Origin of the sequence: Acinetobacter nematophilus, from assembly GCF_026344175.1 — a bacterium.
GTDB classification, from domain to species: Bacteria; Pseudomonadota; Gammaproteobacteria; order Pseudomonadales; family Moraxellaceae; genus Acinetobacter; species Acinetobacter nematophilus.
In genome coordinates this window covers 1-115,343 of record NZ_JAPKMY010000001.1, presented here as the reverse complement: position 1 = coordinate 115,343, position 115,343 = coordinate 1, and the positions used below count along the sequence as shown (strand labels likewise).

Sequence of the window (115,343 nt, the reverse complement as noted above, 5' to 3'; positions counted from 1 at the left end):
TTCAGCTGAAGCAAAATTAAGTCTTTCAAGTTTTAGATCTGGAATTGATGGTGACTGGTTGATTGATTCAGTCACTCATTCAATTGATAAAACTACTGGTTTTGTGAGTTCGTTGGAGGCTGTTAAGAGTTTGGATGTTGAGAATTAAAAATTGTTTAATACATATGCAAAATATTACTTTGGTCAAAAATTGTACCAAACATGACCAAAGTTCTAAAATTATATAATTCATTGTTTTTATGCTTATTCAAGTTTGCCTTTGTGATGGATTTATACAGAATAAGGCTTAAATAGCTACAATTTTATTGTCGATATATCCAATAGGATAATGGCCTAAATAATATAACTCAGCAATAAACTCCCATTTTTGACCTAATTGTAAATATCTTTCAGTCATTAACTGTCTGAAACAGAAACAAATTGAATCACGAGCTGCTAGACTAAAATCATGCGGAGGTATTATGAACAACTCCTTATTCATGTCTCTTGTTGCATTTAAAATTTTTTTATTAATACATTTTCTCAAATTCAATAATTCTGGTGTATTCTTTTGTTTTTTGTAAAATGGGTCTTCTTGGGAAATACTTGATGGTAACCATCTAAGTTTGTTGTATTTTCCCTGAAAGTCCTTGTCTGAATGATTCAAAAAAGCTTTATCTAAATTTTCAATTAAAATAACTCTATCATCATTGATATTGTTAATTCCCATTTTAGAAAAAAAATTAGTATTTTCAATTTTTCTTAAATCATCATTGATATCAAACATGAACTCACCCAAACTTTTATAAGGCTCAAAGGAAATTTTTTAATCCTTTCTTGTATTCTAACCTTCCTAATAAGACTAGGCTACTATGTAGAATATTGTATTGATAAGTTGGAAAATCATGATTTTAAGGAATTTCCTCCCCCGCCTTTTTATGATTCTTAAAGAAAGGGAGAAGTGAAGCTAAAGCACTATCAGCTGATGGACACGCAGCTGATGCAGAAAGATTGAGCGAGGAGTGGCTCTATGAGTGAGGGCTTTATCTGTTAGCTAGACTCTTTTTATCAAGCGATAGCATAAGACAACTGCTAAAATAAATGCATAAGCAATATTCCAGCCTTGGTCGCCGAATACACCATAATTATAAAATAATGCTGGCGCTATCATTGAGTAAATAACAACAACACAAGCAACAAACCAAGAAATACTAACAATCATATAAAAAAGCCTTTAGATTTTTTAAGTACAACGCTTATATTGCTTAAATTAAAAATACATTATTTTAATAAATTTAGCTTTTCCGACGAACGGTTATCCAACCTCTAGCAATCCACTCCAACTAAGATAATTCTGTGTCAACTTTTCCCTCTCGAATTACGAGTATTATGATAAATGGATTTAAATTTTAGGATTTTAATATTCATACAAATCCCTTAAAATTATTTTTTTAAATCTGATTTTCTAAGATGAAAAGATCAATATTTTTCTCAGTATTATTAACTTGTACCTTTTCATATGGCAAGGATGTTGAACAATGTGAAGGTATTGCATATGCAGCGGATACATTGATGACTTTTCACCAAATGGGATCGGATGTAGATAAAGCTAAAGGTATTTATGCAAATATCTTCAAAGAGGAAGGTCAAATTTTCAATCAGATAGTAGATGAAGTGAAGAAATCAACTGTTTATACCAATGAGGAAGAAGCAGAGAAAGCCGTAGAAGACTTTAAAAATAAATGGAAAAACTATTGTATAGAAAACAATATAAAGTAATCATCAATTGAATTGATGATCTTCAAAGTGATTATAATAATTCTTAGACAACATATCTTGACTCATAGACCACTCTCGATATTCGAAATAACATGGACCAGAGATACTGGCTTAGCCAAAACTACTTTAGCGATTTTTATAAAGATGGTAGAATTCTTTAAGCAAAAGAATAAAAAATAGAGTGATTTTAATCATTGCGTTACAGGTTGCGTTACAAATATTTTTATAAATAAATTAGTTTATATTTATCAGTGTTTTGAGTGCTTATTTAGAAGAGCGCTGGGCGTACCATCTTGCTGTTCCTCCTTGTTCCAATTTGTCTCAAAACCCTTTATATTAAAAGCATCTAGACATTCTTATTGTCTCAGTTTGTCTCAGTTTGTCGCAGTTTGTTCCTCTGTATACCCTCAAAATAAGGGTACATTTGGGGGTATGCTGTAAAACCTAATAAAAATGTACCCTCAAAATGGCAAAATTAATAGTAAATCTGACAGATACAAAGCTTAGAGCGGAAATATCAGCTCAAAAGAAAGCCCCTGATAAAGTTAAAAAGTTATCGGATGGGAATGGCTTATACTTATATATAGATAAGAAGTGCGGGACCTACTGGCGCTTTGACTATGTTCGCCCAATCTCAAAAAAGCGCGCAACCTTAAGCATAGGTGTTTATCCTGAAATTACTTTAGCTATGGCTCGAAAGTACCGTGATGAATACCGTGAAATGCTCGCAGATAACCGCGATCCATCTGTTGAAAAGAAGCTTGAAGAAGATCAGGCAAAAAATGCACTTGCAAATACATTTGAACAAGTAGCTCGTGAATTTATGAAGACTGAAAGCGTGATGCCTTCAACCGCTCAATGAATGCCGATATTGTTGCGAGATTAGAAGATAGTTTTATAAGAAATGATAGTTCAGCACCTACAAATGCTGATGTTAAAATCTTTCATTTAAAGCTAAAGAATTTGAAGATGAGCTTGAAAGAAATGCTGACCAGAAATGTAGCACTCACAATGCTTATATGAATGGTCAAGCGCGAATTATCGAAGATAGATATAACGAGATGTTTATTGATACTTATGATTTGTATAATAAGTATTTTTCAATTAAAAACCCACTTCAAGGTGTAGGATCGTGGGAAGGGCATATTTATAGATATGTGCAAGTTGAACAACCAATTTTGCGTCAACGAATCCTAGATGCTGTTTTAGCAGGGTGTTATGAAACTCCAAGCGCATATAGATGGAAACAAAAATCACCACCACCTAAACCTGGTGTTCACTCACCAGGGTAAAAATATGATTAAGCTAAATGTAATTGAGCCTTCAAAAGGGCAACCTATTAAAACAATTTATTTCATTGATGCGATGAATTATTGTTTTCGTATAGCCTATTTTTTAGGTGAAAAATTAGTTTTGGATCAAGTTCAGGAGTTTAATAACTCTAAGCAAAAAACTAGCGAAACTTTATATAATGAAAACTATGAAGTAATTGCTTATCAAGAATATCTTTTCGATGTTAATAGTAAATTTTATGGCACAAAAGATTATGAGGTAATTAATGGTCAATTTAAAAAACTAAATACCATGCTAGTTGAGATTGTATCCAAAGAGAATAAGCACATAAAACAAAAATGGCTAAACGGCTTTGATCAATGTGTTTATTTCACAGAGGTAAGTAATCAACAAGAATTTCGATATGTTAAATCAAATGGAGAAGTGATTGATGATGATAGCCTCCCTTTCTTTTTGAGTGTTAATAAGCCATTAGAATTTTATGATATTAGGGATCAATACCTAAATAAAATTGTAAATGAAAATAGTTAACCACAGTCTAGAAAGAAGGTTAAATGTTTGTGTGTCCGAATTTCGGACATTCAAACCAAAATCATCTCCAAGAAGCAGTTGAAGCCAAACAAACTGCTGCTGAATGTAATACATATCTAGGAATAATGGGGCAATAGTATGAACTTAGAAACTTTATTTAATCAAATAAAGATTGAATTTCAGGATGTTACATTGGGTGATGCTTACACACTTCCAGAAGAAGACTATGCAGATACTAGCTATTGGCATTTCGATAAACCGCATACTGACTTAAATTTAACTGAGGAAGAATGGATTAATCAAGAAATCCATTTTATTGATACCGGTAGTTGGCTTCCAGAGGATCGTCAAGAAGCGATTGATGCAATTAAAGAAAAAAGAAGAATGTTGAATCGTTATAATGACCCATTTGAAATACCTTGTGTTTATCTGGAACGTTGCGCTACAGGATTTAGTTTTTTAGCACCTCAAGCATATTTATTTTACACTCCTGCAATTATGAATTGTGTTTTAAATGACGCTGATTTCAATAATAATGTAAAAGATCCTCATATATTGTTTTCAAATAGCTTTTCATCATGGTCATCTCGTTTGAAAAGAGCCAATAGTTATAGGTTGATTTCAGAATTATTAGCTTATTTTAGCAAAAGACAAATTGAATTATTGATTGATTTCTTAACTCATATCTCAATTGTCGAAGGTGAGTACGATGAGGTTGCTAACCGAATCAATGATGTTGAATTAGCGAATATTAATCAGTCTATAGATAATATTAAGCTATTAGAAATTAATAATGCTTAGAATTCTACTACTCAAGACACCTCTATGATGTATAGATAGGGGTAACTCAATTTTTCAAAGATTTATTGAAGCATGGCCCTCAGAATGAGGAGCATAAGGTATGTATGTAACTGGTGGAAGAAATAAAGTTTTTAAAAACTTAGACAAAGACGAGTTTTTAGTGAGATCTAATGCATGGGATACTTTGGCTGAAGCAAGGGAGGCGGAAAATATGTGTTGGCTTCCTCCACATGCAAATCATGTCCAAGAAGCACAAACCAATAGGGGAATCGCTGAAACTTATCGCGCTGGTGCAGCTCAAGCAATAAAATAGTAGAGAAATTTGATGAATTCAACTGATATTAAAGCAAGTATTTTAGAAAATTTTTCAGAATTTCACTTATCTAAAAGTTTCACTCTAGCTGAGTCAGATTTTTATGATACATGTGCAAAAAGTTTTGCTGATTACTCAAAAAAAGATCTCTATGAAGAGTTAAGTAAACATTACAATGAGGATGTCGCTCAATTTATAACGAGTAATATTTCAGAGAATCAATATGTTGAGCCATTTGGAAGTTGGTCAGAAATTCCTTTGTGGTATTACAATGCTTTCAGTTTTGGAGGTATTATTAATTTAAATACCAATAATTTAATATATTATCTCTCGGGATTGATGCACGTAATTATTTCAAGCAGTATCGACTCTAATACATCTTCAAATATTTCAAGATGGTATGACATTTTAGACTTAGGGTCTTACTATATTGATGAGTTGTCAAAAACACTAAATCGCAATCAATTAAAAACGATAGCATTATTCTTATGTTATGATCCTGAGACTAAAGAAATTGACTTATCTCCACCTTTGGCAGGTGATGATAGTACCTTTGCTAAATTCTGGTATCCCTATCTTGCTTAGATAGGGGGAACTAAAATCGTTATACCTAATCTTGCGAATTTTCAGTAAGTGATTTGCTTACCATGAATTAAACTATCAAAATGAAATTATATGATCAGATTTAATTAAAACCACTCAACCGAGTGGTTTTTTAATGCTACAAACGATATAAATTAAAGACTATTAAAAATACCAAGGTCAACAATGAATGGTATCTCTACATTCCTTCAATTAAATTCAGCGCTAATCACTGGTCTGCTAGGCATGCTTGGAGCTTTGGGTGGTGTAATTATCACGAACTATTACAACTCAAAGAATAGTGATAAAAAAATCAATTTTGATTTATTGGATAAGGATCGTGAAAGAAAATTTAACCTTAGGAAAGAAATCTATTTAGAAGCAGTTGATTCAATTGTTGACTTCGAGGCAATGTTAGGGGGGATAGCAACTGCATCATCACTGGACGAGTTTAATCAATTTCATCGTATACAAACAAAAAAGTTGAAAAAATTAGAATTAATAAGCGATATGGATATATCTATAAAAGTGGCAGATTTAAGTGCTCATTTCCGTTATCTCATAAATTATATTTTAACTGAAAAGGAAGCACTTCTTGAAAAGGAAAGGGAATTAAATGAGCTTGTTGAAAGAATTAAGGTTATAGGTCAAAAGGTCGAATGGTTTGAAGAGGGAGGCGCTAAATCCTATAACGCTAAAGCAGCAGCAGAAGCTAAATTAGAATATTTAAATAACAATAGATTGGGACAAGTGCTTAGCGCCGAGATGACAGAAAAAGTTAAGCAATTATTTCATGAGCAACAAAAATTAGCGATGTACTTGCTGGACTACTTTGACAATATTTCAGGACTGATTGGGACTATATACAAAGGTTTTAGAGCAGATTTTGGTCTAGATTTGTTTGACTCAAATCGCCATGATTTAAGCGATCAAATAAATTTAAAACATAAAATTAACAAAAACTTTCAAGAGGCAATGGGGGATGCTAAAAATAAAATCTCTTCATTGTAATGCGACATTTATAGATCTGAAGAAAGAAGCTACTTTAGGGAGCTTTTCTTATATAGGATTAATTATAAAACATTGACCGAAAAACTATATAAAACAAATAGTTATTTACTTATTTTGGTGGTTGATGTACTATTTTTGAGTCATTAATGAAAACATTTGGAGAACGGTCGTGTTGAAATTTATAACAGTTTTGGGTGTGAGCTGGTTAACAGCTTGTTTTATTGCAATTTCTTCAAATCAATCTTTGCCCTTTCAAAGCCAAGTTAAAAATTTGGGCTCTGAAGCAAGAGTGATTACAGATGCTTTTGTCGATTTACAATTGAATTAGTAAAAAGAAACCTCCCTCGGGAGGTTTTTTGAGAATAACTTGGGGCTAAAAAGAACTAACTTAGGATTTTTTAGTGATACAATAGATATTGACTTATGTCGTTTTGGATAGTTATTAAGTTGTAACTATTGAATACTATTTTAGAATAATTTTAATTAAATTTTCATTTATAAAACAAAATCTTACCTTGTTTATTGAGGGTTTTTGTGATACAATTATTATTAACAAAAGAATAATTACTGATACAATAGATATTGACCTATGCCATGTTTAATGGGTATTATAACGATGTAGTCGCAGCGCGGTATAAATATTCCACGCCTAGACCGAGGTACGATAAATCCTGCGATAATCGTAAACTTACTGTAAGTAAGTTGCCTCTAGGTGCCGCACCCGAATTCTAGAGCCTCTAAATTATTTTAGAGGCTTTTTTAATACTTGATAATAAATTATTTATGCGAACATTTATATATTTGGATGAGAGTGGTGATTTAGGCTGGAATATGCATGATCCTTATCAAAAGGGTGGATCAAGCAGAATGCTAACCTTAGCTGCTATTTGCATGCCTGAAGAAAAATCGAAATATATTCAACGTATCGTACGAGCATTATACAAAAAGAGAAATAGACCACTCAGTAATGAATTAAAGTCTGTTGATTTAAATACAGCAGATAAAGAGCTTTTTCTAAGACTGGTGGCAAAGCTGCTTTCAGAACATAAAGATATCCAATTGAGATCCATTACGGTCCATAAAGAGTATGTAAATTCAAAAATGAAGAAAGACCCAAACGTTTTGTATAACTACATGATTAAGTGTCTGTTATTAAAACCAATTTGTGAGTCAAAATTCGTAGATTTCATGCCCGATAGACGAAGTGAAAAAGTCAATACAAAATGGAATATGGGTGAGTATTTAAACCAGATGATTTTAGAGCAATCTATTGATCATTATGTGGAAAATCAATCTTGTAATGTGTCACCTATGGATAGCTCAAAATGCTTGGAATTGCAGTTCATAGACTTTTATGCTGGTTTAGTTTGGTCAGCGTATGAGTTTAGGGACTCAAAAGCCAGAATGTTTATGACTGGCGCAAGAGTAACAAACCACAAGTTATTCTTTCCACTTGAAATAAAGTAGACATACAACGGACCAAACCCACTCACCTGAATGGGTTTTTTATTGGACCCAATTTATGAGCAATGAAAAATTTACATTCCCATGTGATTTGGATGGGAACTCAAGCAGACAAAACTTCAATAGTCCGTTTTGTCGTCTGAGCTTTTTAACTGCATTCTGAATATAACTACTCATTGCTTCAGATAGTGCATCTTTATCTGTCACACGTTACCGGAATGATCGAGAGCTAACAATTTGCTTTTTATCGGGTGCAACTTCTTCAAGCTCAATACATGCTGTGCCTTGTAGCTCCAAAACTGTTCGTTTCATGACAACTGAAAATTGGCTTTGTATAGGCGCCTTTTTATAGGCTAATATGATGTGATTCACATTTAAGATTAATCCAAATAAACTATGAATTAAGTGTGTATATGTATTTAAATTTATTGAGTAAATATTTATTTCATTATTTTGACTTGGCTATTATTTGCACTATATTTTAATCTCAAAATAATAGGAAAAAGATAATGAAAAGATTAACAATAGCAATACTAACAGGGTTGATGAGTGCGAGCGGATGGAGTGCTTGTAATTTTAATTTTGATACTACTAGTGCATTCTTAACTTTTTATAGGCCTGGATATGTTGATTTTCCCAGTTTGGTTGGGCAAACAACTTCTGCTTCCATAGAGCCTACTACATCCTTGTTAAATGTTAAAAAATATTTAGCAGGTAATGCTAAAGATATAGCATATCTTAAGAAAGGCATAGTGCTTCAACCACAAGGTATTTTTGCATTCGAATACAAATTTAAAGTACCAGCAACAGCATTACCTAATAATGAATTTTTAACAACTTCATTAAATAAAGCTGTCATGTATTATTTTACAGGTATTCCACTTCCTCCGATTAATTATCTAGTTGAGTATCAAAACAACGCAGGAGAATTCACTAATAATGTTGGTTTTGTGCTAAATATGTTCGGAGGGGGGATTAGTTTTCCTGTAACCAGTACACCAGATGGTTATCAAAGAATAGGTATATATATCAACCAAGATGCAAAACAAATTGGTGTAATATATAATGGAGTTGACAAGGGGTACTTTCCTAATGGTGCTCCAGTAAAAATTAAAAGTATTACTTTTGAAAATGCGATGGAATATGGGGGAATTAATTCTAATTCACCTACTATTGGGAAGGATGTTTCTATTGAACTGATAACAGATAAAAATCAATTCCAGTTTACTTATCCAGTTGGAACAATGGATATATGTGGAAATAGTATTTAAGTTTAGATTGAATGAGGCCGCCGAAAAAGGCGGTTTTTTAATGCCTAGGGGAAAGTGAAGATGTCAAATATATGCAAGTGCAAAAATTGTTTGTACACATCAAAGAATGGCGGTTAATGCAGTGACCGAGAGCTTCTTTCATACATTGTAAGGTCATGCGGTGCATGGCAGTCTGTTTGATCCTAGACAAAATAATGGACATGTATTCCCTCTAAAGCTAACGTAAAGTTAGCTTTAGAGATGTAAAAATGGCTAAACGCTTTAGTCCAGAATTTAAACAACAAGCAATAGATTATGCACTTTCAAACTCACACGAGTCTGTAGCTGCAATCGTCCAGAAATTAGGTGTGGGTTATTCAACATTAGATGAATGGATTCGTGAGGCTAATTCAACGGGTTCAAGCAAACGCCAACTCTCGCCAGAACAACAGCGTATTCTCGATTTAGAAAAGAAGTCAAACAACTCAGCTAAACCAATGATATTTAAAAAGACACATGTGTACTTTCTAACAGATCATGCCAAGAAAAGTACACGGTAATCCAAGGTCTAGCTATGACTGAAATTACAGTTTCTTCTGTCTGTAAATGCCTAGGTGTTAGTGCTTCAGCGATTATACTTGGCAAAAGAAACCGATTTATACTGATTTAACAGTTGTATATTGGCAGCACTATGCTCGCTTAGGAGCACCTTCATTGATGCACGACAAGCATGTTTTAGGTTACTGCATGAGTGAACGTACAGTTGGAAGGATGTTAAAAAAAGCTCGGTTTACCAAGTTTAGAAGTTGAATCACTCGCCTTTTCACCACCAGTAAAGATTTTAACCAACTCTTTACTGAAATCTTCAGCATTCTTTTTAGTTTGTTCAGAGCTAATTTCAATTACTAAATGGCTTGTTTGTTCTAACATTTCGCTTTCCAACGGTTGAAAAAAGCACGTAGGAAAGGCGGGCATTTGATGTAAAAAAACCACCCGAAGGTGGTTAAATGGATCTTAGTTTTTAAATAGTATTACCACAGATGTCTTTGGTGCCAGTTGGGTAGGTAAATTGAAAATGATTCTTATCTGTTACTAATGATAACTTTACCTCTTGATTTAAAACATTATCTGAAGGCGTTAATCTAGCTGTGGTCAATCCTAAAATTACACCTAAATTCAATAAGCTCTTCTCATAATTAAATACATATCCCTTATTAACGCCATTAACAATGAGTCCAAGCTGTTTAGAATTTTGGTTAAGATAAATTCCAACCCTATAATTCGAATTTAAGGGTAAGGCTGCACCTGTAAAAGGTAAGGAAACTGAGGGATTATTAATTGTCATTTGACCATTATTCATAGTGTATGACCCGCCTCCTAAAAAGCCACTAACTCTAGCATTTTCACTATATCCAGAAATATTATTATATCCACTATGTAGATAAATCATTCCAGATAATACCCCTTGATTCACTGAATCTTTACTAAATAGAATAATGTCTGCTTCGACTTCTCCATTTGAAGGTTTAGAAAGAATAAAATTAGGTATTGCCACTTCAAATGCTAAAATTCCTGAACTTGGTAAAGTTTTATCACCAGTACCACTATTCGTAAGATAACCATTTAACCCTTCTGCAGATGATGCTAAGTACATTTTTTTATCACTTGTCACATTCGCAGAAACTTTTTGTCCAAAATTGTTTGTAAAAGGAACTGCCCCTAAATTTGAAATTTGTGAGCTAGTAGCATCTAAATTATAGTTACAAGCGCTCCAACTACTTGCACTCATTAAGCCTGTCACTATTGCTATTGTTAATTTTTTCATTCTAAATTCCTTATAATTGTGAGGCTAAAATATAGAACAAAAAATATCCAATGGGTGAGAAATCCGATAAAGTTATTTACTGAGCATTTGAGGGTTGGCTTATTTCAGGACTTCTATAATTTTTGCTATTGTTTGCAATATAGGAGCTGCTTTCCACACAAGAATTCCAATAATCATCAATGCCAGAGAATATACAAAAATGGCGGAATGAGCTGATGCAGAGCAAATTGATAAAGGAAAAAATAGATGAAGCATGACCATCGAATTGAGGGCAATTCTCTGAAAGAAACTTTTGTTTAACGAGGATGTTACTATTCTGAATTTTCATAATTAAGAAGGATGCATTTGCCATCAATTTTACCAAACGAACTTATTGGTTTAGATGTCTCTTCGTCGTCTAGCGAGATCTCAAATAATAGGTTTAGATCCTCAAATGATTGTAATTCTTTTATTAATTGTTTGATAGTTTTACAACATGTTATCTACTCTGGCTGTTTAGATATATTTTTTCCTGTTATAGATCATTGATACAATCATTGTAGTGCTTTGAATGATGAGAAGAATAAGGCTCTTAATTGAGGTTTAATTTGCATAAGCTCCGTTATATTAAATAGAGGCTGGTTTATGTAGTCTGTATCTTATAAAACGTTCATCACTTATCATCATTTCTCTATCTATCACAAATCCTAGTAAAAAAATTCCTTTCAACTTTGTCCTTGATGGAGGTAATAGAATTGTGATTGACTCAAAACTCATTTCAGTAAAAGCTTTTTTAATAATTTCATCAAAAATTTGTTTACCTAATCCCCAATACTGAGGATGTAGTACTAAAGCTAAGTCTGCTTCACCATTTTCATACTGCAGACCTCCCCAACCAGCAAATTTCCCATCTACAATAAAAGCCCAAGGACCATAACCATACTCAATCCATTGCTCTTCTTTTTCTTTAACCCAAGCAATACATTTTTCTTCATCAAAAATAACACCATTCGCTAAAGGCATCTGTTTGAGTACGCGTTCATTTGTATTTAGCTCAATAATATCTTGATTGCTAATGTTTTTTAAACGATCAAACTGAATATTCAATATATCTTCCTTAAATATGAGATGTAGTCTTTAGACGTTATAAAATTAGCATAATCCCCCTTTCAACAACCGAATGCTAGTCTGTGATCCTAGACATTCTTATTGTTGCAGTTTGTTTCTCTGTATACCCTCATAATAAGGGGAGATTTGGGGTGTGTTGTTAAATCTAATAAAAATGTACCCTCAAAATGGTAAAATTAACAGTAAATCTGACAGATACAAAGCTTAGGGCAGAAATATCAGCTCAAAAGAAAAATCCAGATAAAGCTAAAAGGTTATTGATGGTGACGGTTTATATCTTTATATAGACTGAAGCTAAGCTATACGGAGGAATGAATATATTATATTTGAAGTGGAAATGTAACGTCCAAATTTTGAAATTTTTTAAAGAACGCTACAGGAAAAGTATTGAAGATAGTGAAATCTTAACCACATCTTTTACTTAATCTGGACTCGCTATTATTTTAGGAGGTTTTTATATAAAATAACAATTCTGTAATTTTTACTTGAAATCAAGTAATATTGACATGATAAAAGAGTCTTGTATAGCAGGATTGTGCTCGGATGATGAGTCAAAATTTTTGTAAATCGTGCAACAAACCGACAATGACTGATAAAAAACATTGTCAATCATGTGATATGGAGAATAAAACAGGTTTCTTTTCATTGTCCATATTTATTCTAATGATGATAACTTTTGCTTTGATCGCAACGAAACTATTACAAGCAAAGACCCAAAATGATCAAGCCGTTTCGATAATGATGAATGTTAAAACGACATCTCAGCATTATTTTTAACAATATTGAGTTATAAAAGCACCCTTCAAATTAGCCTAAAAGTGTCCAGCTTTTGGAGCATGGTCCAAAGAGTGGTTTCTAATCCAAGCTAAGCATTGAACAATAAAAATAGAACACCCTATTCGTTACTTAATAAAGTTTTGAGTTGATTATCCAAAAGATTATGATGAACTGGTTTTATGCTGCACGGTGGTTTGTTTCTGCTTATGACTTGGCATATAGTCTGGTTCACTAGACATTGCCAAATATAGGAAGGTAAAAAAGATAAAAGTTAAAATACCAACAATAGCAATGAATTTCCAACCTAATGTCGTTGATTCCAGGTCATCAGAGGATGGCGTATTTTTCATATAAAATCTCAGAGAGAAAAAAGATAAATAGACATGCTTTATATCATAAAATTGAGCGAAGTACTTTCTCAGAATACTAGTAAGCAGTTTCTATTAGCTTAAAACGGCAACTTAGTTTTATTTGTTAAGTATTGTTTAGTTTGGTTTTTATATAAAATATCTTGAAAGATAAATGTACTAATTTGAACGAGTAAAACTGTCTTAAATATCTACCTTAAGATCAAATATTATGAATATTGACTCAAAATTTGAGTTTCGCAATGAATTATTTTAAGATTCAAGGTGATTAAAATATCATCTATAAATGATAGACTTTTCACAAAATAATTCACGAACATGGATGAACCCATCATGCTTAAATATAACAGACAGCAGATCATACAGTTTTTTATATTTTTCATCTGTCTTTCAGTACTTTCTATTGTTTCTAGCCTTGCTAAGGCCGAAGGTAACTGTCCTCCTGGCTATTATCCAGTGGGTGGTCAGGGAGTACAAGGCTGTGCGCCGATTCCAAATTATGGTGGTGGAGGTGGGTATGCTGGGCCCAGCTATCGTTCACCTACGACTGAAGGTTATGTTGCAGCAGGGACAAATGGAGTAATTGGTGTCGCAACTGCAAAAATTTTCCGAGGAAAATTAGAAGAAAAAGCATTACAAGATTGTGAAAAAAAAGGAGGTACAGGCTGTCAGATTTGGTTCACATATGATGACAATCATTGTGCGACAGTCGGGCAGGCTGAAGGAACCAATAGACTCTATCGAGCACGTACGACAGCTGGTGAAGTGAAAGATGTTATTCCAGTACTCGTTCCTGGAAGCAGAAAAGCTTTGGGACGCAAGAAAGTTGTAGACGCATGTCGTGCTGATGGTTTTCCAGAATCTCAATGTAAGATTATTTATCAAGATTGCAGGAGATTGAATCTCCCTTAATGCGTAAAATATATGACTCAAAATGAATGTATTAGGTGAGGGGGGATAACCTAAACCTTACCTATAAAAATTTCTCCATATTTTCAAATGCTTAAAAATACGGTTGGGCAGAGTGAGACATTCTACTAAGACAAGAGATTTGAACTTTAAAACGTCATTGTGACATCGCAAACTTGATCTTCATACACTTATAACTATGCCATGATAAAAGTCTCAAATATATCGCGCGGCATTAATTTTAGGTGTCGCTTTAAAAGCTTATATTGATAAATACTCTATTCGATTCATGATGGTTTTCGTGTTAAAGCTTTCACTCCACATGGTTCTATTGAATACAGGAACACCTATTGAAAACATCGTTGCAATCTAATCAAGCTGATGTTCAGCTTTGAAGCGTTCTAAGTTATGCAGAGCTGTTTGATAACGAGCTTGTACTTGGCTGCTATTGATACGGAGGTCGTATAATTTCTGCTTATAGCTATCACGATCTTTATCAGAAAGATTTTTATACTCCAATCTTTCAAGATAGTAATTCATATCATTTTGCGATTTATTAAAATCTGAATTTGCAGAAAAATACTGATTTGCGACTTGATAATAACTACGAAGAGATTCACGTTTATCTATAGGACAAATTCGATAATTACCACGACCTTCTAAAGCTTCATAAAAAATGTTTTCAGGTTGACAATAAGCACTCAAACCTTTTTGATAGCCTTTTTCATATAGATTTTGATTTGGAATAATATTGGCTTTTTGGCAAGCAGAGTAGTATTGATCTAAATGAGGGTTGGAACCAGATGAACCATCTTTTTGACCAATATTAAACCAGTTTGCAGTTTTGCATTGCTCAATACTCATTGCGGCACAGCCTGAAAGTAAAACTGTAAAAGTAGATAAAACTACTATAAATTTCATGAAATAATTTCCTAACTACGATTGAGCAACTTTCTAGAAAATATTTTATCATGACAATATCGCCAATTTTCTAATAAAAAGAGAAAAATGATAATGAAAGTGTATTGACTTGGTTGAATAATCAATTTTTTGTAGAATTGAATTCTAGACGTTAAAGATTTTTAAAAATGATTCAATATATTAAAAACAACTTCCCAATGATTGTACTGCTGATCATTGTTATTGGTGGCTTAGGTTATCCTTTTTATTCAGGGAAATGGGTTGTTGCACCTAAATTAAATGAAATTGATGCGAAATGTTATGGAATCGATGTTCCCGACGATATTCCATATGGAAGATCTGAGTACTTTTGCTCATGTATGAGAATGCTGCATAATAAAAAAGACAATTCTGGGATTAATTACTGTAAGAATTTAATAGATAAAGAAAAAAAATAAATTTTTTATTCTTATGAGTTTAAAATAGCGGTAAATAAATCAACAATCTAAACTGAATGTAATATGGATGATTTGTTCCGTTTAGAGGAATGTAGTGAATTGGATGTGTAAATTTTGCATATTTATTGAACGGATTAAAGTTAGATATAAAGTATTTATAGAAACCACCTATAGTGAATGTTGAAGAATTTAACTACATTCATTTAAAATAGACTTAAAATTTTAGTGATAAATAATATGAATATTAATGAATTAGATGAAAAATATGAAGCGTTTAAGTCAAGTCAGCACTTTCCTGAAAAAGAGCTTGATCAGAAATTTATAAAGAAAAACAGGCAACTAAATGATCTCAAATCAATTATGGATAATATGCTTTGTAATATATTGTTTTTAAAATATTTTTTTATTCTTGCACGACCGGATGACGAATGTTCACAGATGGCAAAAAATTATGTGATTTTAGTCGATGGTAAAGAAGTTACTTTGAATGTGAACCAGTCTCCTCAATTTTATGACAAAGAAAATTATTTAAAGTGGTTACATGGTGAAATATTGAAATGACTGTTCTATCGAGATTTACAGTAAGTTAAAGTATATTGGTGTTTATTGATTTACTAAAATGAAAAATCGAATGGATTACTGACTGTTAGCTTGAACAGATATAAAGATATAAATCTTTTTAATATAAGGTTTTTTCTAAAAAGGTTTGTAAATTTTATGTTATTAGTGTATAAAAAAAGAACAACAATAAAATGAGGGTGATCACATGATATATAAATCAATAAACATCGCTTTTTTCTTATTTATGTTTGTTGTTCTTACATTGTTGGTACATCTCTTTGGGAATCTTCCATCTGGGGTGTGGGTTTTAAAATAATGTAATTTGATTGAAAGGCTCATCTCAGGATGGGCTTTTTTATACAGAATTTTTTGAGAAATATTGTTTATTAATAAATAACGATTTTAAGAAAAATAGTTGAAAGTGTGACAGTTCTGTTAATGGTTTATAATTATAAAAAATTTAAGTTATTGAAAATATATGAAATAAAATGTTTTTTGAAATTTTATGTTATAAAATTTCACATATTCTTTCATAACTAACATATGGAAATACATCGATTTTAATTTGATGTTATTTCTATTAAACCTTTTTTTTAATTCAGTACGAGGTATGTCATGTTTAAGACTGCAGCATTATTAGGCACTGGGATTGCAATTGGTTGTTATTATCAGTCTCATAAAAATGGCGCTGATAAGACCCAGACAAAAAATTTGACGAAGACAAGCAAAAACGACAGGAATAATGAGAAGCAAATTCAACCACAGACCTAACCATCTATTCCAACAAGCCTCTGATTTACTGAGGCTTGTTGGAGAAATATAAATAATTATGTCATATGAGTTTTAAACTTTTAGTAAAAATTTCTTATCTCTTTGTTTTTTAATCTCGTACGCTTCATTTTTTTAGTGTCGTTCATTGATTATTGAGCATTCATAGTATTTAATTATTATTTAGTATTTCTAATATTTTTTATTGATTTAAAAGAGAATTTTAAAAATTGTCATTTAATGCCAATGTACTTGATTTGATTTGACTTAAAATTTGAACCAGAAATTACTTTGTAATTTCAAGCTTTACCTAATAGAAGCTTTTCATGTAATTGCCCACATTATCCAATCATGTGGGTTTTTTTTAGGGCATATTTTTATGATGTTACGTATTAGACAACTGATCTGCATTCATGCTTTTGAATATCTCGATATAAGTCGCATAAAAGAATGTAGGAAATGTGGGAAAATTAGCAGTATTGATGCCCAGTGACGAAATTTCATCTATAAACCAATTAAACTTTTTGTTCTCCGTAGGAAAATTGATGCATTCTTTGATTATTCAAATCAGCATTGTGACCATTGCAATCATTGGATTAATTTATTATGCAAACAAATCTTAGCTTGAAATCTATGGCTAGTCGAATTATCACAATCAAATAAAATATCAAATGTGTAATATTATAAGTAATCTTTATGACTTCTGTAGGGAACAAGTAGCGAATTCGCAATCTTGGTTGGATGAGCTTCAAGTCCTATGGTAGAACTTAATCTTCTTATTTCTATTGAGATTAATCATGAAAAAAATATTATTAATTTCCTCTATTTTAACTGCAGTTTTTTTAGTGGGATGTAATGCAAAAGACAAAGAAAAAACCAATGCCTCAACAGGAGAAGCAAGTAGTCCTGTTGCTCAGGTAGACAGCAATGAGTCAAATCAAAAAACAGTGAAATATGAAACTGAAGATAAAAAGCAATTTACGCTTCAAACAACTGATAATTTTGCTACTGCAACTTTGACAGATAGTGAAGGGCATAACTATTCACTTAAAGAAGTTCCAGCTGGCAGTGGTATGCGTCTAGAAGGTGAAAATGGTGTGTCAATTCATTCCAAAGGTGAAGAAGCAACCATTGAACTTGCAAAAGATCAGTCTTTTTCTGTGAAAGAAATTAAATAAGCTTGGATATAAATTGCCCCACCTTTTGGTGGGGTTTTTTATGGAGATCCATAATTTTTTCCACTTTAAATATCTTAGACGATCTAAAGTCATTGCTGTAAAGTTTAAATATAATTTATATATTTGATTTTAAGTAAAAAATATTTTATTGAATTGGATTACTTCAAAAAGAATCGATCAGGCGTTCGGCTCTTTTGGTTAGTTTACTCACCTAGATCATCATTAATGTAAAGTATCCTTTACATTTAATTTGAAATTAATTATGCTTGTGTAAAGTTTACTTTACATGAGTGCACTATGAATAAATTTAGATACCTTTTTGAATTGGTTTTATCTATCTTGCTGTATATTGTTGTGTTGGTTTTTTCTCTAAGATATTTAAAAAATAATCAACTTGATGATTCAACACAAATGATTGTAACTTTATTACCCGTCATTCCTTGCGTATTCGTATGTTGGAGCGTGATTAGACAGTTATCGCAATTAGATGAAATGCAACATCGAATTCAACTACAAGCTTTTGCAATCGCCTTTGTTGGTACTGCGCTCATCACATTTAGCTATGGCTTTTTAGAAAATATTGGATTTCCTTTACTATCGATGTTTTTTGTTTGGCCATTAATGGCAACATTGTGGGGAATGGGGATCGCAATTGGAAGTTGGCGTTATCGATGAAAAATATTTTATCTGAATTAAGAATGAAACATGGTTGGTCACAACAACAAATTGCGGAATTGCTTGGTGTTTCACGTCAAACTATCAATGCTATTGAAAAACAACGTTATGATCCAAGTCTCCCTTTAGCCTTTAAAATAGCAAAACTTTTTGGTTTATCTATTGAAGCGATTTTTCATGATGAAGATACGCCAAAAAAGACGCTAAGTCGTGATAAATAAATATTTGATCAACAAAGAAGCAAGATATCCAATACTGGTAAATTGGATAAAATTAAAATAATCGACTGTGATTATGAGCCATTTTTACATTTTTCTAAGATGGTTTGTATTTTGCGATTTATCTTTGTATGTCGCTTTATTGTTGAATTAAAGGTGTTGCGTTGAGGTAAACAGCACGATCAATTTCCATTTGAAATTGTGTGAATATTGGGGCTTGCTGTTTTCCTGATCATATGCAGTTGAGAACTGACAAGCCATTGAGAGAAGATTGTCAATCATTTGGGACGGTTTCAGATTGGTTTCAGTATGAATCTTACCATTTTAAACTCTGATTATTTTCTTAGATCAAGCGTATCACGAGGCTATATATTAGAGTTGTGCCAGGGCCATAAGCTCTGTTCATATGTATATATCAAGAACGAGACATCATAGATTAGTATGATGAGTATTTTTATTTAGATTAATCGTTATGAAAATATATTTTTAATCTATATTTATTTAATTTGATCACATTCTTCTTTGATGGTTAGTTGATATAATTTGACCATTTTCGATTTTTCATAAGTTAAATTTTGATCTGCTTTTATGTAGCTGATCGAATTTTCTAATTATATTAGGATGATGATTTTTTAATTTTAATATAAACTTGATGGTATCATAAATTTATATGCATCGAATAAATAGTTATATTGTGATAGTTATCACAATTTTATTTTTGTCGATTGATTTAAAATTATTCTACATTTAGATCAGTCATAAACATGTCACTATAATATTAAACGCTAAAATAAATAAGCAAACGATTCCGGTGATATAAGAGATCGTTCTCCAAGGCTGTATTCTAACTAAGTAGGTGTATGTATGAATAATACGTGCAATTGTAAAAATACAAAATGTCCATGTAATCAATGGTGAGTTCAAACTCAAGGCGATGCAAATGCCACCAAGTACCCAAAACATAGGAATATTTTCTAAATCGTTAGCCCATGCTTGATTTGCTCTGATCACTTGAGGAAGTTCTTCAATATGTGCATTTATATTTAAGTATTGTGCATCTTCTTTATTTTTAAAAGCCTTATTTTTAATACGGAAATAACCTTGATAACATGATATCGCAAACATTTTAATGAAAAGTACTGTAATACATAAAGCATATATATGAAGCAAATTATACATAAAACATCTACCTATGTATGCTGCAGAGAATATGAGAAACACATAAGTTTTTATATTTAAATTATTTTTTGTTTTTTGTCGAGACTTTTAAATGCTTTTATAAGAAGAAAATTAAATTTATTTTCCAATTCATCTTTATTTATGTGAATTGTGTTGGTCCATATGTGAATTTTAAAGTAAATCCACAATGAGATCTTAAAGGAAATATTGTCTATTTTTTAATTAGACTAAAAAAAATCACATATTATTATCATAAAATAATATTTTATTATAATTTTATGATACTTTTAAACATGAGCCACATGCTTGAGATGGCTCATATGTTTTTTACTTAATAAAAGGTATATATAAATGGCTAAAATTGACTTAACACCATTAGCAGATATTGATGGATTTACGGCTTCAGCACTTGTTGATTGTACAAGTGGTCTTTCATTGGCTGCTCAAGGAACGGGAATTGATTTGGAGCTTGCAGCTGCGGGAAATACTGAGGTTCTACGTGCGAAAATGAAAACTGCTGATGCATTGAACTTAAAAGATACGATTGACGATATTTTGATTACCTTAGGTAAACAGTATCATTTACTTAGACCGCTAGAGAAAAATAGTGATTTATTTTTATATTTAGTACTGGATCGTCAAAAATCTAATTTAGCAATGGCAAGACATGAACTCAGAATTTTTGAAAAAGAATTAGATTTCTCTTAAAAATAGAGACTTGGCTATTGCTTCGCGTTGTTGTGATAGCCTTTTGTGTGAATTTTAGCTTTAAAACTTGAATATTTGATAATATTCACAATAATTTATGATCGATGTATCATTTAAATATAAAGATTAGATAAATAAGTTATTTTAAATCAAATATATATGTTTTATTTTGTGCAGTTGGCGATATAAAAAATTATTATTGAAAATCTTTTAAATATTATTACAATTCTATTTCTAAGAAATTTAAGGAAATGGGGTATGGAAAATAAAACGGCAAGGTTAACAATTTTGATCGATCCAAATAAAAAAGAAGCATTTGAAGAATTATGTAATCGTCAAGACTTAAAACCATCTCAAGTCGTTCGTCAATTAATTCGTGAATATTTAGAAAAACATGGTGTTGAATATTCCACTAAATCCTCAATTGTAAAAAAATAACAAATTATATGTTTTATGAGACGGTAGATGAGGATTGAGCAGTATAGCCTTGGTAATAGGTCTGCTTAATCTTTATTGACTTATAAAAATATGAAAATTCAAAATATGAGAACTTATAAAATATTGATCATTTTTATGATTTTGATCGTATTGGGCGGAGTTGTGTTGATGCTTAAGGGGGAGTTTCCTTTATCACATACGGGAAATATTGAATCTGAATGTTTTGGTATAAATGTCCCAGAAAAAATAAAATATACTCAGTCGAGAGCTTATTGTCTGTGTTTTAAACAGCACTTAAATTTCAGTAATGTAAACGCCAGCGAACATAACTGCGTTATCAACGTAGTTCACCAATAATTTTAGACCATCTGTAAAGAAGTTCAATAAAATGATTACAATCGGTGGTTTAGCCGTGACTTTAGCTTTGTCGATTAAAGAGAATTCACTGAGTGATAATTATCCCTGCATTTTTTTGTTTTTGAGAGCTAAGTTTGATGTATAGGGGGGCATATTTTATTATTTCTTAACCACGATCTAAAAAAATTAATCTTTTTTTTATGCTGTTCAAATTCAAATTGATTTTTATCCTCTAATCTTAATTTTTAAAAAGACTAAAAATGATCATTAATTTGGCTGATCTATTGTCTGCGAATTTAAAAATAATTCAATTATAAAATCGCTGTAATCATGTTGAATAATGTTACTTCTTCTTGCACATGATCAAAGTTCTGCCTATATTATAACTACAGTAGATCGATAAGATGCTACGAAGTAGTTGGACAGATCAATGACAGCTTATTGAATTTGTGACTCCAGTTCAAATAAAAAATAAGCACTAGCTTTCCAACATTAAAAAGCTCACAGAAATGTGGGCTTTTTCATTTTGAAATCTAATGAAATAATTAAGATAAATAAAAATTACACAAAATATTCAAATTAATATATTGTTTTAAAATAAAAAAATAGACAAATGTTGCAGTGCATTAACATTGCCATAAAATCTAACAACTTCATAAGAAATTTTATTCAATGTCATGCTATAAGAAAAACAGTATATAAAAAAGAGGATTGAAAAATGTCTGAAATGATTACAGTCAGGGTGAAGGATCAATATAGTAATGAACTGAATGCGATGGCATGGTTAAACAAATTGCAAGCAAGTGAAGATGCTGAAAATTTATCCTTGTTTCAAAAAATTGATCATATTGTGGTAGATGGTGAAAAAATATTGCCAAGTATCGAATTACTGTTTGAGAGCAAAGAAAGCGATAGTATTTATCGTATCATTGAACAAGTAAGTTAATTTTTAGCCAGCCTAAATATGTGAAAAATAAGAGATGTGTTGGATGAATTCATCCAACACATTTTTATTCAATCCAAGCAGAAGAGTTCTAAAAAGGAAGAGCAAATACTCGATCGCTTTTCAATGAAATTAAGCATTTGTAAAATGATCAAGAACAACAGCGACCAAATGATAAAGAGCTAAGCGGTCTCGATTGGCTTGCACAACAGCACGCTTTTCAATTCTTAAATGTTCTTTAAGTAATCCAGATTGGTAACTTTCTACCAATACATGTTGCGAGGACATTGGATCATCTTTGATACGTAAATCTCTTTTGTGTTTGATGTTAGAGACAGCCGTCAAGCACTGTTCAAAAGTTGAATGAAAATTTGAAAGTGCTAATGCTGTTTGATTGGTCGATTTGGTAATATAAGTCGTCATAATTGTGTAATTATTTGAACAAGTTAACTGAGTATTTATTGTACATTCTGGAGGGAGAAGAGACAATTTGATTTTGTAAAAAAATAATAAGGAATTATGGATTTTAATTAAATTAATAAATAATATCAATAAGATAGGTTTTTGGTGTGTGGCTATGCATGATATTTGATTTTATCCATAAAAGTATTTGATTTCGACATCGTAACGTTGAAATTCATTCTGTAATTGTTGAATAAATTGGGGGAGTAAAGCAGATTCTAACTCTAAATTCAGCTTTTGCTTCGAAGAATGATCATCATATTCAATCTCGATAACCTGCCAAATTTGATCATTATCCGTATTCTGAATAATAAATCTACGAACCTGTAGATGATTATGATGCTGTGTTGGAATAACAAAGCTTATGGCAAGTTGTGTACAGGAAACAAGCGTTGGAGTTAAAAATGTAATCACCCAGTTTCCAACTTTACTCAGATATCGTGGGTTATCATCAGTATCAAATTCAATGTAATGGCTCATCGGCATCTCAATATTCCAAAAAAGTAGTGTTATATCCTTAAAGTGAAATTGAGTAGATTCGGCAAAAGTCTTAGTAATTTAAATAATTTCATTTTTAATTTTTATAAGTATTTATTATTTAATATTATTTTAAAAAATAATAAGTCTATTTAGATTAAAAAAGACTTAGAATGACCTTAAAAACACTTAATTTTGCCATTCTAAGGGGTTTAAATCTTGATACTCGTCTAATACTGCTAATATTTTGAAAATTAGGATGATTGTAAGTGTTTCAGAGCATGATTAATTTGTTGCATGGCTTGATTTAACTCAAGTGGCGAAATTCTGGACTCCTGTAATGCGGTAATCCATTGCATTTGGCAAAACTTAATATCGCGGATAGATTTAGCCTGTTGAATCTGTATCACCAATTGTTTGGTCATGAGACCACAATGGGTTTGTAGTAGATGAGCCATTTTGTATTTAATTTCATCAAAACTGATAGGGATCAGGTCGGGTTTATTTTCCTTAGGCTCTTCTTGCTGTGGTTTTTGATGTTTGGCTGGCTCATTGGTGTGAATCGTGGGTTTTGGTAATGTTTCTGTTATTTTTTCACTGATGCTAATTGAGGAAATAATATTTTCTTTTGTGGAGGGGGTTATTGTTGTTTGAGCCAAAATTGGTTTTTGCTTGCTGTCTGTTGAAACTGAAGTGATTGCTGCTGTCAGGGAATTATTATTTGTTTTGCCCTCAGATGGCGCATTGTCCTGAAAAATCAAGCCAAGTTCTTCTAATTGTTGAATCAGTTCAGGGGTAGCCAAGCGTTGTTTTAGAGTATTATTCAAGATGTTAAAATCATCAGTACCAATCAGGAGTAATAATTGTCTTTGACGAGCATTAAGTTGAAATGACCGCTGTTTTAATGCCTGAATTCCCAAGTCAGTTTTAAAATATTGATCCATGAGTCAAGTTATCCCCCCAATAAATTGACCCAAGGATAAAGAATGAAAATTACACTAATATGACTTTCTTGTTACAAATCACAAGGTTAAAGTGTGATCAGATTTGCGTTTTCTAGGGCTTTGCGCAAATAAGGGTCTAACTCCTCTTGACGCAATAACCATTGCACATAGTCTGAAGGTAATTCTGTAATTGCAGTACCACGATGTTTACCAAAGTTGATTGTTCTTGGTATACGTGCATCTTCAGAGGTTTCATAGAGTTCTTCTAGTGTCTGAATTTTTAAATGATGAATAATGTGCATTAAAATATTGGCTGTTAAAATAATATCTGCATCTGCGCGATGGGCACTTTTCAGCATTTCACGCGCTTTTTCACTGCCTTTACTGATCATATAAATCAATGCTGAAATATTATGGGCTTCAGCATCTGGCCACACTAACCGAGCGAGCGCCAGCGTACAAATCGCTTTGATTTTTGAGGTATCAACGCCACATTGCTCAATTGTACGGATATCATAATCAATATTATGACCAATGATATATGTGGTTTCATGAGGAAGTTCGAAGTCAGAAAAGTTGGGTTGTCCTGCAATATCTGCTTCTAAAATATGGTGCACAGCCATAGATGCAAAAGAAATTTTTTCATTGCCTATGCTATAAAGCTGATCAAATATTTGATTGCGATCTAAACTGAGTTTTCCTGCTTCAATCTGAATGGGTGCATAAGCAATTTCAATAGGTAAACCATTGAGTGTATGCGTTTCTGTATCTAAAATAATGGCTTGCATCTTTGTTCCTTCACCGATTTGAACAGGAGATTTTAGTACCCTAGCTTTTTTAAGCATTGAATACAATTTAAAGTTATTGAAAAGTATGTTTTGACTGGATTTTGATTGGATCTCAACCAGGCGTGTTTTTTTATAGATGATTGGGCTATTAAAATATAAATGACAGCCTTGATTTACGAACACCATCATCCAACATTCATTTAAATATTTGTAAAGAAATTTTTAAATCCAATCGATTGATCGCTTTATTTTTAGAATAATGATGTTTTTTAATATATTTATATAATTTTGAATATTTTGCATCATTTTTCAGAGTAATTTCTAATGATTTTTGAATCATGCTTGTTAATTTTTTTAATATAAGTGCTATATCGTAGATCATATAAATCCTTGCGTTATGGAATACGCTGCTGCGGAAGGTAAATCATGCAAAGTATTTGCTAGATCAATATGCAAAATGTTCAGGTTGGCAACTATGATGTTGAGATGAAATGAAGATGCATGCCATCAAATTACCAGATGTGTGACTGAGTGAAAGAAACGTTGAAAGTCAGGGCAATCAAATTCATGCACATGGAGCAATATTGAATAATTTTATCAAGCTAAGCAAACTTCATAAGCTATGCCTTAAATTTAAGTTGTTTGGGCGAGTCTTAATTATCAAATCTTTGTACAACAAAACCGTTTGAGAAATAAGTTGAGTCAATCTAGTTATAGTGAAATCTTAAACGAATCTCTAAACTCCTTTTATATTGATTTTATCAACAATCCTATCCACCCTTAATTTTAAATTTTTATATTCTTCAGGATATTACAAAACATATTGCAGCTTACATAAGCTGACGCCATTATTGACGAATTATTCAGTTGATTTAGCCCTTAAAAATAATGATCAAAAGACTTGCCTAACATATTTTTTTGACGTATTGATTAAATAATGATACGTGTTCAATCGTATACATTTAAAATATTGTGTTTAAGGATAAATCACATGAAAAAAAAATTATTGACAGTATTAATTCTAAGTTCTGGGATCGCTTTAACAGCATGTAATAACGGTGGTGGAGGGAGTTCATCTGGAACTCCTCCAAATGATACAGATGTCAACACCATTGCCAATCCTGTAGTCGGTACTCCAAGTGCCTATAGCAAAACAGATTTTTCTGCTGTGGCAACGGACAGTGTCGTGATGACCTATAAAATGAAAGGTATTAATGGTACCGAAGTACAAGCAACCTCACTGGTCTTTACACCGAAAACTGTAGCACCAGCAGGTGGTTGGCCAATCGTGGTTTGGGCACATGGGACAACAGGAGTTGCAGATGCATGTGCACCAAGTCGTAATGTGATGAATGACCATATTAAAGGCATGATTTCTAAGTTTCTTGCAGCAGGCTACGTGGTGGTTGCACCTGATTACGAAGGCTTGGGCGAGCCAGGTGGTAAAGAATTACACCCATTTTTAAATTTAAAAAGTGAAGCTTATTCGATTACTGATGCTGTCGTGGCGACACGTAATTGGCTAGGCAGTAAAGCGTCTAATCAGTGGGTCACAGTTGGACATTCTCAAGGTGGTCAAGCCGCATTAGGCGCTGCGCAATATGCGGCGCGTGCAAACCTAGACTATAAAGGCACTGTCGCTGTTGCACCAGCTTCACAATTGAAATTAATTTTAAGTGTTGGAAATCTTTCAGTTGAAAATGCTACACCAACTCAGCAGATACCTGTTTATGCATCTTTGGATACCTTTACTGCATTAATTGCTGCGGGCTTACGCAATACAAATCCTACTTTAGACTATAGCCAAGTATTTAAAGTACCGACGGATGCAATTGCAAAAAATGCAGAATCAAGCTGTGATCTTGGATCTCAATTTGCAGGGGCTATGATGCAATATGTTGGTAGCAATGGTTCATTAAAGAATTATCCAAGAACAACCGATAACTTTACGACCTTGCCCGTCGTACAAAAATTCCTGGAAGTGGATTCACAACCCCTACAGGTCCAAGTCAAAACACCTGTCGTGATTTATCAGGGGGGTGCAGATACCACTGTACCTCAGATTGCAACAGATACTTTATATGGAACAGCGAAAGCTTTTGGTACACAAGTCAGTTATATTACCAATCCTACTTGGGATCATAGTAAGGCCTATGCTCTAAATGTCGATAATATTGTTGCAGACGTAAAGGGTATGTTTGCAGCGAAGTAAGTGTTTAAAACGCCTAACGTCAAAAATGACTGATGTTTTAGACATCAGTCATTTTTATTTAAAACAGAGTAAACTTCATTCTGTTTAATTACGAACTTCATGCTACAATACGCGCAATCTTAGCACGGCTTAAAAGCCCTAATTCATAGGACCTCGCTAATGTTCGCCAATATCTCTATTTCTGAATTTGATCCAGAAATCGCACAAGCAATTTCTCAAGAAGATGCCCGTCAAGAAGCACATATTGAGTTGATTGCATCTGAAAACTATTGCTCACCTGCAGTAATGGAAGCACAAGGATCAAAACTCACTAACAAATATGCCGAAGGTTATCCTGGTAAACGCTATTATGGCGGTTGTGAATACGTAGACGTGATCGAACAATTGGCGATCGATCGTGCTAAAGCATTATTTGGTGCTGACTATGCTAACGTACAACCACATGCAGGTTCTCAAGCAAACTCAGCAGTCTACCTTGCTCTTTTAAACCCTGGCGATACTGTTTTAGGTATGAGCCTGGCACATGGCGGTCATTTGACCCACGGAGCAAAAGTAAGCTTCTCTGGTAAAACTTATAATGCAGTGCAATATGGTTTAAACCCAGAAACTGGTGAAATTGACTACGAAGAAGTTGAACGTTTGGCAGTAGAACACAAGCCTCGCATGATCGTTGCGGGTTTCTCTGCATATAGCCAAATCGTAGACTGGCAACGTTTCCGTGATATCGCGGATAAAGTTGGTGCATACTTATTTGTTGATATGGCACATGTTGCTGGTTTAGTGGCCGCTGGTGTATATCCAAGCCCAGTACAAATTGCTGATGTAACCACAACGACTACACATAAAACTTTACGTGGTCCACGTTCTGGTTTGATCCTTGCTAAAGCTAATGAAGAGATTGAGAAAAAACTTCAATCTGCTGTTTTCCCTGGTAACCAAGGCGGTCCTTTGGTTCATGCTGTTGCTGCAAAAGCAATTTGCTTTAAAGAAGCAATGACGCCTGAATATAAAGAATATCAAAAACAAGTGGTTGTTAATGCTAAAGCGATGGCTGAAGTGTTAATTTCACGAGGTTATGATGTTGTTTCTGGCGGCACAGAAAACCATTTATTCTTGTTGTCTTTAATTAAACAAGATGTGACAGGTAAAGATGCCGATGCATGGTTAGGTGCAGCTCATATCACAGTGAACAAAAATGCTGTACCAAATGATCCGCGTTCTCCATTCGTTACTTCAGGTATCCGTATTGGTACGCCTGCTGTAACAACACGTGGTTTTGGTGAAGCAGAAGTACGTGATTTAGCGGGTTGGATTGCAGACATCTTGGATTCAAAAGGTGATGAAGCTGTCATCAAAGCCGTACAAGCCAAAGTTGAGGCGGTATGTGCTAAATTCCCCGTTTATGCAAAATAAATATTAACTTGAGAAAGCCTCCTCTCAAGGGGGCTTTTTTTATGGTTGTATAAAAATCAATATATTTGATTAAATATCTGTTATAAAAGAAATAGATGATTAAAAATTTGAATATCTAAACAGATCACTTGCTGTGTAAAACGTCATCTGCAAGAGAATTGATGTATAACTGTGAGATCAGCTTTATCAATACGATTGTGGTAATGCAATAGCGCAAAGGAATTTGGTATATGACTAAACCCAATATTATTATTTCAGAACAGGACTTACATCGTTTGGAAACGATGTTGGAACATCAGTCAAAATTGACGATCACCATGCAACATCTAGAAGATGAATTAGCACGTGCAGAAGTTGTTGCACCTCATGCTGTGCCTGCTAATGTTGTGACCATGAATGCTAAGGTACTGATCACTATTGCACCATCGACAGAAGCAACTGAAATCACATTGGTTTACCCGCATGATTTCCGTGGTGATAAAGGGCAGGTCAATGTTGTTGCTCCTGTTGGAGCCGCTATTTTGGGCTTAGCTGAAGGGCAGGAAATTGAGTGGCCCCAACCCGATGGGCATTTGATGAAAGTTAAAATTGAGAAAGTATTGTATCAGCCTGAACGTGAAGGCAATTATCTTTAGCCTATGCTGAATGCGCAAGTTGAAAATAAAAGCCCAGTAGCACTGGGCTTTTATTTTACTGTTGAGAACGGAAGATTAAAAACCAGAAGTTCTGCCTTTGCTCGGATATTTAAATTGGTGTTGAACATCCAGTTTATAGCTTTGCTTTGGATTAAGATCTACTTGCCATAAGTTAATATTCGGTTGTCCATTCCATTGGGTCGCTGTTGGGGCAACGCTATATGTGGATTGAGTGGTCAGTTTTCCATTTTGACTCTGTGGTTCAGATTCAAAAATAGTGACTTGAATAGGATAACTATGTAGGTTCTGCACGGAATATTGTTGTTTCTGTATGGTTTCGGACAGTGTTCCTTTGACAGGGTTTTTCTTGTCGGACAAATCAGTGACTTTAATTTGGATTTGATCATCTGTACCGAAGCTCATTTGTAAGTTTTCATCTGTACTGTTGTTCCAAGTTCTTTGTCCAATATAATCGCCGTCACGGTAGAGTTTGACTATGCCCGAAGGCCAATTTTGGTCCAGTTTTGCAATTTCAGCATTGATCGTCGCCTGGGTGCTATTTTTAGGGATTGCCCATACCGAAAGCTTTGCTGCATATTGTTCTGTGCTTAAAGGTAAGAATATTTGCTGCTGGCTACTTGGGATAGAGGCTTTGGTTTCTGAACGAAATTCAGTACTAAAGTTTAAATCAGCCGCTTGGAATTGTGGGAATTGTGGGGCTCTTTTAACTGTTTTCTCTTTTCGGTCATAATCCATACTCACTTCAGTAACTGGTGCAGGAGCAACAGCATAAAGCGGGCGTACAACAGGTTCTGGCTCAAAATAATTGACGCGCCATTGCTGTGGTTGAATTTGTTGAACATAGTTTTGCGGTGTCGCCGTAGACAGTGATAATTTCACATTGTTCCAGTCTTCTCCCGTTTTTTGAGCAATCATTGCCATACGTGTTAACTTGATTTGTTTCGTCTGCGTATTCAATTCAGCTTTATAAATCGGTTGCCAACGCGCATAAGGCACCATATAACTGATTTTGATTTCACCTCGCTGTGGTGCATTGACATAAAATTTAAGGGTTCTTTGATTAAATTCACTGTCACCAATCGCACCTAAATCTTGTTCCAGCTCATTTAAACGCTGTTCAAGCTTTTCTTTTTCAATCTTTGCCTGATCAATGGCGATAAATGCTTCATAAGCTTGCTTACGGACTTTAGGTGCAGAACCTTCGGTCACATTGCCCAAGAATTTATTTTGTAGTTCAGCCGCTTGAATAATTGAATTTTGTTCTGAAATTTTCTTTTTAATCACGTCGATCTGTTCACGTAACTGTGAAGATTCATTGCCAGCAGGTTTATCCAATGCACTATCAGTGTGAGAAACTGCATTGACTTCGATATTGGTGCTTTGATATTGCAGTTGGTCGATATTGAAATTTGCAGCCAACCCACTTAAAGTCACCAATTGCTCACCAGATTGTACAGGAATGCTTCGTTCAATTTTTGCCAGTGTCGGGTACAGAGTGACTTGTTGGATCGGAGAACTGGATAAGTTAAGTGCAAAGCTATAAGTCGTAGGTAGACAGAGGAAGCTAAATTTTAACGCAGTTTTTATATTCATTTATGCTTGTCCTGAAATCATTACAATTGATTTTAATGTACAAAATGTAGCAGAAACCAAAATAAATCAAAACGAAAATAGTAAAGCTGTACTAAAAAAAGCTCAATCTTTGCAGTGATTTATTGTAGTTAACCTATTTGATAATTATTTAGTATGTTAAAGTGCCTTTAATTTTGATTGAATTTTCAACTAATTTTCAACATTTTTAAGATCTGCTCAAACAAAATTAAAAATTTCAGTTACACTGAGTCATCCAAAAACGGAAGGGGGTGAACCTTGAAACAATCATGCGCAATACGGGACCAGAAATTTCCTCCTGAATTAAAAACATGGTTGTTTGCACAGGGTTCCCTGACCCAACAGCTGACAGAAGCTGCAGGTGGCGTTTTTAAAGTCCAGCCCATTCAAGAGCATTATCAAAGAATGACCTTGTTAGATAGTCAATGGATGTCAATGCCTCACCAACATACTTCATGGGTACGAGAAAGTTACTTATACGGTTGTGAAGCGCAACCATGGGTCAAGGCAAAAAGTATTTTTCCTATCTTGAGTATTCATCGCAAAGCACGCTTGTTTAAACATATTCGGACCAAGCCGATTGGAAAATTTTTATTCCAAAGAACGAATCCCTTGTGTGAGAGACGTGTTTTAAAATTAGCAGAAGGCTGGACACGTCAAAGTTGTTATACTTGGCATGGTTGTAAATTTATAGTTCAAGAAACCTTTTTACCTGCTTTTGAGCAATTTTTACAACAACAGAATATTTCAAAATAGTGTATTGAAGGACTGTCATGGCAATAGCGCAACAAACCACATGGAAGCAACGGTTAGAAGCATATTATTATCTATGTCGTTTTGATAAACCCATTGGAACAGAGCTTGTGTTTTGGCCAACTATGTGGGCGTTATGGATTGCCGCAGAAGGAATTCCAGATATTGTGACCCTGATTGCAATGGTTTTGGGGACGATTTTCATGCGTGCTGCGGGGTGTGCAATCAATGACTTTGCGGACCGTAAAGTCGATGCTCATGTTGAACGCACTAAAAATCGTCCTCTTGCAACTGGTGTGATTTCAGCGAAAGAAGCCGTTTGGGTCTTTATTGCGTTGGTGGCTGCCAGTGCATGTACATTATTTTTCTTACCGATTGCAACCTTTTACTGTGCATTAGCGGGTTTAGTTCTGGCATTTGTTTATCCCTTCATGAAGCGTTATACCCATTTACCTCAAGTGGTGTTGGGAATGGCATTTTCATGGGGCATTCCCATGTCTTTTACTGCAATGGATAAACCCCTGGGCTGGACATGTTGGTTACTCTATTTCGGTAATCTGGCTTGGACCGTAGCTTATGATACGCAATATGCCATTACCGATCGGGAATACGATTTAAAAATTGGGGTTAAATCTACCGCCATTCTATTTGGTAAATACGATATAGAAATTATCTCATTATTACAGTTAAGTAGTGTTGTATTGATTGGTGCAGCGCTGTATTTGGAAAATATTTTACTGCCGATAGGACTGATTGCGTTGTTATTGGTTTCGGGAGACTTCATCTATCAGTGGACTAAAACCAAAGATCGTGATCCGCAACGATGTTTCTGGGCATTTAGGCACAATCGTTGGGTTGGACTGATTATTTTTGTTGGTATTTTTATTGCACTCATTTGATTGGGGTAAAGCTGATTGAGTTTGATTTAAAGTGTGATAAATCACATAAATTAAAATTAATTATTTGTATTCCCATATTATTTTACTCTTCGGTTAAAAGCATCCTAGCAAGATGCTTTTTTTTATGTTTAATTAGAAGGGAACACGGAGCTGTTCAAAAAAGAAAAATTTGAGGACTTGGTAATGAAAGTATTATTTAAACGGACACTATTGGCCATTACTTGCGGTTCAGCTTTATTTCTAAGCGCATGTAATGATGATGACAATTGGGATAATTGGAATAGTAATAAAAGTTATGTATCGGAAAGTCCATATAATTTTGACAGCATGAGTGAAGCATCCTCAGTCAAAGTCATGACCTATAATATGCCGAATGTTTTAGGGGAAACTAAAAAAGCCACAGCAATGGTTTTTGTCCCTAAAACAGCAAGACCGGCAGAAGGTTGGAAGGTTGTGGTATGGGAACATGGGACGGTTGGGGTGGGAGATAGCTGTGCGCCAAGTCGGAACAAGTTTAATCCACGCTTTAAAAATATGGCAGAAAGCTTATTAAAAGAAGGTTATGTGGTTGTCGCGCCTGATTATGAAGGCTTAGGAACACCAGGTATGCATCCGTATTTGAATTTGAAGAGTGAAGCAAATTCAGCGATTTATGCGGTCAAAGCCTACAAAGCTCATTACGGTAGTCAAATCAATGGGCAATGGATGTCGGTGGGTCAGTCTCAAGGTGGGCATGCTTCTTTAGGTACGGCAGAACTTTCCAATAATGATGTCAACTATAGAGGCGCTGTTGCAGGTGCACCTGCTTCAAGTTTAGGCTATATCATTTCTGAAGTAGCACCATTAGCAATTCAAAAGATACTTTTAGAAGAACAAGCAGGAACCAAACCTATCGGTACAGCAGTTGAGGTATATGCAGAATTATTGGCCTATGCTGCTTATACCACAGTGGGGATCACCGCTTACGAACCTAAGTTCAACTATCGTGAGATTTTCCAAGAACGTTCTAGAACGATCGCAGAATTCGCTGAAGGTTCTACAGGCGAGAATGGTTTGTGTTTAGATGACTTGCATAACAAGTTTGCGGATGATATTCGTGACTATATCGTTAAAAATGGGGGTAAAACAGTACTTGACTATCCAGGCTTGAGTGGTGATTTCCAAGAAAATCCAACCGTGAAAAAGTTCCTCAGTGATAATCAACCCGCAACCAAGAAAATTAATACACCAGTGATGATTATTCAGGGTACTGCTGATATGGCTGTTCCTTATCCTGTGACGGATGGATTGCAGCAACGTTTAAAAGCTTTAGGGACAGATGTCACTTTCTTACCTGTATTAGATGCAAGTCATACCCAGGCGATTGTTGAAAAGAATCCAGAACTGGTTGCTTTTATTAAAAAGCATATGCCAATCACAAAATAATCTTTTAATGATTGAATGTAGTTGTTGAAGAAAAAGCAGAGCTTCGGTAGAGGCTCTGCTTTTTCGTATATTAATGCGTAACAGTTTGTGCTGTTTTTACTGGTGCTTTAACTGACTTTTTACCCAATGACAGATGATTGAAGAAGATATTCAGCATGACTGCTGCAATACAGGTTGTTGTTATACCTGAGTGAAACAGGGTTTGTAATACTTTGGGGAATGCATTAAAAAATTCTGGACTGATCAGGGGAATTAAACCCGCACAAACTGAAACCGCAACAATGATTAAATTGGACTGAATCTGATAATCGACTTTAGCAAGTGTACGAATCCCACTGGCAGCAACACTGCCAAATAAAACTATCCCTGCTCCGCCCAGAACAGGCATTGGAATTGCTGCGACGATACGACCAAAAATAGGCAATAAACCCAAAACCACTAAAATTGCTCCACCTGTTGCCACCACAAAACGACTTTTTACACCTGATATAGCGACCAAGCCAACATTTTGTACAAAGGCACATTGCATAAATGAACCAAATAAAGGAGCAATGGCTGAAGAAAGCATATCGGCTCTTAGACCATTTGCAAGGCGAGCACTGTCCATTGGGGTATCAACAATTTCACCAATCGCCAATAGGCTGGCGGTGGTTTCCGTCAAGATCACAATGCTGACAATACACATGGTTAAAATGGCAGATATTTCAAAAACAGGCAGACCGAAGGCGAATAAATGAGGTAAAGCGAACAGCTCACCTTGAGCCATTTTGGAAAAGTCAGCAACCCCTAAAAAGATTGTAAATATGGTGCCAATGACAATCGCAATCAATACTGCCAGACGAGCCATTGTTGCTGTACCAAAACGACTGACCAATAGCAGAATCGCAAGTGTGAATGCCGCAATTCCAATATTTTCTAGCGACCCCCATGATGCTGCTTTGGGATTTCCCCCCATAATCCAACGAATTGCAACGGGTAACAGCGAAATCCCGATAATCGTAATGATGGATCCTGTGACAATCGGTGGAAAGAAGCGCACAATTTTTGAGAAAAACGGCGCAATCAATATGCCGAAAATAGAGCTCACGATGACTGCCCCAAAAATGGTTTGAATATTACCACCTGTGGTTCCAATTGCGATCATACTTGCGACGGCAGCAAATGAAGTACCCTGTACAATCGGTAGTTTAGCACCCAACCATTTCAGGCCTAAGGTTTGTAATAATGTGGCAACCCCCCCGACAAGAATCGAGGCGGTAATTAATAATGCAATCTCGGCTGCATTTAAACCAATGGCTGTCCCGACAACCAATGGAGCAGCAATTAAACCACCATACATGGTGAGTACATGTTGCAGACCAAAAGTCAGGTTTTTTCCTAAACTTAAAACTTCATCTTCAGGTTTGATTTTGTTAATTTCAGCGCTCATATGAAACCCTTTATGAATTTTTCATCAATGGTTTAGATGAGCAATTTGTATGCCAAACGATAAAATATGAATAGGTTTAATTTTGCCTGAACAGCGAATGGTTTAAAAGTAGGATGATACGTTCAATATCAACTCATCCTTCTTTTATAGACATTCTGTTGAAAAACCTATATCGCAAATGTAATTTCTAGATCAATCAAATCATTGCGATAAATATATTATTTGCTGATATCAAGCTTGCAATGCCTCACTTAAGATTTAAATTTTAAATTGGTTTGCGCAGGCGATGCATGACTTTTCAGAAAGATGAAAAGTTGACAAAAATCTTCTGTTGAGCGACGGGGGACCTCCTATACCCCCCACTCAACATGGCGACATCCATGTCGCCTTGCGATAACAAGACTATCTGTGAATCAAGAATACAGAAAACAGGTTAAGCAAAACTTTTTAAAAATTTATATGAAAAACATAAAATTGATTGAAGATCAATTGCTTGTGTGAAAAACTAGGCGGTTTGGCTATAAGAAATCGTATTTTATGCGTGCGATTTCAACTTCATTCGCGTATAGATAATAAATTGCAGTGTACCAATCATCAGCACGACAGAAGCAAGTATAAATTGTTGATGATATGAGATACCCCAGTGTTGCAATGCACTAAAACATAAGCCACCAATCAGTTGAGTAATGGCGAATCCCAGTGTCGCAATACTCCACAACTTTTTATACGCCACATGATAGAGATTCAAAATAGTATAAGACGTTAAGAATACAACTGCAGGATTAAGCAGTCCTGTAAAAAATGAGGAAATATAAGTAAAGATGGGGTGTTGAGAAAAGATCGCAACCAGAATTGCAACTACATATACGCCATATAATATTTTTAAAGCAGTAAAATTACCAAATTTGCGTGCCAATAAATAAGCACTGATCGCACCTAACGCACTGCCTGCACCGTAGAGAATCCAGTTAAAATTAATCAGATCAAGGCTGAGGTGCAATGTGTTTTTGAGATAGTCGATCCAAAATAACGAGTGGGGTACATAAGCAAAAGCGCTGCATGCGTATACAATTAACACACTTAAATATAAACCATCCATCGAAAAGACCGTATCCGTTTGCACATTGGTCTGGTGTAGATACGTTTTAAAACCTTGCAATAAATAAGTGGTGATCACACAAATAAAAAGTGAGAATACAAACAGAATCATCCATGCGGATTGGGTACTAATACGATCAAGGTAAGGCAAAAATAACGTAGCGAATAAAACACCAATCCCGATTCCACTAAAGCCAATAAAATTAATGCTCAGGCGTTGTTCAACTTTACAACATTGTGCAACGATACTGGGTGCAAGGATCATGATTAAGCCACCACTGATACCTGAAACTATGCGCCACAATACATACCACATTTCAGGAAAACCTGAAAATGCACAACTGAATAAGCTGATCGCTCCTGTAGTGAATGCAAACACCAGATAACGAGGCATACTTGCATTCTGAGGGAGTTTCATTGACCAGAAGGCACCGATGAGATAGCCCAGTAAATTGGCGCTGCCTAATAGGCTGGCAAAGCTGCTGTCCCAATGATAGGCAAGGCGCGTAGAGGGTAATAATGCAGTATAGGAAAAACGGAGGATACCAATCGCTAAACAGGTACTCAGACAGAGAAAAACACTCAATTGAAGTTTATTTGAAACAGTCCTGTTCACGGGTATAATATCCATTTTTCAATCAACTCACCATAAGATGAATTGAAAAAAATGACAATAAATAATCAATATTTAGTTTGGGAATAATCGATCAATTGGTAAAATACAGCAAACACTAGCTTGATTGTTTGGGCCTCAATTCAAATAAGATCTTTATGGATCAATCCAGTTGGCATCGACAGGGTCACCGATGGTGTAATAATGCCCACCTGCAACATGATGTAAACTTTTCCACTCAGCATCTGCTTCATGATAACACCAGTGACCATTGCGGAAAACTCGGTCATCTGCATAAGCTGCAACCACTTTGCCAATAAATAAATCATGTTCTTGTTGATTGTGGGGTTCTGGAATCAACTCACAGATCAGCCAGGCCGCACAGTCTTCTACGGCAGGCAGGTCAAAACCCTCAAACTTGAATAGAGGTGTTTCACAATGGGGCAGTTTTTCTGGATCATTGAATTGACTGATTGTACCCAGTTTTTGTACCAGCTTTAGTTGCTTTAAGGTGGGAACCTGGATAATGAAATAGCCTGATTTTTCAATTAATAATCGTGTTTTTGTGCTTTTATCCAAAACAACACTTAATTTGGCAGGTACGAGCTCCAAGGCACACGCCCATGCTGCAGCCATGACATTCTGTTCATTTTCATACTGTGCAGAAACCAATACTGTGGGACCGTGATTTAACAGACGATATGCTTTTGAAAGTTCAACAGTTTGGAGATGTTGATTCATGTCATTACCTATATGAAGAGCTTATTCATTATTTGCACAAGCTTATACGAAATTCGTATGAGTAAAATAAGATATTGTTTTTACTGTTGATTGTCGTTTGCTGAAAACCAACACTTAAATCACTAAAAGTGCTAAATGCTATTGGATATTTCACAAAAAGTTTATAATAAAACGATCAAAACTATTGGAACTCGAATGAACTATACGCTCATTTTGAATATTGTCATATTCATTGCCTTAATCATACTGTTAATGCAAACCAGAAAGACAGATTGGAGTCTGGCTAAAAAAGTGTTTGCGGGTTTGTGTTTAGGTGTTGTGTTTGGGCTGGGATTACATTGGGTTTATGGTACAAATTCTGCAATTTTAACTGAATCTATTCAATGGTTTAATATCGTAGGAAATGGCTATGTAAAGCTTTTACAGATGGTTGTAATGCCATTGGTTTTAGTTTCAATATTGAGTGCCGTGATCAAACTACACAATGCTTCATCACTGGGTAAAATCAGTGTAATAAGTATTGGAACATTGCTGATAACAACCTTTATTGCTGCACTGGTTGGTGTTTTTGTAACCAATCTTTTTGGTTTAAGTGCAGCAGGTTTGGTACAAGGTACACAGGAAACAGCACGACTGGAAGCAATTCAAACGGATTATATCGGTAAAGTCACTGATCTAAATGTACCAGATTTCATTTTATCCTTTTTGCCGACCAATCCTTTTGCTGAGTTGACGGGTGCACACCCGACATCCATTATTAGTGTGGTTATTTTTGCAACTTTACTGGGGCTGGCAGGTTTAAATCTGATCAGAGATGATGCTGAAAAAGGACAGCGTATTGTCACGGCGATTGATACTTTACAGGCTTGGGTCATGAAGCTGGTGCGCTTGGTGATGACGCTTACGCCTTATGGTGTATTTGCCTTAATCACGAAAGTGGTCGCGAGCTCTAATGCAGCAGACATGGTTAATCTGGGCGGTTTCTTGGTAGCATCCTATTTAGGGTTGGCAATCATGTTTGGGGTACATGCATTGATCTTATTATTTACTGGTGTTAATCCGATTCGTTTTTTTAAAAAGGTTTTACCCGTATTGACTTTTGCATTTACCAGTCGTTCAAGCGCAGCCAGTATTCCTTTAAATATTGAAGCACAGACACGCCGTTTGGGTATACCTGAGTCAATCGCCAGTTTTTCAGCATCGTTTGGTACAACCATAGGACAAAATGGTTGCGCAGGTTTATATCCGGCAATGCTTGCGGTGATGGTTGCACCGACAGTAGGGATTAATCCTCTTGATCCAGTGTGGATTTTGACTTTGGTGTGTGTGGTTACATTAAGTTCGATTGGTGTTGCCGGTGTCGGTGGTGGTGCAACGTTTGCTGCGCTGATCGTGTTACCCATTATGGGCTTGCCGGTAACTTTAGTGGCGTTGTTAATCTCCATTGAGCCTCTGATTGACATGGGCCGTACAGCATTGAATGTCGATGGCTCAATGACTGCAGGTGTGGTCACTAGTCAATTAATGGGACAGACGGACCAATCTATTTTACTTTCAGATGAACAAGAAGACTTGCAGCATAGTTAATTTGAATGTATTGAAAATTTTGAAAAGGCATCTTTAACAAAAGATGCCTTTTTTATAAGATCTTTAATCTGCTGAAAAATGCATTCCGTAAAATATAATTTCTATAAATCAATAAAATCCATGTGAAATGGTATGAACGAGTTGTTGCTGAAAAACTTCATGTCATAGATAAAGTATTGATTAGATATCATCATGTTCACTGTTTGATTTCTAGTGAGCTGCTTGATTACATTCTGCCAATTCTTTAGAGTTTTTTGTCCAGATCTTGCCTGCGCTGTTCTTATAAAAACTGATTTTTCCAATTCGAGAGACCAAGCTTTGGCATGAGTCAAGCGATAGCTGATTGCCCCATGGTCCAGTCATTCGACAGACTGAACCATTGCATTTCCAAACAACATTCGGACCGTTTTCGATGGGAACGGTCACTGTTCCTTGATGTGTCGATCCTGCAATCCAAATGGTATCGGATGCAATGGCCAAGGGTGAAAAGAGTAACCAACTGGTGATTAAGATGCTTTTGAGGGTGGTTTGCATATTCTTCATTGTTTTTGCCTATTTATTGGAATATGAAAAGTTATAGTCCTGAAAGAATATAATGTACATAGTCGTCTTGTGAATCAAAAGTTTCATGCATCAAATATTTTTTGTACCCATTTTTATACTTAAATTGTATCTGTAATCATTTTTTTAGTTGACCTAGAATGTGTGAAAATAAGGAGTCTCTGTGATGAAAATGTACCAAGTTGATGCTTTTACACAACAATTATTTAAAGGAAATCCTGCTGCAGTTTTGGTTTTAGATGAATGGCTTGATCATGCATTGATGCAGAATATTGCCCTAGAAAATAATTTGGCAGAAACGGCATTTGTCAAAAGAATCGATGATGAAAACTATCAGATTCGTTGGTTTACGCCAAAAGTTGAAGTGGATTTTTGTGGACATGCCACATTAGCATCAGCATTTGTTTTATTTAAAGATTACACCTCAGCAAAAACAATTCGTTTTCATGTGAAAGAGTTGGGTATTTTTACCATTCAACAAGCCGATGATGGCAAAATTCAAATGAATTTTCCTCTTCGTACCCCCCAGAAAGTATCGGAATATCCTGAACTGCTCAATCATGTGATTGATAAGCCTTTCAAAGAGGTATATTTAAATGAGCAGGCCTATATTTTAGTCTGTGAATCGGCACAAGATGTGATTGATGCTCAACCAAACTTGATCAACATCACACGGATTGCAGAAGAATACAGCGTGAGTACAGCATTTACCGCAAGCTCAGGGGGCTATGATGTGACCATTACTGCCGCATCCGATCAATATGATTATGTTGCTCGCTATTTCGCACCACACAAAGGGATCAATGAAGATCCCGTGACAGGTTCCATGCATACAGGTTTAGCGCCATTATGGGCTGAAAAATTAGCAAAAAATCAATTAATCGGTTATCAGGCTTCTGAGCGTGGTGGAACATTATTCTGCAACCTTCAAACAGACAATCGTATTGAGATTTCAGGTTATGCTCAATTGTACATGCAAGCGGAGATATTTATTTAAGTCGATTTTGTTGTATTGATAGACTTATGCTTACAAAGGCAGTTGAAATAAACAGCTATATTTTCAAAACTTAACTATAAATTATGTTCAGGATTTTTTAAGATGTCTAACTTATAAATGTTTAAAATTTAAAAAATTCTGGATTCTTTTATGCTTATGCGGTTGAAAAAACTCACATTCTCTCTCTGTATTCTTGGTTTTAGTGCGTCAGCATTGGCTCAAACTGTTCTGGTTAAATCTGATCATGATATTGAAGAATATAAGCTGGAGAATGGTTTTCGGGTTTTACTTGCACCAAATGACAGAGAAAATAAAGTTTTTATGAACACCGTATATTTAACGGGTTCTTTAAATGATCCTCAAGGTAAAGGTGGTTTGGCTCATCTACTTGAGCATTTGGCTTTTAAAGGTACACAAGATGTAAAAGGTGAAGAATTTCAACGCCGTTTAGATCAGTACACCTTAATGACCAACGCAAGCACTGATTATTATTCCACCAAATATACCAATATCGTTCGTCCAGACCAAAACATTTTAAATGAAGTGATCTATTTAGAATCACAGCGTATGGATAAATTGGTACTTCAAGAGAAGTTTGTTCCATCTGAAATTAATATCGTCATGCGTGAGCGTGAAGTGCGCATGGATCAGCCTTTTGCTGTACTAATGGATCAAATGTGGAAAGCAGCCTACGGCAATCAATCTTTGGGTCGTTTACCGATCGGTGATTTATCTGAATTACAGTCGATCAAAATGAGCGAACTCAATAAATTCTATAAAGATTGGTATGCACCTAATAATGCGGTCATGGTGATTTCAGGTAAATTTGACAAGGCTGAAGTTTTAAAAGCTATCGATAAAAATTTTAGCTCGATTCCTGCACGTCAAATCCCGCAACAAGCACAAGTGCCATTATTAGATTCTGCGAAAATTAAAAATCGTGAGTTCACCGTCAAAAAGGGCAGCGATCTTGCAAAATTCAATATCTATATGAATGGTAAAAATGAGAAAATTCAACCTGCATTAGCACTGGCGCCTTATCTTTATACTTTACAACCAAGCGGACATCTTTACTCCAGTATGGTTGAAACTGGTATTGCGACGAATGTTCAGTCAACAACATGGTTGGATGACGATTTTAATTTGGTCTTTATGGGGGCAATTTATGCACCGAATCATGACGCCAAAAAAATTGATCAATCCTTGATTTCTGGTGTAGAACAGAATCCTAGTTTTAATGATGTCGAATTAAAACGTGTTAAAAACTTAATTCAGAATGCACACGATAACCTAATGAGCAGTGCGACTGCTGTAGGAGGTATGCTCAGCGATTATGTGGTGACTTCACATGGTGACTGGTCGCAATATTTCAAAGATCAACAACGCATTCAAAATTTGACTGTGAATGAAACCAATTCAACCTTAAAGTCATTCTTAACCCAACAACATCGTTTCCATGGTGATATCCAGCCTACACCAGAAGACCAGAAAAAAGCCTTAGAACAAAAACAAGCAACTGAAAAGCCGAAGACACTTGATCAACAGGCAGCGGCTGTCGAGCCTCTGAAAGATGTCAGTGTTTATCAAGCTGAAGTTGCACAGTACGTGCAACAGTCAAAACAGTACCTAGAGGCAACTGAGAAAAAGATCCAACGTGGAACGTTAAAAAATGGAATGCAGTATGCTTTGTTCCCAACATCTACACGTGATGATAAAACCTATGCCACCATTGAGGTGAATTTTGGTACGGCAGAGGCTTTAAAAAATAAATCGCAAATTTTGGACTTTATGGCTTATTTATTGTTGCGTGCATCAGAGCAATATAGCTTACAGAATATTGCAGATAAAACCATTGAAGTGGGGGGGGATGCAACTGCCGCAGCAATTGACAATGGCATCACCATTCAAATTTCTGCGAAAAAAGAAAAATTTGAAGATTTCTTCAAATATATCGTATCCGTAATGAAGAATCCTAAATTTGAGCAATCACAATTTGATCTGATTAAATTACAAAGCCTTTCCAGCTTAGACCGTCCATATACTGAGCCTGAAACAGTTTCATCCTTAACAATAGCCCGTCTATTGGAAACCTATCAACCAGGTGATTTGCGTTATCATTTTGAACCTGAACTGGCAAAGCAGCAGATTCAAGCGGCAACAAATCAACAGGTAATTGACCTATATAAAAAGTATTTTGCTATGGACCACGGCTTTATTTCAGTGACAGGGCAATATGATGCAAAAGCTATGCAAAAGTTAATGAATCAACAGTTTGGAAATTGGACAGGCAAGCAACCATACCAACGCTTATCCACTGAATTTAATACTTACAAAGCGCAAAAAGTCCATGCACTTTCTGAACAGCGTGAATTTGGCAGCTATCAGGCTTTGCAAACCCTACCTGTGGGTGTAGACAATAAAGATGCAGCCGCGTTAATTGTGTTTAGCTATATTCTTGGTGATTCCCAGTTATCTTCTCGTTTAGGACAGGAATTACGTGAGAAGAATGCCTTGGTTTACGGTTTTGGAAGTCAACTCAACTTGGATTCTTTTAACGATGCAGGCGCTTTGTCGATCGAAGCTAATTACACCGCAGGAAAATCTGCGGAAGTATCCCAAGTGGTTCGCAAAGTGCTGAATGATTTATTAACGACAGGTGTAACCACACAAGAGTTAGAAGCAGCAAAAGCCAATATCATGAAGCAACGTGTGACCTCACTGGAAGATGAGCGAATCATTCACCGTATGCTCAACAGTCAGCTTGAGCGCAACAAAAAGATGGATAGTCGTGGTTTACGTGATCAAGAATTTGCCAAGCTGAATAAAGCTGATGTCGATGCTGCAATTAAAAAATACATCAAACCAGAGCAATTGGTTGAAGTCATGGCCGATCAATATGGTCAAGCTCAAAAAGGTATAAATTGATCGTCTAATTGCGGTATTGTATACGTCAAGTTATAGGGTCTGTTATCAGACCCTATACATGTATAGTTTTTGTTCTATCAATACAAAGAATAACAAAAAATGAGTGAAAACAATGTCAATGATTGGCAATTTACTAAGTATTTCAACGTAACAATGAGAAGATTTTATTCAGTCACCAAACTTACTGGAAGCTTATGTTTATGGTGACCAAAAAGACCGTCAATCACAAACCCTAAATCTGGACAAGACATGGTATGCCATTCATTTTATCTTAAATGGTGATTTTTATGGAGGACAAGGTCCTTTAGCAATGGTGTTTTTTGGCGGTAAAGAGATCGGTAAGGATTTAGGGATAGGTCCAGCCAGATATTTAACAGCAGGGTAAGTAAAGCAAGTTGCGAATGCAGTAGCGTTGGTGAGTGATCGTCAGTTTACAGTTCAATATGATCTTGATGCCTTGGATGAGGCTGATATTTATCCGAATACGTGGGATGAAGACAGTGAGCAAGGGTTAAACTATATTTTGCTGTATTTTCAAGATTTAAAACAGTTCTATCAAGAAGTGGCCCTTAGACATCAGGCTGTGTTGATTTATATTCAATAATCAATAAAAAACCGAGGCGTTGACCTCGGTTCTTTATTCTAATCGTTGAAAATAAAAACTTATTTTTCAACAAATGCCCGTTCGATTACGTAGTCGCCCAACACGCCCATTTTTGGAGATTCTTTAAGACCGTGTTGATCCAATAATGCAACAACGTCATCAAGAAATGCAGGGCTACCGCATAACATTGCACGGTCAGTCTCTGGATTAAAACGAGGTAAACCGATTTTTTCAAATAATGCGCCCGTTTCAATTGCAGTCGTTACACGCCCTTGTGTATGAAACTCTTCACGCGTTACTGTTGGGTAGTAAATCAATTTATCTTTGATGCCTAACTCTTCAAAGAACTCATTGTTTGGAAGTTCATTGAGAATAAGATCTTGATAAGCCAATTCAGAAATAAAACGTGTACCGTGAACAACAATCACTTTCTCAAAACGTTCATAAGTTTCAGGATCACGAATAGTTGATAAGAATGGCGCAAGTCCAGTTCCAGAAGAAAGGAGATAAAGATTCTTGCCTGGATTTAAATCGTCAAGGACTAAAGTTCCAGTTGGCTTTTTCGAAACCAAGATTTCATCGCCAACTTTTACTTTTTGTAAAATAGACGTCAAAGGACCATCAGGTACTTTGATTGAGAAAAACTCTAATTCTTCTTCGTAGTTAGCGCTGGCAATTGAATATGCGCGCATTAAAGGCTTACCATTGACTTCAAGACCAATCATCACAAATTGACCATTTTTAAAACGTAATGCAGTATCACGTGTGGTCTTAAAACTGAATAAAGTGTCATTCCAGTGGTGTACGTGAGTAATCTTTTCGACGTTGAAAGCAGCCATTAAAGGTCTCAATAAATTATCAAATTAGAACAGCTTGCTATTCTAATCTAAAATCATTCTCGATAAACTGAATATATTTAATTGAGCTTATCAGAAAAAATGATTATGACGGAGTTGAGTGTTCCAATTATTGCCATTATGCATTCCCCTTATGTTGAAAAATTTGGCATCCCCCGGCAACCGAATTTGGTTCAGGTCGAATCTTTTATTGAAATGCTCGCCCCTTATAATGTTATGGAAGCATTTGAAGGAATTGAAGAATTTAGTCATTTGTGGCTGATCTGGCAGTTTCATGACAATAAACATCAACAACAGAATAAATTTCGACCTCAAGTGCGACCACCACGGTTAGGCGGAAATAAGAAAATCGGGGTATTTGCGACACGCAGTATGTATCGTCCTGCACCTGTTGGATTGTCGGTCGTTCAACTCAAACAGGTCAAGAAAGTGGGCAATACTGTTCGTATTTATGTGACAGGAAGTGATTTATTAGATGGCACACCGATTTTAGACATCAAACCTTATATTCAGTATTCTGATGCTGTATTGGATGCACAAAGCGGTTATGCACACGATCGACCTGTACTCAAGAAAGTTCACTGGTCAGAACAGGCACATCAATCAAAAACAGGTTTATTGCAACATGCAAAAATTGATCAGCAATATATTGCAGAACTTGAGTCAGTATTGGCATTGGATCCACGTCCAGCCTATCAAGATGATGAGCAAAGAATTTATGGGATGCGCTTTGGTCAGTTAAACATCAAATTTAGCTGTCGTGATGATGCTGTTGTCATCCAAGAAATCACGCCTGAATGAGCATGCTTAAATTCAATGAGATGAATATATTGTTGAATCATATAAAGCATGCTATGCCATGCTTTAGCTCTCAAGCCTGAATAGATTCTCGTTGATGAAATTTCACTTCTCGTAGAGGCAGACAAATCTGATGCTGCAAACAAAGCCATGCTTTGTTTTTATGTATGTTGAGCAGGGGATATGTCCTATATTCCCGCTCAACATGACAACATCCATAGCGTTGCACGATAGGAAACCAACCTTGATTCAAAAAAATGAAAAATATGAATTACACAAAGCTTTCAAAAGTTTGTATAAAAAGCTTAAAGTTCATTCGTGATGAACTTTTGAAATCAAAATACTTGTGTGAACAATCGAGCAGTTTGATGATGTTTAAAAAATACAATACTGAATAAAATTCATTTTTGCTTGGATTTTTATATTAATCTCAAAATTAAATCGCCTGATCTATGCTGCCGTTTATCTCACTATTTTGCTTTGTTGAGTGCGCTTTACTGCAATGTACTTATTTGGGCAAAGTCGAGGAGGTCTTGTTGAGATTGTTGTAAAATACGTTGTTTTTCCGCGGTAATCCAGCCCAAGGCAAACCAAACTTGTGGTTGGCTTTTAACCAATTTTATTAAAATCTCTTCAGCCACGATTAAATCATTGTATAGACCTAAGCTTTCTTGAGCAGGTTTGATTGCCTTTAAGTATTTTTTTATCGTTGATTTATCATATAAAGATGCAATAAATTCAACGCTATAACGTAAACGTTTTAAATCTTTACGGGTTTTATGACGGGCTTCAATATCTAGGTTTAAGTAATTTTCAGCGTCTATTTTAATTTTTCGATGTAATTTACTGATTTTTTTTAATGCTAATTTGTGTATCGATGTTTTACTTTTTTCATGTGATTCTTGTTCTATAAATTGGATCAATGACAGAATCAAATAATTAAAATTAAATGATCGAAATAATTTGGTTAATTTCTGGGGATCAACGGTCTGTGATTCAGGCAGCTTAAATTTTGGTGCACTAACAGCTTCAAGTTGGGGTAAAAGTTCTTCACGAATGACATCTAAATCTCGTGCTGAACCCAACTGTCTAAACAGTTCGGTTAACTGTGTTTGCCAAGTTGGATCAATATGCAAGGACCAACTTGAAAAAGTTTTAATTGCACTACGTAAACGTCGAATAGCGACACGCGCCTGATGAACATGTTTGGAATCAAAGTTAGCAGATGCAATTGCCGTGCTGTTGGGAAGCAGATGGTTCAGACAATTATTAAATATCTTTTTTAATGCTATTTCAGGTGTGTCTTTTGCATTTAAATTTAAAGGTGTTTGAAATTGTACGGGATTTTCTCGGATGCTTTGTGCCAATTGAAAACCTTGTTGTGCTTTACTACGTACATCGAGCCATAAGCCATAGCGTTTGACACGGGGTAATATAAACGAAACCAGATCTTGTACCGTGCCTTGTTTTAATTCAAATTCAAGTTCATGTAAAGCTAAACTGTCATGTTGGGTAATGATTTGCCCTTGGTCATAACTCACTTCAATTTGACTATTTTGAAACTGAAAAGTACTTAATTTTCTTTCAATGTCAGTTTGAAACTGAATCTCAAGCATAGTTTTATTTTGCGCTAGTATGGATTGAATGCTTTTAGCAATCTGTTTGTTTTTTAAGTAATCTTCGATATTCAGTTCAATTTCATCTGTTCCTAAACCATGTTCAAACTCAGCGCGTTTTAGCTTTTGTTCAGTGGGCAGTTTCAGGGTTTGTACCCATTGATCATTTTCAAGCCGTTGACGAAGCGAAATAGAATGTTGTGACAAGATAAAAGTAGGTGTGTCGTAATACTTTGCTTGTAGATGTAAGCTTCGATCATTTTTTCTTTGAAATGCTTTAATGAGAGCATCTTGTTTTTCTTGTGGAATCTGGAATTTTAATTCGATTTCAAACATCTTCATGTTCTCATTTTCGCTATGATCAGAATGATTGTAATCTGATCAATTGTATTTTTGAGAATTTTTAAAAAATGATTACAAATCAAATACTCCGTCTAAAAATAATAGCCTATTGTTATTTTAGATGACCTGTGCAAAGAGATGATTTTGAAACAAAAAATCATCTCTACACCTGGATTATTTTAAGAATTTACGACTGACCAAGAACTGCTCAGTGGCTTCTAGTAATTTTTCAGCATAGACTTCTTGCTTGGCTGTCAGCCACCCTAAAGCAAACCAATCACTGGCGTCTAGGTCAGTTTGCTGTAAATAAGAAGATGAGGATGCCAATACTTGATATTGTTCACAAGCCTGTTGAGCATCATTCAAAGATTTACCGTATTTCTGCAAATTTTTAACATCATAGATCTGGGTTAAAATTGGAAAGCTGAACTTCAGTTCATTTAAATGCTGGGCTAATGATTCAAGACTTTCAAGGTTGGAAAGATCAGCACCATTTAAACTTTCCTGAAGCAGTTTGTACTGATGTTGCAGGGTGTTTTGAGCAAACCATTTCAAATCATGTGGCTGAGGTTTATTTGATTGTCCGAGACTAAACATCAATAGTTCAAGATAGTGTTGAACATTCTGGGTAGATTTAACTAAATTAATCAACTTCTCATTGGCATATAAAATGTCTTTGTCTAAACTCTCTGCTGTTTTAGGATTTTGCAGTAACGCACCGAGTGTGCGTTGCATATGCTCAAAATGCTGTAAATTTTTAAAATGGCTTTCAAAAGCAGAAAGCTGATGTGCCCATTTTTCTGTTTTGGTATCTGTCCAGTCCTTAAACAAGGATAAGGTCAGATGCAGATGATGAAGGGCAGTTTGTGCTTGAAGAATATGCTCAGGCTCGGCAACTTGTGCAGAAATCGCAGCAATATTCGGCAATAAATGTTGAAGTTGGCTGGCAACAAGTCCACGTAAATTTTTATCAGCAGTGTCTTTCTTATTTAAATGGGGTTCTTTTGCAAGTTTTGCTGAACTCACTTTTTGATCAAGCAGCAATAAGTTTCCAAACTCAGCTTTACTGCGGACATCCAACCAAAGTTGGTATTTTTTTACCCATTCAAAACTAAAAGCTAAAAGTGATTGAATTGAACCGCTTTTTAATTCAAATTCAACTTCATAAATGTCTTGTTTTGCTGTTTGGGTTCTGACTTCACCAACGTCTAAACTGATTTCAATTTCCGCATCTTCAAAGTTGATCAGTCGGGTGGTACGCTGAATATCGGTTTCAAATTGTAGCTGTAAGTGTTCAATTCTGTCACCTAAAGCATTTTGAAGTATTGCGAATGCTTCAGGCTTATTTTCATAAATTTTGAGGTCTAAACTTGGTGCTTCTGCTTGCTCGCCCAAATCAATATTATCTTCAAAGCGTTGTAAATGACTTTTGGTTGCTGCTTTTAAAGTCTGTATCCAACGGGTACCTTCTAAACGTTGGCGAAGCGCAGCGCCCTGTTGCGAAAGTTGACGGTCAGGTGTGTCGTAGTATTTTGCTTGTAGGTGAATGATCTCAGATTTTTTAGGGTCTATTGCTTTAAGTAATGCATTGCGGCGAGTTTCGGAAATTTGAAACTTTAATTCAACTTCAAGCATGGGAAAATCCTAAAAATGATCATATCGATTGAAGACTTAAATTTTTCTTCATGTTTAGTCTGATATTGTAACGCAAAATTGGGTGTAAAATGCTGACAGAACGTATCCTTTCCGCAAGAATGCACAATTTACACACTATTTTAAATTTGGCTTTTAACGCAGCATAAAATAAACTAAGCTGATTAAAAATAAAACAGGATGATTGATCATGAATGCCCAAGTAGAGCCTAAATCGGAATTAGAGCAATACCCTAAATTTGAACTTCCAATTCAAAACTATTCAGAGTTTTATCGCTTTTATCTAACAGAACACCGCAGCATCATGAGTCGCCGTTTACATGCAGCGGGAAGCAGTTTGGGTATTTATTTCTTTACTCAAGCAATTCGTCAGCGTAAAGCCAAATATGTGCTATATGGATTAGTTTCAGGTTACGCCTGTGCTTGGGTGGGGCATTTTGTCTTTGAAAAAAATAAACCTGCCAGCTTTAAGCAGCCTTTATATAGCTTTATTTCAGATTGGCGTATGCTCTCCGATATTTTACGAGGCAATCTAAGTCTAAAAGATCGCCGTTTTGATAAAATTGACAGTTAATGATAAAAATTATATCGAAGAAATAGAGGTTTTTGTATTTCTTCGATAATTTTATATTTTATTAAAAAAACTGTGAATAAATCAATTGTAATTAAAGTAGAACTATAGTTAACACAGCTATATTTTGATGATATTTTTAATATTTTATTTACGTGAATAATAAATTTTATAGAAATATATCAATCGTTATAATTAGAAATATTTTGTTTTTCTATGATTATTTTCAAATAAAAAAATATGCTTTGTAATTTATGATAAAAGAATAATAATCAATGAATTTTAAAAATGAACAATTTAGATCAATATTATGATGAACTCGTTGAGTTAATTTATAAAATTCCTCTCAATGTTGATGGGTGGGGTATTTTTTGTAAAAAAATGACGCAAGTCATGGATTGTTCAACTGTACATATATTGGCATTGGATTTAGAGTTTCATGCTTATTCTTTTAGTCGAGCAGTTAATCGATTTGTAAATGAAAGTGATACTGCTTATGCAGAAGTTTCGTATTTACATTATCCTGTGAATGATGACCCACGCTGGACTGGTGTATTTAATCCGCAACGCATAGGTTGGTATCAGTGTCATCATGATATATCTGATGACTTTGTAAAGAAATCACATTTATATCAAAATATATTACTTCCCTATAATATGCGTTATACCGCTGCACACGAAATAATACTTGATGAAAAACTATGTATGTTAATTGCAGTTCAAACATCAGAACAAAGACAACCATTAAATTCTGATGAATTGAGTTTTTTAGATAGGTTACTGATTCACTTAAAACGAGTAGTCGAGATTCAACGCAGTATTTATGAGTTTTCAAATAAAGCGATCATGGGTTATACGTTGATTGATAAATTAGCACAGCCTATTGTGATTTTAAATTTATCAGGACAGGTTGTACATCAGAACAAAGCCGCGAAGCGAATTTTAGAAACAAACAATATAATTCAAATTGAAAAAAATTATTTAAAATTACCAATGCCTTATATGCAAGTTCTCAAGAAAAATCTAAAAGAAATCGAAATTGCATTTAAAAAACAAAATGATTTGAATCAGCGTTTTTTCGAAGATGGCTGTATAAAGATTGTAGATCAGATGGGGGAAGTCTTCTATATTTTTGCAACACTTTTAATTACAGATCAAGAGCTGAAAGCATTTGGCATACGACCATCGATTATGTTGACGCTTTATTCACCCACTTATGCGCCAAATATTGATGCACATTTACTGAGTGCTGCATTTAATTTAACTCCAGCAGAGTCAAAAGTCGCCTTATCTCTTTTAGATGGCTTTCTTCTTAAAGAGATTGCTCAAAAAAATCATGTAAATATTGATACCATAAGAAAACAATTACAGTCTATTTTTAAAAAAACAGATACCAATCGACAGTCTGAGTTGATGAAATTATTACTTAATATGCCTAAATATCATGAAAGAGCATGAGATTATTCCTCATTTGAGGAATGGATTGGATAAAAAATAAAGCGAATACTTTTTATTATTTTTGAATAAAAAGGATTCAAGATGAAACGAATTAAAAAAGTAATATTTCTAATGATCACTATTTCAATTTTAGCTGGGTGCGGTGGTGGTGGTGAAGGAAATCAAAATATTGATGGAGCTGTCTGGAGTACAAGTGGCAAAGTTATAGATGATGCTGGTAATCCGATTGCTGGTGCTGAAGTATCAGTCAAGCTTAATGATATAAAATATTCTGTAAAAACAGACAATAATGGAAACTATAGATTAAATACACCACAAGATTATGATTATCCGCAATTTTTTGCAGGAATAATTAAGGCTGATCACTACAAGTCTGTCACAGTTTTGTTTAGTTATACAAATAATCATTTGGGAGTTGATACCAAAACTTCTAATCCAACATTAAAGAAGTTGCAAGAGACAGATATTATATTTTTTAATGGCTTAGATATTATTCATTTAGGCGATAATCAGTTTACAGGTTCTGTAAACTCTCAATTACAGATAAAGGCTCAAGGAAAGGTTTGGATTGATCATTTTATTTATTCAGATCTATTAAAATCAAAATATGACAATATCTGTATTTCATTTATGGGCAGAGGCTTTAATAGTATAAATGATGGAAGTAATGATCCGATTTCATTGTCAAATAATGGTCAACCCGGTACTTATATTGTCAAAATCCTTCCAGATAGTGCTGAAAATGGAAGTTTTAGCCAATATAAAGCGTGTTTTTCTTTAAGCAGCTTTAAGGCTGGTGACAAAGTCCAAGTACAAATTAATTCACTGCCAAAGAATGGTGATTTTGATGATTTTGAAATGATTAATATGTTTGGCGAGCTTAGTGGAAATGGTACTATTGTAACGCCACCAACTACACCAGAGAATCCATCATCAACAGGTGATAATACAGGTTCTATTGCGGTTGACAACCACTATTATCCAATTGAATATCGTGCATCTAATGTCTTATATCCAAATTATTCTAATGAGCTTAATTCAAATATATTATGTGCAGTAAATTATGCCGCACTTGGACCACATTATGAATATTTAAAACCAAATGGTTTAGTTTCTGGTTCAACTGAAAAGGCAAGAGCTTGTAGTAATATAAATAATAACTGGACATCATTTATAAATTTTATTCAAAATAATATCACTAATTGTCAAAACAAATCTTTTGATGGTATTTATATTAATGCGATAGATGCGAATAATCTTTATAGTTACTCAACAACATATACATTACAGAATCCTATCGATTGGATTAAGGTCAGCAAACTACTTCAAGTTAACTATCAAGCTGACGTCGATTTATGTAATAAGTAAAAGGACTAAAACCACTCATGAAGAGTGGTTTTTTATTACTCATTTATGGAATGGATTTATATGAAACAACTGAACATAATTTTAAGTACATCATTTTCTGTTGTGAAATAAAAGGAAGTTATCATGAAAAACCAACTAATAGGTATTTTACTAATTACAATTATTCTTACTGCATGTTCAACTGTACCTACTAAAGCTAAATTGGGTTCGGAACAAACTTTAACCAATGAAGGTTTTATCCAATCAAAAAGAGAGGGTTTTGTTGTACGTATAAGTAAGTTAGATACGACATCTAATAGTTATAAAAGTATTGCTAAATATGGGTTACCTATTCGAATTATTGTCGCCAATATGAGTGATAAACCGATCACTTTTGGACCCACTAACATAACAGTATATAAAAATAATCAACCTGTTCAACCATTAACAGCAGCGCGTTTAGATCAAATTAAAGATCGCCAGAAAACCAAGAATACTGCTTGGAGTGTACTTAATGGAGCATTGGCAATGGCTGTAGGTGTTGTCGGAGCAACATCTGGAGATACATCGTTAGCGCAGTCGACACAACAATATACGACAGATTCGCTGAATTATACAGCACAAAGCCATATGGCATCGCAACAAAACACCGATGATCGAATGAGCGCGTTATCCACGCAACTCAATACATCACTTTTGCAAGAAGTTGTTCTTCAGCCAAGAAAAACGATTGACGGTGTTGTTTTCTTTGAAAATGTAAAAGCAGGCGATTCAATTGTCATTAAAGTTCGAACAGATGAAATCGAACATATGGTTTCTTATCAAAAATAAATAATTTGAAAGGAAGTTTGAGTGATGTATGGATTAAAAAAAATTGTACTGATATTTATTGGTTTGACTGTAAATATTGGTGTGAATTCTGCTGAAAAACAAGAGGGGCAGCGCCAATATGCGAGCCAAAGTGCGGATTGTATCAGTTTAAATGTTATTGATCCTATTCAGGGCGTTTTTAACCTAAAGAATATTTGTAGTTTTAAAGTAAATCTTAAATATACTTTGTCCCAATCTCAAGTTTTTTCTGGAACATATACGACTCTTCTTCCCAATGAGTCAACTTTCGTGACTGGAAAAAAAGATGAAAGAGCTGACTTTATTATTTGTGAGTTTCCAGATATTCCAGAAAAAATAGGGGGAAATTGCATTGGAACTAAACGTGCTACATATACTGGAAGTTTAGTCAACAGTGGCCAAATTGTGAAGATACAAGATGATGATATCGATACTTTAATGGATAAAGCGCAAAAAGAAGGTGATACAAAACTGAATCAAATCAACAACAATACGATAGCGAGTTTAAATCAAGCGCAGCAAAATTATGATGAGGCACTTGCAAAGGGAAATAAAATAGCGAGTTCTTTGCAAAGTTATACCAATAGAATAAATTCATCTGGTTTAACAGCGAATAACATCGGTTTGACAAGCAAAAATACTGAAAAAGCATCTACCCTAAATATTGTGCAAAACATTCTGAGCGAATATGTGAATAAACAAAATTCAATTGGAATGGATAAATATTCTAGTGCGAATACTGCTCTGGAAACGCGGCAAAGTAAAGCTTCATTCAATGGTATAACAGCATCAGATTTTAGTGGTGATGTAAACTGTACAGATGATTATTTAGTATCCAATACTCAACCATTGATACAGGAATTAAGCGTTGGCGCAAGTAATATAGGTGCTTGTGAAGGTGCAAAAAGATTTAAAATATTGCAACTAAAAATATTAGACCTCACCAAACACTGTCGAAGTAATACAGTAGGAATAATGGAAGTTAGAGAGGGAGCAATTAAGGCGATTCAGGAAGCAAATGAAACAATAGAAGGAATATGTGGATCGTAGTTGAGCGAACGAATATCAGTTCTATATAAAACCTGAATTGTAATTGGAAATTGAGCAGTTTAGGATAAGGGGGATTTTTAAATATGATAGTTTCTTTATGCGCGGTCTTTATCTCATCACCAATGATGATCCAATTGAACTTTTATTAGCAAAACTAGAAGGTGCAATGGCAACCTATGAGGTTGCTGTTCTGCAATATCGTCGCAAGAAAGTGCCAAAACAAGATCAGGACTATGAAATTGAGTACATGAAATCCATGTGCGCACAATATAAAATACCTTTCGTGATCAATGACGATTTAGACGCAGCGATCAAATACGGTGTGGGGGTTCATCTAGGTCAAGGCGATGGCTCGATTGCTGAAGCTGTGGCACGTTTACCCAAAGGTGTACTCATCGGGCGAAGTTGTAACAATTCGATCGAACTTGCCGAACAAGCAATTGCCGATGGTGCAAACTATGTTGCTTTTGGTGCAATCTATGCGACGGATACTAAACCGGAAGCAGGAAATATCGGACTGGATACCTTAAAACAAGCCAAAGCTAAATTCGATATACCCATCTGTGCAATCGGGGGGTTAACTGTTGAAAATTCAGCACCTGTGATCGAAGCAGGTGCCGACCTTTGTGCTGTAATTAGTGATATATTAGGACGCACTTTATCTGGTGTCACTGTCCGTACCCAAGAATGGGCAGATTTATTTACTGCTCACAAAGCCTAAGCTTATCTTTGTAATTTGTTTTTTTAGTCGAGTAATCTCATGACGTTATCTGCCAAGCAAGAACAATTGTTTAAACAAGCCAGTAAACATATCCCTGGGGGCGTGAACTCTCCCGTACGTGCGTTTAATGGCGTCGGTGGTACGCCAATATTCATCGAAAAGGCCAAAGGGGCTTATTTGTATGATGTCGATGGTAAGCGTTATGTGGATTATGTGGGTTCTTGGGGTCCCATGATTTTGGGGCATGCACACCCTGATATTATCCAAGCTGTCCAAGAAGCAGCGGTTGATGGTTTAAGTTTTGGTGCACCCACTGTTCATGAAACCACGCTTGCAGATTTAATTTGTGAAATCATGCCATCCATTGAATTGGTTCGTATGACCAATTCCGGTACAGAAGCGACCATGACTGCTATTCGATTAGCACGTGGTTATACTGGGCGTGACATGATTGTTAAATTCGAAGGTTGCTATCACGGACATTCAGACTCGCTCTTGGTAAAAGCAGGTTCGGGGATGTTGACCATGGGTGAACCAACTTCAAAAGGAGTACCTGCGGACTTTGCAAAACATACTGTCACTTTGCCGTATAACGATATTGAGGCGGTTAAAGCGTGTTTTGCGAAGTATGGTCATGAAATCGCAGGTGTAATTGTTGAACCTGTAGCAGGGAATATGAATCTGGTGAAGCCCGTAAAAGGCTTTTTAGAGACGATTCGTGAACAATGCGATCAATATCAATCTGTATTTATCATTGATGAAGTTATGACGGGTTTCCGCGTTGCACTGGGTGGTGCACAGGCATATTACAATGTAAAACCAGACTTAACCACTTTGGGTAAAATTATTGGTGCTGGTTTACCCGTAGGTGCATTTGGTGGTAAACGTGAAATTATGGAATGTATTGCACCTTTAGGTGGTGTTTATCAAGCGGGAACTTTATCGGGTAACCCATTGGCAATGCGTGCTGGCGTAAAAATGTTTGAAACACTTCGCCAGCCCAATTTCTATACGGATTTAACCGCAAAACTGGATAAATTACTGCAAGGCTTACAAGCTGCTGCAGATGAAGCCGGGATTCCATTCTTTACTCAGCAAGCGGGTGGCTTGTTTGGAATTTACTTTACCGATCAAACAGAAATCAGCAGTTTTGATCATATTTTGAAATGTGATATTGATGCATTCCGTAAATTTTTCCACGGTATGTTAGACCGTGGTGTAAATCTTGCACCTTCAGCATTTGAAGCTGGCTTTATCTCTGCCGCACATAGCGATGAGGATATTGAATTTACGATTCAAGCTGCTAAAGAAACCTTTGCTGAAATGAAGAATTAGCTTAATTTTATGCCTTGTTCATTGCTGTGATAAATGAGCAGAATGAACAGTCATTTTTAGTGAAGCTTCATTTAGAATAAAAGCCCATAGCCTTTGTACTATGGGCTTTTTTTAAAATTTAAATACGATAATTACGGACGAAAATATGCAAACTAAACATTATTTAACTTTATCCGATGCAGAATTTCTATTGAATACCGCACAACAATATGCAAGTGAACACCACTTTAATGTCAGTATTGCTATTGTCGACGAAACAGGAAATTTATTGGCAATGAAGCGCATGGATGGAGCATCGGCAATGTCTGCAAATTTCTGTCAAGAAAAAGCCAAATGTTCAGCACTCAGTCGTCGACCTTCAAGTGCTTATGAGAACTTGATTAAAAATGGTCAAATGGGATTTTTATCAATGAATACTGGTTTAGGTATGTTAGAAGGTGGTGAACCGATTTTATATCAAGGACATGTGGTGGGTGCTGTGGGGATATCTGGGGTGAAATCATTTGAAGATGCTCAAATTGCCCAGCATGCGATTCAGGTTTTTCTAGCCCAATTTGATTGAACCCTGATTCTTGTGTGAACGATGAGATTAAAGTGATATTTGGAAACATCACTTTAATCCTGTTCAATCATAAACGATAGAATTGTTTAGCATTATGATGAAAGACTTTTTCAAGTGCATTTTCATCATATTGCATCACAATATCACTAAATGCATCAATGATATTGATGAGACTGGTATTGACTCGATCCATTGGAAAGTTAGAAGCAAACATCACACGGTATGTGCCGAAACTTTCTAAAGCATGCAGAATGAGTGGGGCAACAAGGTCAATGATTTGCTGTTTCGATGCCAAGTGTTTCTTTTTATAGAATTGGTGTCCGAGGACAGGCATAAATAATCCAGACATTTTTGTATATACGTTTGGAAGTGTGGATAATTCTGCAATATCTTCCTGCCATTGATAAAAGATATTTTCCCGTGCTGTTTTAGACAAGCCAGTATTTTGACCGACCTTGCCAAATAATCCCGCAGGCGTGCCCAAGTGATCTAGAACGATGGAGGTTTCAGGAAAACTTTTTGCAAGTTCAATCACATCTGTGATTTGTTGAGAATACACCCAGGCATCAAAGCTGAGGTTATGCTGAGCCAGTTGCTCAAAGCCTTTGAGAAATTTCTTTTGGGTATAAAGGTGCGGTGTATCTGTCCAGTTATGTACACCTTTGTCTTCGTGAAAAGCAGCCATACGGCGTATACCGCGTAATCGTTTGGATGCTTTTTGATGCAGTTTTAAAATTTTCTTGAAATTGCTGTCACGAGGGTCTGCTGTAGCAACAATACCGCCCAGTTTGACTGTATTTTCATTAAAAGGTAAAGACTCAATAAATTCAGTTTCACCGACCACACCTTTACCTTTATGCTTTGCCCAGCTTGCTTCTATATGCACGACCTGTTCAACGGCATATCGCCCTAGATCATTTTTATAGTCTTCTGGCAAATAGGGGCGTGTAATATGCTCAGTCAGCCCAACAGTATCAATTAAATCCTTGGGTTTCACCAGACGAACCATTTTATCCAACAGAAAAGGACGTTGACCGAAAAGCTTTACAGCAAATGCAGCAGCATGAGGTGTGTTATAGGGATCCCATTGGTGTATATGTGGGTCAATGAGCGGAAAATCAAATGTGTGCATATAACATCCAAATTGTTATTTATTATGAACATACCATACAATAGTTTTATAAAAGATGAATATTATTTGTTCGTAAATATCAGATTGGAAATATGAATTGTTTTGAAATTTCAAAGTATCGTTTTAAGTGTGGATGAAAAATTCAGCCTCTTCGAGAAAGAGGCTAAAACGGTCACCTGTATACAGCAGCTTTCAGGAAAGATTAATGCTGATGATCATGACCCTCGTGATCATGCTTATGCGTATGGAAATGCTCATCTTTACGGAAACGTAGATAGTTTTCAAACTGCTCACAATATTCATCATAATTGTCTTCAAGCATCATTTGAAATTGCTGTAATACATAAGACATGACTTGTTCTTTTGCATCGCGCATTTCATTACCATCTTTAAAATTATTGGCAGCAACCCAGGTGTTAAAGCGAGCAGTTGCAAATAACATCGCAGCACTGACTTGACCGCGAAGCTCTTCAGGCTTGACTGGCTTTTCCTTTACAGGGCGACAGAATTCATTGGCTTGTTTGATAAACTCATCTGCACGCTCAAAAAAAACAGCATTTAAAGCTTCTTCTTCAGTGATATCAGTCGCGTTGATTTTTTGAGACATGGTCTTTCCACATATGGTATTTCATTGGCAGCTATTATAGGCAATCCAATGATCAAACGAAACGCTTTACTTCATCGCTGTCTGATTGAGGGAAATAACTGTCAAAATTTTCTTGATATTCATCAAGATGATCTTCCAGCATGAGTTTAAATTGTTCAGTGTAATAATCTAAGATCACTTGTCGATCAGCTTTAAAATCCGATGCTTTTTGATAAGAACAAGCCGCATGCCAAATGCTATAACGTGCATTGGCGTACATAAATGAAGCACTGACACTACCTGGATGTGCTGTGAGATGAGAGACTTGATGGTCAGCATCAGCGAATTAATTGGCAAGTGCAATAAATTCATCAGCGCGTTCGTAAAAGCTTTCATCTACGTCAACTTGTTCAGTTTCTTCAAAAAAATCATTATTTTCAGACATAACCTTTCCTATTTACAGGCTTGTTTCATTGAGATAACTATAGCATACTCAAAATAGCCTAAGCATAATAAATACTTCAGGAGCAGATCATGCAAGATGCGATTGCTGTACAAAGTCTAAAAAGCGATATTGCATTATTACGCCAAAATATTTGGCCACCGACTGAGCTTGCACATGTTGAAGGTTTACCGATTTATTATGCACCTCAAACACAAGTACAGCATTACTACAAACAATGGCTTGGATTGATTGAACGGGCACAGTCACTCTACCAACCCTTTATGACAGATGAGCCTTTGGATGCTGTCCATTTGCCGAGCCATTTAAATTTACCCTTGTTCTTTTTTCATGTAGATCGAATTCGTATCAATAAAACTCGTGCTAAAGAGTCTAAAACCTTTCGTGGTATTGCTGCTTTGATCGAAAAATGTGGTCAATTTGAGCCAAGTCAAATCAGTAATATGATTCAATGGTTAAACAGTGATGATGCGGCTGCCTTGGTAGCACATCGTGAATTTATTGATTTACGCACCTATATTTTTCAACATGGGCAAAGTGAATATACCAGAACTCGATTTTATGTGAATGGATTGGTACTCGGCACTGAGAAAGAGTTTGAGTTGGTTGATGCCAGGGAAAAACCACGTAAGCAACGCAATGACAGTTATGCAGATCCTTTGGCGGATAATCAAGTTTGGAAGGTCTTTGGAAAATATCGTTAATTGATGATAAAGCATTTTGATTTTTTAAAATAACTGCATAAAAGCTATGCCCTGACGAAATCCATGTTTAATCAGAGCATCGTTTTTCAGGATTACTTTATTTTACAGCATCAATTGCTTGGCTTGCTGTGGTGTTGAACAATGTGCATTCAGATTTTAAACCCTCAAGGTATGCGAATTCTATTTGGGCATTGATACTGTATTTCCCAAACTTATTCACGGCGTCTTTATAATCCTGCTCATACTGCTGAATTTTATCCACAAGAACCTCATAGTCACCAGTAGTATAATAAGCGGCTGGATAATAGTCAGAGCCAATTTTAGCAACAGCATCTATCGGGCTGTTTGGTTGAATATTACGAGATAAATCTAAGCTGAAATTACCAAGTTTTGTTTCAATATAACCATTTTGAAAATATTTTGATGGTTGGTAATTATTGATGGGGTCGTTCGAATACAGATCAGCAAAAGGGGTATTGGTCGAAGAAGATATTGATCTTAAACATGTTGAACCTGTCGGGAAAGTTTTACCTTGCAGCTTTTTCACGTAGTACGCAGGATAAAGTCCAATCGCAGAGCTCAATGCATTATTTAAACCCGCAAAATGATCAAAACCATTGATATATGGACTGATTAATTTACCAGTTAAATTAACAGTTTCAAATTTTTCAGTTAATTCTAATTGCTTGTAGTTCCGCGTGGAATATGGTGTAAATGTCCATACTGTTGCTGATTTCGATTTAAGTGTTGCAATTTGATAGCCCAAATCCGTTTTACTCTTAGGCGCATCATACAATCCATCAGCTGCTAAATAATGGCTCAACAGATCGGATGCAGTGAACTGGGTGGAACCATCAATTCTATATTCACCATCGATATACATTTGTTTGTTTCTAAAGCTAAATTTTACTTTGCTAAACAGATAAGCGTCTTGAAGCGAACCGCCAGTTTCATAGCTAAACCATTCAGACTCATTGTTGGTGGTATAGTCCCCAGCATCAGAATCTCCTCCACATGCGGTCAAAAATAATGAAGAAATAATGGTAAAAGACAGTAATTTAATTTTCATGAATTATTCCAAATTATAAAATATTAAAAATTTATGCATATAAAAGTTTACGTTGTCATGATATTGAAACCTATTATTTTTTCAATACCTAGTTTTAAGACTGGAATTTTATTTCACTGGTGGTCTAAAAATATTGAATCGACAGGTTGATGAATATTCGCAGCAGCATATTTTTAAGCGATCATTTTCATGCTTAGATGAATCAAAATGAGCCTAATGTATGAATTATCTTGATATTTAAAGTTTTAACTTGTTTATAAGAAAAGGGGGAATTATTCATGTTGAATCTTTCTTTTAAAAAAACTTATAAAGCAGTCGAATTTTGAACAACCCATACAAAAATTCCAATAAAGATCAACATGTGTAAAATTTGAATTGGAGCAAAAACAAGTGCATAGTGACTCCCACCACTTATCAAAGCATTTATTGATTTCGCCACTGCATGCGCAGCTAAACCGAGCAGGAATGCAAGTGACAATACAGAATGACTTGGCTCACCTTGAATGACGATGGTTGCTAATGCACCGTGAATTTCAAAAAGTGACGCAAGAAGTGTACCTGCAATGAGTCCTGCATCACCCAATAATAGGTTTAAGCCATAAACACCTGCTTGAATCAAGGTTAAAGATCCAGCAATAATCGCAGCTTCTTTAAGGCTAAACATACGACTATCCGTTGATTTGTACGTTTCAATTGGTTGCGTATTACGCATGAGCCATAATGCAAAAATAACTAAAACAGTGATTGCCACCAGACTGGGTAAAATAATGACTTTAAACCAAGAAATACTTACACCAATGACAATAATCATCAATTGCAATAGCGTCGCAACACATGACATAAGTGCAGCGCCTGCATTGGCTTTGGCATCGGCACGTCCGTTACGGACTTCTAATCCTAAACTGGCAACCGTTGCTGTACTGGATACAAAGCCAGATGCTAGAGAGGACAAGAGCAAAGCATTTTTTGTGGACAATAATCGTTTGGCAATGTGCGCCAATGCTTGTACAGTCAGAATTAAAGTGAGTAATTTTAAAATCACATAGGGATTAAGGACTGAACCCCACAATGGTTTATTGGGGGTAAGCGGAAGTGCAATCAGTAACAATGCTAAGAGAAAAATTCCATCTCTAAATTCAGATTCTGTGATCCATTTGCCTGCGATGCCGTGCATGGAATGTTTGGTCATGAGCAAGATTGTCAAAATGACGGATAAGCCAGCAGCAAATGGGATGTTCCATAAACACATTCCACCAATAAAGTAGTTGAGAATAAAAGCGACTTCAGTCGTAACCCCAGGATCATCGGTCTGATTTTTGATCGAGTAAGCAACAATTGCACCTGTGATCAGCGCGCCTACGATGCCAAAATAGGGACCAAATAAAAAGCATACGGCACCGAAGATTGAACAAATCGCAAATGATCTTAAACCCGCAAAACTACGTTGATTTTCTCGTTGTTTGCTGCGTTCACGTTCGAGTCCTATCAACAAACCGCAACCCAAAGCAGCCGCAATAATTGTAAATAAATCATGATAAGAATTGAAATCAAATGGCATGGTTGGAATTAAATTCATAGCGCTCCCCCAGAACCATGAATAGATTGTTTGATTTCAATGTAGCCTAAAGTATTCCGAAATCAAAAGTTTATTTTTGACTTCTGAATAATATAGAGTTCAATTTAAAAAATTCAGTAAATACAAAAGTTAATTTTGTTATAGTAAACTGTGTTTTGGGGATATAACAATGCAATTCAATTTCGAAATCGATACAGCTTGGTGTTTAGAACAATTATTAAAAGATGGACGTATTACTGAGCGTGAAAAATTATTGGTCCAGACCACGCACAGGCAACGTGAGCAATTGAAGTGGCATCCCTTGCAATGGATTGCAAATTTTAAGTTGGTTGATGCCCAAGATCCTGTAAAAAGATTGACACTCACAGCTTTAACAGAATGGTTGGCTGAAAAAGCACAGTTAAGTGTATTTACCATTGATCCTTTAAAAGCAGATGTCACATCTTTGACTGGTGTGATGTCTCAAGAGTTTGCATTAAGAAATAAAATCTTGGCTGTAGAAGTGAGTGCCGATCGTATTTTAATTGGGACGGCTCAGCCTTTTATGACGGATTGGCTGCATAATCTGGAACGCAGTTTAAGACCAAAAAAAATCGAAAAAGTGGTGTTAAACCCTGAACAGCTACAGCGCTATCTGACAGAGTATTATCAGGTCAGTCGAGCTGTCAGTAACTCACAAAAATCAAGTGCTTATGATAAGGAAAATAAGGGTGTAGAAGCGCTTTTACAATTGGGTGATACGCAAAATCCAGATGCCAATGATCAGCATATTGTTAAACTTGTGGATTGGGTTTTACAGTTCGCCTTTGAACAAGGGGCCAGTGACATCCATTTAGAGCCGCGTAAGGAAAAGGGCAAAATTCGTTTTCGTATAGATGGTGTTTTGCACACGATTTATAACATGCCTGCCAATACTTTAACTGCAGTCATTTCACGGATTAAAATCTTAGGAAGGATGAATGTTGCAGAAAAGCGTAAACCACAGGATGGTCGTCTGAAAACCCGTACTCCGAAAGGGCAAGAAACTGAATTACGTCTCTCGACTTTACCGACTGCATTTGGTGAAAAGTTAGTGATGCGTATTTTTGACCCAGAGGTTTTGGTACGCAGTTTTCAACAATTGGGATTTGATGAGCACTTGTTGGCACAATGGCAAGGTTTAACCCAACACAGTCATGGAATCATTTTGGTCACTGGGCCAACAGGTTCAGGTAAAACAACGACACTGTATTCATCCTTAAAACAATTGGCCACTGAAGAAGTTAATGTCTGTACCATCGAAGACCCGATTGAAATGCTGGAACCCAGCTTTAACCAGATGCAGGTGAATCAAGGAATTGAATTGGGTTTCGCGGATGGTATCCGGGCGTTAATGCGTCAGGATCCAGACATTATCATGGTCGGAGAAATCCGTGATCAAGATACTGCGAATATGGCAATTCAGGCAGCTTTAACAGGTCACCTCGTGCTTTCAACCCTGCATACCAATGACGCACCATCAAGTTTGACCCGTTTGCATGATTTAGGTGTCCAACCTTTCTTAACAGCTGCAACAATTCTGGGAGTGCTTGCTCAACGTTTGGTGCGGAAGCTATGTCCTCATTGTAAACAAGAAACTTTTATCAATGAGCAAGAATGGAAACATTTAACTTCTGGTTATCAAACCAAGACCCCTGATTTTATTTTTAAAGCGGTCGGTTGCGAAGAATGTCGCCAAACGGGGTACAAAGGTCGTGTGGGTATTTATGAGTTTATGCCAATCAGTCTAGAAGCAAAACAACGTATCAGCGCCAATGCCAACTTAGATGATCTTAGAATGCAAGCCAAGAAAGAAGGAATCGAACCTTTACGAATTGCTGGTGCGCGTAAAGTTTTAGAAGGTATAACCACTTTAGAAGAAGTGTTAAGGGTTGTACCTCTGAATTAATTTTTCCACTTTATAGCGAAAGTTGAAAATCAAGGCATCCTAAGATTCACCTCATGTTGATTTGTTTTAATGGCTTCATTGAAATGATCAACATCCATGAGGTAATACAATGAATTCAATTTCTAAAACAGTTTTGGCAGCAACTTTAATCGGTGCAACTTCTTTTGTTTCAGCAAATACAGCTGTAAATCAGTCAGCACTTACACCAAGTTTAACCACTGTCAAAAATGCATTAACTTTGAAAGATGATACAAAAGTCCAGTTACGTGGCAATGTAGTAAAAGCCATCGGCGATGAAAAATATCAATTCCGTGATCACACTGGTACGATCACTGTCGATATTGATGATGAATTATGGCAGGGTAAACCGATTGCACCGAATACCGCTGTGACCTTAATAGGTGAGGTGGATATTGATTATAAGCCAACCAAGCGAGTTGAAATTGATGTTGATGCCGTGAATTTTTAATGCGTTCGATTGCAAAGACTACAACTCATTATGATTTGAACTTTAATAGTTGAAAAAGATCAGATGCATTCGTGTCTGGTCTTTTTCGGTATTATATAGAGATTGTTTTAATAGCCGATGTCGTTTCGATCAGGCTGAAGACGAGGAGGGGATCATGCGAATATTGCTAGCGGAAGATGACCGTTCACAAGCTGAAAGTATCCAATCTTGGCTAGAAATGGATGGCTATAATGTAGATTGGGTTGAACGTGGTGATCACGCCATTTTAGCGATTGAACAGCATGAATATGATTGTATTCTGCTTGATAGAGGTTTGCCAAAGGCCACAGGAGACGAGATTTTAGAGCGATTAAAAAAGCAATATCCTGATACGCCTGTGATTTTTTTAACGGCAAGAGACAGTATTCAAGATCGTGTGCAAGGTTTGGATCTAGGCGCAAACGATTATCTGGTCAAGCCTTTCAGCCTTGAAGAACTCTCAGCCCGGGTACGTGCACAATTAAGACAAGCACAGACAGTCAATGTACATGAAATAAAGTATGCTAATTTAGTTCTTGATACCCAAGCAAAAACTGTTTTTCAAGACCAGCAAGCGATTGCTTTAACTGCAAAAGAATTTCAGATTTTATACAAACTGATGCAAAAACCTGAACATGTTGTGACGCGTGAGCAGTTAGAAGCTTCTCTCTATGCATGGGGTGATGAAATTGAAAGTAATGCAATTGAAGTTTATATCTATCAATTGCGGAAGAAGATTGGCAATCATTTGATTAAAACCATACGTGGATTGGGGTATCGAATGAACACCCCCCAAGAACCAGTAGTCAAATGATTAATTCTTAATGGTTTCAACAGGGTATCTATGAGTCAAGCCATCTCGCTCCAACATAAATTGATTAAAACGTCCATGTTGAGTTCAATTGTGGCGGGTATGTTTGCTTTGCTGTTACTGATTGCATTGTCCATTTATCACAACATGGATGTTCAAGATCAAATCATGGATGAAATTTCAGACATGCTGCTGATTTCTGACTTGAGTACCACTTCAGGGTTTCAACTGGATGAACTGAGTGATGAATTTGATATTCAATATCAATTGATGAATGGAGATATACGTTTAACACAATCCCCAGAGTTTGAACTCAACGCAACTGATCACTCTAAGATGACTCATCAGGATAGTGGTTATAACTTTGTTTGGTTAAATCATCAACTTTGGCGAAGCTATCATGCAAAGAATACGGATTCTGGATTGAGCGTCTATGTAATTCAACCGTTGAATGAACGTTTCAAAGATTTATCGCAAAGCTTAATCAGTTATTTTTTAATTTTACTGAGCTTATGGGCGATCCAATGGTTGATTCTGCACTTTTCAGTCAAAAAACAATTTAAGTCAATCCAATCTCTCTCAAAAGAAATAGCTGAGAAAAGTGTGAAAGACTTAACGTTGATTCAGCAGCCTCAACCTGAATTTAAAGAACTACAACCGATGGTTAATCAACTGAACCAGATGTTTACCCGGCTTGAACAAGCATTGGTCGCAGAACAAAGATTTACCGCAGATGCATCGCATGAATTACGTTCACCTTTGTCTGCGATACACATGCGCTTGCAGTTGTTGCAACGCAAGTATGCAGGATTTCCTGAAATTCACCATCAATTAAATCTCATACAAAACGATGTATTTCGTGGTACACAAGTACTTGAAAATCTGTTGTTGCTGGCCAGATTAGACCCTGCAGCAGCAGTTGATTTACCCAAAAAAAGGGCAAGTCTGGGGCATATAACAGAAAAAGTCATTTTGGCTTTAGAAACATTTATTGATGAAAAACAAATTCAGGTTCATACTCAAAGCGAAGATGTAGACGTTGAGGTAAATGAAGAACTGCTGTTCATTTGCCTCCGTAATTTGATTGATAATGCGATTCGATATACACCACAACAAGGTCATGTTTATATTCATTTGGGTCATTTTGAGCATTGGAAATTATTTGAAATTCAAAATGAAGGTGAGGGTGTGCCAAACGAGGTTATTGAACGTTTAGGTGAACGCTTCTTTCGTGCTTTAGGAACCCAAACACGAGGCTCAGGGCTAGGCTTGTCGATTTGTAAAACAGTGATAGATTTACATCAAGGCCAAATTCATTTTAGTGCTTCTGAGTATGGTGGCTTGAAAATCCGTGTCTATTTATCTTAAATTGGAATGCTTGGCTATTCATTCCAAATATTTCAAGCATTTGGATGGTTGTGCAATCACTGATGTGTTTGAATATCTGAAATGCTGCGATAAATAAGTGATATGTAAAATTACATGAATAAAACTTAAAAAGCAGTATGCGCTGATTCATACTGCTTGTTCCCACGTTTTTTGTTTTAAATCAGTTATTTTTATCGTTATTTGGTCAAAATCAAGCGATTGTTACGAGTCAAGCGTAAACGATATTCTTCACCGGCATGCATAATGCGGATTTCGCGCCCTAATGCAAATAAGTTGTTCGAATGTAACATTGGAAGGGATTGGTGAGCTTCGGTGTTACGTGTAAATAAGCTAAATGGTGCGTTCATTCTTCTGACTCCGAGTGGGGTGTTGTCTAAGTGATTTAAATGATAATCATTATCGAATAGATCTGTCAACGATAATTTTTATCATTTATAAAATTTCTATATTTACTTACAATTGATTAAAACTTCAGGTCTTATTTTCTATGTCAAAACCCACTATCCATGTCGCCATAGCTTTATTGATGTATCGTGGCAAAGTCCTTGTAGGATGGCGCAATGCTGATCAGCACCAAGGGAATAAATATGAGTTCCCGGGAGGCAAGATTGAGGCAGGAGAAACGCCTGTTAAAGCATGCCGACGAGAAATTTTTGAGGAAGTGGGAGTTGGCATTCAACACTGGCATGCTTTTGATGTGATTCATCATGTGTATGAAGATGTCGAAGTTTTTTTGCACTTGTTTCACACCACTGTGAGTGAGCAGTATTTAGCAGACATTCAAAAACCGTGGACGTGGTATAGCCGTGATCAACTTTTAGAACTGAATTTTCCCAAAGCCAATCGACCGATTATTCAACGTTTATTTTGGCACCATTATATTAAGATTTCTGACGATCTGACCGCATTGAGGGATAGCAAAAAAGACACAAGCCACGAAAAAACGGTATTGCCATTATTTTATTACCGAACTGAATTTAAGCCATCTGTAATCCAAGAAATTCAACAGATAGATCAGGATGATCTATCTAGATTGATCGTCAATATTGATATTTGGGTAAAATTGCCAGAATCTTTGCAGAAAGCTGTGGCTGCAGTGCATTACAAACAACAACAGGTGATGGATTTGCAAATGGGGCAATTGCCACTGGGTTTGCGCTGTATCGCAGCATGTCATGATATGGTGTCTTTACAGCGTGCGCACAGCTTAGGATTCGATGCTGTGATTTTGAGCCCTGTTCTACCTACTAAAACACATCCAGATGCTCATGCTTTGGGATGGGAGCAGTTTGCACAATACGCCAAAAGTAGTGATTTGCCTGTATTTGCATTGGGTGGTTTAAGCCCCGCAGATCTAAGCATTGCACAACAACATCATGCTTATGGTATTGCAGGAATAAGCCAGTTCTAATTTAAGCTAGTTTTTTGGACTGAGTTGCTAAAGGCTTTGCAGTTGTTTAGATGCTTCTGCAATGGTCTTTTGATTTTTCAACTGCTGTGCCGATTGTAAGATTGTATTCCAAAACACTTTCTTTTGCGTATTGGTCTGTGCGTAGCTTAAGCCACGTCGAGCTAAGGACTCAGCATTTGCATACTGCTTTTTCTGTTGGGCGATTCTAGCCAGATAAGAAAAAACTTCGGCAGATTGTGGGGCTAAACGTTGTGCATGTAAGGTAAATCGTTCAGCTTCATCCCATTGCTGTTTTTGGTAGGCAGTTTGGGCTTGTTGCATCAATTGCTTAAAAGCCGGAATAGTTTGCCCATCGTCAAATTTTTGAGTTTGGGCCTTTTGTTGTGGCACGATAACAGTAGGGACTTTTTCACGTTTAATTTCAGGGCGCTCATACGGGGTAATCTTTACACCGTCAGGCGTCGGAACATTGTTCTTTTGCTGTGATGTATCTGGCTTTTCGACAGGTTTTAGTGGTGGCTTGGTGTGTTGTGGTGTCGTTTGACAACCAGTTAAAGCCAATATTCCCATTAAACTTATTAAATAAGTGGTCTTGGTCACATTACGATTCATCATTCATTCCTATTCAAAAAGCCAGTCCATCTTAACCTCAAAAGTGAGAGGATTTAGTTGTTGTAACTCCCACTTGAAATCATACGACCTCTTGAGTCCTGTTCCATACTGTCTTCACTCTCACGAATGTAGTTGTCAATACTATCACCTGACTGTGTTTGCGAAGCGTTTTGTTGTGTATCGGGTACGTATTGTGGATCCACCTGATAATGTGGCATACCGCATTCAGTCGCACGATTTGGTACAGTATGGCGTAATAAAGGAATATACATGGCGCCCTCACAACCTTGGGCAGACAATTCCCCAGTACGTGAATCAATCCACTGCCAGGCGATATCATCTGTTTGACGCAAATTCACAGGTTTTTGACGTAACTGTTTCATCACATTAATCCATACAGGTAATGCCCCTGATGAACCTGTCAACCCCGTAATTTTATTGTTGTCCAAACCTAACCATACCACAGCTAAGTTGTTGCCTGAGTATCCTGCGAACCACGAATCACGCGTATCATTGGTTGTTCCTGATTTACCGGCAAGTTTAAGGTCAGCAGATAAGCTATTGTAAGCCGCTTTACCTGTACCCGAGGACATTACCTGCTGTAAACCATAGTTCAACAGGTATGCAGCAGAAGGATCGATTGTTTGCTGAACATTTAGGCCGAAGCGCTCTAAGAGGCGACCGTTTGAATCAACCACAGTCCGAATGGCTTTGGTCGGATATTTAAATCCACCCGTTGCAAAGTTGCCATAGATACTCATCACTTCCATCGGTGACATATCAACTGCGCCGAGGAAAATCGATGGATAATTCGGAATTTTAGAGGTCACACCAAATTTAGTCAGATTATTGCTAAATGTTGATATGCCAAACTCATTGCCCAGACGTACAGCTGACAGGTTATATGAGTTCGCCAATGCTTGTGCTAAAGGAACATAACCATGACCAGAACCACTATAGTTTTTCGGTGTCCATGTTTGGTTGCCATTGACTGGTAAACTGATGGGTGCATCTTCGATTTGAGATGCCCAATTATAACGACCTGACTCCAACGCACTTAAATAGATCACAGGTTTAAGCAAAGAACCGACTTGACGTTTTGCATCGACAGTACGGTTAAAACCCGTAAAGTCTTGCGTAGATCCCACAGCAGCAATCAATTCACCGTTCTCGGGACGGGTGACTAAAACAGCACCCTGCAAGTCTTTCAAGCGTGATGGATTGGCATTGGCTAATCGGGTCACGGTGTCTCTAAAGCTATTTTGAACTTTGGTTTGTGCAATTGGATCAAGGGTAGTGAAAATTCTTAAACCTTGATTGGTGAGGTCAGACTCCTGATACTCTGTTTTAAGCTGACGACGTACGATATCGAGAAAGTCTGGGAATTTCGCGGTTCCTAGAGTCGGTTTACGTACGACATTCAATGGACGCGAAATTTCTTTTTCATATTGCGCTTGATCTAGATAGCCCATGACTAACATATTGTTTAACACAATATCTCGACGTTTTTTTGCCCCTTCAGGATTCTTCCATGGATTAAACAGGGTAGGACCTTGAACCAAACCCACAAGATAGGCTTGTTGTGAAATATTTAACTCACTTAGTGGTAATCCAAAATAGAATTGTGAAGCCAGACCATAACCATTGACAGAATAATTGCCACTTTGCCCCAAATTCACTTCATTTAAATAGGCTTCAAGAATTTCATCTTTACTGTAATGAAGCTCTAATAAAAGAGACATCAATGCTTCATTGACTTTACGTTTCAAGGTTTTTTCAGGCGTTAAGAAAAAGTTTTTCACCAACTGTTGAGTGAGTGTTGACCCCCCTTGACGTTTTCCACCTGTCACATTACTGACCAAAGCCCGTGCAGTGCCACGGAAAGAAATCCCGTGATGACGATAAAAGTTACGGTCTTCCGTCGCGATTAATGCCTCGATCAAAGGCTTTGGCACCTTATTCAGTTTAATCAGTACGCGGTCTTCATTATGCTGAGGATAGATTCCACCAATCAACATTGGTTCTAAACGTGCAATTCCGGTATTGGTTGGCTTGGTGGCTTTAACGTCAGAAACGGTATCTCCTGCAAAGGTCACTTGCAGAACTTGTTCCGGGTCAACGCTGTCGCCAAAGTCGAAACCCCGTGTATGGACATACACTGAATTGGGTTGGCTGATATATGTTCCTGATTTGGTATAGCTGTCACTACTTTTGTAACCCAGCTGTTTAAGCTCTTGTTCAAAGTCTGTTTGTGCGATAGGTGCGGTTGCATATATTTCCAATGGTCGTGCAAATACTTTAGCAGGAATGTCCCAACGGTTTCCTTCGAATTTGTCCCGAATAACATTGTCGAGTCGAATTAAGTAGATACTAAATGCAAAAAATGCTGCAATGACCAATACACAAAAAATCAGTGCAATCAAGCCTATACCACGTTCGTTCTTCATATACAGATAATAAAACCCAATTTATTTTCGCTAATCATGCGAAGCTTTTCTTAAATTTGCAATAATAAATCTGTGAAATACACAAATTAAAAGGCTTTTTGGGTATTCTTGTTATTTTTCGTTGATGAATGATTTTATAAACATATTCTGAAAGTGCTATGATATCTCAGAATTTCAGTGGAGCTAAAGCACCTGTGCAGATTTCACCAAAGACCTTTCGTAACATTGGTTTGATTGGAAGACCAGATAAATCTTCTGTGGTTGATACGCTTTGCCTTATACATGATCATTTGTTGGGTTTAGGTTTACATCCCGTTTTTGATACCGCAACAGCAGAACTTGTTCCCTATACCAATACCCAGACTGTCAGTAAGAATTTACTCGGTGAGGTGGTCGATCTAGTTATTGTTGTTGGTGGCGATGGTTCCTTATTACATGCAGCACGTGCATTGGTGAAATATAATATACCTGTTCTGGGAGTAAACCGTGGTCGTTTGGGCTTTCTGACCGACATTAAGCCGACTGAAGTGATCTTTAAACTTGATCAAGTGCTCAGAGGCGAGTTTCAGCTTGATCGTCGTTTTTTACTTGAAATAGAAATTCGCAGCAAAAACGAAACCATTTATGATGCGATTGCCTTGAATGATGTGGTACTTCATTCAGGTAAATCTGTACATATGATTGATTTCGAATTAAACATTGATGGACAATATGTTTACCGTCAGCACAGTGATGGTTTAATCGTCTCCACACCCACGGGTTCGACAGCCTATGCATTATCGGGTGGGGGACCGATTCTCCACCCGAGTATGGATGCGATTGCTTTGGTTCCGATGCATCCACATACTTTATCTTCACGTCCAATCGTTGTCGGTGGGCAGAGTGAAATCAAGATATTGATTCGTGAAAATCGCGTATTGCCGATGGTGAGCGCAGATGGACAACACAGTGTTTCATTAAATGTTGGGGATAGTTTGCATATTCGCAAACATCCATTCAAACTAATACTTTTACATCCGCCAGGGTATGACTTCTATATGGCTTGTCGTACTAAACTTGGTTGGAATCAAGATTTTGATTCTTTTCAGCAGGATTGACCATGAATATTGAACAGATGCTTTCTATTTTAGATGCTGACATTGTTGAACGATTAAAAACAGCAGTAGAAATTGGAAAATGGCCAAATGGTGTGGCACTGACTGCTGAGCAGCGTCAAACCTGTATGCAGGCGGTGATTGCTTGGGAACATCAGAATGTCCCTGAAAAAGAGCGTACAGGTTATATTGATAAAGGTCATAAGGAAGAAGGTGAGGAATGTGATTCACATGTTCCTGAACCAGAATTCAAACCGATTCGTTTCGTTTAACAGTAAACCATAAATGAATTGAACATCGCCACAGCGACATGGTTCGTTGTGGCGAGCAGCAAAAAATTGAAAACAATAAAATAATGTTAAGATGAATAAGCGCAAGTATTTTTTAATTATTCTATTGATGTTGACCTCGACAACATGTGTCGTGGCGCAACCCAATATTGAAAAAAGCATCGAGTGTCGGCTTGATGTTACTGTTGTGTCCAGCCGGAACTTTCAAAATCCTGTTACGCAACATACGTCCATTAAAAATGACGGGTATCCCATGTTATTGATCGGGATAAAAATTCAAAATGCTGAGGCAAGCAATGCTTCAAAACATTTGAAAAAACATCGGCAATATTGCTCCAAGTTGATTGGACAGCAAAAAGATGCATATTTATCTGGTCCTCATGAGCAGAATAAAAATACAATTTACATTGGTGATCGGCTCATACTTAGAAATATTCATTCATCAGGAAAACATTATCCCTATTGGTCTGAATTTTATTTTATCGAAAAGCGTGGTCATTGATCATCACAGTTTGGTACAGGCTTCAATTTAAAAAACGTGTGTTCCAAAGCTGTTGGGCTTTTTTCATGGCATCTTCATAATCTGATACCACACCCATGGTATAGAGCGCTATCCCCATCGTTTCAGTCACAGCAATTTCACCATAGCCATGTGATTGTTGACCCTCCCAGACTGCTTTAAACACGGACAGATCCAGTTGTTCTTCAACAGGACTGCGTTGATCTGTTAATTTTGGCAATTCATATTCATAGAGTTCGCCATTTTGAATACCGCAGATCAGTGTTTTCGCATCCGGATTTCTTTCAAACTCACCACCTTCACCCTTAATCACAGCACTATTTTGATAACCCAGTTGAAAGGCTGCCTGTTGATGCGAGCTGCGGTAAGCAGGGTGGAAAATAGCCTGCATGGTGGCTTTGGCATTGAAAGGGTTAATTAGACGAGCAAGAGTATGTACTGGAGAGCGTAATCCCATCACATTTCTGAGATTAATCAAATCCGCCAAAATTGGAGAGATTACATCCAAAGGCAAATAAGCAAAATTCTGGGCTGCTAACTGTTGTTTGACCGCTGTTTCATTTTGGCAAATTGGAAATCCCAAATGCGCTAAAACCTGTTCAGTATAAACACGGTTCATGGTATGCCCAGCAGCGCCGTGCATAACAATCTTGTATCCATGTTTAGCCAGTGTTAAAGCCGCCAACAAAAACCATGGATAATGTTTACGTTTACCTGCATAGGATGACCAGTCTAAATCCACAGAAAGTGCCTGGAAATTCAATTGGTCTTTGGTCGCTTGGACAAAACCTGTAAGTTCATCTACAGACTCTTCCTTCACACGCAGCAACATTAAAAATGCGCCCAGCTGAACATCCAGAACTTCATTTTTTAAAATCATCGAGAAAGCTTGATAAGCTTCATCATAGGTGAGTGATCTTGCACCATTTTTTCCTTTACCAATAATTCGCACATACTGCGCAAAAGGATGTTCAAAGTCTTTATATAGATTGCGTTTGGTGTTCATATGGATGCGATCATAGGTGCAAGGAGTGGTGCAATACAATATGCCATAAATGAATCATAAGAGGGTAAATCTCTACAGTATTAGACTAAGGTCTAAGCAAAAATTGAACAGATGTTAGGCAAAGGTTGCAATTAAATAGAGATTGATGGTTAAAAATTAATTAAAATAACCGTGAATAGTGTTTTATTTTTCATCTCCTGTTCTACATTTATTCTGATTTGCATATCAGCAATACAGAATAAATCTTAAACATCGTCATTCGTTGTCATTGTTTTGGAAAACTGACGTTTTCTGAACGGATTTTTATTTTCTAAAAATCTATTTTCCTGATGTTTCATTGGGATTTTTGGCTGTGTCAGCAAATGGTCGCATTAATATTGGATATTTCTTCGAACAGAAATATAGAAAGAAGTAATTATCATGGCTAAGAAACCGCTGTATAAGTCACTCTATTTTCAAGTGATTGTTGCCATTATTTTTGGTGTGATCGTGGGTCACTATTTCCCAAGTGGTACGCAATTGATCAATGGTGTAGAAAAAAATATTCCAGGTTTGGGTGAGCAACTTAAACCATTAGGTGATGCTTTTATCAAGCTCATTAAAATGATTATTGCACCTGTGATTTTCTGTACCGTGGTCAGTGGTATCGCAGGTATGGAAAGCATGAAATCGGTCGGTAAGACTGGTGGTATTGCACTGTTGTATTTTGAGATTGTGTCCACGATTGCCCTGATTATTGGTTTGGTAGTGATCAATATCGCGAAACCGGGTGTTGGGATGAATATTGATCCAGCAACACTTGATACCTCTGGTATCAGCAAATATGTGGAATCTGGAGCCTCACAGTCTACCGTTGATTTCTTTATGCACATTATTCCCAATACAGTTGTTGGGGCATTTGCTGAAGGCGAAATTTTGCAAGTTCTTTTATTTGCATTACTGTTTGGCTTTGCTTTGCATAAGTTGGGAGATGCGGGTAAACCAGTGCTGAGATTGATTGATCAAATTTCGCATGTGTTCTTTAACATCGTGAATATGATTATGAAACTTGCGCCTATTGGTGCATTTGGTGCAATGGCATTTACCATTGGTAAATATGGAATTGGTAGCTTGGCACAACTTGCCCAATTAATTCTTTGCTTCTATATCACTTGTTTATTGTTCATTTTCATTATTTTGGGTTCAATCAGCCGTTTCTGTGGCTTTAGTATTCTTAAAATGATCCGTATGATTCGTGAAGAATTGTTGATTGTATTGGGTACATCATCTTCTGAATCTGTATTGCCTCGAATGTTGAAAAAGCTTGAAATTGCAGGTTGTGAAAAATCTGTTGTCGGTTTGGTGATCCCAACAGGTTATTCATTTAACCTTGATGGAACGTCTATTTATCTGACAATGGCTGCGATCTTCATTGCACAGGCAACCAACACACAATTGGATATCTGGCATGAAATTACCTTGCTTGCGGTATTGTTAATTTCATCGAAAGGCGCAGCAGGTGTGACAGGTTCAGGATTTATTGTGATGGCAGCGACTTTAGCAGCAGTGGGCAATATTCCTGTCGCTGGTCTGGCATTGATCCTGGGAATTGATCGCTTTATGTCGGAAGCACGTGCCTTAACCAACTTGGTTGGGAACTCTTTGGCAACCATCGTTGTTGCTAAATGGGTAGGTAAGCTTGATGTTGAAAAACTCAATGATGCTTTGAATAATCCAGAAGAAGTTGACCGCAAAATGCTTGAAGAAAAAACCGAAGCACATGCTTAAATTTTTAAAAGTATCCAGGAAAGAATATTAAAGGAAGCCAAGGCTTCCTTTTTTATATGAGTGTTGATGGATTTTTTATTACATACATAATTTCAAATTAGATACTGAGCAAAGAATGTTTTGCCAGTGACGCAATATCGGACACATTAATCGGCTTTTAGCATCAGTTTCTTTTGAACGCTTTAACTGGATTACCTCGTTCGATCAGCGCATGTTGTAAATGTTGTGCTTGCTTATGATCTGCTTGTTGATTTTCAATAAGTTGTTGCAGTTTTAATGCAATCAATTCTTTTGCTAAACGTTTATTGGCATGTTGACTGCGTTCAGACATGACTTTAACACTGATTCCAGTGGACATATGGGTTGCATGAATAGCGGAGTCGGTGGTGTTGACATGTTGTCCACCGGCACCGGATGCCCGACAGGCTTGGAAAACAATCGTATCATCAGCAGGAAGTTGCTGAGGTGTTTGAAATTGGCTAATGCCCACAAACCAATTTTTATGTTTGTGATGTGGGCGAACTGGGCTTTGAAACGTCCATTGAATCGTTCCCAACCATGAGTTCAGCCAGTTTTGATGTATATCGTCAAGATGACATATCACCGATGAATAGCCATGCACAGAAGTATTGCTTTCTATGACCTCGAGTTGAATTTTTTGCTTTTTGGCTTCTTTTTGTATTTCTTGCAAAGTGTATTTAACTGCAAGTTCACATTCTGCGGGTCCAAGCGCAGCACTGATTTGGACTATAGGCAATATAGATCATCCTTTAGATCAAATAATTGATCAAAATAAAAAGTATTGATTTAAAAAGGCAAATTTATAAATTTTTGACCATAATTTTTTGTAAGTCACAAATAGGTGTTTTTCAGACCCTGTATTATAAAAAACTATCTGCATGAAAAACAACCAAAATAAGTAAAAATTCAGTTTTATGGGTGAAATTGCAAAAAATGTTTATGAAAATACATGCTCAGTTGAATAATACTATTCGAGAAATTTTTCAAAATATGGCAGAATATGCGGTTTTAAAGATTTTAGAGGATTGGCAGCATGCGCTTTGTTGATGAAGCAGTCATTACCGTAGAGGCTGGCGACGGTGGCAATGGCGTAGCCAGTTTTCGCCGTGAGAAATTTGTACCATTTGGTGGTCCAGATGGTGGTGATGGTGGTCGTGGTGGCAGCGTATACATTCAAGCTGACGACGATACCAGTACCTTAGTCGATTATCGTTATACCCGTAAATTTCGCGCTGAACGTGGTAAAAACGGTGCTGGCGCAAACTGTGCTGGTCGTGGTGGTGAATCAGTTGTTTTGAAAGTTCCTGTGGGAACAACCATTGTAGATACAGAGTCTGGCGATATTATTGGTGACCTGGTTGAAGATGGTCAAAAAGTTTTAGTTGCGCATGGTGGTGATGGCGGTTTGGGAAATACTCACTTTAAATCATCGACCAACCGTTCGCCACGTAAATGTACACATGGGATCAAAGGTGAATACCGTGAAATCCGTCTAGAGCTTAAAGTTCTGGCTGATGTGGGCTTGCTGGGAATGCCGAATGCGGGTAAATCTACCTTTATTCGTGCTGTTTCGGCAGCAAAACCTAAAGTTGCGGATTATCCATTTACCACAATGGTGCCAAACTTGGGTGTGGTTGATGCTGATCGTCATCGTTCATTTGTAATGGCGGACATTCCAGGGTTGATTGAAGGCGCTGCTGAAGGTGCAGGTCTCGGTATTCGTTTTCTTAAACATTTGGCACGAACTCGTATTCTTTTGCATATTATTGATGTGCAACCGATTGATGGTTCGGATCCTGCCTATAATGCCAAAGCCATTATGGAAGAATTGAAAAAATTCTCACCAACGTTGGCTCAATTGCCGATTGTACTTGTTTTAAACAAACTCGATCAATTAAGTGATGATACTCAAGAAGAGTGGTGTAATCATATTCTTGAAGAATTACAATGGGATGGTCCTGTATTCAAAACTTCAGGCTTGCTTGAAGAAGGAACAAAACCTGTTGTGTATTACCTCATGGATCAAATCGAACAACAACGTGAGTTGGAAGAAGAAGATCCAGAGTATGCAGCGAAAATGAAAGCATTCCGTGATCAGCTTGAGGCTGAAACACGTGAACAAACGATTGCTGCAAAAGAAGCCTATCGTGAAATGCGCCGTCAACAACGTCTGGCCGGTATCTTGGGTGATGACGATGAAGACGACGATGGTGACGATGGCGAAATGGAAGTGTACTACGTGCGCTAGTTTCTAAAGATATCCGAATATTCGGGTATCCGTTTAGAAAAGAAAGACCGAGGATAAGATGATAGAAGTGGTAGATGGGCAACGTCAGCTCAAGGCTTTAAAACGTATCGTTGTTAAAATCGGATCATCTTTACTCACAGCAAATGGGCAAGGTTTAGATTTGGATGCAATTTCGCATTGGGCGAAACAAATTGCAGATCTACACAATGCTGGACATGAGATTATTCTGGTGTCTTCTGGTGCTGTGGCTGAAGGGATGGTTCGCATGAAGCTAGAGAATCGACCCACCGATCTACCCAGTCTGCAGGCTTGTGCTGCGATTGGACAAATGGGCTTAATCCATACTTGGTCAAGCGTATTAGAGAAACATTCGATCCAAACTGCACAAGTGTTGTTGACTCATGATGATCTTGCGGATCGCCGTCGTTATTTAAATTCTTGTGATGCCTTACAGAATTTAATTGACTGGAAGGTAATTCCTGTCATCAATGAAAATGACACGGTATCGACGGACGAAATTCGTTTCGGTGACAATGACACGCTTGCCGCGATGGTTGCAGGTCAAGTGCATGCAGACTTGCTGATTATTTTGACTGATCAGCAGGGGATGTTTGATTCAGACCCACGTTCCAATCCAAATGCAAAATTGTTTCATACCGTTCGTGCAATGGATGAAACTTTATTTGATATGGCGGGTGGTGGTGGTAAGTTTGGTCGTGGCGGTATGCTGACCAAAGTTCGTGCTGCTCGTTTGGCAGCCAAGTCAGGGTGTCCAACGCTAATTGCAAGTGGTGAGAGTGACCATGTATTGGCTCGTTTAATGGCGGGTGAATTACTGGGGACATTGTTTATCACTGATGATGACCGTTTAACGGCGCATCAGCAGTGGCTTGCTGCACACTTACAAACAGCAGGGCGTTTGGTACTCGATGACGGGGCAGTAAAAGCGATTAAAGAAAATCATCGTAGTTTATTGCCAGTAGGTGTAAAAGCCGTTGAAGGGCATTTTGATCGTGGTGATGTGGTTGAATGTGTTGACCAACACGGCCATCGAGTTGCAGTTGGGCGAGTCAATTTCAGTTCTCGTTCTGCTGAAATTGTTAAAGGTCTGGCTTCTGACAAGGTTTACCAAGTGTTAGGTGAAGCACGTTCTTTAGAAATGATACATCGTAACCATATGTCGATTTATTGATTTTCAATACATCAACCATAATACCTCGCTTAGGCGGGGTTTTTATTTGGGTATTAATGCTGGGGCTTTATCATTATAAAAATCTGATTTAAATACTTTTTTCCCCACATATGATTTTAAATAATAATGCTGTTGGTGTAAGCGAGAATCACCTTGTATGCCTTGAGCAAAATTCTCATCGTGATTTAATTTGCGTTTAATGGCATTAAAAAAACCTTTTATGTTTTTATCGGGAGTTTTTGAAATCATTCTCAAGGTTATTTTTTCTAAGTTATCTTCTGTTTCTCTTCCACCTTTGCCTTCAATGGCATAAATACAATATTCGTCATTATAAATTTGGCTTTTATTTATTTTTTGAGCTTTATCTAAAAAATAGAATCCCAGATTTCGATGACCATACTTTAAAAGTTGTGTTTGTAGATTTTCTGCCGTGATGGCATTGATTTGAATCTGATGATTGGCATCAAAATATTCCATCAATACTTCAATCTTGTATTTTTCTAATTCAGGCTGAATATAATGATAGAATTGCATCAATGGTGTAATGACATAAATATAAGACATAATCAGCTCACACTTAAATGATTAAATTTCAAGCTGATTTCTTTTCATCTTCTATGTCAGGTAAAAATTGATCCTTACCAACCATATATTTAAAATCAGCTAAATTGAGCATATCGAGATCTTCTTCACTGTTTCCATAAGCGAAGACTTTTTGATAATCTGTTAAATCATATTTTTCTAAAATTCTCAGCCGTTTTTGTTCGCTACTACAGTCTGGCGTCGCATAATGACCTGTAAATTTCCCCGCTGTGATTTCTGTCTCGGTACAGATCAAATCTATTTTTAAAATTTGGCAGATAACCTCTAAGTAAATGTCGACAGAGGCAGAAACCAAAACGACATCATCACCATTATTTTGGTGTTTGAGCAGTTGTTGGTAAAGAATCGGATCTAATTGTCCCATTAGACGATAAGCGTATTCATCCGCTATATCCAAGATCTCATTGGCATCCGCATGTTTAAACATGGCGTTAAATAGCTTTATGCGCATTGCATGAGCTGGGTAGATATTTAAATAATAGGCTTGAATCCACGGTAAGATTTTGATGCCTTGTTTTACGATATGCCTTTTGGATAAGGCATAGAAAATAAACCCTGTAAAACTATCTTTTTTACACAGGGTTCCATCAAAATCAAATAACGCTAAATTTTTATACGTTTTGCTCGGTGCATACATGTTTCATATCGTCCGTTTACGCGGCTCGCATACCAATTTGTGTTGTAGTCACGACTTAATTTCGGTCCGGAAATGATCACTTCAGGCATTATGGCATATATTGGCTCTTTGCCTGTCTGATTTTTATAAAGTTTAGAGACTGCTATATAGGTCTGGGTTTTTTCAAAACCTTGTTCTTTCTCTTGCTTTAAATCACTACGTAATTGTCTTGGTGTTACTAAAATATTATTTTGGGAAAATAAAGCCGTCAGTGCTTTTTCTGTATCTGTGATAGCAGGACGAGGATCACCATTTTTATCATAAGACAACAGGTCACCATCAAGTGCTAAATCCGCTTTGGTCAGCTTATCAATCATTTTTTGGAAAGCAGCATTTCGACTCGAGTACATACCCGAGTTGTAGTCTGCAAAACGATAGATCGGTTTATCATAATCCGCAGGGTACATCATTAAACGATGAATGCCGTAGTACAAACCACCAAACTCAGTATAAAGATCATCTCGTAATTCATTGACATTCATACTACTGCGTTTGTGTGCTTTGGCGTAGTTGATATGTACTTGCATCGACCCAAGAGTGGTGATTGGGTTCATTTTCTCGGCAATATCTTGACCTACGAATTTAGCAGCACCCGTGAGTGCGCTGACATGATAATGCTTTGCCATATAATCAAATATTTCACGGTAGAGCACATCTAAATCTTTTTCTGTGCGTACACGACTCATCTGTTTTAAATAATTATCATCTGGCGATGGTTGATTTTTTAAAACATTTTCAAAGTATGATGCGACCGTACCGCCAATGGTTGAACCCAATTTTTCTTCAAACTTTTCATTGAGTCGAGTGGTCACTTCTTTGACAGCCTTGTCGCCTAAACCCGGCACAACAGGATTAGCGACAAAGTTGGATTCTTGGTCAACGACAGCGATAATGGTACAGACATTTTCTTTATTGGTCGGAATTTTTAATTCGTTGGAAATATCGTAAATATCTTTCGCCCAAGAGTCACGTTGGCTGACACGATTTGGAATCAGCTTCTTGATCTGTTCCTGTTTTAACTGCTCATCATCTTCATTGGCAAACCATGAACCTTTACCACAAGCAACCAAACTTAAAGAAAGAGCTAACACGCTGAAAGATTTAATAAAAGCGTGATGTCGAACTAATTTTTTCATATCGCAGAAAACATACTCGGAAAATGATGAGCCACTATGGCAGATGCAGTATACTATGAAGGTCTAAAAATGTATGAATATATATGTATATTGGTCCCTATCAACTGTCAAATAATTTAATTGTTGCCCCTATGGCAGGGGTAACTGATCGTCCGTTTAGAACGCTATGCAAGTACTTTGGTGCAGGACATGCGGTCAGCGAAATGATGACATCTGATCAGACGTTAAGAATGACCAAAAAAAGTTTATATCGTGCCAATTTTGATGGTGAACTCGCGCCCATTTCAGCGCAAATTGCAGGTTCTGAACCAGAGCAATTGGCTGAGGCTGCACGTTACCAAGTTTCAAATGGCGCTCAAATTGTCGACATCAATATGGGCTGCCCAGCGAAAAAAGTCTGCAATAAATTAGCAGGCTCAGCATTGCTGCAAGATGAAGATTTAGTTGCCCGAATTTTAGATGCAGTGGTCAATGCTGTGGATGTTCCTGTGACCTTAAAGACCCGTTTGGGCTATTTAAATGGTCAGGAAAATATTCTGCGAGTGGCAAAGCGTGCTGAAGAAGCAGGAATAGCAGCTTTGGCTTTACATGGTCGTACCCGTGAAGATATGTATTTAAACACGGCACGGTATAGCTTGATCAAAGAAGTCAAGCAGTCGATTTCGATACCAGTGATTGCCAATGGTGATATAGATAGTCCTGAAAAAGCCAAATATGTGTTGGATTATACAGGTGCGGATGCCGTGATGATTGGTCGTGCGGCACAGGGACGCCCTTGGATTTTTCGCGAAATTGCCCATTATTTAAAAACCGGTGAGCATTTAGCTGCGCCCAATATCCAAGAAGTGAAAGATGTTTTACTTGGTCATTTGTCTGAGCTTTATCAGTTTTATGGGGAGTACTCCGGTTGCCGTATCGCGCGAAAACATATTGCTTGGTACACCAAAGGCTTACATTCAAGCAATGAGTTTCGTCAGCATATGTATAAGGTTGAAAGTACGGTTGAGCAAGCGAACGTTGTAGAACAGTATTTTGATCATTTATTGGATCAAGGAAGCTTGATGAGTGATGTACAGGTTGAGTCCTTTAATTTATTGGATGTGTAAACATAAGTTGGTGGAATGAAAGCCTTAATTTAACACCAAGGCATTCCAAACAAAATTTACTTTTTCAGAGTAAATCAAGTGGCTGCGGACAATATAAACATCTTGAAAGAAGCTATAACCCTCTAGAACTTTTAATTTATTGTCATTGATTTCTTCTTCAATCAATAATCTTGGCAGCCATGCTACACCCAAACCTTGTAAGGCCAAGGCTTTTAAGTCACTGGCATTGTCTGTTTCATACAAGGTACGGTAATTTAATTTACCCTCTATTACTTTATCAACGCATTTACCCAAATAAGCTTTTTTACTGTAGGCCAAGAGAGGGAAGTTCTGAGCAAAAGAATATTTGGGTTGTTGATTGAGCGTCGCTGTGACAGGTAACACTTCCATTTTGACGATTTTATGATACTTGAAAATACTCGGGTCTAGTTGTTGTAAAGTAATTTGATCACAGTAGCAAATTAAAAAATCACAAGAGCCCTCTTTGAGTAAATAAAGTCCTTGTTGCAAATTGGAAGCGATAATTTCTAATTTTAAATCATCATAATTGCTATACAGTTTTTGAATAAATTTGGGGAAAAATTGAGTAATCAGAGAGTGGGATACCGCAAACTTAATCGACAATTCATTGTCTTTAATATTTTTTTCTAAATAGTTGATGGTGGTGTTCATTTGGTTTTTGATGTTTTTAGATGTTGAAAGCAAGACTTGCCCGGCATCCGTGAAATCAATACTTTTGCTGTATCGTTTTAAAATCTGAAAGCCAAGCGATTCTTCAATATTCTGTATTCTGCGTGTAAAGGCGGATTGGGTAACGTGGCGTAGCGCAGCAGCTTTAGATATGGATTTTTCTTGGTCTAAAGCCAAAAGATCTTCTATCCATCGAATTTCTAAGGTCATATTGATTAGCCGTTCTACATTACACACTTACCATTATAGCAAGTGATATGCAAAAAATGCATACATAAATATTTTTTTACATTAGCCAATTTTCAATGCATTTCCTAAGATAAATTTATTCTTTTATTGAGCTGTATTGCACATGAACATTGAAATTAAAACACGAGTTGAAAAGGATTTACTAGGACTTAAAGAAGTGCCGTTTCATTGCTATTATGGCGTACAAACCCTGAGAGCACTGGAGAACTTTAACTTAAGTTCAACTAAATTAAGTCACTTTCCTGTTTTTATTAAAGCACTTGCAATGGTTAAGGCAGCTTGTGCAGATGCCAATTTCAAACTCAATAAGCTCGAAGAAAATAAGTATAATGCAATTCAGCATGCTTGCCAGCAACTGAACAATGATTTGTATCATGAACAATTTCCAATCGACATGATTCAAGGCGGTGCGGGCACATCGACCAATATGAATATCAATGAAGTTGTGGCGAATATTGGATTAGAGTATTTAGGGCATGCAAAAGGGGAATACATATATTTGCATCCAAATAATGATGTGAATATGTCGCAGTCAACCAATGATGTTTACCCAAGCGCAATCAAAATTGGTTTATTGTTTGCCTTAGACCAACTGAATCAGCCATTCCAAAGCTTAATCAAAAGCTTTGAAAGCAAATCAAATGAGTTTTCCCATATTTTAAAAATGGGTCGTACTCAGCTACAAGATGCTGTACCAATGACATTGGGGCAAGAATTTGCAGCATTTGCGCATACTTTGCAAAACGATTTGAAAAAAATCAATCAAATTATGCCAGATGCTTTAAGTGTAGTGAATCTTGGCGGAACTGCAATTGGGACAGGGATTAATACCGAAGTTGAGTATCGTATTCTTGCGATTCAAGCTTTATCTAAAATTACCAATAAAACCATCTCAAGTGCGCCTGATTTAATTGAAGCAACTTCGGACATGGGCGATTTTGTTCTGTTATCGAGCTTATTAAAGCGAACTGCAACTAAACTTTCAAAGATCTCTAATGATTTACGTTTGTTGTCGAGTGGTCCGCGTGCAGGTTTAAATGAAATTCATTTAGAACCACGTCAACCAGGCAGCTCAATTATGCCGGGTAAAGTGAATCCCGTAATTCCAGAGGCAATGAATCTTGCTTGTTATCAAATTATGGCGAATGATTTGGCAATTACTTTAGCTGCTGAAGCAGGTCAATTGCAGCTTAATGCTATGGAACCGTTAATTGCCTTCAAATTGTTTGAATCTATTGATTTGCTGGGCAGAGCAATGCGTATGTTTGAACAGAAATGTATCCAAAATATCCGTGCCAATGCAGAACATTGCCAAGCTTTGGTAGACAACTCGATTGGCATTATTACAGTGTTGAATCCTTACTTGGGTTATGAAACGACAACGCGTATTGCTAAACAAGCCAATGAAACAGGAGCGAGTATTTTAGAGTTGATTCGAGCAGAACAATTGCTTTCTGATGAGGTTTTAGCTTCTGTGCTTGCTGTGCAAAATATGGTTCATCCAAAGCAGAAAGATGCAGCTTAATTGCCTTGTAAATCTAGTTGATTCTCAGGGAAATACTTTCCGTTTCTTTTTTGATTAAAATAACACAGCCTCCAAATGGAGGCTGTGTTATTTATATGGGTATAGATTATTTTTAAAGTTTAATGATTTAAGATTATTTTATTCGAGGTTCAACAGCAATTAAATCTCAAAATTAACACAAATCACTCATTCTGCTAAGCCATTCGCAAATGTTCTTTTAGCCGATCATTTCAAGGGGGGATCCGCTCTTTTCGAAAGTAATTTTTCAGCATATTTATACTCTCCTGAGCATCAAAATTGTGGCATTTTGATGAGTACAAAGTGTTGGGTTGGTATGAATGTTGTTGCAATCAATCTTCCCAAAAATCACATTGAATAAGGATGATTAAAGATATTTTTGATTGGATTTGCGAGCCCAATTGCTACGCCTGAACAACCATAAAAAATGAAGGTTTGCCCTATGGCATTCTTTGAAAAGAAAAAAGGGAAGACAAACCTGTGATGTTGAACAGCGAGCTGCACAATATGGGGTATAGGATTGATCAACCGTAATACTGTCAGGTCATAACCTGCACGTATTGGGTGATATGCTGACACGACAAATCACATGTGTATTTTTGAATCAGTTAAAAAGGAAAATGATCTAAACTGATGGAAAATGATTGAACGATGGGTAAAAAATGATTAATCATATGCAAAAAAATGTATATTGATTTTGCTGCTTTTTGATTAAAAATATGGATTTTATCAAGTCGATCCAATTGATACTCTTGCAAAGGTCGTTGAAAAAATGGGTAAAAATGATTTAAAACGATTTGCTCAATATAATGTTTGGGCAACCCAACGTCTTTGTAAGTGTTTAAAAACTGTTTCTGATGCAGATTTTAATCAAGAGGTCGGACTTTACTTTAAAAGTATTGCAGGAACTCTCAACCATTTACTTTTAGGGGAACATTATCTCTGGTATTCACGTTTTAAAGAGCATTACTCTCCAACTATGCCATTAAACACCGTCATTCATCAGGATAAAACTCAGCTTTTAAATGAATTAAACTCTAAAAGCCTAAATTGGTTGAGCTTTATTGATGATTTAGATGAAACACTTTTAACGGGAAATTTAAACTATTGCAGGGCCAATGGGGATGCGCAAAGCTTGCCTTATACAGATACGCTGATTCACGTTTTTAATCATGGTACACATCATCGAGGGCAAGTGAGTGCTGCTATGACGATATTGGGTTATCAATGCCCTGAGCTTGATTGGGTCTATATGTTGGTTGAAGAAAATTTACAAGATTGACCAGAATAAGCTTCAGAAGTGACACATCGTCACTTCTGTAACTGCTTTTAAATTAAGCGTGATTCATTTCTACAACCAATTGATTGAGTAGGTCCTGTGCTTCAAGTTCTCGGATTTGTGCCACATTACTACCCGCCCAAAATGCACCAAAGCCAACATCGCCATTCTGTACTGCCAATGCATTGAGTTGTTTTGCCAAATCATAAGCATAAGGATAGGCTGCTACATTTGGACGATCAGGCTGGTCGATGCGAGTTTGCCAATGATTGATGATGCCGCGAGCGGGACGACCAGAGATACTGGAGGTAATTTGAGTTAAAGGATGATCAAATAACGCTTTGCGGTAAGCAGTATTGGCATTTGATGACTTGCATTGTACAAAAGCTGTTCCCATTTGTACTGCATCTGCACCGAGACTGAGCATGGCTTTTGCCTGCTGACCATTCATAATTCCCCCCGCTGCAACCACAGGGATTGAACAGTGTTTTTTGATGAGTTGAACAAGGTCGGAGGTTTTAATTGCACCATCGATTTGTGCATTAAAAATACCGCGATGTCCACCTGCTTCAATTCCCTGAGCAATGATAATATCAATCCCTGCTGCTTCGATCACAAGGGCTTCAGTCAGATTGGTTGCTGAAACAAGCGTTAGAATACCAGCATCTTTTAGTTTTTGGATTTGATATTCATGTGGAATACCAAAGTGAAAACTCACGGCTTTTGGCTGTGTCTCCAAGCATAGATCTAAAAAATCATCGTTGTCTTTAAAGCTTGGATAAATACACTTTAATTCAGTGGGTGGAACAGCACCAAATTTTTCAAATTCAGCCGCTAAGTGTTCTATCCAGAGCATATTGGACTGTATGTCTATGCTCGATGATTCGTGACAGAAGAAGTTCAACTGAAAAGGGTGAGGGGTTAGATTTTGGGTTTCCCTGATGAGTTTGTGGGCAGTTTGAACATCATTTGCACCAAGTCCCAACGATCCCAGTGCACCTTGATTGGATACTTCTGCTGCTAATTGTGGTGTTGAAACCCCTGCCATAGGGGCAAGCAATATTGGAAGTTTTATTCCTAACTGTTCTAATAAAGACATTTCCTAGCTCCTCAATTTTCATTTACTTTGCCGAAGCTTAGGGCAATAAGCAAATTATGTTCAGTATTTATTTTAAAAATATAATTTAAATACATGTTTATGTGGAACTGAGGCGAAACATGTTGATATTAAATTGGAGTGACATGGAAAAGAGAACCAATCCAACTGGAGAAAGCCATCGCGATAATGCCCCAAATGGCAACTCGAAGGCTGCCTTTAAGCATAGAAGTTCCGGCAAAATAACTGGATAAAGCACCTAAAATGACCAAAGATAAAATCCCGACCACCAAAACCACTTTTTCTAAATAAATTTCAGGACTGAATAAAATTGATAATGTGGGGAATAACGCCCCGATCGAGAAAGATAACGCAGAAGAACCAGCAGCTTGGATCGGTTTCGCAGCAGTTATGTCATTGATTCCAATTTCATCACGGGCATGGGCTTCCAATGCATCTTTTTCAGTCAGTTGAATAGCAACCTGATGAGCGAGTTCTGGATCTAGTCCACGCTGTATGTAAATATGTGTCAGTTCTTTAAGTTCTAAATGCGGATTTTTTTCTAATTCGCGTGCCTCAACTTTTAAATCCGCCTCTTCAATATCCGATTGTGATTTGACAGAAATATATTCACCTGCAGCCATTGAAGTTGCACCTGAAATTAAGCCAGCAATACAGGTAATAAGTAGCGTGTGACTCGATGCTCCACTTGCTGCCATCCCCATCACTAAACTGGTCACTGAAATAATACCGTCATTGGCACCCAAAACAGCTGCTCTTAACCAGCCTGTACGTTGTATAAAATGTTGTTCTGGGTGATGTGAATGAGACATAAAGCTGACTCCATATTCAGGAAAGTTAAATCACTTATAATTTAAGTATATGACAAATATAAAAAAGCTCCTATGTTAGGAGCTTTTATTTCAATTCAAATTATTGTTGAGCTTTTTCTTTCACATCGGCTGCACCTTTTTCAACTGCACCCGCTGCAGTTGCGGTTGCATTTTTAGCCGCATCTACAGTTGCATCAGCGGCATGGGCGGTCGCGTCAGCAGCATGGTCTACAGCCGTAGCAGTAGCATTGGCAGCATGATCAGCTGCTTGAGCTGTTGCACTAGCCGCATCTTTAGTGACATTTTCTACATCATGTTTAGCTTGATCAACAGCATTTTCAACATGTTCACCTGTAGTTGCTCCTGTTTCAGGTGCTTTATCTTTATTACAGCCTACGAGTGCAATCGTAGCAGTCAGACCCAAAGCGAGTAAAATTTTATTCATCTTGTATACCTTTTTTAAATTAATATTTGGCATCCAGCAGCTGGATGAAATAAATATAAACACAAAAAAAAATCAAATCAAAAAATAAAATGTAACGTTTTTATAAGTGTTATGCTTTAAATTAACAACAGACATGCTTCAAGCGATAATATTTTCACAATACCTTAATATATTATTCATAAAATAGTATATGCATTGTGTTTTTTTAATTCAAAAATTATATCCAATGATAAAATATGACAGTGCAACAAGATAGTGGAGATATAAAGTAAAATTCAGCACGCAAAATGTGTGTTTTGTGATGATGCACCATAGATGGGCAATAATGACATTATTGAGATAAATCTGACATTTATACGTTTAGAATATTATTTAAACAGTTCTCAAAATAAAACTGAGTTAAAGTAAAAAAATATATTTACAAGCCAATAAAAAAAGATAGAATTAAAACCAAAGTGTGAAATATATCAAATAATTCACTCGCCCCCAAAAGCCCCAAAATGGTGCTTTAAACGTGGGTAAAATGGAAATTTATGGGGTTTTCTTAAATATGCTGGATTTAAACAAATCTCGAAAAGTACCAGATGATTTTGTGGAATATGCTGAAAGACAAATTAGACACTTACTGAATGCTGTAAGTGGTGTTGAGTTTGTAATGCTCTGTACTTCAGATGGTTTCGAAATTGCACTGGTCAACAAGAAAAACATTAATAATTCAGGAAAAATTGCTGCTGTCAGTAGCTCAATTTTAGCGATGGTTACAGCTTTTGTATCAGAGATTAATCTTGTGGGATGCCAAACAATTACTTTAGATGCTGAGAATGGAAAGGCTTTGCTCACAGCTATTCCGCATCCGAAGCATCCTTTGGTTTTGGTTGCTATGACCAACAAAGATATCTTGTTAGGGCAAATGTTATATGAGGTAAAATCGACAACAGAATTGCTGATGAAAAATATCTAACGTTGATTTATGAAAATTGTTAAGCGACTTATATTTTTTATATAAAACGAGATGTTTATCAATAATCGAAATAATCTATTGATAATTGTTGAAAGTTGTAGCAAGTTTTAAATGATTAAAAGTTTAATTTATTTTTAAATTACGCTTGAATAATTAATATTTTTTATGCTATTAAAATAAGCGTAGGAAATAATTAATTAAAATTGATTATCGAATAAAATTAAAATAGGTATTCAAGAAGAATACTAATTTTATCCATGTTAGCTAGAGGTAATAATCTTTAGTTAAATAGTAAAGTGTTTTAGTAAAGCAAAATAAAAATTGAATTACTAAAGCAAACAACAATGTCAAATAGAAACGGGGATGCTCATGGCTCGTATCACACTAGATCAATTAACAGATATCGATGGTTTCGTTTGTGCTGCTTTAGTAGACAGCGAAAGCGGTCTTTCATTAGCGACAGCAGGTGCAGGCTTGGACTTGGAGTTGGCAGCAGCAGGTAATACTGAAGTTGTTCGCGCTAAGCGTAAAGTTGCAAAAGCTTTAAAACTTGATGATGTAATTGAAGATATTTTGATTACTTTAGGTAAGCAATATCATTTGATCCGTCCATTAGATTCAAATGAAAATTTATTCCTTTATCTTGTTTTAGACCGCTCTAAATCAAACTTGGCTATGGCTCGCCACGAGTTGAAAGCATTTGAAAAAGGTTTGGATTTTTCTTAATTCATTATTGAAAAGTATATAAAAAACTCGTCTTAGGACGAGTTTTTTATATTTAGATCATGTATAACATAATAATCGTATTGGCAGTTTTATGATTATGTTGAAAGTCGGAATTTATAGACATTATAAAGGTCATTTGTATCAAGTGCTGCATGTTGCAAATCATAGTGAAACCCGGGAAAAATTGGTGGTCTATCAATGTTTATATGGTGATTATTCAATTTGGGTTCGTCCATATGAAATGTTTATCGAACAGGTTAGTTTGGAAGATGGTCGATCGATAGCAAGATTTGAGTTTTTACATACCGTTTAATTTAGCCAATGAGTTGATTGACGGAGTATAGTTAAAAGTGATTTGTATGCTAAAGAATTTATACTGTAAAGCTGATCGACTGTCATTGGAATGACGTAAATAATTGAAATAATAACAATGATAGTAAAGAGGACGTGCTGAATATGAGTTTAAGTCACCCATTTTTGCAACGATTGAATGAGCTATACCAGTCTTTTATCCGGTTTGATGCGACACAATGTGATCGGATCAAACGATATCGTAACATTGAGCCAGAATCTGCACTATTTCTGGCTATGCAAGTCAGAATTCAACAGGCTAAAACGATTCTTGAAATTGGTACTTCAACAGGATATTCAACTTTGTGGCTGGCTGATGCAGCACAAGTGACAGGTGCAAGGGTCACAACGCTTGAGATTGATGAGCAGCGAACACTGCAAGCAAAACATTATGCCAAAGAGTTTGAACTAGATCATGTTATTGACTTCTGGGTCGGCGATGCAAAAAATTATTTAGAAAAATGTCATGAAAAATATGATTTTATATTACTCGATGCTGAGCGTGATGCCTACTTGAACTATTGGGTGTATCTGCAAAATATGATAGAAGAACATGGAGGCGTATTGGTTGTAGATAATGTGATTTCACATGCGGCTGAGGTTAAATGTTTTATTGATGAAGTAAAGCGAGATCCACGATTTATGACAACCACACTATCAGTAGGCGCTGGGCTTTTTATTGTGACATTTAAAAATTAGTAACTGGTGTTGTATCAGGGAGACTTCTCCCTGACTTTGTGCTGAAACAGATGGTTTTACAAATTATAAAATTGAAAGTCGTTTAAAATGTACGTCATATTCTAAATACTTATGCACAAAAGCCGTTTTATCACTACATCGCAGTAAATTGTCATAAATAAATTCTGGTACAGGATGGTATAGTTCACCAGAACCATTGTTATAAAAAATTTTTAAATACCGTGAAGAAGCATTGTACTTCCAAGAAGTCACGGTAATCATTGATCCCATAAGCAACCCCTTAAACTTCTGATTGTTCTACAGAAAAAATATTCTGTATGATTTGAAATTAGTCTATTCATCTTTAGAAAAGTATTGTGGTTTTGTAAAAAAGCTGAGGTTTTTTCTGATAAGCTTATGCCTAAGCTGAAAATTTAAAAAAAGATCAAATACCATGAATAGAATACTTGAAAAATGTTTGTTTCTATCTCGGAAACAAAGGGGATGTAATGATACTTGCGATTGATGTTGCATACAGTGGAACGAGTGCGCAAGTTGCTGGAGGAGTATTTGATGCCTGGGATGCGGCTGATTTATTCAAGCGATACAGGATTTCTTTAGATCACATCATGGACTATGAATCTGGGCAGTTCTATAAACGTGAATTGCCTTGTATTGAGGCTTTATTGGCACATATTACAGAGCAGATTGATATGATTATTATCGATGGGTATGTTTATCTTGGGAATGAACAGAAAGCGGGTTTGGGGCAGTATTTGTATGAGGCATTAATCCATAAAGTTCCCGTGATTGGAGTGGCTAAAAATCAGTTTAAAGGTACGCCAAGTAATTGCGAAATTTTACGCGGGCAAAGCATCCAACCGCTTTATATTTCTGCGGTCGGTATTGAGCTTGAACTTGCCAAGCAATATGTGAAAAATATGCATGGAAAATATCGGATACCGAAGTTGTTGAAAGAGGTCGACCGCCTAAGCAGAATCTCACAACAATAATTGAATGATTTAATAATAAATCAATTCAGCTTTATTTGAAGAATTTTGACATAAAATGAGTTAGATTGTGATAAACAAACAGGATAAATGAAAATGAACCAGCCATCGGATGAATACAAAATTGCAATTAATTATATTGAATTCAATGTCAAAGATATTCAGCAATCCAAAACATTTTATCAATCCTTGGGTTGGACATTCACTGACTTTGGTCCGGCTTATTGTGAATTCGATTCTGGTGCGATTAAAGGTGGTTTCGCCCAAGCTGATCATGTTCACAGTGCAGGTGGTGCATTGATTGTTTTATATACCGAGCAACTCGAACATAGTTTACAGTGTGTAAAAGATGCAGGTGGAACGATTGTACAAGAAATTTTTAGCTTTCCAGGTGGACGCCGCTTTCATTTTAAGGATTTGGATGATTATGAGCTTGCCATTTGGTCGCATTAAAAAACCACGCTTTAGCGTGGTTTTTTAGTCTAATCTAATTGAATATTAGATTTTACCAACTAAGTCGATAGAAGGAGCAAGTGTTGCATCGCCTTCTTTCCATTTAGCAGGGCAAACTTCACCAGGGTGACCGTGAACATATTGAGCTGCTTTAACTTTACGAAGAAGTTCAGAAGCATCACGACCAATACCACCAGCATTGATTTCGATGATTTGGATTTTACCTTCAGGATCGATCACGAAAGTACCACGGTCAGCAAGACCAGCAGATTCGATTAAAACTTCAAAGTTTTTAGCAAGTACCCAAGTTGGATCGCCAACCATTACGTATTCGATTTTTTTGATTTCTTCAGAAGAATCGTGCCAAGCTTTGTGCGTGAAGTGAGTGTCTGTAGAAACTGAATAGATTTCAACGCCTAATTTTTTGAATTCAGCATAGTTATCAGCAAGATCACCTAGCTCAGTTGGACAAACGAAAGTGAAATCGGCTGGATAGAAGAAAACTACAGACCATTTACCTTTAAGATCAGCTTCTGTAACTTCAATGAATTGACCGTTTTGGAACGCTTGTGCTTTAAAAGGTTTAACTTCAGTATTAATTAAGCTCATCATTATCTCCATGATTGAGGTGTTTATCTAATATGTAACTAGAATAATGAATTTTAGGTTATTGGTGAAATAGTATTTTTTTATGGCTAAGATCGGAAAATCAAATTAGCATGCTCCAGATACATTTCACCAAAGACAATTGTTCAGTCATTGTTCCATCAACTAAAGCAAATAAAGATGATGTTTGAATGACAAAACCATCCTTTTTAAATCTGTAACAAACATGATGCTTCTGTAGCTATATTTCAAGGGTGATTTTTTAAAAAAGATATAAAAAATATTTCAATGTATAGAAATTGTTCTGCTAAGATCGTTTGACGCTTAAATCCATCACATTTTAATGACGTATATTGATCAAATTCTGCGTGTTATTGCTGTATTGTGTTTGGCTGTCGCATCATTGTGTATGTTGATTATGGCAGGTTCTGAAAACAATCTATGTTTATATGAATATATTCGCCCACTTCAGGTGACTTATTTTAGCGAGTTGCACGGCACTTCTGCGGATGATCCTGAAATGATTCAGTTTTCTGGCATTGTCGGACTGTTTTTATGTTTACCTTTATTGCTGTCGTATCGACGTTTTTGGTATATTTTATTTTTAGCGGTCTATTTTTTAATATTCCTCATTGTTTTATCGATGCTTGAAACAGCACCATTTTCGAAAATTATTTACGACAGTATCGTGTTTTGCCATCAGCCATTGTGGATCATTGGGGTGATTACATGGTTACTTTTTTTGATTTTAAGCCTGATTTATGTCAGACCAATATGATTTCATTTTTCAAGAGACTATCTCTGCTGCGCATTACCGCGTAAAATATTCTGTTCAATTTTAAGTATTAGGATAAAGCATCTGTGCCAAATCAGTTAAATGTCGATCAATGGGTTATGGTTCGCGATCGCCATCGTTTAAGCCGACTGAAAAAAGGAAAAGATGCTGATCCAGAAAAATTTCAAGAACTTTTTGAGAAATCGAATCAGCAAGTTAAAAAGAGATTCGCCAGTCTACCGACGATTAAACTTAATCAAGATTTACCTGTTACTCAGTATGCAGATCAATTGATTGATGCGATTCAAAAACATCAGGTCATTATTGTGGCAGGGGAAACGGGTTCTGGTAAAACCACTCAGTTACCACAAATTGCGATGCTTGCAGGTCGTGGTTTAACAGGAATGATTGGACATACGCAACCTCGTCGTCTTGCAGCGCGAAGCGTCTCACAGCGGATCGCAGAAGAAGTTGGCGAGAAACTGGGTGAGTCCATTGGCTTTAAAGTCCGTTTTAATGAACAAGGTTCCAATGATTCAATTGTTCGTTTGATGACGGACGGTATTTTGTTGGCTGAACTGTCGAATGACCGTTATTTAAATAAATATGACACGATCATTATCGATGAAGCGCATGAGCGTTCATTGAATATTGATTTCATCATGGGCTATCTAAAACAGTTGGTGAAAAAGCGTCCTGATTTGAAAATCATCATCACCTCTGCAACTTTAGACGTCAACCGATTTAGTGATTACTTTAATGGGGCGCCTATTTTTGAAGTTGAAGGACGTAGCTTTCCCGTAGAATTGCGTTATCGTCCAATTTCAGAACTGACGATTGGTGGCAGTGATGACGATGATTTCGATGATTTTGAAGAAAACTTACCGCGTGCTGTTGTGCAAGCCGTGGAGGAATGTTTAAAAGATGCAGAAGCTAAAGGGCATCCTGAGCATGCAGATATTCTGATTTTTTCAAGTACTGAACAAGAGATTCGTGAACTACAGGAAACCTTGCAGAAGTTTGGTCCGAAACACACCCAGATTTTACCCTTGTATGCGCGACTGGCGCTAGCTGAACAGCAGAAAATCTTTAATCCTTCAGGCGGTGGGCGAAGAATTATTATTGCCACAAACGTGGCTGAAACTGCTTTGACGGTCCCCAATATCCGTTATGTGATTGACAGTGGATTTGCACGTATATCCCGCTATAACTATCGTTCTCGGGTACAACGCTTACCGATTGAGGCAATTTCACAAGCAGCTGCGAATCAGCGAAAAGGGCGTTGTGGTCGTATTGCACCGGGTGTGTGTATTCGCCTTTATAGTGAGGATGATTTTCAAAGTCGTCCTGAATTTACCGAGCCAGAAATTAAACGCACCAATTTAGCATCGGTTATTTTGCAGATGCAAAGTCTGGGCTTGGGTGCAGTTGAAGATTTTGATTTTATTGAGCCACCCGATCATCGTTTGATTAACGACGGTCGAAAGCTGTTGATTGAATTGGGGGCTATTCAGGAACAGCCGCAAGCCAGTAGTTCTACTCGCAGTGAGCTGACCAAAATTGGTCTGCAAATGGCAAAAATGCCAATTGATCCACGTTTGGCGAGAATGATTTTGGGCGGGGCTCACTTTGGTGTACTTCGTGAAGTGTTAATTATCGTTGCAGCTCTTGCTGTACAAGATCCTCGAGAGCGTCCTGCGGATAAACAGATGCAAGCCGATCAAAAGCATGCACTGTTTAAAGAAGCAGATTCAGATTTTTTATTTTATCTGAAATTATGGAATACCTTGAGTGAAAATCGGGAGACTTTAAGCGAGAACAAACGTCGTAATTTTGCCAAGCAGCATTTTCTCAGTTGGTTGCGTTTGCGTGAGTGGAAAAAAACCCATGAACAATTGCTTGATTTAGCGCAGGGCTTAAAGCTGTCTTTTAATGAGAAAAAAGCCAGTTATGAAAATTTGCACCGTGCACTGTTAACTGGGCTATTGTCTTTTATTGCCAATAAAACAGATGAACGCAATATTTTCATGGCAGTACGCCAGCAAAAAGCACGGATTTTTCCTGCATCGACATTGCATAAAACCAATACACCTTGGGTCATGGCATTTGAAATGGTGGAAACCTCTCAGGTTTATCTGCGCACTTTGGCAAAAATAGAACCCGAGTGGATCCTCTTGGCTGCACCAAATTTATTAAAACATCATTATTTTGAGCCGCATTGGGCGAAAAAACCTGGTGTCGTCAATGCCTATGATCAGATTTCATTATTTGGCTTAATTATAGAGCCGAAGCGGGCAACCAATTATGAAAAGGTCGATCAGCCTGCTGCACATGAAATTTTTTTAAGAGATGCATTAACGACAGGAAATTTAGGGATTACACCGCCATTTCTAAAACATAATTTATTGAAACTTGAAGAAGTTGAACGGGTTGAAGATAAATTAAGACGTCGTGATTTGGTGGTTGATGAAGAAACAATCTACCAGTTTTATGCAGCCAAGGTTCCTGCTGAAATTGCAAGTCGTCGCAGTTTTGAAGACTGGCGGGCGACAGTAGAACCTAAAAATCCTCGTTATCTGTTTGTAGATGATGATGATTTATGGATGACAGATCGGCCGACTACGCAGCAATTTCCTGATTATTTGCACAATGGGCAATTGCGATTGGCGGCCAGTTATCGTTTCGATCCAAGCCATGATGAAGATGGGGCGACAGTAAAAATTCCAGTACAGGCCTTAGCACAAGTCGATGAAAATATCTGGTCGTGGGGAATCCCTGGATGGCGTTTAGAATTGATAGAAGCCTTACTCAAAGCACTCCCTAAAGATAAACGTCGTAATTTAGTGCCGATTCCCGACACAGCGCAAAAGTTGATGAAAGCAGTAGATGCTCAACATTTACGTGGTCATATTTTTGATTTCTTGGCATTTCAATTACGAGGCGAACAGATTACGCGCAAAGATTTTTCTTTTGAGCGTATAGAACCTTATCTGATTCCTTTTGTTAAAGTTCTTGACGAAAAAGGACGTGTATTGGAACAGGGACGTGACCTTGCAGAACTTAAAGCACGTTGCCGTACAGAAACACATAGTCCCGTAAAACAATTGAAAGGTGAATTTACCGTCTTCCCTGAAAATTTTGTTTTTGAGGCCTCTCAAAAAGTTACGGGTGTTGTTGTTAAACAATATCAAGCATTGGTACCCACTAAAGACTTTGCACAATTAGACAGCAAAGATGAATCCGGGATTGTGATCCAGACTTTTAATGATCAAAATGAAGCCATTAAGCAGCATCGCGAAGGTGTGATTCGATTGATTCATATGCAGTTAGGTGACTTGATCCGTCAACTGAAAAAGCAAATTTCAAAACCATTGGCTTTGGCTTACTCACCATTGGGAGATAAAGCCCAACTGGAGCAAATGTTGGTTTATGCGACTTTGCAAATGGCGATTCAAGATTTGCCGATCAATGCTCAGGAGTTTGCTCAGTTAACTGCCGATGTCAAGAAAAGCTTCTTAACGCATGGTCAGGAGGCACTAAAACTGATCAGTGAAATCTATATTCAATGGCAAGAAATTCGTCAAAATTTACTCATGTTGGATCAAAATGTCTTTGGGAAAAATATGGATGACATTGAAGATCAACTGGATTTGATGAATCTTTCCAATTTTGTTTATTCAAAATCATTGGATGTTTGGCAAGAATATCCGCGTTATTTAAAAGCATTGTTATTGCGTTTAGATCGTTTGCCGAATAATCTAAATCGAGATGATGCTGCGATCAAAGAAGTTGATCCTTGGATGGATAAACTGTTTAAGTTTAAATCCGATGTGCGTGTAAAAGAAGTGTATTTCATGGTTGAGGAGCTACGGATCTCCTTATTCTCACAGCCGATGAAAACCAAAATGCCGATATCTTCGACTCGAATACAAAAGGTATGGGAAAAGCTAGGAATCGGTTAGAATAGAAATAATTTGAAATATTTGTGAATTGAGAAAAGGAGTTTTACATGGGCATCCGTATTACTGGTACAGGCTTGTACCATCCTGAAGAAGTGATCACCAATGAAGAATTGGTGGATTGTTTAAATGCTTATGTGGAACAATTTAACACTGAAAATGCTGAAAAAATTGAAGCAGGTGAGGTTGTTGCACGTCGTGGTTCAAGTGCAGATTTTATTGAAAAAGCATCCGGGGTTAAACGCCGTTATGTGATTGAGAAATCTGGTGTACTGGACATTAACCGTTTAAGACCACGTCTTGAGGAACGTTCTGATGAGGAACTTTCGATTCAGGCAGAATGGGGCGTAATCGCAGCAAAACAAGCGATGGAAAATGCTGGCGTGACAGCGGAAGATATTGATGTTGTAATTCTTGCTTGTTCAAACTTACAGCGTGCTTATCCTGCTGTAGCCATTGAAATACAGACTGCATTGGGTATCCAAGGCTATGCCTATGACATGAATGTGGCATGTTCAGCAGCGACTTTTGGTTTAAAACAAGCTTATGATGCTGTTAAAACTGGTGCTCGCCGTGTGTTATTGGTGAATGTTGAAATTACATCTGGCCATACAGATTACCGTTCACGTGACTGCCATTTTATCTTTGGTGATGTGGCAACAGCTTCGATTATTGAAGAAACAGAAACCAAAACTGGTTTTGAAATCGTAGATACGCATTTATTTACCCAGTTCTCAAATAATATTCGTAATAACTTTGGTTTTCTAAACGGCTCCGAATTAACCTCTCGTGACGATAAACAATTCCGTCAGGATGGACGTAAAGTCTTTAAAGAAGTTTGTCCGCTGGTCGCAAAAATCATTTCTACGCAATTGGAAAAGAACAGTATTCAACCTGAAAATGTTAAACGTTTCTGGTTGCATCAAGCCAATGCCAATATGAATGAATTGATCCTCAAGCTGATTGTTGGGCGTGAAGTTGCAGAAGCTGATCCTGAATTAGTCCCAATTATTTTGGACGAGTTTGCCAATACCTCTTCGGCAGGCGTGATTATCGCATTGCATCGTACCGCGGATCAGGTCAATGATGGTGAATATGGTGTGCTCTGTTCATTCGGGGCAGGCTATTCTGTAGGTTCAATCCTTGTTCAAAAGCATGTTGCTTAAATCACTGTTGTAAAAATAACAGTTCACTCCTTCTTTTTAAGAGGGAGTGATTTCCCAACATTTAAATCAATTTAAGGATGCTAAAAGCCTGTTTAAAAAATTTTTAAATTTCACAAGCGGCAGACCAAAAATGTTGAAAATCAGTTTGTAGAGATACAACATGACGGATAAAACTTTAACAATACGACACAATGCCAAACTGATCCGATTGATCAGCAGTTTACAGCGCTTTTATTTTCGCCCAACATTTTTAGGCGCTGAAAACCTTGTAGCCCATAAACCCGCTATGTATGTAGGAAACCACACCATTTACGGTGTGCTTGATTCTCCTATTCTGATCGACTATTTATTTACAGAACATAAGATTGCGGTGGTGAGTTTAGCTGATCATATGCACTTTCATATCCCAGTGTGGAAAGAAGTCGTAAAGCGGGTTGGCGGCATCGATGGTATTCAGGAATATGCCAAAGCAGCCATGCGCCAGGGATACTCTATTCTGGTTTTCCCAGGTGGCGGGCGAGAAGTCATTAAGCGCAAAGGCGAGGCTTATCAATTGATTTGGAAGCAGCGTTTCGGTTTTCTAAAGTTAGCCCAAGAATTTGGCTATGAAATTGCACCTTTTGTGGCTTTAGGCGGGGATGAAGTTTTTGATTTGGGTTTTGATGTCAACGTTTTACTTCAACAAAAATGGTTTAACAAAATCTTGGCTAATCCCAAAATTGATCGTTTTCTTCGACACGGTGAAGTGATTCCCTCAATTCCAAAGCATCTTATTCCTAAACGAATTCCATTTTATTTTAAATTTATGCCACGTTTAGCGACTGATCAGATTAAAACAATGGATGATATGATTCTATTTAGAGATCAGTTACAGCAGCTGATTTATTCTGAAATTGAAGCATTAAAGCTGTATCGGTCAGAAGATGTAGACTTCAAACATACAGATGCTAAACACACAGGTTGGGATTAACCTATGTTTGAACTTCAAAACAATTTAAATGATTTATTTAAACAATTGAATCCGCGTCGACAAATAATGCGAGATGTTAGTTTCTTGCCTAAAGATATTAACTATATCAAATTTCTAAAAACATGCACTGATTCTGAAATTACAGCAGATATTTATCTGTTTGGGTACGAAAATACAGTCAAGGAAAATCAATACTTAGCACTCAATTTCCCAGAACTATCTAGGCGAGTATGGACAATAGGGCGAAGTGGGCAGGGTGATGAATGGTTTCTTGATCGGCAGTCTTTAGAAGTGCTCTTTTATGATCATGATTTGGGCTTTACTGATGCGCTAAATCGCCATTCACTTCAGTCCATGCAGATTAATTTTTTTCAATTTTTACAATTTGCAGTGTTGCTGCAAGAATTTGAAAATTATATGGATGAATCAATGACTGATAATGAATTTGCTCAATTTGAGCAGGCAGTAAAACAAATAGATATTGCACTTTTTTCAAACTATCCATTTAATTACCAATAAATAAGACAGGCATTCATCAAGTTGAATATTGAATTCATCAAGGAAACAAATATGTATACCGCTTCATGCCTTTGTGGTGGCATTCAATTAAAAATTCGGAGTGAAATTTCCGAAATCTTTGTCTGTCATTGCCAACAGTGTCAAAAAGCCCAAGGTTCTGCTTTCGTCGCCATTACTCCGATTCAAAGTAAAAATTTAGAAATTGTTCAGGGGAAAGAATTATTTGCTGAGTATTATGCAACGGCAAATAAAAAAAGAGTGTTCTGTAAACACTGTGCTTCACCTTTATTTAGTGCGCGTTTAGATTTGCCTGATGTGGTTCGGTTACGTGTTGGAATCATTAATGAAGCTGTTAAGGCAAAAATTATGTCACATGCATTTACCGAGAATAAAGCTGCATGGTTTGAAATTTTGGATGATTCACCACAATTTACACAAGCCGCATGTTAAGTTTGGTTTAACATGCTATGAATAAAAATGATCAACTCGATTTAATATCAGTTTATTTGATCGAACGTTAAAAATTATTTTTTTAAGTATTTGAATTTTATTTGTTTTTAATTTATTCAAAAGATGGTTTTAGTGATTCTATAAAGATTAAAATGCATTGGTGTCTCTTGAGGGATTCTGTATAATTTCAGAAAAATAAACTTTAAATGAATTGAGGACATACATGACAAGAATAGTCGTTGCCGCGAAACAAGATCAAACTTTGTTGCAGGATACTCAATCCAAATTGGTTGTTTTAGATCGACCATCGATCATTCAAATTGGGGTTACACAACAAGATGTTAAAACGCTGGAACAATCTGGCGATAAGCTCATTGTGACTTTGAAAAATGGAGAACAGATTGTTTTAGAGGGTTTTTTTCAAACCCCTACAACCACAGTACACGCTTTGGCATTTCCAAAAGCGGATGGAACATTTAGCCTAGTCCAATTTGATGAGACTGGCAAATTCTCCAATTATACGGGTCTGCAAAAATTAGATTCACTACTATATGAAAGTGCAAATACTGTTCCTGCTCAACCCCTCAGCGCTTATGAGTCGCCCTCTACATCCACTTCGGATTTTTCATTTTCTGAGCTTTTTTCTTCAAGTGCAGCCAAAGCAGGTCTAGCAGTTGTGTCGGCAATCGGATTAGGCTTGGCATTGATAGACAGTGGTGATAGTAAATCAAGTACAGCTCCAGACATCACTGCGCCTAAAACACCTACCGCCACAATTAATGCAGAGGGTACGAAAATCAGTGGCACAGCTGAAGCAGGTGCAACAATTTATGTGGTCGATAAAAATGAAAAAGTCATTGTTACGGTCAAAGTGGATAAAGATGGTCAGTACTCGGTAACCTTGCCTGAAGCGCTGCTCAACAACAACAGTTATTATGTCAAAGCCAAAGATGATGCAGGAAATTCATCAGGCTATACGCAAGTCACGGGAACAAAAGACAGTATTGCGCCGTCAGAACCTCAGGCACAATTAAATGATCAAGGAAACATTGTTACCGGTAAGTCTGAAGCCAATGCAACCATCAATGTTTATGATGCATCCGGTAAATTAATCGGCACTGCAAAAGCCAATTCCGAAGGCGTGTTTTCAGTTGCAATTTCACCTGCTTTGACGGCCGGTCAAATAGGAACTGTTGAAGCGATTGACGCGGCAGGAAATAAATCCGAACAGCACAAAATAGAATTGGGCAAAGATACCATTGCACCGGATCAACCGAAGTATGAACTCAATAAAGAGGGAACGACCATACTGGGTACAGCCGAAGCCAATGCCAAAGTCATTATTCAAGATTCGACGGGTGCTGTGATTGCAACAGGCACAGTCAATGCACAAGGGAAATTCAATATCACAATTTCGCCGGCTCTGGGAACCAACCAAACGGGAAAAATAATCATTGAGGATGCAGCCGGAAATCAATCCAAAGCCACTGAAATTAAACCAGGGCAAGATAGTTTGGCGCCTGAAAAACCTGTAGCCAGCTTAAATGCTGAAGGCACAATGATTACGGGAACTGCAGAAGCAAATTCCAAAATTACGGTCTATGACAGTGCCAATAAACTGTTGGGTACTGCAACGACAGATGCCAATGGAAATTATACGGTCACCCTTTCAACTGCTTTGACTGAGGCAAAAGTGGGGAGTGTCTATGCTACAGATGCTGCCGGAAATCAATCAGCAGTTGCATCTGTAACAGGAACTAAAGATGTTACGCCACCAGCCAGTCCTAAAATTACAGATGTAATAGACGATGTCGGTGAAACCAAAGGTTCAATAGCTGCTAATGGAAACACAGATGACAAACGCCCAGTGATTTCAGGGACTGGGGAAGCCGGTGCGACCTTGATTATTTATGACAATAATAAAGCTGTAGGAAAAGTCACTGTCGGTGCTGACAGCAAATGGTCATTCAGTTTCGACTATGATTTAAGTCTGGGGGCGCATAGCATTACCAGCGTACAAACGGATAAGGCCGGAAATACCAGTTTGATGAGCGATGCACGTTCATTTACGGTGGTTGAAGTGGGAGTGAAAGCAGCAGTTATTGATGAACATTCTATCATTGATCAAAACTTGGCAGATTCCCATCTCCTTTTATCGAATCAGATTGTCAATGCTGAGTTGAATTCTGGTTCGAATGCCCAGAGTGATATTTTGCGTCATAACATGCTGCATGCACAACCCAATAGCCTTGATTTAACCAGTGAGCATATTGCAAATCTGCTGCAAACAACTTATGAAGCGAATGATCCCACTCAAAAGTATTTGGATACTGGCCATGAGACAACCGTAAATGATTTGTTTTTGGATGCTGCTGTTAAGTCGACAGACCAACAGATTGAGAATGTGATTACAAGTTCAATGACGCAAAGCGGTACGATAAGTGAAAACGTCGTGAATTTAAACTCAGAACCTGCTGAGCAACCTATGCGTGATTTACAAAGCACGACTGTATTATCGACAGATGCCATTGCCGAGTTATTAAATTCACAGCAGGTACTGTTTTAATTGAGATATACGGAATAAGCACCTAGGGTGCTTTTTTATTGATATAGATTTAGTATACAGTAAGCGACTAAGTTCATAATCAAAAAAATCCAGGATTACAATTTTCATGCCAGATGTTGTAGAACACAATCAATTTCAAATTTCTCTCGATGCATCTTCAAGCTTAAATTTTACTTTTCAGCAAAACGCGATTCCTTTGATTCGTCATATATCCTTGACTGGGAGTAAGCCACTTTCTGAAAGTAAGCTTGTCATTGAATCTCATCCTGTATTTATCCAACCTACTGAGATTCGAATCGGTAAAAGCGATATTGAGCAAAGCATCTATCTCAATAATCCCAAACTCAATTTTGATCTCAATTTTCTGCTCCACCTGAATGAAAATATAAAAGGCTATCTAAATTTAAAATGGTTGGACGCAGAGGGACAGCTGTTGGCTGAAAAACAGCAAGATATTGAAGTGCTGACAGTAGATACATGGGGTGGAGAAAAACAGCCACTTGAACTTTTAGCCTGTTTTTCACAACCGAATGCGGTTTCTTTAGCACCTGTGCTTCAACGTGCCAGTGAATGCTTGGTACAGAAGAATCTAGGTCGCCTAAATGGTTATATGGATAAAAGCCCTGAACAAGTTTTCAATCAGGTTAATGCAATTTGGCAGGCAATGTGTGAACAGAATTTACACTATATCGTTAATCCTGCAAGTTATATCCAACATGGACAGCGTATCCGTTTTGCCAAACAGATTTTAGAAGACAAAATGGCATGTTGTTTGGATAGCACCATGTTGATGAGTTCTTTACTTGAGCAAATTGGACTTGATCCAATGGTGATGATTGTCCAAGGTCACAGTTTTATCGGTGTATGGTTGCATGAAACTCCTGTTGCTGATGTTTTAATTGATGATCTTCAGGCTTTACGTAAGTATATGGAACTTGGTGCCATTACTTTTATCGAAACCACCTTATTAAGCTCTCGTGCAAGTCTGCAGCAAGCCATAACTTCAGCACAAGAATATTTACGTGATGCTGAAAAAATTGAACAGTTTTATGTAGCCGTTGATATTCGTCAAAGTCGTTTACGTGGTGTACGTCCTATTTCAACACAGCTTGATGTGGCGCAAAATTTAGATGCAGATGAGATGACATGGACAGCAGCATCTTTACCTGAATATGCGGTGATGGATGCAAATGTAAACGTTGCAACGCGTGTACAGCGCTGGTTAAGACGTTTGCTGGATTTAAGTTTAAGAAATAAGTTATTAAATTTTAAAGATAACCGTTTAAGTATTCCCTTGCAGTGTTCTGAGAAAACTTTAGCCGCTTTAGAAGATGCTTTGGCTGAGAATAAGGGCTTTTTCTTTCAAAGTGTGGATTATATTTCTCTTAAAGATGTCACTCGTGAAAATGAAGCCCAACATGTTCAAAATTATATTGATGAAAATCTACAGCGCCAATTGTTATTTAGTGGCTTAGACAGCGAGACCTTAAATAAACGTTTGGTGGAAGTTTATCGCGCCTCACGCACAGCTTTGGAAGAAGGTGGGGCAAACACTTTATTCTTGGCAGTTGGTTTTCTCGAGTGGAAAGAATCAGAGAAAGCCCAGAAAACATTTAAAGCGCCGCTTTTGTTAATTCCCGTGCGGATGACACGAGAGTCGGCAAAGTCTGGTTATCGCTTGTGGATGTATGATGACGAGCCACGATTCAATTCAACACTGTTGCAATTGTTGAGACAGGATTTTGAAATTGAGGTCAGTGGTTTGGACCCGCTACCAACAGATGGATCGGGGATAGATGTCAATGCTGTCTTGCAAATTATACGCCGAGCCGTAGTCCATATGCGAGGATGGGAGGTGACTGTTGAAGCCGCGATTGGTCAGTTTTCATTTTCAAAATACTTAATGTGGCGAGATCTGTCTTTACGTATACAGCAATTAAAAGAACAGGCTGTGGTTCATCATTTAATTGAAACGCCACGCGAGCCGTTTAAAAAGCAAGAGGCTTTTCCGCATCCTGCTGAACTCGATCAAAAATACCAACCCAAACAGCTGTTTACCCCATTATCTTCTGATTCTTCACAGCTTGCAGCCGTGATGTCCGCAGCTTTAGGGCGGACATTTGTGCTTTCTGGACCACCGGGAACAGGAAAGTCACAAACCATTACCAATATGGTGGCGCAATGTTTGGCAGATGGTAAATCCGTACTTTTTGTCTCTGAAAAAATGGCTGCATTGGATGTGGTGTATCGCCGACTGAATCAAATTGGATTAGGGCATCTTTGTCTACAGCTTCATTCTGCCAAAGCGCAAAAAACAGAAGTGCTTGATCAGCTTCGTGAACGTGCAGAAAATAACAATAATCCTTATGCAATCGCCCAAAAAGAAACCCAACACGAATGGCAATTACTTTCACAACATCTGGTAGAAAGCCGTGATGCACTCAATCAGCATGTGCAGGTGTTGCATCAACAACATTCAATAGGATGGAGTTTATTCGATGCCATGAGTGAGGAGCTGTTACATAGAGAGACCGAAACATTGCGTTTTGATCTCAATATTCAACAATTGAGCCATCAAGCACGTTCGCAGCTGAAAGATTTGGCTGTCAAAGCATGGCTGCAGTATCAACAAATTTCGAGCAGCGTTCGGGATTGCCTGAATGGATTTGCCGAAGGAAGTTCTCCGAATTTCTGGAATCTGATGTGGCAAGATCAGTATCAGCACAACCAACAACGTATTGCAGAATTAATTCCTCAAATACATCGTTCGCTACATGCTTGGCAAAATATTTGTCAATTTAAGCAAGCAGAAAATCTACAACAGATTCAAGCTGACTTAGCAGTCTTCCAGAAAATATTTGCATTTAGTCAACAATATGATTTGAAGCTGCTAAAAATTATTGATGGTCTAGACATACGTCAGATTTCCGAAGCCAAAGCGGTCAGCACAGAGATTGTCCAAAGTCAGACGCGTTTGATTTTTAAATATGATTTTTCCATTTATCAAGCGGAATTAAAACAGATTGAGTTTAATTGGCGCGAAGCTTCTGCCAAGTTTTGGCCGTGGTCTTGGTTTGGCAAGTATCAGTTAAGAAACTTGATGCGTAGCTATCACACCGAGAAACAGCGACCTTCTGCCATGGTGGTGGAGAATGATCTGCCATTGCTGATGAATATCCAAACTCATCAGCAACAGTTTAAAGCGATTGAAAATAGTTTAAGTACCAAACTGCAAACCTATTGGCAAGGTGAAAAAACAGATTGGGCACAGTTTGAAAACATGTTGCAGGCTTGGACCCAGTTGAACAGCCAACTTGCAGATCGTATTTCCAGCCCAGCAGTGTTATTACAAGCATTGGACTTTGCAAGTCAACAGCAGTACTTTGAAGCCGAACAATCTATTGAAGAATTACAGCAATGCTACGCACTGCTATTACCAGATCAGCAGATCCAGACGGAAAATTCAAGATCATATACACAGATTGCATTTGCAGCATTACTCACACGTCAGCAAAACTTACAGAACGTGATCAGCAACTGGCGTCACTGGTTAAATTGGCAAGGTTTAAAAACGCAGCTTCAGCAACAAGGTTTGTCTCGTTTTGTCCTATATTTACAACAGCACTGTTCAACTGATCTGGGATCTTCGTCTACCGAGGTAAAATTAGATCAGGAACAAGTTGCACGACTCATTGATATCAATCTTGCCCGTCAATGGATCGTTCAACAGTTTAGTCTGCATCCTGAACTCAACCAGTTCAATGGTGAGTTACATCAACAAAAAATTCTTAAATTCTCACAACAGGATCGTGAACACCAACAATTTGCCAGTGAGGAAATTACCCGACGTTGGCATAAAATTTTTGAAAATCCTGATGAGTTTAAAAAGCAGTGGGCATTACTCAACAAAGAGTTGGGGAAAAAACGTCGACATATTCCAGTGCGTGAACTGATCAAACAGATTCCAGATGTGATTAGGGGGCTTAAGCCGTGTATGTTAATGAGCCCATTGTCAGTTGCTCAATATCTCGATCCTGAATCTAAGTTTGATGTCGTGATTTTTGATGAAGCGTCACAAATTCCTGTCTGGGATGCAATTGGTGCACTTGCACGAGGAGAGCAATCCATTGTTGTTGGTGACAATAAACAAATGCCGCCCACCAGTTTCTTTGGAAAAGGAGATAGCGAAGAGGTTGATGAAGATGTCACTGAAGATTTGGAAAGCATTCTGGATGAATGTTTAGCTGCACAATTACCAGAACTGGTCTTGAATTGGCACTATCGTAGTCGTTATGAAAGCCTCATTCAGTTTAGTAATCAAAAATATTATAAAGGTGAGCTGTTGACATTTCCTGCACCTGTAGCAAAAGACAGGGCAATTCAATTGCATGCTGTTGAAGGTGTATATGACAAGGGGGACACTCGAACCAACAAAGCCGAGGCTCAGGCAATAGTACAGTTTATTCTGCAACATTTAACGGATCAACTGAGCGCAGAAGTTAAACAAACCATTGGTGTGGTGACGTTCAATATTACTCAACAAAAACTGATTGAAGATTTGCTTGATAATGAATTGGCACAACATCCTGAATTAGAACAACTTAGCCGGGATGGCTTTGAGCCATTATTTGTTAAGAATTTGGAAAATGTACAAGGTGATGAACGAGATATTATTATCTTTTCGATTACTTATGCACCCGATCAACAGGGCAAATTACTGATGAATTTTGGTGCATTGAATCGTCAGGGGGGACAGCGCCGTTTAAATGTTGCGATTACACGTGCACGTCAAGGTCTACATGTTTTCTCAACCCTCCGTCCAGACCAGATTGATTTGTCTCGAACCAGTAGTGAGGGTGTGCGTGATTTAAAGGATTTCTTAAATTTTGCGCAAACCGGGCAAATGGCGTATTACTCACAAGCATTTGAAACCGAAAAGGCTAAAGATGAACTGATGCTGTATTTGCAAGCGCAATTAGAATATTTAGGTTGGAAAGTCGACTTGGCAGTAGGCAGTGGAGATAGCCGTATAGATATTGCTATCCAAAATCCTTATGTTGCTGGGCAGTATTTAACAGGTATTTTGGTGGATGGGGATGATTATGCCAATGCTGCAACTGCACGAGATCGAGATCAATTGCGTCCTTCTGTATTAACCGGACTCGGTTGGAACGTGATTCAATTGTGGACCGTGGAATGGTGGCTTGATCCAAAAGCAAATCTAGAAAAATTACAGAATCAATTAAAAGAACTTGTGAATTTAAATAAGCTACTTTCATAGAATAAACATTTTTAGTGTGGTTTTTATAAAAATGAGACTTAATTTATGCATTGTAATTTTACAGTAAAATAAGTCTCACTTTATGTAAAATTATTTAAATAAACCATGTAGATATAATTAAAAAATCTTTAAAAATCACTAATTTCAGGTATATCTAGTTATGTAAAGTTATGTTTAGATGATTAATATTTAATCTATTACATTTGGGCATATCATGAATAAAATTTACAAAGTTATCTGGAATGCGCAGCTTGGTTGTTGGCAAGCCGTTTCAGAACTTGCCAAGAATCACCGTCCTTCACAAAGCACAGTCATTGATCAGAATAAGACAATGGGGATTGTTGAAAAAGTATCAGCTCTGCTTATATTTGGATTGGCACTGTTGCCTTTGTCTGTACTGGCGGCGATTTCAAATACCGAGTTACCGACAGGCGCTCAAATTAATTTGGGTGCGGCAACGATTTCTCAAAATGAGCATACTCTGAACATTAATCAAAGCAGTCAAACACTGAGCACCAATTGGAACAGCTTTAACATTGGTCAAGATGCGACAGTCAATTTTAACCAAAATAATGCATCTTCAGTTGCAATTAACCATGTATTAGACAGTAATGCTTCGCAAATCATGGGGCGTTTAAATGCCAATGGTCAGGTGTTCCTACTCAATCCGAATGGTGTGGTTTTCTCTAAAACCGCTCAAGTGAATGTTGGGGGACTGGTTGCTTCAACGTTAGCACTCACGGACCATGATATTCAAAATGGTCAATTCATTTTAAAAGGCGATGCCAATAGTCATGCAAGTATAGAAAATCATGGCGCTATTCAAACTTCACAAGGTGGAACAGTAGCGCTGATTGCGCCGAATGTTAAAAATACAGGTTCTATTACCACACCGAATGGGACTACACACTTAACATCCGCTAGTCAAGTCACGCTTGCTTTACAAGATGGTTCACTGACCCAGTACCAAGTGGATCGAGGGGTTCTTAAAGGTTTGGTGGACAATGGAGGAGCAATTCTTGCTGATAATGGCGCAGTCTATTTAACTGCAAAAGCCAAAGACAATTTAAGTAAAGCAGTTGTCAATCATTCAGGCATTATCGAAGCCAACCGTTTAAGTCAAAATGCCAAAGGCGAAATTATTCTACTGGGTGATATGCAAACGGGCACAACCACTGTGAGTGGTGTACTGAAAGCTGAAGGAAAAAATGGTCAGGATGGTGGATTTATTGAAACCTCGGCCGCTGATGTTAAGATCGATCAAACTACTTCTGTGTCCACTCGATCCGACAGTGGAAAAACAGGAACTTGGTTAATCGACCCCACAGATTTCAGTATTAATTCGGGTAATGCATCAGCAAGTAGTAGTGGCATTGGTGCAACCACTTTAGCAAGCAGTCTTGCAACCAGTAATGTCATATTACTAACCAGCACTACGGGTAACCAAAAGGGTGATATCAATGTTAATGCTGATGTGACTTGGGGGAGTGCGACTAGTCTGACTTTAAATGCACAAAATAACATTAATATTAATGCCAACATTACAGCGACCAATAATAGTGGCAAACTTAATTTGATTTATGGGCAAAATACAGCCAATACCAGCGCAAATTATTATATTAACAATGGTGCAAAAATAAACTTAAAGGCAGGGCAGAACTTTAGTACCCAAAAAGGAACAGCAGCCACCATTAACTATCAAGTCATTACGGCTTTGGGCGCACAAGGTTCAACTACAAGTCAAGATTTACAAGGTATTAATGGTAACCTAAGTGGTAATTATGTGTTGGGTGCAGACATAGATGCCAGCAGTACGGAGCTATGGAATGGTTATACAGGATTCGATCCAATTGGCTTTTATAATGCAAATTTAAGCCCAATGGATCTATCACAACAGGCTTTTCGTGGACGTTTTGATGGATTAGGTCATACGATCAATGGACTTAGTATTGAATCTATGTATCAGGGGATCGGGCTGTTTGCGATTACGCATCAGGATGCACTGATACAAAATGTTGGGCTGACCAATATTGGTATTTCAGGTTATGGAAAAACTGGTGGTTTGGTTGGGCTTAATCTGGGCACAATTAATAATGCCTATGTCAACACAGGGCTGGTCACAGGTAATACTGAACAGTATGGTGGATTGGTTGGCTGGAATTTTAATTATGGCAATATTTTAAACTCATATGCCAATGTGACTGTAAAAGGGAAATATTCAAATAATAACTATATTGGCGGTCTGGTTGGTTATAGCGATGGGTTAATCAGTTCTTCTTTTGCAACAGGTCCAGTGACAGGAAATAATTATGTTGGAGGATTGGTTGGAGGAACTTCAGGACCAGTCAATAATTCTTATGCTACAGGCACAGTGATTGGAAATCAATATGTTGGTGGATTAGTTGGTTTTAATGGAGGAAATGTTGATAAGACTTATTCTTCAGGTAATGTCATTGGGAATCAGTATGTTGGTGGTCTTGTTGGTGGTGGAAATGGTACAACTACAAATAGCTTTTGGAACACCAGTACTTCTGGTCGATTAAGCAGTGCAGGTGGTGTAGGTAAGACGACAGCACAACTTCAACAAATTGCGACTTTTGCGGATTGGGATATTGATGATGCCGGAGGCACTGGTAAAATTTGGCGTATTTATGAAGGTAGATCTGCTCCCTTACTACGTCATTTCCTAAAACCTTTGGTCACAGAAGTCGTCGCTAATTTTACTGACAAAACTTATGATGGGGTGATTGCTTCAGGAACGCTAGCTTCAGGACTAAATTATAAAACAACTGGTAAAAATGCAGGTGTTTATAGTTTAAATGATGGTTCAATCTTGATCAGTGGCGTTCCTACAGGGGCAAATACAACACAATTTGGTGATGATGTTATATATAAAGACAATGGTGGATCAGGAACACTGACAATAACAACAAAGAGTTTAAATATTGGTGGCTTAAGTGCAGTAAACAAAGTTTATAACGCATCAAAATCTGCATCATTAACAGGAAATGCAAGTATTGTAGGTGGAATATCGGGTGATTCTATTTCGTTGTCTGGAACTGGAATTGGATTATTTGCTGACAAAAATGTCGGTAATGATAAAAATGTCACTGTTTCAGGTTTTACGTTGTCAGGAACAGATGCTTTAAATTACACATTGCTACAGCCGACAAATCTTAAAGCTAATATAACGCCTGCAATTTTAACCATCAATGGAATAAGTGTTGCAGATAAAACCTATGATGGTTTGTTCAATGCAACCATAAACGGCACTGCTTCAATTAATCCAATTGCAGGAGATTCTGTTGGATTGACTGGTAGTGGTATAGGAACATTTACAGATAAGAATGCAGGAACCAGGTCTGTGATCGTAACAGGCTATAACTTAACAGGTGTGGATGCTGGAAATTATATTTTTAGTCAGCCTATAGGTTTAAGTGCCACAATTCACAAAGCACAAGCCATTGTAAAGGCCAATAGTTTAAATACGACCTATAACGGCAAAAATCAAACAGTATCAGGCTTTACTGCAACAGGTCTGGTCAATGGCGAAGATAGCTCGGTATTGACAGGTGTCATAGCCTCTGTAACGGCTAAAGATGCAGGCAGTTATGCGAACAAAGCCAATGGCATCGATAAAAACTACGATCTAACCTTTGTCGATGGCGCATTGGATATTGCCAAAGCCAAAGCGACTGTGACAGCGAATAGTTTAAATACGACCTATAATGGTAAAAACCAAACAGTATCGGGCTTTAGCGCAACCGGCTTAGTCAATGGTGAAACTGAATCTGTACTTTCAGGTGTTACAGCATCCGTAACGGCTAAAGACGCAGGCAGTTATACAAACCAAGCCAATGGCGTTGATCAGAACTATGATCTAACCTTTGTCGATGGCGCATTGAATATCACCAAAGCCAAAGTGACTGTAACAGCGAATAGCGTATCAACTGTTTATAACGGACAAAACCAGACTGCATCAGGCTTTACTGCAACAGGTTTGGTGAATGGCGAAGATAGCTCGGTATTGACAGGTGTCACAGCCTCTGTAACGGCTAAAGATGCAGGTAGTTATACGAACAAAGCCAATGGCGTTGATAAAAACTACGATCTAACCTTTGTCGATGGCGCATTGGATATTGCCAAAGCCAAAGCGACTGTAACGGCGAATAGCGTATCAACTGTTTATAATGGACAAAACCAGACTGCATCAGGCTTTACTGCAACAGGCTTAGTCAATGGTGAAACTGAATCTGTACTTTCAGGTGTCACAGCCTCTGTAACGGCTAAAGATGCAGGCAGTTATGCGAATAAAGCCAATGGTGTCGATAAAAACTACGATCTAACCTTTGTCGATGGCGCATTGGATATTGCCAAAGCCAAAGCGACTGTAACGGCGAATAGCGTATCAACTGTTTATAACGGACAAAACCAGACTGCATCAGGCTTTACTGCAACAGGCTTAGTCAATGGTGAAACTGAATCTGTACTTTCAGGTGTTACAGCGTCCATAACGGCTAAAGATGCAGGCAGTTATACAAACCAAGCCAGTGGTATTGATCAGAACTACGATCTATCCTTTGTCGATGGCGCATTGAATATCGCCAAAGCCAAAGCGACTGTAACAGCGAATAGCGTATCAACTGTTTATAACGGACAAAACCAGACTGCATCAGGCTTTAGCGCAACCGGCTTAGTCAATGGTGAAACTGAATCTGTACTTTCAGGTGTCACAGCA

107 protein-coding genes and 3 pseudogenes (1 of these 110 running past the window's edge) are annotated in these 115,343 nt (G+C 37.0%); 71 read left to right on the top strand and 39 right to left on the bottom strand.

Annotated elements, in window-relative coordinates; translation table 11 throughout:
* A protein-coding gene (locus OSH00_RS00555) for a phage late control D family protein (protein WP_266128795.1) crosses the window boundary here: on the top strand, positions 1-148 show its final stretch. 845 nt of this gene lie to the left of the window's left edge; the window shows 148 of its 993 coding nt (coding positions 846-993); its start codon lies off the left edge, out of view; its stop codon occupies positions 146-148.
* 138 nt (positions 149-286) lie between these two features.
* Here OSH00_RS00555 and OSH00_RS00550 read toward each other — a convergent pair whose 3' ends face one another.
* Positions 287-766 carry a hypothetical protein gene (locus tag OSH00_RS00550; protein WP_266128794.1) on the bottom strand — a complete coding sequence of 160 codons (480 nt, stop codon included), beginning with the start codon at positions 764-766 and terminating at the stop codon, positions 287-289.
* Between the two features lie 683 nt (positions 767-1,449).
* Between OSH00_RS00550 and OSH00_RS00545 the strand changes: the two genes are divergently transcribed.
* The 12 genes and pseudogenes from OSH00_RS00545 to OSH00_RS00485 form a co-directional block, all read left to right on the top strand.
* Entirely contained in the window at positions 1,450-1,758 is a 309-nt protein-coding gene (locus OSH00_RS00545; protein ID WP_266128793.1) for a 3-hydroxybutyryl-CoA dehydrogenase, read from the top strand.
* A gap of 466 nt (positions 1,759-2,224) precedes the next feature.
* Positions 2,225-2,620 (top strand): integrase arm-type DNA-binding domain-containing protein, encoded by a 396-nt coding sequence (locus tag OSH00_RS00540; protein ID WP_266128792.1) that lies wholly within the window; start codon positions 2,225-2,227, stop codon positions 2,618-2,620.
* A 157-nt stretch (positions 2,621-2,777) separates the two neighbouring features.
* On the top strand, positions 2,778-3,050 hold the full coding sequence (locus OSH00_RS00535) for a hypothetical protein (protein WP_266128791.1): 273 nt from the start codon (positions 2,778-2,780) through the stop codon (positions 3,048-3,050).
* Between the two features lie 4 nt (positions 3,051-3,054).
* Positions 3,055-3,582 carry a hypothetical protein gene (locus tag OSH00_RS00530; RefSeq protein ID WP_266128790.1) on the top strand — a complete coding sequence of 176 codons (528 nt, stop codon included), beginning with the start codon at positions 3,055-3,057 and terminating at the stop codon, positions 3,580-3,582.
* A 138-nt stretch (positions 3,583-3,720) separates the two neighbouring features.
* Entirely contained in the window at positions 3,721-4,383 is a 663-nt protein-coding gene (locus OSH00_RS00525; protein ID WP_266128789.1) for a DUF6714 family protein, read from the top strand.
* Positions 4,384-4,483: 100 nt separating this feature from the next.
* On the top strand, positions 4,484-4,696 hold the full coding sequence (locus tag OSH00_RS00520; RefSeq protein WP_266128788.1) for a hypothetical protein: 213 nt from the start codon (positions 4,484-4,486) through the stop codon (positions 4,694-4,696).
* A gap of 12 nt (positions 4,697-4,708) precedes the next feature.
* A complete protein-coding gene (locus OSH00_RS00515) occupies positions 4,709-5,281 on the top strand; it encodes a hypothetical protein (protein ID WP_266128787.1) in 573 nt (190 codons plus the stop codon).
* A 183-nt stretch (positions 5,282-5,464) separates the two neighbouring features.
* Positions 5,465-6,289, top strand: a complete 825-nt coding sequence (locus OSH00_RS00510; RefSeq protein WP_266128786.1) for a hypothetical protein — start codon at positions 5,465-5,467, stop codon at positions 6,287-6,289.
* A 169-nt stretch (positions 6,290-6,458) separates the two neighbouring features.
* Positions 6,459-6,617, top strand: a complete 159-nt coding sequence (locus OSH00_RS00505; RefSeq protein WP_266128785.1) for a hypothetical protein — start codon at positions 6,459-6,461, stop codon at positions 6,615-6,617.
* 455 nt (positions 6,618-7,072) lie between these two features.
* A complete protein-coding gene (locus tag OSH00_RS00500) occupies positions 7,073-7,756 on the top strand; it encodes a DUF3800 domain-containing protein (RefSeq protein ID WP_266128784.1) in 684 nt (227 codons plus the stop codon).
* Between the two features lie 506 nt (positions 7,757-8,262).
* Positions 8,263-9,024 carry a DUF4882 family protein gene (locus OSH00_RS00490; protein ID WP_266128783.1) on the top strand — a complete coding sequence of 254 codons (762 nt, stop codon included), beginning with the start codon at positions 8,263-8,265 and terminating at the stop codon, positions 9,022-9,024.
* A 248-nt stretch (positions 9,025-9,272) separates the two neighbouring features.
* Positions 9,273-9,786, top strand: a pseudogene (locus OSH00_RS00485) (transposase); the annotation flags it as partial.
* Here the strand turns inward: OSH00_RS00485 and OSH00_RS00480 are convergent.
* From OSH00_RS00480 to OSH00_RS00465, 4 genes are all read right to left on the bottom strand, one after another.
* On the bottom strand, positions 9,778-9,933 hold the full coding sequence (locus OSH00_RS00480) for a hypothetical protein (RefSeq protein WP_266128782.1): 156 nt from the start codon (positions 9,931-9,933) through the stop codon (positions 9,778-9,780). The pseudogene OSH00_RS00485 and the gene OSH00_RS00480 overlap by 9 nt on opposite strands.
* Positions 9,934-10,024: 91 nt before the next feature.
* Complete coding sequence (locus OSH00_RS00475) at positions 10,025-10,828, bottom strand: DUF4882 family protein (RefSeq protein ID WP_266128781.1); 804 nt, start codon at positions 10,826-10,828, stop codon at positions 10,025-10,027.
* A 606-nt stretch (positions 10,829-11,434) separates the two neighbouring features.
* Positions 11,435-11,914, bottom strand: a complete 480-nt coding sequence (locus OSH00_RS00470) for a GNAT family N-acetyltransferase (RefSeq protein WP_266128780.1) — start codon at positions 11,912-11,914, stop codon at positions 11,435-11,437.
* Positions 11,915-12,873: 959 nt separating this feature from the next.
* Complete coding sequence (locus OSH00_RS00465) at positions 12,874-13,062, bottom strand: hypothetical protein (protein WP_266128779.1); 189 nt, start codon at positions 13,060-13,062, stop codon at positions 12,874-12,876.
* A 351-nt stretch (positions 13,063-13,413) separates the two neighbouring features.
* Here OSH00_RS00465 and OSH00_RS00460 point away from each other — a divergent pair, with 351 nt between their 5' ends.
* The gene (locus OSH00_RS00460; RefSeq protein WP_266128778.1) at positions 13,414-13,992 is read left to right on the top strand and encodes a DUF4189 domain-containing protein; all 579 of its coding nucleotides are present in this window, start codon (positions 13,414-13,416) and stop codon (positions 13,990-13,992) included.
* 366 nt (positions 13,993-14,358) lie between these two features.
* On the opposite strand, the gene OSH00_RS00455 is transcribed toward OSH00_RS00460, so the two are convergent.
* Positions 14,359-14,910, bottom strand: a complete 552-nt coding sequence (locus tag OSH00_RS00455) for a DUF2799 domain-containing protein (protein WP_266128777.1) — start codon at positions 14,908-14,910, stop codon at positions 14,359-14,361.
* 167 nt (positions 14,911-15,077) lie between these two features.
* Between OSH00_RS00455 and OSH00_RS00450 the strand changes: the two genes are divergently transcribed.
* The 5 genes from OSH00_RS00450 (at position 15,078) to OSH00_RS00430 (ending at position 18,750) form a co-directional block, all read left to right on the top strand.
* Positions 15,078-15,347, top strand: coding sequence for a hypothetical protein (locus tag OSH00_RS00450; protein WP_266128776.1), 270 nt, complete (start codon positions 15,078-15,080; stop codon positions 15,345-15,347).
* 237 nt (positions 15,348-15,584) lie between these two features.
* Positions 15,585-15,908: a hypothetical protein gene (locus OSH00_RS00445; RefSeq protein WP_266128775.1), complete on the top strand. Its 324-nt coding sequence runs from the start codon at positions 15,585-15,587 to the stop codon at positions 15,906-15,908.
* Positions 15,909-17,473: 1,565 nt separating this feature from the next.
* On the top strand, positions 17,474-17,854 hold the full coding sequence (locus tag OSH00_RS00440; protein WP_266128774.1) for an MliC family protein: 381 nt from the start codon (positions 17,474-17,476) through the stop codon (positions 17,852-17,854).
* Between the two features lie 297 nt (positions 17,855-18,151).
* The gene (locus OSH00_RS00435; RefSeq protein ID WP_266128773.1) at positions 18,152-18,529 is read left to right on the top strand and encodes a hypothetical protein; all 378 of its coding nucleotides are present in this window, start codon (positions 18,152-18,154) and stop codon (positions 18,527-18,529) included.
* Positions 18,526-18,750, top strand: coding sequence for a helix-turn-helix transcriptional regulator (locus tag OSH00_RS00430; protein WP_266128772.1), 225 nt, complete (start codon positions 18,526-18,528; stop codon positions 18,748-18,750). The genes OSH00_RS00435 and OSH00_RS00430 overlap by 4 nt, the downstream gene beginning before the upstream one ends.
* Positions 18,751-19,503: 753 nt before the next feature.
* Here the strand turns inward: OSH00_RS00430 and OSH00_RS00425 are convergent.
* The gene (locus tag OSH00_RS00425) at positions 19,504-19,926 is read right to left on the bottom strand and encodes an MAPEG family protein (protein ID WP_266128771.1); all 423 of its coding nucleotides are present in this window, start codon (positions 19,924-19,926) and stop codon (positions 19,504-19,506) included.
* A 351-nt stretch (positions 19,927-20,277) separates the two neighbouring features.
* On the opposite strand from OSH00_RS00425, the gene OSH00_RS00420 reads away from it, so the two are divergent.
* From OSH00_RS00420 to OSH00_RS00410, 3 genes are all read left to right on the top strand, one after another.
* Positions 20,278-20,634 carry a hypothetical protein gene (locus OSH00_RS00420; RefSeq protein WP_004831574.1) on the top strand — a complete coding sequence of 119 codons (357 nt, stop codon included), beginning with the start codon at positions 20,278-20,280 and terminating at the stop codon, positions 20,632-20,634.
* Between the two features lie 258 nt (positions 20,635-20,892).
* Entirely contained in the window at positions 20,893-21,072 is a 180-nt protein-coding gene (locus tag OSH00_RS00415) for a ribbon-helix-helix protein, CopG family (protein WP_196076856.1), read from the top strand.
* 1,075 nt (positions 21,073-22,147) lie between these two features.
* Positions 22,148-22,375, top strand: a complete 228-nt coding sequence (locus tag OSH00_RS00410) for a hypothetical protein (protein ID WP_266128770.1) — start codon at positions 22,148-22,150, stop codon at positions 22,373-22,375.
* Positions 22,376-22,504: 129 nt separating this feature from the next.
* On the opposite strand, the gene OSH00_RS00405 is transcribed toward OSH00_RS00410, so the two are convergent.
* The 5 genes from OSH00_RS00405 to OSH00_RS00385 form a co-directional block, all read right to left on the bottom strand.
* Positions 22,505-22,795 (bottom strand): hypothetical protein, encoded by a 291-nt coding sequence (locus tag OSH00_RS00405; RefSeq protein WP_266128769.1) that lies wholly within the window; start codon positions 22,793-22,795, stop codon positions 22,505-22,507.
* Positions 22,796-22,966: 171 nt separating this feature from the next.
* Complete coding sequence (locus OSH00_RS00400) at positions 22,967-23,314, bottom strand: hypothetical protein (protein WP_266128768.1); 348 nt, start codon at positions 23,312-23,314, stop codon at positions 22,967-22,969.
* 251 nt (positions 23,315-23,565) lie between these two features.
* Entirely contained in the window at positions 23,566-24,255 is a 690-nt protein-coding gene (locus OSH00_RS00395; protein WP_266128767.1) for a hypothetical protein, read from the bottom strand.
* An 86-nt stretch (positions 24,256-24,341) separates the two neighbouring features.
* On the bottom strand, positions 24,342-25,043 hold the full coding sequence (locus OSH00_RS00390) for an exonuclease domain-containing protein (RefSeq protein WP_266128766.1): 702 nt from the start codon (positions 25,041-25,043) through the stop codon (positions 24,342-24,344).
* 196 nt (positions 25,044-25,239) lie between these two features.
* A complete protein-coding gene (locus OSH00_RS00385; RefSeq protein WP_266128765.1) occupies positions 25,240-25,425 on the bottom strand; it encodes a hypothetical protein in 186 nt (61 codons plus the stop codon).
* A 609-nt stretch (positions 25,426-26,034) separates the two neighbouring features.
* Here OSH00_RS00385 and OSH00_RS00380 point away from each other — a divergent pair.
* The 3 genes from OSH00_RS00380 to rnk all read left to right on the top strand — a co-directional run bounded on the left by OSH00_RS00380 (position 26,035) and on the right by rnk (position 29,303).
* The gene (locus OSH00_RS00380; RefSeq protein ID WP_266128764.1) at positions 26,035-27,255 is read left to right on the top strand and encodes an alpha/beta hydrolase family protein; all 1,221 of its coding nucleotides are present in this window, start codon (positions 26,035-26,037) and stop codon (positions 27,253-27,255) included.
* A 159-nt stretch (positions 27,256-27,414) separates the two neighbouring features.
* Positions 27,415-28,668, top strand: coding sequence for a serine hydroxymethyltransferase (gene glyA, locus OSH00_RS00375; protein WP_196075220.1), 1,254 nt, complete (start codon positions 27,415-27,417; stop codon positions 28,666-28,668).
* 230 nt (positions 28,669-28,898) lie between these two features.
* The gene (gene rnk / locus OSH00_RS00370) at positions 28,899-29,303 is read left to right on the top strand and encodes a nucleoside diphosphate kinase regulator (RefSeq protein ID WP_266128763.1); all 405 of its coding nucleotides are present in this window, start codon (positions 28,899-28,901) and stop codon (positions 29,301-29,303) included.
* Between the two features lie 75 nt (positions 29,304-29,378).
* Here the strand turns inward: rnk and OSH00_RS00365 are convergent, their stop codons facing one another.
* Positions 29,379-30,917 (bottom strand): DUF4139 domain-containing protein, encoded by a 1,539-nt coding sequence (locus tag OSH00_RS00365; RefSeq protein WP_266128762.1) that lies wholly within the window; start codon positions 30,915-30,917, stop codon positions 29,379-29,381.
* 276 nt (positions 30,918-31,193) lie between these two features.
* On the opposite strand from OSH00_RS00365, the gene OSH00_RS00360 reads away from it, so the two are divergent.
* From OSH00_RS00360 to OSH00_RS00350, 3 genes are all read left to right on the top strand, one after another.
* Positions 31,194-31,691, top strand: a complete 498-nt coding sequence (locus OSH00_RS00360) for a chorismate--pyruvate lyase family protein (protein ID WP_266128761.1) — start codon at positions 31,194-31,196, stop codon at positions 31,689-31,691.
* A gap of 17 nt (positions 31,692-31,708) precedes the next feature.
* Positions 31,709-32,587, top strand: coding sequence for a 4-hydroxybenzoate octaprenyltransferase (gene ubiA, locus OSH00_RS00355; RefSeq protein WP_266128760.1), 879 nt, complete (start codon positions 31,709-31,711; stop codon positions 32,585-32,587).
* 183 nt (positions 32,588-32,770) lie between these two features.
* The gene (locus tag OSH00_RS00350; RefSeq protein ID WP_266128759.1) at positions 32,771-34,012 is read left to right on the top strand and encodes a lipase family protein; all 1,242 of its coding nucleotides are present in this window, start codon (positions 32,771-32,773) and stop codon (positions 34,010-34,012) included.
* A 70-nt stretch (positions 34,013-34,082) separates the two neighbouring features.
* Here the strand turns inward: OSH00_RS00350 and OSH00_RS00345 are convergent, their stop codons facing one another.
* The 3 genes from OSH00_RS00345 to OSH00_RS00335 form a co-directional block, all read right to left on the bottom strand.
* A complete protein-coding gene (locus OSH00_RS00345; RefSeq protein ID WP_266128758.1) occupies positions 34,083-35,441 on the bottom strand; it encodes a nucleobase:cation symporter-2 family protein in 1,359 nt (452 codons plus the stop codon).
* Between the two features lie 535 nt (positions 35,442-35,976).
* Positions 35,977-37,170 carry a YbfB/YjiJ family MFS transporter gene (locus tag OSH00_RS00340; RefSeq protein ID WP_266128757.1) on the bottom strand — a complete coding sequence of 398 codons (1,194 nt, stop codon included), beginning with the start codon at positions 37,168-37,170 and terminating at the stop codon, positions 35,977-35,979.
* Between the two features lie 138 nt (positions 37,171-37,308).
* A complete protein-coding gene (locus OSH00_RS00335) occupies positions 37,309-37,893 on the bottom strand; it encodes a flavin reductase family protein (RefSeq protein ID WP_266128756.1) in 585 nt (194 codons plus the stop codon).
* A 195-nt stretch (positions 37,894-38,088) separates the two neighbouring features.
* Between OSH00_RS00335 and OSH00_RS00330 the strand changes: the two genes are divergently transcribed.
* Positions 38,089-39,480 carry an L-cystine transporter gene (locus tag OSH00_RS00330; protein ID WP_196075229.1) on the top strand — a complete coding sequence of 464 codons (1,392 nt, stop codon included), beginning with the start codon at positions 38,089-38,091 and terminating at the stop codon, positions 39,478-39,480.
* Between the two features lie 210 nt (positions 39,481-39,690).
* Here the strand turns inward: OSH00_RS00330 and OSH00_RS00325 are convergent, their stop codons facing one another.
* Positions 39,691-40,023, bottom strand: a complete 333-nt coding sequence (locus OSH00_RS00325; protein ID WP_196075230.1) for a DUF8200 family protein — start codon at positions 40,021-40,023, stop codon at positions 39,691-39,693.
* Positions 40,024-40,207: 184 nt separating this feature from the next.
* Between OSH00_RS00325 and OSH00_RS00320 the strand changes: the two genes are divergently transcribed.
* The 3 genes and pseudogenes from OSH00_RS00320 to OSH00_RS00310 all read left to right on the top strand — a co-directional run bounded on the left by OSH00_RS00320 (position 40,208) and on the right by OSH00_RS00310 (position 44,567).
* Positions 40,208-41,038 (top strand): PhzF family phenazine biosynthesis protein, encoded by an 831-nt coding sequence (locus tag OSH00_RS00320; protein WP_266128755.1) that lies wholly within the window; start codon positions 40,208-40,210, stop codon positions 41,036-41,038.
* 150 nt (positions 41,039-41,188) lie between these two features.
* On the top strand, positions 41,189-43,963 hold the full coding sequence (locus OSH00_RS00315) for a M16 family metallopeptidase (RefSeq protein WP_266128754.1): 2,775 nt from the start codon (positions 41,189-41,191) through the stop codon (positions 43,961-43,963).
* A gap of 166 nt (positions 43,964-44,129) precedes the next feature.
* A pseudogene (locus tag OSH00_RS00310) lies at positions 44,130-44,567 on the top strand (YfbM family protein).
* A 59-nt stretch (positions 44,568-44,626) separates the two neighbouring features.
* Here the strand turns inward: OSH00_RS00310 and OSH00_RS00305 are convergent.
* Complete coding sequence (locus OSH00_RS00305) at positions 44,627-45,406, bottom strand: ferredoxin--NADP reductase (protein WP_266128753.1); 780 nt, start codon at positions 45,404-45,406, stop codon at positions 44,627-44,629.
* Between the two features lie 99 nt (positions 45,407-45,505).
* Here OSH00_RS00305 and tsaA point away from each other — a divergent pair, with 99 nt between their 5' ends.
* The gene (tsaA, locus tag OSH00_RS00300) at positions 45,506-46,225 is read left to right on the top strand and encodes a tRNA (N6-threonylcarbamoyladenosine(37)-N6)-methyltransferase TrmO (protein WP_266128752.1); all 720 of its coding nucleotides are present in this window, start codon (positions 45,506-45,508) and stop codon (positions 46,223-46,225) included.
* 491 nt (positions 46,226-46,716) lie between these two features.
* On the opposite strand, the gene OSH00_RS00295 is transcribed toward tsaA, so the two are convergent.
* Positions 46,717-48,174 carry a CYTH and CHAD domain-containing protein gene (locus OSH00_RS00295; protein WP_266128751.1) on the bottom strand — a complete coding sequence of 486 codons (1,458 nt, stop codon included), beginning with the start codon at positions 48,172-48,174 and terminating at the stop codon, positions 46,717-46,719.
* Between the two features lie 180 nt (positions 48,175-48,354).
* Positions 48,355-49,815, bottom strand: a complete 1,461-nt coding sequence (locus OSH00_RS00290; RefSeq protein WP_266128750.1) for a CYTH domain-containing protein — start codon at positions 49,813-49,815, stop codon at positions 48,355-48,357.
* Between the two features lie 208 nt (positions 49,816-50,023).
* On the opposite strand from OSH00_RS00290, the gene OSH00_RS00285 reads away from it, so the two are divergent.
* The 8 genes from OSH00_RS00285 to OSH00_RS00250 all read left to right on the top strand — a co-directional run bounded on the left by OSH00_RS00285 (position 50,024) and on the right by OSH00_RS00250 (position 57,726).
* Positions 50,024-50,407 (top strand): Mpo1-like protein, encoded by a 384-nt coding sequence (locus OSH00_RS00285; protein WP_266128749.1) that lies wholly within the window; start codon positions 50,024-50,026, stop codon positions 50,405-50,407.
* A 285-nt stretch (positions 50,408-50,692) separates the two neighbouring features.
* Positions 50,693-51,862, top strand: coding sequence for a helix-turn-helix transcriptional regulator (locus tag OSH00_RS00280; RefSeq protein ID WP_266128748.1), 1,170 nt, complete (start codon positions 50,693-50,695; stop codon positions 51,860-51,862).
* 81 nt (positions 51,863-51,943) lie between these two features.
* Positions 51,944-53,230, top strand: coding sequence for a carboxypeptidase-like regulatory domain-containing protein (locus OSH00_RS00275; RefSeq protein WP_266128747.1), 1,287 nt, complete (start codon positions 51,944-51,946; stop codon positions 53,228-53,230).
* 123 nt (positions 53,231-53,353) lie between these two features.
* Positions 53,354-54,040 carry a hypothetical protein gene (locus OSH00_RS00270; protein ID WP_266128746.1) on the top strand — a complete coding sequence of 229 codons (687 nt, stop codon included), beginning with the start codon at positions 53,354-53,356 and terminating at the stop codon, positions 54,038-54,040.
* A 24-nt stretch (positions 54,041-54,064) separates the two neighbouring features.
* On the top strand, positions 54,065-55,108 hold the full coding sequence (locus OSH00_RS00265) for a hypothetical protein (protein ID WP_266128745.1): 1,044 nt from the start codon (positions 54,065-54,067) through the stop codon (positions 55,106-55,108).
* A 97-nt stretch (positions 55,109-55,205) separates the two neighbouring features.
* Positions 55,206-55,829 (top strand): thiamine phosphate synthase, encoded by a 624-nt coding sequence (gene thiE / locus OSH00_RS00260; RefSeq protein WP_266128744.1) that lies wholly within the window; start codon positions 55,206-55,208, stop codon positions 55,827-55,829.
* A gap of 39 nt (positions 55,830-55,868) precedes the next feature.
* Positions 55,869-57,164 carry a glutamate-1-semialdehyde 2,1-aminomutase gene (gene hemL, locus OSH00_RS00255; protein ID WP_266128743.1) on the top strand — a complete coding sequence of 432 codons (1,296 nt, stop codon included), beginning with the start codon at positions 55,869-55,871 and terminating at the stop codon, positions 57,162-57,164.
* Between the two features lie 145 nt (positions 57,165-57,309).
* A complete protein-coding gene (locus OSH00_RS00250; RefSeq protein ID WP_266128742.1) occupies positions 57,310-57,726 on the top strand; it encodes a GlcG/HbpS family heme-binding protein in 417 nt (138 codons plus the stop codon).
* Positions 57,727-57,793: 67 nt separating this feature from the next.
* On the opposite strand, the gene OSH00_RS00245 is transcribed toward OSH00_RS00250, so the two are convergent.
* The 3 genes and pseudogenes from OSH00_RS00245 to OSH00_RS00235 form a co-directional block, all read right to left on the bottom strand.
* Positions 57,794-58,858 (bottom strand): amidohydrolase family protein, encoded by a 1,065-nt coding sequence (locus OSH00_RS00245; RefSeq protein ID WP_266128741.1) that lies wholly within the window; start codon positions 58,856-58,858, stop codon positions 57,794-57,796.
* A gap of 202 nt (positions 58,859-59,060) precedes the next feature.
* Entirely contained in the window at positions 59,061-59,465 is a 405-nt protein-coding gene (locus tag OSH00_RS00240) for a DUF3144 domain-containing protein (RefSeq protein WP_266128740.1), read from the bottom strand.
* 52 nt (positions 59,466-59,517) lie between these two features.
* Positions 59,518-59,745, bottom strand: a pseudogene (locus tag OSH00_RS00235) (DUF3144 domain-containing protein); the annotation flags it as partial.
* 233 nt (positions 59,746-59,978) lie between these two features.
* Here OSH00_RS00235 and OSH00_RS00230 point away from each other — a divergent pair.
* The gene (locus OSH00_RS00230; RefSeq protein WP_266128739.1) at positions 59,979-60,611 is read left to right on the top strand and encodes a hypothetical protein; all 633 of its coding nucleotides are present in this window, start codon (positions 59,979-59,981) and stop codon (positions 60,609-60,611) included.
* Positions 60,612-60,708: 97 nt separating this feature from the next.
* On the opposite strand, the gene OSH00_RS00225 is transcribed toward OSH00_RS00230, so the two are convergent.
* The gene (locus tag OSH00_RS00225) at positions 60,709-61,680 is read right to left on the bottom strand and encodes a hypothetical protein (RefSeq protein WP_266128738.1); all 972 of its coding nucleotides are present in this window, start codon (positions 61,678-61,680) and stop codon (positions 60,709-60,711) included.
* A gap of 304 nt (positions 61,681-61,984) precedes the next feature.
* The gene (locus OSH00_RS00220; RefSeq protein WP_266128737.1) at positions 61,985-63,256 is read right to left on the bottom strand and encodes an MgtC/SapB family protein; all 1,272 of its coding nucleotides are present in this window, start codon (positions 63,254-63,256) and stop codon (positions 61,985-61,987) included.
* A gap of 169 nt (positions 63,257-63,425) precedes the next feature.
* On the opposite strand from OSH00_RS00220, the gene tfpB reads away from it, so the two are divergent.
* The 4 genes from tfpB (at position 63,426) to OSH00_RS00200 (ending at position 67,849) form a co-directional block, all read left to right on the top strand.
* The gene (tfpB, locus tag OSH00_RS00215; protein ID WP_266128736.1) at positions 63,426-65,183 is read left to right on the top strand and encodes a type IV pilus assembly ATPase TfpB; all 1,758 of its coding nucleotides are present in this window, start codon (positions 63,426-63,428) and stop codon (positions 65,181-65,183) included.
* Between the two features lie 109 nt (positions 65,184-65,292).
* Positions 65,293-65,652 (top strand): NirD/YgiW/YdeI family stress tolerance protein, encoded by a 360-nt coding sequence (locus OSH00_RS00210; protein WP_266128735.1) that lies wholly within the window; start codon positions 65,293-65,295, stop codon positions 65,650-65,652.
* 154 nt (positions 65,653-65,806) lie between these two features.
* Positions 65,807-66,484 (top strand): response regulator transcription factor, encoded by a 678-nt coding sequence (locus OSH00_RS00205; RefSeq protein ID WP_266128734.1) that lies wholly within the window; start codon positions 65,807-65,809, stop codon positions 66,482-66,484.
* Positions 66,485-66,514: 30 nt separating this feature from the next.
* A complete protein-coding gene (locus OSH00_RS00200; protein ID WP_266128733.1) occupies positions 66,515-67,849 on the top strand; it encodes a sensor histidine kinase in 1,335 nt (444 codons plus the stop codon).
* 197 nt (positions 67,850-68,046) lie between these two features.
* Here OSH00_RS00200 and hemP read toward each other — a convergent pair whose 3' ends face one another.
* Positions 68,047-68,217, bottom strand: a complete 171-nt coding sequence (hemP, locus tag OSH00_RS00195) for a hemin uptake protein HemP (RefSeq protein WP_004721884.1) — start codon at positions 68,215-68,217, stop codon at positions 68,047-68,049.
* Between the two features lie 140 nt (positions 68,218-68,357).
* Here hemP and OSH00_RS00190 point away from each other — a divergent pair, with 140 nt between their 5' ends.
* On the top strand, positions 68,358-69,281 hold the full coding sequence (locus tag OSH00_RS00190) for an NUDIX domain-containing protein (protein ID WP_266128732.1): 924 nt from the start codon (positions 68,358-68,360) through the stop codon (positions 69,279-69,281).
* A gap of 27 nt (positions 69,282-69,308) precedes the next feature.
* On the opposite strand, the gene OSH00_RS00185 is transcribed toward OSH00_RS00190, so the two are convergent.
* Both OSH00_RS00185 and mrcB read right to left on the bottom strand, forming a co-directional pair.
* Positions 69,309-69,893: a tetratricopeptide repeat protein gene (locus OSH00_RS00185; protein ID WP_196077209.1), complete on the bottom strand. Its 585-nt coding sequence runs from the start codon at positions 69,891-69,893 to the stop codon at positions 69,309-69,311.
* A gap of 53 nt (positions 69,894-69,946) precedes the next feature.
* Positions 69,947-72,340, bottom strand: a complete 2,394-nt coding sequence (mrcB, locus tag OSH00_RS00180; protein WP_266128731.1) for a penicillin-binding protein 1B — start codon at positions 72,338-72,340, stop codon at positions 69,947-69,949.
* Between the two features lie 158 nt (positions 72,341-72,498).
* Here mrcB and OSH00_RS00175 point away from each other — a divergent pair, with 158 nt between their 5' ends.
* From OSH00_RS00175 to OSH00_RS00165, 3 genes are all read left to right on the top strand, one after another.
* Entirely contained in the window at positions 72,499-73,437 is a 939-nt protein-coding gene (locus tag OSH00_RS00175) for an NAD(+) kinase (protein WP_196077211.1), read from the top strand.
* A gap of 2 nt (positions 73,438-73,439) precedes the next feature.
* Positions 73,440-73,706 (top strand): YeaC family protein, encoded by a 267-nt coding sequence (locus OSH00_RS00170; protein WP_010112869.1) that lies wholly within the window; start codon positions 73,440-73,442, stop codon positions 73,704-73,706.
* 127 nt (positions 73,707-73,833) lie between these two features.
* Positions 73,834-74,226, top strand: a complete 393-nt coding sequence (locus tag OSH00_RS00165; protein WP_266129283.1) for a hypothetical protein — start codon at positions 73,834-73,836, stop codon at positions 74,224-74,226.
* Positions 74,227-74,248: 22 nt separating this feature from the next.
* Here the strand turns inward: OSH00_RS00165 and OSH00_RS00160 are convergent, their stop codons facing one another.
* Positions 74,249-75,250 (bottom strand): glycosyl transferase family protein, encoded by a 1,002-nt coding sequence (locus OSH00_RS00160; RefSeq protein WP_266128730.1) that lies wholly within the window; start codon positions 75,248-75,250, stop codon positions 74,249-74,251.
* Positions 75,251-75,670: 420 nt separating this feature from the next.
* On the opposite strand from OSH00_RS00160, the gene OSH00_RS00155 reads away from it, so the two are divergent.
* Positions 75,671-77,017, top strand: coding sequence for a dicarboxylate/amino acid:cation symporter (locus OSH00_RS00155; protein WP_266128729.1), 1,347 nt, complete (start codon positions 75,671-75,673; stop codon positions 77,015-77,017).
* Positions 77,018-77,180: 163 nt separating this feature from the next.
* Here OSH00_RS00155 and prfH read toward each other — a convergent pair whose 3' ends face one another.
* Positions 77,181-77,774 (bottom strand): peptide chain release factor H, encoded by a 594-nt coding sequence (gene prfH, locus OSH00_RS00150; RefSeq protein ID WP_266128728.1) that lies wholly within the window; start codon positions 77,772-77,774, stop codon positions 77,181-77,183.
* A gap of 297 nt (positions 77,775-78,071) precedes the next feature.
* On the opposite strand from prfH, the gene cgtA reads away from it, so the two are divergent.
* A complete protein-coding gene (cgtA, locus tag OSH00_RS00145) occupies positions 78,072-79,286 on the top strand; it encodes an Obg family GTPase CgtA (protein WP_196077215.1) in 1,215 nt (404 codons plus the stop codon).
* Positions 79,287-79,344: 58 nt separating this feature from the next.
* Entirely contained in the window at positions 79,345-80,478 is a 1,134-nt protein-coding gene (proB, locus tag OSH00_RS00140) for a glutamate 5-kinase (protein ID WP_266128727.1), read from the top strand.
* A gap of 42 nt (positions 80,479-80,520) precedes the next feature.
* On the opposite strand, the gene OSH00_RS00135 is transcribed toward proB, so the two are convergent.
* The 3 genes from OSH00_RS00135 to OSH00_RS00125 are packed head-to-tail and all read right to left on the bottom strand — an operon-like array spanning position 80,521 to position 82,893.
* Positions 80,521-81,042, bottom strand: a complete 522-nt coding sequence (locus OSH00_RS00135) for a hypothetical protein (protein WP_266128726.1) — start codon at positions 81,040-81,042, stop codon at positions 80,521-80,523.
* 28 nt (positions 81,043-81,070) lie between these two features.
* Positions 81,071-81,718 carry an HAD-IB family phosphatase gene (locus OSH00_RS00130; RefSeq protein WP_266128725.1) on the bottom strand — a complete coding sequence of 216 codons (648 nt, stop codon included), beginning with the start codon at positions 81,716-81,718 and terminating at the stop codon, positions 81,071-81,073.
* Positions 81,685-82,893, bottom strand: a complete 1,209-nt coding sequence (locus OSH00_RS00125; RefSeq protein ID WP_196077219.1) for a DUF1615 domain-containing protein — start codon at positions 82,891-82,893, stop codon at positions 81,685-81,687. The genes OSH00_RS00130 and OSH00_RS00125 overlap by 34 nt, the downstream gene beginning before the upstream one ends.
* Positions 82,894-82,976: 83 nt before the next feature.
* On the opposite strand from OSH00_RS00125, the gene dusB reads away from it, so the two are divergent.
* Positions 82,977-83,999 (top strand): tRNA dihydrouridine synthase DusB, encoded by a 1,023-nt coding sequence (gene dusB / locus OSH00_RS00120; RefSeq protein WP_266128724.1) that lies wholly within the window; start codon positions 82,977-82,979, stop codon positions 83,997-83,999.
* A gap of 24 nt (positions 84,000-84,023) precedes the next feature.
* Here dusB and OSH00_RS00115 read toward each other — a convergent pair whose 3' ends face one another.
* Positions 84,024-84,899, bottom strand: a complete 876-nt coding sequence (locus OSH00_RS00115) for a LysR substrate-binding domain-containing protein (RefSeq protein WP_266128723.1) — start codon at positions 84,897-84,899, stop codon at positions 84,024-84,026.
* 142 nt (positions 84,900-85,041) lie between these two features.
* On the opposite strand from OSH00_RS00115, the gene OSH00_RS00110 reads away from it, so the two are divergent.
* Positions 85,042-86,463, top strand: a complete 1,422-nt coding sequence (locus tag OSH00_RS00110; RefSeq protein ID WP_266128722.1) for an aspartate ammonia-lyase — start codon at positions 85,042-85,044, stop codon at positions 86,461-86,463.
* Positions 86,464-87,253: 790 nt separating this feature from the next.
* Entirely contained in the window at positions 87,254-87,763 is a 510-nt protein-coding gene (locus OSH00_RS00105; protein WP_266128721.1) for a DinB family protein, read from the top strand.
* A 52-nt stretch (positions 87,764-87,815) separates the two neighbouring features.
* On the opposite strand, the gene OSH00_RS00100 is transcribed toward OSH00_RS00105, so the two are convergent.
* From OSH00_RS00100 to OSH00_RS00090, 3 genes are all read right to left on the bottom strand, one after another.
* Complete coding sequence (locus OSH00_RS00100) at positions 87,816-88,859, bottom strand: NAD(P)H-dependent flavin oxidoreductase (protein WP_266128720.1); 1,044 nt, start codon at positions 88,857-88,859, stop codon at positions 87,816-87,818.
* A 128-nt stretch (positions 88,860-88,987) separates the two neighbouring features.
* Positions 88,988-89,689 (bottom strand): VIT1/CCC1 transporter family protein, encoded by a 702-nt coding sequence (locus OSH00_RS00095; protein ID WP_266128719.1) that lies wholly within the window; start codon positions 89,687-89,689, stop codon positions 88,988-88,990.
* A gap of 100 nt (positions 89,690-89,789) precedes the next feature.
* Positions 89,790-90,134 (bottom strand): hypothetical protein, encoded by a 345-nt coding sequence (locus OSH00_RS00090; RefSeq protein ID WP_266128718.1) that lies wholly within the window; start codon positions 90,132-90,134, stop codon positions 89,790-89,792.
* 550 nt (positions 90,135-90,684) lie between these two features.
* Between OSH00_RS00090 and OSH00_RS00085 the strand changes: the two genes are divergently transcribed.
* From OSH00_RS00085 to OSH00_RS00070, 4 genes are all read left to right on the top strand, one after another.
* A complete protein-coding gene (locus tag OSH00_RS00085; RefSeq protein WP_266129282.1) occupies positions 90,685-91,095 on the top strand; it encodes a roadblock/LC7 domain-containing protein in 411 nt (136 codons plus the stop codon).
* Between the two features lie 369 nt (positions 91,096-91,464).
* A complete protein-coding gene (locus tag OSH00_RS00080) occupies positions 91,465-91,821 on the top strand; it encodes a hypothetical protein (RefSeq protein ID WP_004721834.1) in 357 nt (118 codons plus the stop codon).
* A gap of 97 nt (positions 91,822-91,918) precedes the next feature.
* Positions 91,919-92,134, top strand: coding sequence for a DUF1653 domain-containing protein (locus OSH00_RS00075; protein WP_266129281.1), 216 nt, complete (start codon positions 91,919-91,921; stop codon positions 92,132-92,134).
* 143 nt (positions 92,135-92,277) lie between these two features.
* Positions 92,278-92,871: an O-methyltransferase gene (locus OSH00_RS00070; RefSeq protein WP_266128717.1), complete on the top strand. Its 594-nt coding sequence runs from the start codon at positions 92,278-92,280 to the stop codon at positions 92,869-92,871.
* Positions 92,872-92,934: 63 nt separating this feature from the next.
* Here OSH00_RS00070 and OSH00_RS00065 read toward each other — a convergent pair whose 3' ends face one another.
* Positions 92,935-93,141 carry a KTSC domain-containing protein gene (locus OSH00_RS00065; protein ID WP_004831498.1) on the bottom strand — a complete coding sequence of 69 codons (207 nt, stop codon included), beginning with the start codon at positions 93,139-93,141 and terminating at the stop codon, positions 92,935-92,937.
* A gap of 218 nt (positions 93,142-93,359) precedes the next feature.
* Between OSH00_RS00065 and OSH00_RS00060 the strand changes: the two genes are divergently transcribed.
* Positions 93,360-93,863 carry an endonuclease V gene (locus OSH00_RS00060; protein ID WP_266128716.1) on the top strand — a complete coding sequence of 168 codons (504 nt, stop codon included), beginning with the start codon at positions 93,360-93,362 and terminating at the stop codon, positions 93,861-93,863.
* 93 nt (positions 93,864-93,956) lie between these two features.
* The gene (locus OSH00_RS00055) at positions 93,957-94,313 is read left to right on the top strand and encodes a VOC family protein (RefSeq protein WP_266128715.1); all 357 of its coding nucleotides are present in this window, start codon (positions 93,957-93,959) and stop codon (positions 94,311-94,313) included.
* Between the two features lie 45 nt (positions 94,314-94,358).
* Here OSH00_RS00055 and ahpC read toward each other — a convergent pair whose 3' ends face one another.
* On the bottom strand, positions 94,359-94,922 hold the full coding sequence (gene ahpC, locus OSH00_RS00050; protein WP_004721823.1) for an alkyl hydroperoxide reductase subunit C: 564 nt from the start codon (positions 94,920-94,922) through the stop codon (positions 94,359-94,361).
* Positions 94,923-95,262: 340 nt separating this feature from the next.
* Here ahpC and OSH00_RS00045 point away from each other — a divergent pair, with 340 nt between their 5' ends.
* From OSH00_RS00045 to OSH00_RS00005, 9 genes are all read left to right on the top strand, one after another.
* Complete coding sequence (locus OSH00_RS00045) at positions 95,263-95,697, top strand: hypothetical protein (RefSeq protein WP_266128714.1); 435 nt, start codon at positions 95,263-95,265, stop codon at positions 95,695-95,697.
* Between the two features lie 83 nt (positions 95,698-95,780).
* Positions 95,781-99,656 carry an ATP-dependent RNA helicase HrpA gene (hrpA, locus tag OSH00_RS00040; RefSeq protein WP_266128713.1) on the top strand — a complete coding sequence of 1,292 codons (3,876 nt, stop codon included), beginning with the start codon at positions 95,781-95,783 and terminating at the stop codon, positions 99,654-99,656.
* Between the two features lie 47 nt (positions 99,657-99,703).
* A complete protein-coding gene (locus tag OSH00_RS00035; protein ID WP_004831494.1) occupies positions 99,704-100,819 on the top strand; it encodes a beta-ketoacyl-ACP synthase III in 1,116 nt (371 codons plus the stop codon).
* A gap of 160 nt (positions 100,820-100,979) precedes the next feature.
* Positions 100,980-101,789: a lysophospholipid acyltransferase family protein gene (locus OSH00_RS00030; protein ID WP_266128712.1), complete on the top strand. Its 810-nt coding sequence runs from the start codon at positions 100,980-100,982 to the stop codon at positions 101,787-101,789.
* Between the two features lie 3 nt (positions 101,790-101,792).
* On the top strand, positions 101,793-102,308 hold the full coding sequence (locus OSH00_RS00025; RefSeq protein ID WP_266128711.1) for a hypothetical protein: 516 nt from the start codon (positions 101,793-101,795) through the stop codon (positions 102,306-102,308).
* A gap of 51 nt (positions 102,309-102,359) precedes the next feature.
* Positions 102,360-102,758, top strand: a complete 399-nt coding sequence (locus tag OSH00_RS00020; RefSeq protein WP_266128710.1) for a GFA family protein — start codon at positions 102,360-102,362, stop codon at positions 102,756-102,758.
* A 223-nt stretch (positions 102,759-102,981) separates the two neighbouring features.
* Positions 102,982-105,324: an Ig-like repeat protein Blp2 gene (gene blp2 / locus OSH00_RS00015; RefSeq protein ID WP_266128709.1), complete on the top strand. Its 2,343-nt coding sequence runs from the start codon at positions 102,982-102,984 to the stop codon at positions 105,322-105,324.
* A gap of 106 nt (positions 105,325-105,430) precedes the next feature.
* Entirely contained in the window at positions 105,431-110,605 is a 5,175-nt protein-coding gene (locus OSH00_RS00010) for a DUF4011 domain-containing protein (RefSeq protein ID WP_266128708.1), read from the top strand.
* Positions 110,606-110,819: 214 nt separating this feature from the next.
* A partial coding sequence (locus OSH00_RS00005) for an MBG domain-containing protein (RefSeq protein WP_266128707.1) occupies positions 110,820-115,343 on the top strand: 4,524 nt, incomplete at its 3' end.

Coding starts and splice junctions, on each gene's coding strand:
- OSH00_RS00020 (WP_266128710.1), top strand. CDS start 102,360: ATGTATACCGCTTCATGCCTTTGTGGTGGCATTCAATTAAAAATTCGG.
- OSH00_RS00430 (WP_266128772.1), top strand. CDS start 18,526: ATGAAAAATATTTTATCTGAATTAAGAATGAAACATGGTTGGTCACAA.
- glyA (WP_196075220.1), top strand. CDS start 27,415: ATGTTCGCCAATATCTCTATTTCTGAATTTGATCCAGAAATCGCACAA.
- OSH00_RS00380 (WP_266128764.1), top strand. CDS start 26,035: ATGAAAAAAAAATTATTGACAGTATTAATTCTAAGTTCTGGGATCGCT.
- OSH00_RS00270 (WP_266128746.1), top strand. CDS start 53,354: ATGAAAAACCAACTAATAGGTATTTTACTAATTACAATTATTCTTACT.
- OSH00_RS00340 (WP_266128757.1), bottom strand. CDS start 37,170: ATGGATATTATACCCGTGAACAGGACTGTTTCAAATAAACTTCAATTG.
- proB (WP_266128727.1), top strand. CDS start 79,345: ATGATAGAAGTGGTAGATGGGCAACGTCAGCTCAAGGCTTTAAAACGT.
- OSH00_RS00130 (WP_266128725.1), bottom strand. CDS start 81,718: ATGTATGCACCGAGCAAAACGTATAAAAATTTAGCGTTATTTGATTTT.
- OSH00_RS00535 (WP_266128791.1), top strand. CDS start 2,778: ATGAATGGTCAAGCGCGAATTATCGAAGATAGATATAACGAGATGTTT.
- OSH00_RS00200 (WP_266128733.1), top strand. CDS start 66,515: ATGAGTCAAGCCATCTCGCTCCAACATAAATTGATTAAAACGTCCATG.
- OSH00_RS00265 (WP_266128745.1), top strand. CDS start 54,065: ATGTATGGATTAAAAAAAATTGTACTGATATTTATTGGTTTGACTGTA.
- OSH00_RS00460 (WP_266128778.1), top strand. CDS start 13,414: ATGCTTAAATATAACAGACAGCAGATCATACAGTTTTTTATATTTTTC.
- mrcB (WP_266128731.1), bottom strand. CDS start 72,340: ATGAAGAACGAACGTGGTATAGGCTTGATTGCACTGATTTTTTGTGTA.
- OSH00_RS00520 (WP_266128788.1), top strand. CDS start 4,484: ATGTATGTAACTGGTGGAAGAAATAAAGTTTTTAAAAACTTAGACAAA.
- tfpB (WP_266128736.1), top strand. CDS start 63,426: ATGCAATTCAATTTCGAAATCGATACAGCTTGGTGTTTAGAACAATTA.
- OSH00_RS00115 (WP_266128723.1), bottom strand. CDS start 84,899: ATGACCTTAGAAATTCGATGGATAGAAGATCTTTTGGCTTTAGACCAA.
- OSH00_RS00290 (WP_266128750.1), bottom strand. CDS start 49,815: ATGCTTGAAGTTGAATTAAAGTTTCAAATTTCCGAAACTCGCCGCAAT.
- OSH00_RS00175 (WP_196077211.1), top strand. CDS start 72,499: ATGATATCTCAGAATTTCAGTGGAGCTAAAGCACCTGTGCAGATTTCA.
- dusB (WP_266128724.1), top strand. CDS start 82,977: ATGTATATTGGTCCCTATCAACTGTCAAATAATTTAATTGTTGCCCCT.
- OSH00_RS00275 (WP_266128747.1), top strand. CDS start 51,944: ATGAAACGAATTAAAAAAGTAATATTTCTAATGATCACTATTTCAATT.
- OSH00_RS00480 (WP_266128782.1), bottom strand. CDS start 9,933: ATGTTAGAACAAACAAGCCATTTAGTAATTGAAATTAGCTCTGAACAA.
- OSH00_RS00335 (WP_266128756.1), bottom strand. CDS start 37,893: ATGAATCAACATCTCCAAACTGTTGAACTTTCAAAAGCATATCGTCTG.
- OSH00_RS00305 (WP_266128753.1), bottom strand. CDS start 45,406: ATGGCTGCTTTCAACGTCGAAAAGATTACTCACGTACACCACTGGAAT.
- rnk (WP_266128763.1), top strand. CDS start 28,899: ATGACTAAACCCAATATTATTATTTCAGAACAGGACTTACATCGTTTG.
- OSH00_RS00035 (WP_004831494.1), top strand. CDS start 99,704: ATGGGCATCCGTATTACTGGTACAGGCTTGTACCATCCTGAAGAAGTG.
- OSH00_RS00280 (WP_266128748.1), top strand. CDS start 50,693: ATGAACAATTTAGATCAATATTATGATGAACTCGTTGAGTTAATTTAT.
- OSH00_RS00385 (WP_266128765.1), bottom strand. CDS start 25,425: ATGATCTACGATATAGCACTTATATTAAAAAAATTAACAAGCATGATT.
- OSH00_RS00545 (WP_266128793.1), top strand. CDS start 1,450: ATGAAAAGATCAATATTTTTCTCAGTATTATTAACTTGTACCTTTTCA.
- cgtA (WP_196077215.1), top strand. CDS start 78,072: ATGCGCTTTGTTGATGAAGCAGTCATTACCGTAGAGGCTGGCGACGGT.
- OSH00_RS00325 (WP_196075230.1), bottom strand. CDS start 40,023: ATGAAGAATATGCAAACCACCCTCAAAAGCATCTTAATCACCAGTTGG.
- ahpC (WP_004721823.1), bottom strand. CDS start 94,922: ATGAGCTTAATTAATACTGAAGTTAAACCTTTTAAAGCACAAGCGTTC.
- OSH00_RS00435 (WP_266128773.1), top strand. CDS start 18,152: ATGAATAAATTTAGATACCTTTTTGAATTGGTTTTATCTATCTTGCTG.
- OSH00_RS00025 (WP_266128711.1), top strand. CDS start 101,793: ATGTTTGAACTTCAAAACAATTTAAATGATTTATTTAAACAATTGAAT.
- OSH00_RS00410 (WP_266128770.1), top strand. CDS start 22,148: ATGTCTGAAATGATTACAGTCAGGGTGAAGGATCAATATAGTAATGAA.
- OSH00_RS00030 (WP_266128712.1), top strand. CDS start 100,980: ATGACGGATAAAACTTTAACAATACGACACAATGCCAAACTGATCCGA.
- blp2 (WP_266128709.1), top strand. CDS start 102,982: ATGACAAGAATAGTCGTTGCCGCGAAACAAGATCAAACTTTGTTGCAG.
- OSH00_RS00245 (WP_266128741.1), bottom strand. CDS start 58,858: ATGCACACATTTGATTTTCCGCTCATTGACCCACATATACACCAATGG.
- OSH00_RS00065 (WP_004831498.1), bottom strand. CDS start 93,141: ATGGGATCAATGATTACCGTGACTTCTTGGAAGTACAATGCTTCTTCA.
- OSH00_RS00475 (WP_266128781.1), bottom strand. CDS start 10,828: ATGAAAAAATTAACAATAGCAATAGTGACAGGCTTAATGAGTGCAAGT.
- OSH00_RS00080 (WP_004721834.1), top strand. CDS start 91,465: ATGGCTCGTATCACACTAGATCAATTAACAGATATCGATGGTTTCGTT.
- OSH00_RS00090 (WP_266128718.1), bottom strand. CDS start 90,134: ATGAATAAAATTTTACTCGCTTTGGGTCTGACTGCTACGATTGCACTC.
- OSH00_RS00055 (WP_266128715.1), top strand. CDS start 93,957: ATGAACCAGCCATCGGATGAATACAAAATTGCAATTAATTATATTGAA.
- ubiA (WP_266128760.1), top strand. CDS start 31,709: ATGGCAATAGCGCAACAAACCACATGGAAGCAACGGTTAGAAGCATAT.
- OSH00_RS00285 (WP_266128749.1), top strand. CDS start 50,024: ATGAATGCCCAAGTAGAGCCTAAATCGGAATTAGAGCAATACCCTAAA.
- OSH00_RS00490 (WP_266128783.1), top strand. CDS start 8,263: ATGAAAAGATTAACAATAGCAATACTAACAGGGTTGATGAGTGCGAGC.
- OSH00_RS00400 (WP_266128768.1), bottom strand. CDS start 23,314: ATGAGCCATTACATTGAATTTGATACTGATGATAACCCACGATATCTG.
- thiE (WP_266128744.1), top strand. CDS start 55,206: ATGCGCGGTCTTTATCTCATCACCAATGATGATCCAATTGAACTTTTA.
- OSH00_RS00010 (WP_266128708.1), top strand. CDS start 105,431: ATGCCAGATGTTGTAGAACACAATCAATTTCAAATTTCTCTCGATGCA.
- OSH00_RS00085 (WP_266129282.1), top strand. CDS start 90,685: ATGCTGGATTTAAACAAATCTCGAAAAGTACCAGATGATTTTGTGGAA.
- OSH00_RS00425 (WP_266128771.1), bottom strand. CDS start 19,926: ATGTATAATTTGCTTCATATATATGCTTTATGTATTACAGTACTTTTC.
- OSH00_RS00390 (WP_266128766.1), bottom strand. CDS start 25,043: ATGCAAGCCATTATTTTAGATACAGAAACGCATACACTCAATGGTTTA.
- tsaA (WP_266128752.1), top strand. CDS start 45,506: ATGATTATGACGGAGTTGAGTGTTCCAATTATTGCCATTATGCATTCC.
- OSH00_RS00105 (WP_266128721.1), top strand. CDS start 87,254: ATGGGTAAAAATGATTTAAAACGATTTGCTCAATATAATGTTTGGGCA.
- OSH00_RS00240 (WP_266128740.1), bottom strand. CDS start 59,465: ATGTCTCAAAAAATCAACGCGACTGATATCACTGAAGAAGAAGCTTTA.
- OSH00_RS00450 (WP_266128776.1), top strand. CDS start 15,078: ATGATTCAATATATTAAAAACAACTTCCCAATGATTGTACTGCTGATC.
- OSH00_RS00160 (WP_266128730.1), bottom strand. CDS start 75,250: ATGAACACCAAACGCAATCTATATAAAGACTTTGAACATCCTTTTGCG.
- OSH00_RS00135 (WP_266128726.1), bottom strand. CDS start 81,042: ATGTCTTATATTTATGTCATTACACCATTGATGCAATTCTATCATTAT.
- OSH00_RS00125 (WP_196077219.1), bottom strand. CDS start 82,893: ATGAAAAAATTAGTTCGACATCACGCTTTTATTAAATCTTTCAGCGTG.
- OSH00_RS00395 (WP_266128767.1), bottom strand. CDS start 24,255: ATGGATCAATATTTTAAAACTGACTTGGGAATTCAGGCATTAAAACAG.
- OSH00_RS00220 (WP_266128737.1), bottom strand. CDS start 63,256: ATGAATTTAATTCCAACCATGCCATTTGATTTCAATTCTTATCATGAT.
- OSH00_RS00210 (WP_266128735.1), top strand. CDS start 65,293: ATGAATTCAATTTCTAAAACAGTTTTGGCAGCAACTTTAATCGGTGCA.
- OSH00_RS00295 (WP_266128751.1), bottom strand. CDS start 48,174: ATGTTTGAAATCGAATTAAAATTCCAGATTCCACAAGAAAAACAAGAT.
- OSH00_RS00500 (WP_266128784.1), top strand. CDS start 7,073: ATGCGAACATTTATATATTTGGATGAGAGTGGTGATTTAGGCTGGAAT.
- OSH00_RS00095 (WP_266128719.1), bottom strand. CDS start 89,689: ATGTCTCATTCACATCACCCAGAACAACATTTTATACAACGTACAGGC.
- OSH00_RS00330 (WP_196075229.1), top strand. CDS start 38,089: ATGAACTATACGCTCATTTTGAATATTGTCATATTCATTGCCTTAATC.
- OSH00_RS00350 (WP_266128759.1), top strand. CDS start 32,771: ATGAAAGTATTATTTAAACGGACACTATTGGCCATTACTTGCGGTTCA.
- OSH00_RS00320 (WP_266128755.1), top strand. CDS start 40,208: ATGAAAATGTACCAAGTTGATGCTTTTACACAACAATTATTTAAAGGA.
- OSH00_RS00405 (WP_266128769.1), bottom strand. CDS start 22,795: ATGACGACTTATATTACCAAATCGACCAATCAAACAGCATTAGCACTT.
- OSH00_RS00455 (WP_266128777.1), bottom strand. CDS start 14,910: ATGAAATTTATAGTAGTTTTATCTACTTTTACAGTTTTACTTTCAGGC.
- OSH00_RS00190 (WP_266128732.1), top strand. CDS start 68,358: ATGTCAAAACCCACTATCCATGTCGCCATAGCTTTATTGATGTATCGT.
- OSH00_RS00170 (WP_010112869.1), top strand. CDS start 73,440: ATGAATATTGAACAGATGCTTTCTATTTTAGATGCTGACATTGTTGAA.
- OSH00_RS00510 (WP_266128786.1), top strand. CDS start 5,465: ATGAATGGTATCTCTACATTCCTTCAATTAAATTCAGCGCTAATCACT.
- OSH00_RS00525 (WP_266128789.1), top strand. CDS start 3,721: ATGAACTTAGAAACTTTATTTAATCAAATAAAGATTGAATTTCAGGAT.
- OSH00_RS00185 (WP_196077209.1), bottom strand. CDS start 69,893: ATGAATCGTAATGTGACCAAGACCACTTATTTAATAAGTTTAATGGGA.
- OSH00_RS00250 (WP_266128742.1), top strand. CDS start 57,310: ATGCAAACTAAACATTATTTAACTTTATCCGATGCAGAATTTCTATTG.
- OSH00_RS00440 (WP_266128774.1), top strand. CDS start 17,474: ATGAAAAAAATATTATTAATTTCCTCTATTTTAACTGCAGTTTTTTTA.
- OSH00_RS00110 (WP_266128722.1), top strand. CDS start 85,042: ATGAACATTGAAATTAAAACACGAGTTGAAAAGGATTTACTAGGACTT.
- OSH00_RS00415 (WP_196076856.1), top strand. CDS start 20,893: ATGGAAAATAAAACGGCAAGGTTAACAATTTTGATCGATCCAAATAAA.
- OSH00_RS00530 (WP_266128790.1), top strand. CDS start 3,055: ATGATTAAGCTAAATGTAATTGAGCCTTCAAAAGGGCAACCTATTAAA.
- OSH00_RS00045 (WP_266128714.1), top strand. CDS start 95,263: ATGACGTATATTGATCAAATTCTGCGTGTTATTGCTGTATTGTGTTTG.
- OSH00_RS00345 (WP_266128758.1), bottom strand. CDS start 35,441: ATGAGCGCTGAAATTAACAAAATCAAACCTGAAGATGAAGTTTTAAGT.
- OSH00_RS00365 (WP_266128762.1), bottom strand. CDS start 30,917: ATGAATATAAAAACTGCGTTAAAATTTAGCTTCCTCTGTCTACCTACG.
- OSH00_RS00230 (WP_266128739.1), top strand. CDS start 59,979: ATGCAAGATGCGATTGCTGTACAAAGTCTAAAAAGCGATATTGCATTA.
- hemP (WP_004721884.1), bottom strand. CDS start 68,217: ATGAACGCACCATTTAGCTTATTTACACGTAACACCGAAGCTCACCAA.
- OSH00_RS00550 (WP_266128794.1), bottom strand. CDS start 766: ATGTTTGATATCAATGATGATTTAAGAAAAATTGAAAATACTAATTTT.
- OSH00_RS00075 (WP_266129281.1), top strand. CDS start 91,919: ATGTTGAAAGTCGGAATTTATAGACATTATAAAGGTCATTTGTATCAA.
- OSH00_RS00070 (WP_266128717.1), top strand. CDS start 92,278: ATGAGTTTAAGTCACCCATTTTTGCAACGATTGAATGAGCTATACCAG.
- OSH00_RS00540 (WP_266128792.1), top strand. CDS start 2,225: ATGGCAAAATTAATAGTAAATCTGACAGATACAAAGCTTAGAGCGGAA.
- OSH00_RS00155 (WP_266128729.1), top strand. CDS start 75,671: ATGGCTAAGAAACCGCTGTATAAGTCACTCTATTTTCAAGTGATTGTT.
- OSH00_RS00465 (WP_266128779.1), bottom strand. CDS start 13,062: ATGAAAAATACGCCATCCTCTGATGACCTGGAATCAACGACATTAGGT.
- OSH00_RS00445 (WP_266128775.1), top strand. CDS start 15,585: ATGAATATTAATGAATTAGATGAAAAATATGAAGCGTTTAAGTCAAGT.
- OSH00_RS00165 (WP_266129283.1), top strand. CDS start 73,834: ATGTTGACCTCGACAACATGTGTCGTGGCGCAACCCAATATTGAAAAA.
- OSH00_RS00515 (WP_266128787.1), top strand. CDS start 4,709: ATGAATTCAACTGATATTAAAGCAAGTATTTTAGAAAATTTTTCAGAA.
- OSH00_RS00225 (WP_266128738.1), bottom strand. CDS start 61,680: ATGAAAATTAAATTACTGTCTTTTACCATTATTTCTTCATTATTTTTG.
- OSH00_RS00205 (WP_266128734.1), top strand. CDS start 65,807: ATGCGAATATTGCTAGCGGAAGATGACCGTTCACAAGCTGAAAGTATC.
- OSH00_RS00060 (WP_266128716.1), top strand. CDS start 93,360: ATGATACTTGCGATTGATGTTGCATACAGTGGAACGAGTGCGCAAGTT.
- OSH00_RS00100 (WP_266128720.1), bottom strand. CDS start 88,859: ATGTCTTTATTAGAACAGTTAGGAATAAAACTTCCAATATTGCTTGCC.
- hemL (WP_266128743.1), top strand. CDS start 55,869: ATGACGTTATCTGCCAAGCAAGAACAATTGTTTAAACAAGCCAGTAAA.
- OSH00_RS00315 (WP_266128754.1), top strand. CDS start 41,189: ATGCTTATGCGGTTGAAAAAACTCACATTCTCTCTCTGTATTCTTGGT.
- OSH00_RS00420 (WP_004831574.1), top strand. CDS start 20,278: ATGGCTAAAATTGACTTAACACCATTAGCAGATATTGATGGATTTACG.